Source organism: Pseudomonas sp. PA-7-1E, assembly GCF_021605325.1.
Lineage (GTDB): Bacteria > Pseudomonadota > Gammaproteobacteria > Pseudomonadales > Pseudomonadaceae > Aquipseudomonas > Aquipseudomonas fluorescens_BV.
On record NZ_WKFA01000023.1, the window covers coordinates 1 to 86621 of the forward strand.

At 58.8% G+C, this 86621-nt stretch carries 95 protein-coding genes, 4 tRNA genes and 1 rRNA gene; 78 read left to right on the forward strand and 22 right to left on the reverse strand.

What is annotated here, in order from left to right; all coding sequences use genetic code 11:
• The 50 genes from rrf to bfr all read left to right on the forward strand — a co-directional run.
• Window positions 1-110 (forward strand): 5S ribosomal RNA (gene rrf, locus GIW79_RS16225); the annotation flags it as partial.
• Window positions 111-265: 155 nt separating this feature from the next.
• A complete protein-coding gene (gene birA / locus GIW79_RS16230; RefSeq protein WP_200647585.1) occupies window positions 266-1225 on the forward strand; it encodes a bifunctional biotin--[acetyl-CoA-carboxylase] ligase/biotin operon repressor BirA in 960 nt (319 codons plus the stop codon).
• The gene (locus GIW79_RS16235; RefSeq protein ID WP_054896954.1) at window positions 1215-1964 is read left to right on the forward strand and encodes a pantothenate kinase; all 750 of its coding nucleotides are present in this window, start codon (window positions 1215-1217) and stop codon (window positions 1962-1964) included. The genes birA and GIW79_RS16235 overlap by 11 nt, the downstream gene beginning before the upstream one ends.
• A gap of 7 nt (window positions 1965-1971) precedes the next feature.
• The gene (locus GIW79_RS16240) at window positions 1972-2418 is read left to right on the forward strand and encodes a hypothetical protein (RefSeq protein WP_057975595.1); all 447 of its coding nucleotides are present in this window, start codon (window positions 1972-1974) and stop codon (window positions 2416-2418) included.
• Window positions 2419-2560: 142 nt separating this feature from the next.
• Window positions 2561-2645: transfer RNA gene (locus GIW79_RS16245), tRNA-Tyr, on the forward strand.
• A gap of 24 nt (window positions 2646-2669) precedes the next feature.
• Window positions 2670-2743: transfer RNA gene (locus GIW79_RS16250), tRNA-Gly, on the forward strand.
• A 26-nt stretch (window positions 2744-2769) separates the two neighbouring features.
• A tRNA-Thr gene (locus GIW79_RS16255) sits at window positions 2770-2845 on the forward strand.
• A 143-nt stretch (window positions 2846-2988) separates the two neighbouring features.
• Window positions 2989-3064: transfer RNA gene (locus GIW79_RS16260), tRNA-Trp, on the forward strand.
• Between the two features lie 45 nt (window positions 3065-3109).
• Window positions 3110-3478: a preprotein translocase subunit SecE gene (secE, locus tag GIW79_RS16265; protein WP_003194658.1), complete on the forward strand. Its 369-nt coding sequence runs from the start codon at window positions 3110-3112 to the stop codon at window positions 3476-3478.
• Between the two features lie 9 nt (window positions 3479-3487).
• Window positions 3488-4021, forward strand: coding sequence for a transcription termination/antitermination protein NusG (nusG, locus tag GIW79_RS16270; RefSeq protein ID WP_003176436.1), 534 nt, complete (start codon window positions 3488-3490; stop codon window positions 4019-4021).
• Window positions 4022-4137: 116 nt separating this feature from the next.
• Window positions 4138-4569, forward strand: coding sequence for a 50S ribosomal protein L11 (gene rplK, locus GIW79_RS16275; RefSeq protein WP_003176435.1), 432 nt, complete (start codon window positions 4138-4140; stop codon window positions 4567-4569).
• Window positions 4569-5264, forward strand: a complete 696-nt coding sequence (gene rplA, locus GIW79_RS16280) for a 50S ribosomal protein L1 (protein ID WP_072448200.1) — start codon at window positions 4569-4571, stop codon at window positions 5262-5264. The genes rplK and rplA overlap by 1 nt, the downstream gene beginning before the upstream one ends.
• A 199-nt stretch (window positions 5265-5463) precedes the next feature.
• Complete coding sequence (gene rplJ / locus GIW79_RS16285) at window positions 5464-5964, forward strand: 50S ribosomal protein L10 (protein WP_003232405.1); 501 nt, start codon at window positions 5464-5466, stop codon at window positions 5962-5964.
• 78 nt (window positions 5965-6042) lie between these two features.
• Entirely contained in the window at window positions 6043-6408 is a 366-nt protein-coding gene (rplL, locus tag GIW79_RS16290) for a 50S ribosomal protein L7/L12 (protein WP_020302454.1), read from the forward strand.
• Between the two features lie 219 nt (window positions 6409-6627).
• Window positions 6628-10701 carry a DNA-directed RNA polymerase subunit beta gene (gene rpoB, locus GIW79_RS16295; RefSeq protein WP_010206926.1) on the forward strand — a complete coding sequence of 1358 codons (4074 nt, stop codon included), beginning with the start codon at window positions 6628-6630 and terminating at the stop codon, window positions 10699-10701.
• A 64-nt stretch (window positions 10702-10765) separates the two neighbouring features.
• Window positions 10766-14965: a DNA-directed RNA polymerase subunit beta' gene (gene rpoC / locus GIW79_RS16300; protein WP_003194653.1), complete on the forward strand. Its 4200-nt coding sequence runs from the start codon at window positions 10766-10768 to the stop codon at window positions 14963-14965.
• A 216-nt stretch (window positions 14966-15181) separates the two neighbouring features.
• Window positions 15182-15553, forward strand: a complete 372-nt coding sequence (gene rpsL / locus GIW79_RS16305) for a 30S ribosomal protein S12 (protein ID WP_002555494.1) — start codon at window positions 15182-15184, stop codon at window positions 15551-15553.
• A gap of 118 nt (window positions 15554-15671) precedes the next feature.
• The gene (rpsG, locus tag GIW79_RS16310) at window positions 15672-16142 is read left to right on the forward strand and encodes a 30S ribosomal protein S7 (protein ID WP_002555493.1); all 471 of its coding nucleotides are present in this window, start codon (window positions 15672-15674) and stop codon (window positions 16140-16142) included.
• A gap of 30 nt (window positions 16143-16172) precedes the next feature.
• On the forward strand, window positions 16173-18278 hold the full coding sequence (gene fusA / locus GIW79_RS16315) for an elongation factor G (RefSeq protein ID WP_003194651.1): 2106 nt from the start codon (window positions 16173-16175) through the stop codon (window positions 18276-18278).
• Window positions 18279-18308: 30 nt separating this feature from the next.
• Window positions 18309-19502, forward strand: coding sequence for an elongation factor Tu (gene tuf, locus GIW79_RS16320; RefSeq protein WP_005791980.1), 1194 nt, complete (start codon window positions 18309-18311; stop codon window positions 19500-19502).
• 158 nt (window positions 19503-19660) lie between these two features.
• A complete protein-coding gene (gene rpsJ, locus GIW79_RS16325) occupies window positions 19661-19972 on the forward strand; it encodes a 30S ribosomal protein S10 (RefSeq protein WP_003186070.1) in 312 nt (103 codons plus the stop codon).
• 81 nt (window positions 19973-20053) lie between these two features.
• Entirely contained in the window at window positions 20054-20689 is a 636-nt protein-coding gene (rplC, locus tag GIW79_RS16330; protein WP_003194649.1) for a 50S ribosomal protein L3, read from the forward strand.
• 12 nt (window positions 20690-20701) lie between these two features.
• The gene (gene rplD, locus GIW79_RS16335; RefSeq protein WP_003176424.1) at window positions 20702-21304 is read left to right on the forward strand and encodes a 50S ribosomal protein L4; all 603 of its coding nucleotides are present in this window, start codon (window positions 20702-20704) and stop codon (window positions 21302-21304) included.
• Complete coding sequence (rplW, locus tag GIW79_RS16340) at window positions 21301-21600, forward strand: 50S ribosomal protein L23 (RefSeq protein WP_002555488.1); 300 nt, start codon at window positions 21301-21303, stop codon at window positions 21598-21600. The genes rplD and rplW overlap by 4 nt, the downstream gene beginning before the upstream one ends.
• Window positions 21601-21614: 14 nt before the next feature.
• Window positions 21615-22439, forward strand: coding sequence for a 50S ribosomal protein L2 (rplB, locus tag GIW79_RS16345; RefSeq protein ID WP_003186055.1), 825 nt, complete (start codon window positions 21615-21617; stop codon window positions 22437-22439).
• A gap of 16 nt (window positions 22440-22455) precedes the next feature.
• Entirely contained in the window at window positions 22456-22731 is a 276-nt protein-coding gene (gene rpsS / locus GIW79_RS16350) for a 30S ribosomal protein S19 (protein ID WP_002555486.1), read from the forward strand.
• An 11-nt stretch (window positions 22732-22742) separates the two neighbouring features.
• The gene (gene rplV / locus GIW79_RS16355) at window positions 22743-23075 is read left to right on the forward strand and encodes a 50S ribosomal protein L22 (protein WP_003103908.1); all 333 of its coding nucleotides are present in this window, start codon (window positions 22743-22745) and stop codon (window positions 23073-23075) included.
• Window positions 23076-23088: 13 nt separating this feature from the next.
• Window positions 23089-23775, forward strand: a complete 687-nt coding sequence (rpsC, locus tag GIW79_RS16360) for a 30S ribosomal protein S3 (RefSeq protein WP_003176422.1) — start codon at window positions 23089-23091, stop codon at window positions 23773-23775.
• Between the two features lie 12 nt (window positions 23776-23787).
• Window positions 23788-24201, forward strand: coding sequence for a 50S ribosomal protein L16 (gene rplP / locus GIW79_RS16365; protein ID WP_003176421.1), 414 nt, complete (start codon window positions 23788-23790; stop codon window positions 24199-24201).
• Window positions 24201-24392: a 50S ribosomal protein L29 gene (gene rpmC, locus GIW79_RS16370; protein ID WP_002555481.1), complete on the forward strand. Its 192-nt coding sequence runs from the start codon at window positions 24201-24203 to the stop codon at window positions 24390-24392. The genes rplP and rpmC overlap by 1 nt, the downstream gene beginning before the upstream one ends.
• A 2-nt stretch (window positions 24393-24394) precedes the next feature.
• Window positions 24395-24661 (forward strand): 30S ribosomal protein S17, encoded by a 267-nt coding sequence (gene rpsQ, locus GIW79_RS16375; RefSeq protein ID WP_003194644.1) that lies wholly within the window; start codon window positions 24395-24397, stop codon window positions 24659-24661.
• A 23-nt stretch (window positions 24662-24684) separates the two neighbouring features.
• Window positions 24685-25053, forward strand: coding sequence for a 50S ribosomal protein L14 (gene rplN / locus GIW79_RS16380; RefSeq protein WP_002555479.1), 369 nt, complete (start codon window positions 24685-24687; stop codon window positions 25051-25053).
• An 11-nt stretch (window positions 25054-25064) separates the two neighbouring features.
• Window positions 25065-25379: a 50S ribosomal protein L24 gene (gene rplX, locus GIW79_RS16385; protein WP_003176416.1), complete on the forward strand. Its 315-nt coding sequence runs from the start codon at window positions 25065-25067 to the stop codon at window positions 25377-25379.
• Between the two features lie 22 nt (window positions 25380-25401).
• Window positions 25402-25941, forward strand: coding sequence for a 50S ribosomal protein L5 (rplE, locus tag GIW79_RS16390; RefSeq protein ID WP_003194642.1), 540 nt, complete (start codon window positions 25402-25404; stop codon window positions 25939-25941).
• Window positions 25942-25954: 13 nt separating this feature from the next.
• Window positions 25955-26260 (forward strand): 30S ribosomal protein S14, encoded by a 306-nt coding sequence (gene rpsN, locus GIW79_RS16395; protein WP_003176414.1) that lies wholly within the window; start codon window positions 25955-25957, stop codon window positions 26258-26260.
• Between the two features lie 208 nt (window positions 26261-26468).
• Window positions 26469-26861: a 30S ribosomal protein S8 gene (gene rpsH / locus GIW79_RS16400; RefSeq protein ID WP_003176413.1), complete on the forward strand. Its 393-nt coding sequence runs from the start codon at window positions 26469-26471 to the stop codon at window positions 26859-26861.
• 12 nt (window positions 26862-26873) lie between these two features.
• Complete coding sequence (gene rplF, locus GIW79_RS16405; protein ID WP_003194640.1) at window positions 26874-27407, forward strand: 50S ribosomal protein L6; 534 nt, start codon at window positions 26874-26876, stop codon at window positions 27405-27407.
• A gap of 10 nt (window positions 27408-27417) precedes the next feature.
• Window positions 27418-27768: a 50S ribosomal protein L18 gene (gene rplR, locus GIW79_RS16410; protein ID WP_003186037.1), complete on the forward strand. Its 351-nt coding sequence runs from the start codon at window positions 27418-27420 to the stop codon at window positions 27766-27768.
• A 3-nt stretch (window positions 27769-27771) separates the two neighbouring features.
• On the forward strand, window positions 27772-28272 hold the full coding sequence (gene rpsE, locus GIW79_RS16415) for a 30S ribosomal protein S5 (protein WP_003176409.1): 501 nt from the start codon (window positions 27772-27774) through the stop codon (window positions 28270-28272).
• 2 nt (window positions 28273-28274) lie between these two features.
• A complete protein-coding gene (gene rpmD, locus GIW79_RS16420; RefSeq protein WP_003176408.1) occupies window positions 28275-28451 on the forward strand; it encodes a 50S ribosomal protein L30 in 177 nt (58 codons plus the stop codon).
• Between the two features lie 3 nt (window positions 28452-28454).
• Window positions 28455-28892 (forward strand): 50S ribosomal protein L15, encoded by a 438-nt coding sequence (gene rplO / locus GIW79_RS16425; RefSeq protein WP_003176407.1) that lies wholly within the window; start codon window positions 28455-28457, stop codon window positions 28890-28892.
• The gene (gene secY, locus GIW79_RS16430; RefSeq protein ID WP_003194637.1) at window positions 28893-30221 is read left to right on the forward strand and encodes a preprotein translocase subunit SecY; all 1329 of its coding nucleotides are present in this window, start codon (window positions 28893-28895) and stop codon (window positions 30219-30221) included.
• 28 nt (window positions 30222-30249) lie between these two features.
• A complete protein-coding gene (gene rpmJ, locus GIW79_RS16435) occupies window positions 30250-30366 on the forward strand; it encodes a 50S ribosomal protein L36 (RefSeq protein WP_002555468.1) in 117 nt (38 codons plus the stop codon).
• A gap of 129 nt (window positions 30367-30495) precedes the next feature.
• Window positions 30496-30852 carry a 30S ribosomal protein S13 gene (gene rpsM / locus GIW79_RS16440; RefSeq protein WP_003194635.1) on the forward strand — a complete coding sequence of 119 codons (357 nt, stop codon included), beginning with the start codon at window positions 30496-30498 and terminating at the stop codon, window positions 30850-30852.
• 30 nt (window positions 30853-30882) lie between these two features.
• Complete coding sequence (gene rpsK, locus GIW79_RS16445; RefSeq protein WP_002555466.1) at window positions 30883-31272, forward strand: 30S ribosomal protein S11; 390 nt, start codon at window positions 30883-30885, stop codon at window positions 31270-31272.
• Window positions 31273-31290: 18 nt separating this feature from the next.
• On the forward strand, window positions 31291-31911 hold the full coding sequence (rpsD, locus tag GIW79_RS16450) for a 30S ribosomal protein S4 (RefSeq protein ID WP_003176404.1): 621 nt from the start codon (window positions 31291-31293) through the stop codon (window positions 31909-31911).
• 22 nt (window positions 31912-31933) lie between these two features.
• A complete protein-coding gene (locus tag GIW79_RS16455) occupies window positions 31934-32935 on the forward strand; it encodes a DNA-directed RNA polymerase subunit alpha (protein WP_003176403.1) in 1002 nt (333 codons plus the stop codon).
• A gap of 41 nt (window positions 32936-32976) precedes the next feature.
• Window positions 32977-33363: a 50S ribosomal protein L17 gene (gene rplQ, locus GIW79_RS16460; protein WP_003176402.1), complete on the forward strand. Its 387-nt coding sequence runs from the start codon at window positions 32977-32979 to the stop codon at window positions 33361-33363.
• Window positions 33364-33600: 237 nt separating this feature from the next.
• Complete coding sequence (locus GIW79_RS16465) at window positions 33601-35049, forward strand: catalase (RefSeq protein WP_060764009.1); 1449 nt, start codon at window positions 33601-33603, stop codon at window positions 35047-35049.
• 155 nt (window positions 35050-35204) lie between these two features.
• Window positions 35205-35669 (forward strand): bacterioferritin, encoded by a 465-nt coding sequence (gene bfr, locus GIW79_RS16470; RefSeq protein ID WP_003176400.1) that lies wholly within the window; start codon window positions 35205-35207, stop codon window positions 35667-35669.
• A 66-nt stretch (window positions 35670-35735) separates the two neighbouring features.
• Here the strand turns inward: bfr and uvrA are convergent, their stop codons facing one another.
• Window positions 35736-38570 carry an excinuclease ABC subunit UvrA gene (gene uvrA / locus GIW79_RS16475; RefSeq protein ID WP_054918198.1) on the reverse strand — a complete coding sequence of 945 codons (2835 nt, stop codon included), beginning with the start codon at window positions 38568-38570 and terminating at the stop codon, window positions 35736-35738.
• 178 nt (window positions 38571-38748) lie between these two features.
• Here uvrA and GIW79_RS16480 point away from each other — a divergent pair, with 178 nt between their 5' ends.
• From GIW79_RS16480 to tam, 3 genes are all read left to right on the forward strand, one after another.
• Window positions 38749-40143, forward strand: a complete 1395-nt coding sequence (locus GIW79_RS16480) for an MFS transporter (protein WP_014720149.1) — start codon at window positions 38749-38751, stop codon at window positions 40141-40143.
• A 9-nt stretch (window positions 40144-40152) separates the two neighbouring features.
• Window positions 40153-40668 (forward strand): single-stranded DNA-binding protein, encoded by a 516-nt coding sequence (locus tag GIW79_RS16485; RefSeq protein ID WP_003232445.1) that lies wholly within the window; start codon window positions 40153-40155, stop codon window positions 40666-40668.
• Between the two features lie 185 nt (window positions 40669-40853).
• On the forward strand, window positions 40854-41615 hold the full coding sequence (tam, locus tag GIW79_RS16490) for a trans-aconitate 2-methyltransferase (protein WP_054896951.1): 762 nt from the start codon (window positions 40854-40856) through the stop codon (window positions 41613-41615).
• A gap of 21 nt (window positions 41616-41636) precedes the next feature.
• On the opposite strand, the gene GIW79_RS16495 is transcribed toward tam, so the two are convergent.
• Entirely contained in the window at window positions 41637-42200 is a 564-nt protein-coding gene (locus GIW79_RS16495) for a cysteine hydrolase family protein (RefSeq protein ID WP_057975594.1), read from the reverse strand.
• 96 nt (window positions 42201-42296) lie between these two features.
• Between GIW79_RS16495 and GIW79_RS16500 the strand changes: the two genes are divergently transcribed.
• The 3 genes from GIW79_RS16500 (at window position 42297) to GIW79_RS16510 (ending at window position 45292) form a co-directional block, all read left to right on the forward strand.
• Entirely contained in the window at window positions 42297-43268 is a 972-nt protein-coding gene (locus GIW79_RS16500; protein WP_054918190.1) for a GlxA family transcriptional regulator, read from the forward strand.
• Between the two features lie 169 nt (window positions 43269-43437).
• Window positions 43438-44547 (forward strand): DUF3182 family protein, encoded by a 1110-nt coding sequence (locus GIW79_RS16505; RefSeq protein ID WP_054918189.1) that lies wholly within the window; start codon window positions 43438-43440, stop codon window positions 44545-44547.
• Window positions 44537-45292 (forward strand): alpha/beta hydrolase family protein, encoded by a 756-nt coding sequence (locus GIW79_RS16510; protein ID WP_019818878.1) that lies wholly within the window; start codon window positions 44537-44539, stop codon window positions 45290-45292. Before GIW79_RS16505 ends, GIW79_RS16510 begins: the two co-directional genes overlap by 11 nt.
• A gap of 112 nt (window positions 45293-45404) precedes the next feature.
• Here GIW79_RS16510 and GIW79_RS16515 read toward each other — a convergent pair whose 3' ends face one another.
• From GIW79_RS16515 to GIW79_RS16530, 4 genes are read right to left on the reverse strand one after another with little or no spacing between them, the layout of a single operon-like run.
• Window positions 45405-46370 carry a lysylphosphatidylglycerol synthase domain-containing protein gene (locus GIW79_RS16515; protein WP_054896947.1) on the reverse strand — a complete coding sequence of 322 codons (966 nt, stop codon included), beginning with the start codon at window positions 46368-46370 and terminating at the stop codon, window positions 45405-45407.
• A complete protein-coding gene (clsB, locus tag GIW79_RS16520; protein WP_236452980.1) occupies window positions 46360-47622 on the reverse strand; it encodes a cardiolipin synthase ClsB in 1263 nt (420 codons plus the stop codon). Before clsB ends, GIW79_RS16515 begins: the two co-directional genes overlap by 11 nt.
• On the reverse strand, window positions 47619-48395 hold the full coding sequence (locus tag GIW79_RS16525) for an endonuclease/exonuclease/phosphatase family protein (RefSeq protein WP_236452990.1): 777 nt from the start codon (window positions 48393-48395) through the stop codon (window positions 47619-47621). Before GIW79_RS16525 ends, clsB begins: the two co-directional genes overlap by 4 nt.
• Window positions 48392-49318: a DUF72 domain-containing protein gene (locus GIW79_RS16530; RefSeq protein WP_236452999.1), complete on the reverse strand. Its 927-nt coding sequence runs from the start codon at window positions 49316-49318 to the stop codon at window positions 48392-48394. Before GIW79_RS16530 ends, GIW79_RS16525 begins: the two co-directional genes overlap by 4 nt.
• Window positions 49319-49506: 188 nt before the next feature.
• Between GIW79_RS16530 and GIW79_RS16535 the strand changes: the two genes are divergently transcribed.
• The gene (locus GIW79_RS16535; protein ID WP_236453001.1) at window positions 49507-51597 is read left to right on the forward strand and encodes a mechanosensitive ion channel family protein; all 2091 of its coding nucleotides are present in this window, start codon (window positions 49507-49509) and stop codon (window positions 51595-51597) included.
• 107 nt (window positions 51598-51704) lie between these two features.
• Here the strand turns inward: GIW79_RS16535 and GIW79_RS16540 are convergent, their stop codons facing one another.
• Window positions 51705-55952 (reverse strand): DEAD/DEAH box helicase, encoded by a 4248-nt coding sequence (locus GIW79_RS16540; protein ID WP_236453002.1) that lies wholly within the window; start codon window positions 55950-55952, stop codon window positions 51705-51707.
• Window positions 55953-56118: 166 nt separating this feature from the next.
• On the opposite strand from GIW79_RS16540, the gene GIW79_RS16545 reads away from it, so the two are divergent.
• Entirely contained in the window at window positions 56119-57003 is an 885-nt protein-coding gene (locus GIW79_RS16545; protein WP_054896955.1) for a sugar nucleotide-binding protein, read from the forward strand.
• Between the two features lie 166 nt (window positions 57004-57169).
• Here the strand turns inward: GIW79_RS16545 and GIW79_RS16550 are convergent, their stop codons facing one another.
• From GIW79_RS16550 to GIW79_RS16570, 5 genes are all read right to left on the reverse strand, one after another.
• A complete protein-coding gene (locus GIW79_RS16550; RefSeq protein WP_014720136.1) occupies window positions 57170-57868 on the reverse strand; it encodes an OmpW/AlkL family protein in 699 nt (232 codons plus the stop codon).
• 139 nt (window positions 57869-58007) lie between these two features.
• A complete protein-coding gene (locus GIW79_RS16555; protein WP_054896942.1) occupies window positions 58008-58529 on the reverse strand; it encodes a DUF3299 domain-containing protein in 522 nt (173 codons plus the stop codon).
• A gap of 11 nt (window positions 58530-58540) precedes the next feature.
• Window positions 58541-59806, reverse strand: a complete 1266-nt coding sequence (locus GIW79_RS16560; protein ID WP_200583389.1) for an ABC transporter permease — start codon at window positions 59804-59806, stop codon at window positions 58541-58543.
• Window position 59807: 1 nt separating this feature from the next.
• On the reverse strand, window positions 59808-60518 hold the full coding sequence (locus tag GIW79_RS16565) for an ABC transporter ATP-binding protein (protein WP_236453004.1): 711 nt from the start codon (window positions 60516-60518) through the stop codon (window positions 59808-59810).
• Window positions 60519-60666: 148 nt separating this feature from the next.
• Window positions 60667-61266 (reverse strand): DUF2796 domain-containing protein, encoded by a 600-nt coding sequence (locus GIW79_RS16570; RefSeq protein ID WP_054896939.1) that lies wholly within the window; start codon window positions 61264-61266, stop codon window positions 60667-60669.
• A 129-nt stretch (window positions 61267-61395) separates the two neighbouring features.
• Between GIW79_RS16570 and GIW79_RS16575 the strand changes: the two genes are divergently transcribed.
• On the forward strand, window positions 61396-61740 hold the full coding sequence (locus tag GIW79_RS16575) for a hypothetical protein (RefSeq protein WP_054896938.1): 345 nt from the start codon (window positions 61396-61398) through the stop codon (window positions 61738-61740).
• 103 nt (window positions 61741-61843) lie between these two features.
• On the opposite strand, the gene trxA is transcribed toward GIW79_RS16575, so the two are convergent.
• The 3 genes from trxA to GIW79_RS16590 form a co-directional block, all read right to left on the reverse strand.
• Entirely contained in the window at window positions 61844-62716 is an 873-nt protein-coding gene (gene trxA / locus GIW79_RS16580; RefSeq protein ID WP_019818859.1) for a thioredoxin, read from the reverse strand.
• A 317-nt stretch (window positions 62717-63033) separates the two neighbouring features.
• On the reverse strand, window positions 63034-63690 hold the full coding sequence (locus tag GIW79_RS16585; protein WP_057975582.1) for a class I SAM-dependent methyltransferase: 657 nt from the start codon (window positions 63688-63690) through the stop codon (window positions 63034-63036).
• A complete protein-coding gene (locus tag GIW79_RS16590) occupies window positions 63687-64142 on the reverse strand; it encodes a YbaY family lipoprotein (protein WP_034133864.1) in 456 nt (151 codons plus the stop codon). Before GIW79_RS16590 ends, GIW79_RS16585 begins: the two co-directional genes overlap by 4 nt.
• Before the next feature lie 140 nt (window positions 64143-64282).
• Here GIW79_RS16590 and nrdR point away from each other — a divergent pair, with 140 nt between their 5' ends.
• From nrdR to GIW79_RS16645, 11 genes are all read left to right on the forward strand, one after another.
• Complete coding sequence (nrdR, locus tag GIW79_RS16595) at window positions 64283-64747, forward strand: transcriptional regulator NrdR (RefSeq protein ID WP_019818855.1); 465 nt, start codon at window positions 64283-64285, stop codon at window positions 64745-64747.
• Window positions 64744-65871 (forward strand): bifunctional diaminohydroxyphosphoribosylaminopyrimidine deaminase/5-amino-6-(5-phosphoribosylamino)uracil reductase RibD, encoded by a 1128-nt coding sequence (gene ribD / locus GIW79_RS16600; protein ID WP_019818853.1) that lies wholly within the window; start codon window positions 64744-64746, stop codon window positions 65869-65871. The genes nrdR and ribD overlap by 4 nt, the downstream gene beginning before the upstream one ends.
• A 49-nt stretch (window positions 65872-65920) precedes the next feature.
• Window positions 65921-66583 carry a riboflavin synthase gene (locus GIW79_RS16605; protein ID WP_014720128.1) on the forward strand — a complete coding sequence of 221 codons (663 nt, stop codon included), beginning with the start codon at window positions 65921-65923 and terminating at the stop codon, window positions 66581-66583.
• Window positions 66584-66598: 15 nt separating this feature from the next.
• The gene (gene ribBA, locus GIW79_RS16610) at window positions 66599-67690 is read left to right on the forward strand and encodes a bifunctional 3,4-dihydroxy-2-butanone-4-phosphate synthase/GTP cyclohydrolase II (RefSeq protein ID WP_003194579.1); all 1092 of its coding nucleotides are present in this window, start codon (window positions 66599-66601) and stop codon (window positions 67688-67690) included.
• Between the two features lie 88 nt (window positions 67691-67778).
• The gene (gene ribH / locus GIW79_RS16615; RefSeq protein WP_003194576.1) at window positions 67779-68255 is read left to right on the forward strand and encodes a 6,7-dimethyl-8-ribityllumazine synthase; all 477 of its coding nucleotides are present in this window, start codon (window positions 67779-67781) and stop codon (window positions 68253-68255) included.
• Window positions 68252-68752 (forward strand): transcription antitermination factor NusB, encoded by a 501-nt coding sequence (gene nusB, locus GIW79_RS16620; protein ID WP_014720126.1) that lies wholly within the window; start codon window positions 68252-68254, stop codon window positions 68750-68752. Before ribH ends, nusB begins: the two co-directional genes overlap by 4 nt.
• A gap of 18 nt (window positions 68753-68770) precedes the next feature.
• Entirely contained in the window at window positions 68771-69736 is a 966-nt protein-coding gene (gene thiL, locus GIW79_RS16625; protein WP_236453007.1) for a thiamine-phosphate kinase, read from the forward strand.
• A gap of 54 nt (window positions 69737-69790) precedes the next feature.
• Window positions 69791-70513 (forward strand): substrate-binding periplasmic protein, encoded by a 723-nt coding sequence (locus GIW79_RS16630; protein WP_054918163.1) that lies wholly within the window; start codon window positions 69791-69793, stop codon window positions 70511-70513.
• A gap of 129 nt (window positions 70514-70642) precedes the next feature.
• Window positions 70643-71260, forward strand: coding sequence for a GTP cyclohydrolase II (ribA, locus tag GIW79_RS16635; protein WP_005791841.1), 618 nt, complete (start codon window positions 70643-70645; stop codon window positions 71258-71260).
• Window positions 71257-71676: a hypothetical protein gene (locus GIW79_RS16640; protein ID WP_044269046.1), complete on the forward strand. Its 420-nt coding sequence runs from the start codon at window positions 71257-71259 to the stop codon at window positions 71674-71676. The genes ribA and GIW79_RS16640 overlap by 4 nt, the downstream gene beginning before the upstream one ends.
• Window positions 71673-72458, forward strand: coding sequence for a cobalamin-binding protein (locus GIW79_RS16645; protein WP_236453010.1), 786 nt, complete (start codon window positions 71673-71675; stop codon window positions 72456-72458). The genes GIW79_RS16640 and GIW79_RS16645 overlap by 4 nt, the downstream gene beginning before the upstream one ends.
• 88 nt (window positions 72459-72546) lie before the next feature.
• Here the strand turns inward: GIW79_RS16645 and GIW79_RS16650 are convergent, their stop codons facing one another.
• The 6 genes from GIW79_RS16650 to GIW79_RS16675 form a co-directional block, all read right to left on the reverse strand.
• The gene (locus GIW79_RS16650) at window positions 72547-74421 is read right to left on the reverse strand and encodes a TonB-dependent receptor domain-containing protein (RefSeq protein WP_197900752.1); all 1875 of its coding nucleotides are present in this window, start codon (window positions 74419-74421) and stop codon (window positions 72547-72549) included.
• Window positions 74422-74558: 137 nt separating this feature from the next.
• Window positions 74559-76457 carry a 1-deoxy-D-xylulose-5-phosphate synthase gene (gene dxs, locus GIW79_RS16655; RefSeq protein WP_057975577.1) on the reverse strand — a complete coding sequence of 633 codons (1899 nt, stop codon included), beginning with the start codon at window positions 76455-76457 and terminating at the stop codon, window positions 74559-74561.
• A gap of 110 nt (window positions 76458-76567) precedes the next feature.
• A complete protein-coding gene (gene ispA, locus GIW79_RS16660) occupies window positions 76568-77455 on the reverse strand; it encodes a (2E,6E)-farnesyl diphosphate synthase (RefSeq protein ID WP_034126861.1) in 888 nt (295 codons plus the stop codon).
• Window positions 77452-77694 (reverse strand): exodeoxyribonuclease VII small subunit, encoded by a 243-nt coding sequence (locus GIW79_RS16665; protein ID WP_003194556.1) that lies wholly within the window; start codon window positions 77692-77694, stop codon window positions 77452-77454. The genes ispA and GIW79_RS16665 overlap by 4 nt, the downstream gene beginning before the upstream one ends.
• A 122-nt stretch (window positions 77695-77816) precedes the next feature.
• A complete protein-coding gene (locus GIW79_RS16670; protein WP_054896931.1) occupies window positions 77817-78194 on the reverse strand; it encodes a MerR family transcriptional regulator in 378 nt (125 codons plus the stop codon).
• Window positions 78133-78777 carry an NAD(P)H-dependent oxidoreductase gene (locus GIW79_RS16675; protein ID WP_236453013.1) on the reverse strand — a complete coding sequence of 215 codons (645 nt, stop codon included), beginning with the start codon at window positions 78775-78777 and terminating at the stop codon, window positions 78133-78135. The genes GIW79_RS16670 and GIW79_RS16675 overlap by 62 nt, the downstream gene beginning before the upstream one ends.
• A gap of 560 nt (window positions 78778-79337) precedes the next feature.
• Between GIW79_RS16675 and GIW79_RS16685 the strand changes: the two genes are divergently transcribed.
• From GIW79_RS16685 to GIW79_RS16720, 8 genes are all read left to right on the forward strand, one after another.
• Window positions 79338-79919 carry a YjfI family protein gene (locus GIW79_RS16685; protein WP_057975574.1) on the forward strand — a complete coding sequence of 194 codons (582 nt, stop codon included), beginning with the start codon at window positions 79338-79340 and terminating at the stop codon, window positions 79917-79919.
• A 17-nt stretch (window positions 79920-79936) separates the two neighbouring features.
• Window positions 79937-80635: a PspA/IM30 family protein gene (locus tag GIW79_RS16690; protein WP_057975573.1), complete on the forward strand. Its 699-nt coding sequence runs from the start codon at window positions 79937-79939 to the stop codon at window positions 80633-80635.
• A gap of 156 nt (window positions 80636-80791) precedes the next feature.
• Window positions 80792-81352, forward strand: a complete 561-nt coding sequence (locus GIW79_RS16695) for a rhomboid family intramembrane serine protease (RefSeq protein ID WP_054896928.1) — start codon at window positions 80792-80794, stop codon at window positions 81350-81352.
• A 72-nt stretch (window positions 81353-81424) separates the two neighbouring features.
• Window positions 81425-82459: an ion channel gene (locus GIW79_RS16700; protein ID WP_198791690.1), complete on the forward strand. Its 1035-nt coding sequence runs from the start codon at window positions 81425-81427 to the stop codon at window positions 82457-82459.
• Entirely contained in the window at window positions 82446-83120 is a 675-nt protein-coding gene (locus GIW79_RS16705; RefSeq protein ID WP_060764033.1) for a DUF2491 family protein, read from the forward strand. Before GIW79_RS16700 ends, GIW79_RS16705 begins: the two co-directional genes overlap by 14 nt.
• Window positions 83121-83136: 16 nt before the next feature.
• Complete coding sequence (locus tag GIW79_RS16710; RefSeq protein WP_003194539.1) at window positions 83137-83565, forward strand: DUF350 domain-containing protein; 429 nt, start codon at window positions 83137-83139, stop codon at window positions 83563-83565.
• An 18-nt stretch (window positions 83566-83583) separates the two neighbouring features.
• Window positions 83584-84294 carry a DUF1190 domain-containing protein gene (locus tag GIW79_RS16715; protein ID WP_181125279.1) on the forward strand — a complete coding sequence of 237 codons (711 nt, stop codon included), beginning with the start codon at window positions 83584-83586 and terminating at the stop codon, window positions 84292-84294.
• An 11-nt stretch (window positions 84295-84305) separates the two neighbouring features.
• A complete protein-coding gene (locus GIW79_RS16720; RefSeq protein ID WP_236453015.1) occupies window positions 84306-85463 on the forward strand; it encodes a glutathionylspermidine synthase family protein in 1158 nt (385 codons plus the stop codon).
• 131 nt (window positions 85464-85594) lie between these two features.
• Here the strand turns inward: GIW79_RS16720 and ycaC are convergent, their stop codons facing one another.
• Complete coding sequence (gene ycaC / locus GIW79_RS16725) at window positions 85595-86227, reverse strand: isochorismate family cysteine hydrolase YcaC (protein ID WP_014720109.1); 633 nt, start codon at window positions 86225-86227, stop codon at window positions 85595-85597.
• Window positions 86228-86621: the final 394 nt, after the last annotated feature.

An 86621-nucleotide genomic window follows, 5' to 3' on the forward strand; every position in this document is an offset into this window, starting at 1 on the left:
GACCATAGAGCATTGGAACCACCTGATCCCATCCCGAACTCAGCAGTGAAACGATGCATCGCCGATGGTAGTGTGGGGTTTCCCCATGTGAGAGTAGGTCATCGTCAAGATTAAATTCCAAAACCCCAATTGCGAAAGCAGTTGGGGTTTTGTTTTGGGCGCTCGAAAATCTGGTGGGGCGTCGATCATGACTGATATCCAGCCTTTCTATGCAATGACCCTGCGCATGGCTATCATGCGTGCCTCATTCTGAGGCGATATGTGCATGCTGACGTTGTTGAAACTTCTGAAAGATGGTCGCTTTCATTCTGGAGAAGCGCTTGGTGCCGCCCTAGGCGTCAGTCGCAGTGCCGTGTGGAAGCAGCTTCAGCATCTTGAGGCAGAATTGAATCTCCCCATTCATAAGATCCGGGGGCGCGGATATAGATTGGCTGCGCCATTGATGTTTTTGAATGCGCAGGAAATTTCTCAGAGGGCGGCTTCCTTGGCTTGGCCCGTTCACATTTTCGACTCCATTGACTCCACTAATGCTGAGGCTTTACGTCTTGTCGATGCGGGCAGTGCGGCTCCTTTTATTGTGCTAGCGGAGCAGCAGACGGCTGGTAGGGGGCGACGAGGGCGCAAATGGGTCAGTCCATTTGCGCAAAACGTTTACTACAGCCTTGTATTGCGTGTTGAGGGCGGCCTGCGGCAACTGGAAGGGCTGAGTCTGGTGGTGGGGTTGGCAGTCCTGCAGGCTCTGCGGGAGTCGGGCGTGGAGGGCGCAGCTTTGAAGTGGCCAAACGACGTCCTGGTTGGGCACAAGAAAATCTCAGGCATCTTGCTTGAGTTGGTGGGAGATCCCGCAGATATCTGTCACGTTGTGCTAGGGATAGGTATCAATGTGAATATGCAGAAGGCTGTAGAGGTTGATCAGCAGTGGACCTCGATGCAGCTCGAGACGGGCTCTTCTGTTGATCGCAATCACCTGGTGGCGCGACTGGGCTTGCAACTACAAGCCTACCTAGACCGACACAAGGCTGCGGGTTTTGCCGGGCTGCAAGCAGAATGGGAGCAGCATCACGCGTGGCAAGGGAAGTGTGTGTCGCTTATCGCGGGCGTCAATCAGATTGATGGGGTTGTGCTCGGTGTGGATTGTCAGGGCGCGTTGCGTTTGGATGTCGGTGGCGTTGAGAAAATATACAGCGGTGGTGAGCTAAGCCTGAGGTTGCGTGATGATTCTTGAGCTCGACTGTGGAAATAGCTTTATCAAGTGGCGTGTTCTTGAGTCGAGTGATGCAAGTGTCCGCGCCGAAGGCATCGCAGGTTCGGATATTGCGCTGATCGACAGTTTGGTGGCTTTGCCTGGTCTATTGCTCACGCGTTGTCGGTTGGTGAGTGTTCGCGCGCTTGAGGAGACCGATAAGTTGATAGCAGCGTTGGTAGGGGCATTTGGCGTTGCTGTTTCCTGTGCCACCTCTGCTCGAGAAATGAGCGGAGTACGCAACGGCTACGAAGACTTCCAGCGCCTAGGAATGGATCGATGGCTGGCCATGCTAGGCGCGTTCAAGTTGGCGTCAGGTGCATGTCTGGTACTCGATTTTGGTACGGCGGCGACCGCAGATTTTATCGGTCCGGACGGTGAGCACCTGGGGGGGTTTATTTGCCCGGGTATGCCGCTTATGCGTAATCAACTGCGAACCCATACTCGCAAGATACGTTATGACGACGCGGCCGCTGAGCGGGCGCTGGAGCGTCTCTCTCCAGGTCGCACGACCGTAGAGGCCGTCGAGCGTGGTTGTACGCTCATGCTTAGAGGTTTCGTGCTGACTCAGCTCGAGTTGGCGCGAGGCTATTGGGGGGAGGATTTCACGGTCTTCCTCACTGGAGGCGATGCCGACCTGGTCAGGGATGCTGCGCCTCAGGCTCGGCTGGTCCCGGACCTGGTGTTTGTTGGTTTGGCGATGGCGTGTCCTTTGTCTTGAGGTGATTATGCGCTGGCTGTTTTTACTTTTACTGGTTCTCAATGTTTTTTATTACGTCTGGCATCAGCAAGAGGCGCCATTGCGGGCCAAGGATGTCACGCCCTTGAATTTCCATCGAGGAGCGCAGCAAGATATTCGCCTCTTGAGTGAGTCGGCAGATGCGGTGGCTCGGCGTGATCGAGCGAGGTCGGCGGAGGCGCAGAATACCTGCTTGTACATCGGTGGGTTCTCCGATCGACGCCAAGCCTCCTCTCTTGAGCAGAGGCTCACGAGCCTGGATATAAAGGTCACGGTCCAGTTGCTGAATGCGCAGAGCGCCTCGGGTTATTGGTTGCGTGTGGCTCCTGAGAGCCGTCGCCTGGCTGACGATCTGCCCTTTGAAAGCCTTGCTAATGAATTCAATGAGTTAAAACATAAAATAATGCTGTGCGAAGGCATTGCAACTCTCGAATAGTTTGCATAGAATGGCGCCCGCTTCGCAGTGAAGACCTTTAAGGGCTACAGTGCAAAGCTACCGTCAATGCAGCTAACCTCATAATTTAAATGAGAAAATGCTTGACAGAAGGTCGGCGTGATGTAAAATGCCGGCTCGCTTAGGAGGGGTTCCCGAGCGGCCAAAGGGATCAGACTGTAAATCTGACGTCTACGACTTCGAAGGTTCGAATCCTTCCCCCTCCACCATTTTTAGCGTGAGCTGCAAGCTCCGCGGGTATAGTTTAGTGGTAGAACCTCAGCCTTCCAAGCTGATGATGCGGGTTCGATTCCCGCTACCCGCTCCAAGTTTGCAGGTTGTGCAAGGTGTTTCGCTCTTGTAGCTCAGTTGGTAGAGCACACCCTTGGTAAGGGTGAGGTCAGCGGTTCAAATCCGCTCAAGAGCTCCATATGACAAGGCAGATATGAAAATATCTGCCTTTGTTTTAACAGCTGCCTCGGCTTGAATGTTGTTCGATGTTTCAGGTCTTGTGGGGTTGGTTGTTGTAAAGTCTTTTTCAGGCCTGCATAATGGTCGGCCTGATTTTGTTTTAGGTCAGTAGCTCAATTGGCAGAGCGACGGTCTCCAAAACCGTAGGTTGGGGGTTCGATTCCCTCCTGACCTGCCAGATTCACGTGGTGTGTCTGGCTTTCTTTTCACAGGATCTTCATAGATGACTCCTAAGGCTGAAGCTCAAAGCTCTCGTTTCGATCTGGTAAAGTGGCTCGCTGTAGTCGCCTTGGTGGTCGTAGGCGTTGTTGGCAATCAGTACTATTCTGCTTCGCCGATCCTGTACCGTGTACTCGCTTTGCTTGCCCTCGCTGCTGTAGCTGCCTTTGTAGGCCTGCAGACTGCCAAAGGCAAGTCCTTCGCGGTACTGGTTAAGGAAGCTCGCACCGAAATCCGTAAAGTCGTTTGGCCGACTCGCCAAGAAACCACTCAGACCACATTGATTGTCGTGGCTGTTGTTCTGGTTATGGCGTTGCTGTTGTGGGGGCTTGATTCCCTGCTCGGCTGGCTTGTTTCCTTGATTGTTGGCTAAGGGTGTCCCGTGGCTAAGCGTTGGTACGTTGTGCATGCTTACTCGGGTTACGAGAAGCATGTTATGCGCTCTTTGCTGGAGCGCGTAAAGCTGGCAGGCATGGAAGATGGCTTCGGCGAAATTCTGGTTCCCACTGAAGAAGTGGTTGAAATGCGGAATGGGCAGAAGCGCAAAAGCGAACGCAAGTTCTTCCCTGGCTACGTGCTGGTACAAATGGACATGAACGAAGGTACTTGGCACTTGGTCAAGGATACCCCTCGCGTCATGGGCTTCATTGGCGGTACTGCCGACAAGCCTGCTCCGATCACCGACAAAGAGGCGGAAGCAATTCTGCGTCGTGTTGCTGACGGTAGCGACAAGCCCAAGCCGAAGACATTGTTCGAGCCGGGTGAGGTTGTTCGCGTTACAGACGGTCCGTTCGCTGATTTCAACGGTACGGTCGAAGAAGTTAACTACGAAAAGAGCCGGATCCAAGTGGCAGTGCTCATTTTCGGTCGCTCTACCCCGGTAGAGTTGGAGTTCAGCCAGGTCGAAAAGGTCTAGCTGGGCAAGCATCCCAACCCCGCAGCCTAGGCTGTGGGGTTTTGTCGTCACTGGGATAAACGCGCAAGTAACCGGGGAGCCTTTCGAGGCGTTTGAACCCGTAATTGGAGTGCCTCATGGCCAAGAAGATTACCGCTTACATCAAGCTGCAAGTGAAGGCCGCTCAGGCCAACCCTAGCCCACCCGTCGGTCCAGCTCTGGGTCAGCACGGCGTGAACATCATGGAATTCTGCAAGGCCTTCAACGCCCGTACTCAGGGTCTTGAGCCAGGTCTGCCGACTCCAGTGATCATCACTGTATACAGCGACCGTAGCTTCACCTTCGAAACCAAGTCGACCCCGGCTTCGGTTTTGCTGAAGAAAGCTGCCGGTCTGACCAGCGGTTCCGCTCGTCCTAACACCGTTAAGGTTGGCACTGTAACCCGTGCTCAGCTGGAAGAAATCGCGAAAACCAAAAACGCGGATCTGACTGCAGCTGATATGGATGCAGCCGTGCGTACCATCGCCGGTTCTGCTCGTAGCATGGGCCTTAACGTGGAGGGTGTGTAATGGCTAAGCTGACCAAGCGCCAAAAGGCTATCGCCGGCAAAATCGAAGCGGGCAAGTCCTACAACTTCGTAGACGCTGCTGCCCTGCTGACCGAGCTGTCGACTGTCAAGTTCAGCGAGTCTGTTGACGTTGCTGTGAACCTGGGCGTTGACCCACGTAAATCCGACCAGGTCGTTCGTAGCGCTACTGTGCTGCCACACGGTACTGGCAAGACTGTACGTGTTGCCGTCTTCACCCAAGGCCCAGCTGCTGAAGCTGCTCTGGCCGCTGGTGCTGATCGCGTTGGCATGGATGACCTGGCTGCCGAAATGAAAGGCGGCGACCTGAACTATGACGTCGTAATTGCTTCCCCGGATGCAATGCGCGTTGTAGGTCAGTTGGGTCAGATCCTCGGTCCACGTGGCCTGATGCCTAACCCTAAAGTCGGCACCGTAACTCCAGACGTAGCTACCGCGGTTAAAAACGCCAAGGCTGGTCAGGTTCGTTATCGCACCGACAAAAACGGCATCATTCACACCTCCATTGGCAAAGTCGGCTTCGATGCCGTCAAGCTGAAGGAAAACGTTGAAGCCCTGATCGCTGATCTGAAGCGTATCAAGCCTGCTTCTTCGAAAGGTATCTACGTCAAGCGCGTTACCCTGAGCACCACTATGGGCCCAGGCCTGGTCATCGACCAAGGCTCGCTGGACGTATAAGACATAAATTGGCGCAAGTAATTGCGCCAATTGAAAGATTGGGGTCCCTGCCTGGCGGGGGCTATCCAAGACCGTAGGCGACGCAAGTCTTAAACCAACAAGCCTACGCAGATGGTGCTCCCGGTTCCTTACCGAATCAGACACCAAAACGACATCAGGCCTAGGCCAGATGAAACGGTAACAAGCAGGAGTTAAACCCGTGGCAATTAATCTCGAAGACAAGAAGGCCATCGTCGCTGAAGTCAACGAGGCTGCCAAAGCTGCTCTGTCCGCTGTCGTGGCTGATGCCCGTGGTGTGACAGTAGGCGCTATGACCGGACTCCGTAAAGAGGCTCGTGAAGCTGGCGTATACGTACGTGTTGTACGTAACACCCTGCTCAAGCGCGCCGTTGCTGACACTGAATACAGTGTTCTCAACGACGTGTTCACCGGCCCGACTCTGATCGCGTTCTCTAAAGATCATCCAGGCGCTGCTGCCCGTTTGTTCAAAGAATTCGCCAAGAGTCAGGATAAGTTCGAGATCAAGGCAGCTGCGTTCGAGGGCAAGTTCCTCGCAGCTAACCAAATCGACGTACTGGCAACACTGCCGACCCGCGACGAAGCCATTTCGCAGCTGATGAGCGTGATTCAAGGCGCTACCAGCAAGCTGGCTCGTACTCTGGCTGCAGTTCGCGAGCAAAAAGAAGCTGCCGCAGCCTAAGGCTGAGCAACCTCTCTCGCGTATTTTTGTTTATTTCGATGGCCGCGTAGGCCGTCCCCCAATTCAGGAAATACAGCAATGTCTATCTCCCAAGACGATATCCTCAACGCCGTAGCTGAAATGTCGGTTCTGCAGGTTGTTGAGCTGATCAAAGCTTTCGAAGAAAAATTCGGCGTTTCCGCTGCCGCTGCTTCCGCCGGTCCAGCTGCTGCTGCTGCCGTTGTTGAAGAGCAAACCGAATTCAACGTCATGCTGACCGAAGCTGGCGAGAAGAAAGTAAACGTGATCAAGGCAGTACGTGAACTGACCGGTCTGGGCCTGAAAGAAGCCAAGGCTGTAGTTGACGGCGCTCCTGCCATGGTTCTGGAAGCTGTTACTAAAGACGCAGCTGACAAAGCCAAAGCTACTCTGGAAGAAGCAGGCGCTAAAGTCGAGCTGAAGTAAGCATCGACCTTGCGTCTCCAGCCCAAGCGTTAAGCTGAAGGCTGATGGCTGGTGGCTCTTGCCACCGGCCTTTTTCCGTTCTTGGCTGTCGACTCGGTCGCCGCCATTAACGCGCTGTAGCCACCCGAAGCGGTGGTGCAAACCATGGGGTTTGCAAGATTTTCTGGCTGCTCCCGTCGGAGGGGCCAAACAAGCAGGTGACCAAGCTGGGGAACGCTGATGGCTTACTCATATACTGAGAAAAAACGTATCCGCAAGGACTTTAGCAAGTTGCCGGACGTCATGGATGTCCCGTACCTTCTGGCTATCCAGCTGGATTCGTATCGTGAATTCTTGCAGGCGGGAGCGACCAAAGATCAGTTCCGCGACGTGGGCCTGCATGCGGCCTTCAAATCCGTTTTCCCGATCATCAGCTACTCCGGCAATGCTGCGCTGGAGTACGTCGGTTATCGCCTGGGCGAACCGGCATTTGATGTCAAAGAATGCGTGTTACGTGGCGTTACGTACGCCGTACCTTTGCGGGTAAAAGTCCGTTTGATCATTTTCGACAAAGAATCGTCGAACAAAGCGATCAAGGACATCAAAGAGCAAGAAGTCTACATGGGCGAAATCCCATTGATGACCGAGAACGGTACCTTCGTAATCAACGGTACCGAGCGTGTAATCGTTTCCCAGCTGCACCGTTCCCCGGGCGTGTTCTTCGACCACGACCGCGGCAAGACGCACAGCTCCGGCAAACTCCTGTACTCCGCGCGGATCATTCCGTACCGCGGTTCGTGGTTGGACTTCGAGTTCGACCCGAAAGACTGCGTGTTCGTACGTATCGACCGTCGTCGCAAGCTGCCGGCCTCGGTACTGCTGCGCGCACTCGGCTATACCACTGAGCAAGTGCTGGACGCTTTTTATACCACCAACGTATTCAGCCTGAAGGATGAAACCCTCAAGCTGGAGCTGATCGCTTCGCGTCTGCGTGGTGAAATTGCCGTCCTGGACATCCAGGATGAAAAAGGCAAGGTCATCGTTGAGGCTGGCCGTCGTATCACTGCGCGCCACATCAACCAGATCGAAAAAGCCGGTATCAAAGAGCTGGAAGTGCCTCTGGACTACGTTCTGGGTCGCACTACCGCCAAGGTCATCGTTCACCCGGCTACAGGCGAAATCCTGGCTGAGTGCAACACCGAGCTGAACACCGAGATCCTGGCCAAAATCGCCAAGGCCCAGGTTGTTCGCATCGAGACCCTGTACACCAACGATATCGACTGCGGTCCGTTCATCTCCGACACACTGAAGATCGACTCCACCAGCAACCAATTGGAAGCGCTGGTCGAAATCTATCGCATGATGCGTCCTGGTGAGCCGCCAACCAAAGACGCTGCCGAAACCCTGTTCAACAACCTGTTCTTCAGCCCTGAGCGTTATGACCTGTCTGCGGTCGGCCGGATGAAGTTCAACCGTCGTATCGGTCGTACCGAGATCGAAGGTTCGGGCGTGCTGTGCAAGGAAGACATCGTCGCGGTATTGAAGACTTTGGTCGACATCCGTAACGGCAAAGGCATCGTCGATGACATCGACCACCTGGGTAACCGTCGTGTTCGCTGCGTAGGCGAAATGGCCGAGAACCAGTTCCGCGTTGGCCTGGTGCGTGTTGAGCGTGCGGTCAAAGAGCGTCTGTCGATGGCTGAAAGCGAAGGCCTGATGCCGCAAGACCTGATCAACGCCAAGCCAGTGGCTGCGGCGGTGAAAGAGTTCTTCGGTTCCAGCCAGCTTTCGCAGTTCATGGACCAGAACAACCCGCTCTCCGAGATCACCCACAAGCGCCGTGTTTCTGCACTGGGCCCGGGCGGTCTGACCCGTGAGCGTGCTGGCTTTGAAGTCCGTGACGTACACCCGACGCATTACGGTCGTGTATGCCCGATCGAAACGCCGGAAGGTCCGAACATCGGTCTGATCAACTCCCTGGCTGCCTATGCGCGCACCAACCAGTACGGCTTCCTCGAAAGCCCATACCGTGTGGTGAAAGACGCCCTGGTCACCGACGAGATCGTATTCCTGTCCGCCATCGAAGAAGCTGATCACGTGATCGCTCAGGCTTCGGCCACGATGAACGACAAGAAAGTCCTGGTCGACGAGCTGGTAGCTGTTCGTCACTTGAACGAGTTCACCGTCAAGGCGCCGGAAGACGTCACCTTGATGGACGTTTCTCCGAAGCAGGTAGTTTCGGTTGCAGCGTCGCTGATCCCGTTCCTGGAACACGATGACGCCAACCGTGCGTTGATGGGTTCCAACATGCAGCGTCAAGCTGTACCGACCCTGCGTGCTGACAAGCCGCTGGTAGGTACCGGCATGGAGCGCAACGTAGCACGTGACTCCGGCGTTTGCGTCGTGGCTCGTCGTGGCGGCGTGATCGACTCCGTTGATGCCAGCCGTATCGTGGTTCGTGTTGCCGATGACGAAGTAGAAACTGGCGAAGCCGGTGTCGACATCTACAACCTGACCAAATACACCCGCTCGAACCAGAACACCTGCATCAACCAGCGTCCGCTGGTGAGCAAGGGTGATCGCGTTCAGCGTAGCGACATCATGGCCGACGGCCCGTCCACCGACATGGGTGAACTGGCTCTGGGTCAGAACATGCGCATCGCGTTCATGGCATGGAACGGCTTCAACTTCGAAGACTCCATCTGCCTGTCCGAGCGTGTTGTTCAAGAAGACCGCTTCACCACGATCCACATCCAGGAACTGACCTGTGTGGCGCGTGATACCAAGCTTGGGCCTGAGGAAATCACTGCAGACATCCCGAACGTGGGTGAAGCTGCACTGAACAAGCTGGACGAAGCCGGTATCGTTTATGTAGGTGCTGAAGTTGGCGCTGGCGACATCCTGGTCGGTAAGGTCACTCCGAAAGGCGAGACCCAACTGACGCCTGAAGAGAAGCTGCTGCGTGCCATCTTCGGTGAAAAAGCCAGCGACGTTAAAGACACCTCCCTGCGTGTACCTACCGGTACCAAGGGTACGGTCATCGACGTACAGGTCTTCACCCGTGACGGCGTTGAGCGTGATGCTCGTGCACTGTCCATCGAGAAGACTCAGCTCGACGAGATCCGCAAGGACCTGAACGAAGAGTTCCGTATCGTTGAAGGCGCGACCTTCGAACGTCTGCGTTCCGCTCTGGTAGGCCACAAGGCTGAAGGCGGCGCAGGCCTGAAGAAAGGTCAGGACATCACCGACGAAATCCTCGACGGTCTTGAGCACGGGCAGTGGTTCAAACTGCGCATGGCTGAAGATGCTCTGAACGAGCAGCTCGAGAAGGCCCAGGCCTATATCGTTGATCGCCGCCGTCTGCTGGACGACAAGTTCGAAGACAAGAAGCGCAAACTGCAGCAGGGCGATGACCTGGCTCCAGGCGTGCTGAAAATCGTCAAGGTTTACCTGGCAATCCGTCGCCGCATCCAACCGGGCGACAAGATGGCCGGTCGTCACGGTAACAAGGGTGTGGTCTCTGTGATCATGCCGGTTGAAGACATGCCGCACGATGCCAATGGCACCCCGGTCGACGTCGTCCTCAACCCGTTGGGCGTACCTTCGCGTATGAACGTTGGTCAGATCCTTGAAACCCACCTGGGCCTCGCGGCCAAAGGTCTGGGCGAGAAGATCAACCGCATGATCGAAGAGCAGCGCAAAGTCGCAGACCTGCGTAAGTTCCTGCACGAGATCTACAACGAGATCGGCGGTCGCAACGAAGAGCTGGACACCTTCTCCGACCAGGAAATCCTGGATCTGGCGAAGAACCTGCGCGGCGGCGTTCCAATGGCTACCCCGGTGTTCGACGGTGCCAAGGAAAGCGAAATCAAGGCCATGCTGAAACTGGCAGACCTGCCAGAAAGCGGCCAGATGCAGCTGTTCGACGGCCGTACCGGCAACAAGTTCGAGCGCCCGGTTACTGTTGGCTACATGTACATGCTGAAGCTGAACCACTTGGTAGACGACAAGATGCACGCTCGTTCTACCGGTTCGTACAGCCTGGTTACCCAGCAGCCGCTGGGTGGTAAGGCTCAGTTCGGTGGTCAGCGTTTCGGGGAGATGGAGGTCTGGGCACTGGAAGCATATGGTGCTGCATACACTCTGCAAGAAATGCTCACAGTGAAGTCGGACGATGTGAACGGTCGTACCAAGATGTACAAAAACATCGTGGACGGCGATCACCGTATGGAGCCGGGCATGCCCGAGTCCTTCAACGTGTTGATCAAAGAAATTCGTTCCCTCGGCATCGATATCGATCTGGAAACCGAATAACACGTGACGCGAATCGAGAGCGGGGCTGTTTAGCCCGCTCTCTGCTCCGCCAGGAGGAAAGGCCTTGAAAGACCTACTGAATTTGCTGAAAAACCAGGGTCAAGTCGAAGAGTTCGACGCCATCCGTATTGGATTGGCATCGCCTGAGATGATCCGTTCGTGGTCGTTCGGTGAAGTTAAAAAGCCGGAAACCATCAACTACCGTACGTTCAAACCTGAGCGTGACGGCCTGTTCTGCGCCAAGATCTTTGGCCCGGTAAAGGATTACGAGTGCCTGTGCGGTAAGTACAAGCGCTTGAAGCACCGGGGTGTGATCTGTGAGAAGTGTGGCGTTGAAGTCGCACTGGCCAAGGTTCGTCGTGAGCGCATGGCGCACATCGAACTGGCTTCGCCGGTTGCCCACATCTGGTTCCTGAAATCGCTGCCGTCCCGTATCGGCTTGCTGATGGACATGACCCTGCGTGATATCGAACGTGTTCTCTACTTCGAGAGCTATGTCGTTATCGACCCAGGCATGACCACCCTTGAAAAAGGTCAGCTGCTGAACGACGAGCAGTACTTCGAAGCGCTGGAAGAGTTCGGCGACGATTTCGATGCCCGCATGGGTGCCGAAGCTGTCCGCGAACTGCTGCACGCTATCGACCTGGAGCACGAGATTGGTCGTCTGCGCGAAGAGATTCCGCAAACCAACTCCGAAACCAAGATCAAGAAACTGTCCAAGCGTCTGAAGTTGATGGAAGCCTTCCAGGGTTCCGGCAACTTGCCAGAGTGGATGGTGCTGACCGTTCTGCCGGTTCTGCCGCCAGACCTGCGTCCGCTGGTACCGTTGGACGGTGGTCGTTTCGCGACGTCCGACCTCAACGACCTGTACCGCCGCGTGATCAACCGTAACAACCGCTTGAAGCGCCTGCTTGATCTGTCCGCTCCGGACATCATCGTGCGCAACGAAAAGCGTATGTTGCAAGAAGCGGTTGATGCCCTGCTCGACAACGGTCGTCGTGGCCGCGCTATCACCGGTTCGAACAAGCGTCCTCTGAAATCCTTGGCTGACATGATCAAGGGTAAGCAAGGCCGTTTCCGTCAGAACTTGCTCGGTAAGCGTGTTGACTACTCCGGTCGTTCGGTAATTACCGTAGGCCCGACCCTGCGTCTGCACCAGTGCGGTCTGCCTAAGAAGATGGCACTCGAGCTGTTCAAGCCGTTCATCTTCGGCAAGCTTGAAATGCGCGGTCTTGCGACCACCATCAAAGCGGCCAAGAAAATGGTCGAGCGCGAACTGCCAGAGGTTTGGGACGTTCTCGCTGAAGTGATCCGCGAACACCCGGTTCTCCTCAACCGTGCACCGACCCTTCACCGTCTGGGTATCCAGGCGTTTGAACCTGTACTGATCGAAGGTAAGGCTATCCAGCTGCACCCTCTGGTCTGTGCTGCGTACAACGCCGACTTCGACGGCGACCAAATGGCCGTGCACGTACCGCTGACACTGGAAGCCCAGTTGGAAGCGCGTGCGTTGATGATGTCGACCAACAACATCCTGTCGCCAGCCAACGGTGAGCCAATCATCGTTCCGTCGCAGGACGTTGTATTGGGTCTGTACTACATGACTCGTGAAGCGATCAACGCCAAAGGCGAAGGTCGTGTGTTCGCTGACCTGCAAGAAGTTGACCGTGTGTTCCGTGCTGGCGAAGCCGCACTGCACGCCAAGGTCAAGGTGCGGATCCACGAAACCGTCAACGACCGTGACGGCGGCAGCGTGAGCAACACCCGTATCGTCGACACTACTGTCGGCCGTGCGCTGTTGTATCAGGTTGTGCCAAAAGGCCTGTCGTACGACGTCGTCAACCTGCCGATGAAGAAAAAGGCGATCTCCAAGCTGATCAACCAGTGCTACCGCGTGGTTGGTTTGAAAGAGACCGTTATCTTCGCTGACCAGTTGATGTACACAGGTTTCGCTTACTCGACTATCTCCGGCGTTTCCATCGGCGTTAACGACTTCGTTATCCCGGATGAAAAAGCTCGCATCATCAGTGCTGCCACTGACGAAGTGAAAGAGATCGAGAGCCAGTACGCCTCCGGCCTGGTAACCCAGGGCGAGAAGTACAACAAAGTGATCGACCTTTGGTCCAAGGCCAACGACGAAGTGTCCAAGGCGATGATGGCCAACCTCTCGAAAGAGAAAGTCATCGACCGTCACGGCGACGAAGTTGACCAAGAGTCCTTCAACTCGATGTACATGATGGCCGACTCGGGCGCACGGGGTTCTGCTGCGCAGATCCGTCAGCTCGCCGGTATGCGTGGCCTGATGGCCAAGCCGGACGGTTCCATCATCGAAACGCCGATCACTGCGAACTTCCGTGAAGGTTTGAGCGTACTTCAGTACTTCATCTCCACTCACGGTGCTCGTAAGGGTCTTGCGGATACCGCGTTGAAAACCGCTAACTCCGGTTACCTGACTCGTCGTCTGGTAGACGTTGCACAAGATCTGGTTGTAACCGAGATCGATTGCGGCACCGAGCACGGCCTGCTGATGACGCCGCACATTGAAGGCGGTGACGTTGTAGAGCCGCTGGGTGAGCGCGTATTGGGTCGTGTTATTGCCCGTGACGTATTCAAGCCAGGTACCGAGGAAGTTATCGTTCCTGCCGGCACCCTGGTTGACGAGAAGTGGGTCGAGTTCATCGAACTCAACAGCATCGACGAAGTGATCGTTCGCTCGCCGATCAGTTGCGAAACCCGCTACGGCATCTGCGCCAAGTGCTATGGCCGTGACTTGGCTCGTGGTCACCAGGTGAACATCGGTGAAGCGGTCGGCGTTATCGCTGCCCAGTCCATCGGTGAGCCGGGTACCCAGCTCACCATGCGTACGTTCCACATCGGTGGTGCGGCAAGCCGGACCTCCGCAGCCGACAGCGTTCAGGTGAAGAATGGCGGTACCGTCCGCCTGCATAACCTCAAGCACGTTGAGCGAGTGGATGGTCACCTGGTTGCTGTGTCCCGTTCCGGTGAGCTGGCCATCGCTGATGACTACGGTCGTGAGCGTGAGCGTTACAAGCTGCCGTACGGTGCTGTGATTTCGGTTAAAGAAGGTGACAAGGTCGACGCTGGCGCAATCGTGGCCAAGTGGGATCCGCACACTCACCCAATCGTTACCGAAATGAAAGGTACCGTGACCTACGTGGGCATGGAAGAAGGCATCACGATCAAGCGTCAGACTGACGAATTGACCGGTATGACCAACATTGAAGTACTCGACGCCAAAGATCGTCCAGCTGCTGGTAAGGACATCCGTCCTGCCGTGAAGATGGTCGATGACAACGGCAAGGATCTGTTGCTGCCAGGCACTGACGTAATCGCTCAGTACTTCCTGCCAGCCAACGCCCTGGTCGGTGTAGCGGATGGTGCGAAGATCGCGATCGGTGATGTTATCGCGCGTATCCCGCAAGAAACTTCGAAGACCCGTGACATCACCGGTGGTCTGCCGCGTGTTGCCGACTTGTTCGAAGCTCGTCGTCCGAAAGAAGCGTCGATTCTGGCTGAAGTCAGCGGCACCATCGCGTTCGGTAAAGAAACCAAAGGCAAGCGCCGTCTGGTTATTACCCCGAACGACGGTAGCGATCCGTATGAAGAGCTGATTCCGAAGTGGCGTCACCTGAACGTGTTCGAAGGCGAACAGGTAAACCGCGGCGAAGTTATCTCCGACGGTCCGAGCGATCCACACGACATCCTGCGTCTGCTGGGTGTGAGTGCGCTGGCCAAGTACATCGTTAACGAGATCCAGGACGTTTACCGTCTGCAAGGCGTGAAGATCAACGACAAGCACATCGAGACCATCCTGCGTCAGATGCTGCGTAAAGTTGAAATCGCTGAATCCGGCGATTCCAGTTTCATCAAGGGCGACCAGATGGAACTGACTCACGTACTGGTAGAAAACGAGCGCCTGGCGAACGAAGAGAAGTTTGTCTCCAAGTTCACTCGCGTGCTGCTGGGTATCACCAAGGCGTCGTTGTCCACTGAGTCGTTCATCTCGGCGGCCTCCTTCCAAGAGACCACTCGCGTACTGACCGAAGCAGCGGTAACCGGCAAGCGCGATTACCTGCGCGGCCTGAAAGAAAACGTAGTCGTGGGTCGTCTGATCCCGGCAGGTACCGGTTTGGCTTACCACAGCGAGCGTAAGCGTCGCCGTGATGCTGACAAGCCGCTGCGCGTAAGCGCCAGTGAAGTGGAAGCTGCACTGACCGAAGCGCTGAACTCAAGCGGTAACTGAGTTCTGCGATAGATGAGTCTGGGCCCTGGCACTCCCGTTCGTCGGATCGAGGCATTTTTGCCCCGGTTCGACGCGAGGGGAGGTCGGGGCCTTGCCTTGACTGGGGACAAGATCCTCTTTAGACTCTTGTACCCCTAAATTTGGCGGGAATTCGTTCCTGCCATTTTGCTTTTCTTGCAAGACAATAGCGTCGCAAGACAACAGTGGAGCTAGTAGATGGCAACTATCAACCAGCTGGTACGTCAGCCGCGTAAGCGTATCGTCGAGAAATCCGACGTACCTGCGCTGCAGAACTGCCCGCAACGTCGTGGCGTATGCACCCGTGTGTATACCACCACGCCGAAAAAACCTAACTCGGCACTGCGTAAAGTATGCCGTGTGCGTCTGACCAACGGTTTCGAGGTTTCCTCGTACATCGGCGGTGAAGGCCACAACCTGCAAGAGCACAGCGTGGTACTGATCCGCGGCGGTCGTGTAAAAGACTTGCCAGGTGTTCGTTATCACACCGTACGCGGTTCCTTGGATACTTCCGGCGTTAAAGGTCGTAACCAGGGTCGTTCGAAGTACGGTACCAAGAAGCCTAAGTAGTAGCGGCTTTTTGTAAACCTGAATCATCTTATTTTCTGAGTCGATAAGAGTAAGGTCGGAGGCGTCCCGAAAGGGCACCGATTCCGAGCGAACCTGAAGACCGTTTGAGGGCTTATCCATGCCAAGAAGACGCGTAGCAGCCAAGCGCGAAGTGCTTGACGATCCAAAATACGGAAGCCAAATCCTGGCCAAGTTCATGAACCACGTGATGGAAAGCGGCAAGAAAGCCGTTGCCGAGCGTATCGTTTATGGCGCGCTGGAAAAGGTTAAAGAACGCAAGAACAGCGACCCCCTGGAAATCTTCGAGAAAGCTCTCGACGCCATCGCTCCGCTGGTCGAAGTGAAGTCGCGCCGTGTAGGCGGTGCTACTTACCAGGTTCCGGTTGAAGTTCGCCCGTCCCGTCGTAACGCTCTGGCAATGCGCTGGTTGGTAGACTTCGCCCGTAAGCGCGGCGAGAAGTCTATGGCTCTGCGTTTGGCCGGCGAACTGTTGGACGCTGCTGAAGGTAAAGGTGCTGCTGTTAAGAAGCGTGAAGACGTGCACCGTATGGCTGAAGCCAACAAAGCTTTCTCGCACTACCGCTTCTAATTTTAGCTTCACTAATTTTGCGAGGGCTTTATGGCTCGTACTACTCCGATTAGCCGCTACCGTAACATCGGTATCGTCGCTCACGTGGATGCTGGTAAAACCACCACCACCGAGCGCGTACTGTTTTACACCGGCAAAAGTCACAAAATGGGCGAGGTGCATGACGGCGCCGCGACCACGGACTGGATGGTTCAGGAGCAGGAGCGTGGTATTACCATTACTTCTGCTGCTATTACCGCCTTCTGGAAAGGTTCCGAGAAGCAGTACAAAGACGAGCATCGCTTCAACGTAATCGATACCCCGGGCCACGTAGACTTCACCATTGAAGTTGAACGTTCCCTGCGCGTACTCGACGGCGCTGTCGTTGTGTTCTGCGGCACCTCGGGTGTTGAGCCTCAGTCGGAAACCGTATGGCGTCAAGCCAACAAGTACGGTGTTCCACGTCTTGTTTATGTAAACAAGATGGACCGTGCTGGTGCCAACTTCCTGCGCGTGATCGGTCAGATCAAGCAGCGTCTGGGTCACACTCCGGTGCCTATCCAGTTGGCTATCGGTTCCGAAGACAACTTCCAGGGTCAGATCGATCTGATCAACATGGAAGCTGTTTACTGGAATGATTCCGACAAGGGTATGGTTCCTGTTCGTAAGCCTATCCCTGAAGAACTTCAGGAACTGGCTGACGAGTGGCGCAACAACATGGTTGAGGCTGCTGCCGAAGCCAGCGAAGAGCTGATGAACAAATACCTCGAAGGTGAAGAGCTCACCAACGTGGAAATCAAGGCCGCTCTGCGTCAGCGTACTATCGCTGGTGAGATCGTCTTGGCTGTTTGCGGTTCCTCGTTCAAGAACAAGGGTGTTCCCCTGGTTCTCGACGCCGTTATCGACTACCTGCCTGCTCCAACCGACATTCCTGCTATCAAGGGTTCCAACCCTGATAACGAGGAAGAAGAAATGGAGCGTCACGCCGATGACAACGAGCCGTTCTCGGCTCTGGCGTTCAAGATCGCTACCGACCCATTCGTGGGTACTTTGACCTTCGTTCGCGTTTACTCGGGCGTGTTGGCCTCCGGCGACGGCGTGATCAACTCGGTTAAAGGCAAGAAAGAGCGCGTGGGTCGTATGGTGCAAATGCACGCAAACGCCCGTGAAGAGATCAAGGAAGTACGCGCTGGTGACATCGCGGCCCTGATCGGCATGAAGGACGTCACCACTGGTGAGACTTTGTGCGACGCTGCCAAGCCAATCATCCTGGTTCGCATGGACTTCCCGGAGCCGGTTATTTCGGTTGCCGTAGAGCCTAAGACCAAGGATGACCAGGAAAAAATGGGTATCGCTCTGGGCAAGCTTGCTCAGGAAGATCCATCTTTCCGCGTCAAGACTGATGAAGAGACTGGTCAAACGATCATCTCCGGCATGGGCGAGCTGCACTTGGACATCCTGGTTGACCGGATGCGCCGTGAGTTCAACGTCGAAGCCAACATCGGTAAGCCTCAGGTTTCCTATCGTGAGCGCATCACGAAGAACTGTGAAATCGAAGGCAAGTTCGTTCGTCAATCCGGCGGTCGTGGTCAGTTCGGTCACTGCTGGATCCGTTTTGCTCCTGCTGACGAAGGTCAGGAAGGTCTGCAATTCGTGAACGAAGTAGTAGGTGGTGTTGTTCCTAAGGAATACATCCCTGCTATCCAGAAGGGTATCGAAGAGCAGATGAAGAACGGTGTTGTTGCCGGCTATCCGCTGATCGGCCTGAAAGCAACCGTTTTTGACGGTTCTTACCACGACGTCGACTCCAACGAGATGGCGTTTAAGGTGGCTGCTTCCATGGCAACCAAGCAACTGGCCCAGAAGGGCGGTGGTGAGTTGCTTGAGCCAATCATGGCGGTAGAAGTTGTTACACCTGAAGACTATATGGGTGATGTCATGGGCGACCTTAACCGTCGTCGCGGCATGATCTTGGGTATGGAAGACACGGTTTCCGGCAAAGTGATTCGCGCCGAGGTTCCGTTGGGTGAGATGTTCGGTTATGCGACCGACGTTCGCTCCATGTCCCAGGGTCGCGCAAGCTACTCTATGGAATTCAAAAAATACAACACAGCTCCGGCGCACATCGCTGAAACTGTATCCAAAAAACAAGGCTGATTCAGTCCTTTAGGCAAGGAGTTAATTGTCGTGGCTAAAGAAAAATTTGATCGTTCCCTACCGCACGTAAACGTTGGCACCATCGGCCACGTTGACCACGGTAAAACCACTCTGACCGCTGCTCTGACTCGCGTCTGCTCCGAAGTTTTCGGTTCGGCTCGTGTTGACTTCGACAAGATCGACAGCGCACCAGAAGAAAAAGCTCGTGGTATCACCATCAACACCGCGCACGTTGAGTACAACTCGACTATTCGTCACTACGCTCACGTTGACTGCCCAGGTCACGCTGACTACGTGAAGAACATGATCACTGGTGCTGCCCAGATGGACGGCGCTATCCTGGTTTGCTCGGCCGCTGATGGTCCGATGCCACAAACCCGTGAGCACATCCTGCTGTCCCGCCAGGTTGGCGTTCCGTACATCGTGGTTTTCCTGAACAAGGCTGACCTGGTAGACGACGCTGAGCTGCTGGAACTGGTTGAGATGGAAGTGCGCGATCTGCTGAGCACTTACGACTTCCCGGGCGACGACACTCCGATCATCATCGGTTCTGCTCGTATGGCTCTGGAAGGCAACGACGAAAACGAAATGGGCACCACTGCCGTTCGTAAACTGGTTGAAACTCTGGACAGCTACATCCCAGAACCAGTTCGTCTGACCGACAAGCCGTTCCTGATGCCAATCGAAGACGTATTCTCGATCTCCGGTCGCGGTACTGTTGTGACTGGTCGTATCGAGCGCGGTATCGTTCGCGTTCAGGATCCACTGGAAATCGTTGGTCTGCGTGACACTACTGTCACCACCTGCACCGGTGTTGAAATGTTCCGCAAACTGCTCGACGAAGGTCGTGCTGGCGAGAACTGCGGCGTTCTGCTGCGTGGTACCAAGCGTGACGACGTTGAGCGTGGCCAGGTTCTGGTTAAGCCGGGTTCGGTCAAGCCGCACACCAAGTTCACCGCAGAAGTTTACGTTCTGAGCAAAGAAGAAGGCGGCCGTCATACTCCGTTCTTCAAAGGCTACCGTCCACAGTTCTACTTCCGTACTACTGACGTGACCGGTAACTGCGAATTGCCAGAAGGCGTTGAAATGGTAATGCCAGGCGATAACATTCAAATGACTGTTACCCTGATCAAAACCATCGCAATGGAAGACGGTCTGCGCTTCGCTATCCGTGAAGGCGGCCGTACCGTTGGTGCTGGCGTTGTAGCTAAAATCATCGAGTAATCTCTCTTTTGAGTGAGCTCTGATGTTTTGAAAAGGCCCCCGCTTAGCGGGGGCCTTTTTTATTGGGTTGACACCTATCTAGGGCGTCTATAGAATTGCGCCTCCTTTTAACGGGCGTATTGCGCCCGGTGGGAATAGCAGCCGGAGTCTGAAATCCAATGCAAAATCAGCAAATCCGTATCAGGTTGAAGGCTTTTGACCATCGCCTGATCGACCAATCCACCCAGGAAATCGTGGAAACCGCGAAACGTACTGGTGCTCAAGTGCGTGGTCCAATTCCACTGCCTACCCGTAAAGAGCGGTTCACCGTTCTGGTCTCCCCGCACGTCAACAAAGACGCGCGTGACCAGTACGAGATCCGTACTCATAAGCGCGTACTGGACATCGTCCAGCCAACGGATAAAACCGTTGATGCACTTATGAAGCTCGATCTGGCGGCCGGTGTGGAAGTACAGATCAGCCTCGGCTAAGACTTGGGTCTTAGTCGTGTAACGCTCTGAAATGGGCGGCCATAGCGGGTGAAAGCCCCGTACACTCATGAGGTTTACAACATGACTATTGGTGTAGTCGGTCGTAAATGCGGTATGACCCGTATTTTCACCGAAGAAGGTGTCTCCATTCCGGTCACGGTCATTGAGATCGAACCGAATCGCGTCACCCAGTTCAAAACTGAAGAAACCGATGGCTATCGTGCAGTGCAAGTCACTGTCGGCGAGCGTCGTGCTTCGCGCGTGACTGCTGCTCAAGCAGGTCACTTCGCTAAAGCAAACGTTGCAGCTGGTCGTACTGTCATGGAGTTCCGTCTTGAAGACGGCGACTACCAGGCTGGCGATCTGATCAACGCTGAAATCTTCGCCGCTGGTCAACTGGTTGATGTAACCGGTCAGTCCAAGGGTAAAGGCTTCCAGGGTACGATCAAGCGTTGGAATTTCCGTGGTCAAGACAACACTCACGGTAACTCCGTTTCCCACCGCGTCCCGGGCTCTATTGGCCAGTGCCAGACTCCTGGTCGTGTATTCAAGGGCAAAAAAATGTCCGGTCATATGGGCGCTGAGCGCGTGACCGTGCAGTCCCTCGAAGTAGTGCGCGTCGACGCTGAACGCAATCTGTTGTTGGTCAAGGGTGCTGTTCCTGGCGCTACTGGCGGCAACCTGGTTGTACGTCCAGCGGCCAAGGCTCGCGGTTAAGGGGAAGCTGACATGCAATTAAATGTAAATGACGCTCAAGCGATCGAAGTTTCCGAACTGACATTTGGCGGCGAATTCAACGAGACGCTCGTTCACCAAGCAGTCGTGGCCTACATGGCCGGCGGCCGTCAAGGTAGCAAGCAGCAAAAGACCCGTTCCGACGTACGTGGTGGCGGTAAGCGCCCTTGGCGTCAGAAAGGCACTGGCCGTGCTCGTGCCGGTACTATCCGTAGCCCAATCTGGCGTGGCGGCGGTACCACTTTCGCAGCTCGTCCACAGGATCACTCTCAGAAGCTCAACAAGAAGATGTACCGCGCAGCACTGCGCTCCATCCTTGCTGAACTCGTGCGTACTGATCGTCTGGTCGTGGTTCAGGACTTCGCTGTTGAAAGTCCAAAAACCAAAGATCTGCTGGGCAAACTGAACAACATGAGCCTGACCGACGTTTTGATCGTGTCCGAAGCTGTTGATCAGAACCTGTACCTGGCTGCTCGCAACCTGCCACACGTTGATGTACGTGACGTGCAAGGTTCCGATCCAGTTAGTCTGATCGCATACGACAAGGTGTTGATCACCGTGTCGGCCGTGAAGAAATTCGAGGAGCTGCTGGGATGAACCAGGAACGCGTATTTAAAGTTCTGCTTGGCCCGCACGTTTCCGAAAAGGCTACGGTTCTGGCTGACAAGAAAGGCCAGTTCGTTTTCAAGGTTGCAACTGACGCAACCAAGCTGGAAATCAAGAAGGCCGTCGAAAGCCTGTTCAGCGTGAAAGTAGAGCGTGTTACTACCCTGAATGTTCTGGGTAAGAGCAAGCGCACTGCTCGCGGTCTGGGCAAGCGTAATGACTGGAAGAAGGCAGTTATCTCCCTTCAGCCAGGCCAAGATCTCGATTTCAGCAGCAGTGCTGAGTAAGGAAGGGGTGCATCATGGCAATCGTTAAATGCAAACCGACTTCCCCTGGCCGCCGTTTTGTGGTCAAGGTGGTCAACCAGGAGCTGCATAAAGGCGCTCCTCACGCACCGCTGCTCGAGAAAAAATCGAAGTCTGGTGGTCGTAACAACAATGGTCGTATTACCACTCGTCACATCGGTGGTGGCCATAAGCAGCATTATCGTCTGGTCGACTTCCGTCGCAACGACAAAGATGGCATCGCTGCCACTGTCGAGCGTATCGAATACGATCCAAACCGTACTGCTCACATCGCTCTGCTGCTGTACGCAGATGGCGAGCGTCGCTACATCATCGCCCCTAAAGGCGTGAGTGCTGGCGACCAGCTGATCGCAGGTGCTCTGGCACCGATCAAGCCGGGCAACGCTCTGCAACTGCGTAACATTCCAGTTGGTAGCACCGTACACGGCATCGAATTGAAGCCAGGTAAAGGCGCACAGATCGCTCGTTCCGCTGGTGCTTCGGCTCAGTTGATCGCTCGTGAAGGTGTCTACGTGACCCTGCGTCTGCGTTCTGGTGAGATGCGTAAAGTACTGGCTGAATGCCGTGCGACCCTGGGCGAAGTCTCGAACTCCGAGCACAGCCTGCGTTCGTTGGGTAAAGCTGGTGCCAAACGCTGGCGTGGCGTTCGCCCAACCGTTCGTGGTGTTGCCATGAACCCGGTTGACCACCCACACGGTGGTGGTGAAGGTCGTACCTCTGGTGGTCGTCATCCGGTATCGCCATGGGGCTTCCCGACTAAGGGCGCGAAGACTCGTGGTAATAAGCGTACCGACAAAATGATCGTCCGTCGTCGCAAGTAAATAGAGGGATACGACAGTGCCACGTTCTCTGAAAAAAGGTCCTTTTATTGATCTTCACCTACTGAAGAAGATCGAAGTGGCGGCGGAAAAGAACGATCGCAAACCAGTTAAGACCTGGTCGCGTCGTTCGATGATCCTGCCACAAATGGTCGGTCTGACCATCGCAGTACACAACGGTCGTCAACACGTCCCAGTTCTCGTTAACGAAGACATGGTCGGCCACAAACTGGGCGAGTTCGCCGGTACCCGCACTTATCGTGGGCACGTGGCAGACAAGAAAGCCAAGCGTTAAGGGGTTAGGAAATGGAAGTAGCCGCTAAGTTGTCGGGCGCTCGAATCTCCGCCCAGAAAGCCCGCTTGGTCGCCGACCAGATCCGCGGGAAGAAGGTGGGCGAAGCGCTCAACCTGTTGGCTTTCAGCAGTAAGAAAGCCGCCGAGATCATGAAGAAAGTGCTGGAGTCGGCCGTAGCCAACGCCGAGCATAACGAAGGCGCAGACGTTGATGACCTGAAGGTCAGCACCGTTTTCGTCAACGAAGGGCGTTCGCTGAAGCGCATCATGCCACGTGCCAAAGGCCGTGCTGATCGCATCGTCAAGCGGTCTTGCCATATCACTGTCAAGGTTGCTGACAAGTAACGGAGTCGAAGAGATGGGTCAGAAAGTACATCCCATTGGCATTCGCCTGGGAATCGTCAAGGAGCACACCTCCGTCTGGTACGCAGACGGTCGGACTTATGCGGACTACTTGTTCGCTGATCTGAAGGTGCGTGAGTATCTCCAAGACAAACTAAAAAGCGCGTCCGTAAGCCGTATCGATATCCATCGTCCGGCCCAAACTGCACGTATCACCATCCACACCGCTCGTCCAGGTATCGTTATCGGGAAGAAAGGTGAAGATGTTGAGAAACTGCGTCAGGACCTGACCAAGCAAATGGGTGTGCCTGTGCACATCAATATCGAAGAGATCCGCAAGCCGGAGCTCGACGGTATGCTGGTTGCGCAGAGCGTAGCTCAGCAGCTGGAGCGTCGCGTAATGTTCCGTCGCGCTATGAAGCGCGCCGTACAGAACGCCATGCGCATTGGTGCCAAAGGCATCAAAATCCAAGTGAGCGGTCGTCTCGGCGGTGCTGAAATCGCACGTACTGAATGGTATCGCGAAGGTCGTGTGCCACTGCACACCCTGCGTGCCGACATCGACTATGCCAACTACGAAGCTCACACCACTTACGGTGTGATCGGTGTAAAGGTTTGGATCTTCAAAGGCGAAGTAATTGGTGGTCGCCAAGAAGAACTGAAACCACAAGCACCAGCGCCTCGTAAAAAAGCTGCTAAGTAAGGGGTACGCCAAATGTTGCAACCTAAGCGTACGAAGTTCCGCAAGCAGATGACAGGCCACAACCGTGGTCTGGCTCAGCGCGGTAGCAAAGTCAGCTTCGGCGAGTTCGCGCTGAAGTCTGTAGCTCGTGGTCGTCTCACCGCTCGTCAGATCGAGTCAGCGCGTCGTGCTCTGACCCGTCACGTAAAACGTGGCGGCAAGATCTGGATCCGTGTATTCCCGGACAAGCCGATCTCCAAAAAACCTCTCGAGGTTCGGATGGGTAAAGGTAAGGGTAACGTGGAATACTGGGTAGCCCAGATTCAGCCAGGCAAAGTCCTGTATGAAATCGAGGGTGTTTCTGAAGAGCTGGCGCGTGAGGCTTTCGCCCTGGCTGCTGCAAAGCTGCCGCTCGCCACCTCCTTTGTTAAACGGACGGTGATGTGATGAAAGCGAATGAACTTCGTGAAAAATCCGCACAGCAGCTGAACGAGCAACTGCTCGGCCTGCTGCGCGACCAGTTCAATCTGCGTATGCAGAAAGCAACTGGCCAGTTGGGGCAGTCTCATCTGCTCTCGCAAGTTAAGCGTGACATCGCTCGCGTGAAGACTGTGCTCAACCAGCAGGCAGGTAAGTGATCATGGCTGAAGCCGAAAAGACTGTCCGTACGCTGACTGGCCGTGTTGTCAGCGACAAGATGGACAAAACCATCACCGTTTTGATCGAGCGTCGCGTTAAGCACCCGATCTACGGTAAATATGTTAAGCGTTCGACTAAGCTGCACGCGCACGACGAAACCAATCAGTGCCACATCGGCGACAAAGTCACTATTCGTGAAACTCGTCCGATGGCCAAGACCAAGTCTTGGGCACTGGTTGATGTTCTCGAACGCGCTGTGGAAGTCTAAGGACTAGGGGTCGGAGAAATTATATGATTCAGACTCAATCCATGCTCGATGTGGCCGATAACAGCGGCGCTCGCCGTGTTATGTGCATCAAGGTGCTGGGTGGCTCCCATCGTCGTTACGCTGGTATCGGTGACATCATCAAAGTTACCGTGAAGGAAGCAATTCCTCGCGGTAAGGTGAAAAAAGGCCAAGTGATGACTGCTGTTGTAGTCCGCACTCGTCACGGCGTACGTCGTGCTGATGGCTCCATTATCCGCTTTGATGGCAACGCTGCTGTTCTTCTGAACAACAAGCAAGAGCCGATCGGCACCCGTATCTTTGGGCCAGTGACCCGTGAACTTCGTACTGAGAAGTTCATGAAGATCGTCTCGCTCGCCCCAGAAGTGCTGTAAGGAGATCCGACATGCAAAAGATTCGTCGTGACGACGAGATCATCGTGATCGCCGGCAAAGACAAAGGTAAGCGCGGTAAGGTGCTTAAGGTTCTCGCTAATAACCGTCTGGTTATCGGTGGTCTGAACCTGGTCAAGCGTCATACCAAGCCTAACCCGATGTCGGGCGTGCAGGGCGGTATCGTCGAGAAAGAAGCTCCGCTGGATGCTTCTAACGTCGCCATCTTCAACGGCGAAACCAACAAGGCTGACCGCGTTGGTTTCAAAGTAGAAGACGGTAAGAAAATTCGTGTCTTCAAGTCGACCCAAAAAGCGGTTGATGCTTGAACACTGCTAGGTAGATTAGACCATGGCACGACTACAAGAGATTTACCGGAAGGAAATCGCCCCTAAGCTTAAGGAAGAACTTAAGCTCGGGAACGTGATGGAAGTTCCGCGCGTCACCAAAATCACCCTGAACATGGGTCTGGGCGAAGCGATCGGCGACAAAAAAGTCATCGAGCACGCTGTTGCTGACCTGGAAAAGATCACCGGTCAAAAAGTCGTTGTGACTTACGCTCGGAAATCCATCGCTGGCTTTAAAGTCCGTGAAGGTTGGCCGATCGGCGTCAAAGTGACTCTGCGCCGTGAGCGTATGTACGAATTCCTGGATCGTCTGCTGTCGATCTCCCTGCCTCGGGTCCGCGACTTCCGCGGCCTGAATGCCAAGTCCTTCGATGGTCGTGGTAACTACAGCATGGGCGTGAAAGAGCAGATCATCTTCCCGGAAATCGACTACGACAAGATCGATGCTCTCCGCGGTCTGGACATCACCCTGACCACCACTGCCAAGAACGATGATGAAGGCCGCGCTCTGCTGCGTGCGTTCAAATTCCCGTTCCGCAACTGATTGGAGTAGGACCATGGCCAAGATGAGCATGAAAAACCGCGAGCTGAAGCGTCAGCTCACGGTTGCCAAGTACGCCAAGAAGCGTGCAGCACTGAAAGCAATCATCGTTGATCTGAACGCAAGTCCAGAAGCGCGTTGGGAAGCTACAGTTGCTCTGCAGAAGCAGCCACGTGACGCAAGCGCTTCGCGCATGCGTAACCGCTGCCGCCTGACCGGTCGTCCACACGGCGTTTACCGCAAGTTCGGCCTCGGCCGTAACAAACTGCGTGAAGCGGCAATGCGTGGTGACGTACCAGGTCTGGTTAAAGCCAGCTGGTAAGTACTTTCAACGTCCAGGTGGTCGGAATCGCAAGATACTGACCGCCGGTGACCTTGAATCTGGATCAAGCCCCTTTTGGGGCTTGTTTCATTTCTGGAGTATGTCTAAAATACGCGGCTCGCCTGAGCCCGTGTTTTTTGTGCTCGGAGATTCTCGGCGACATATGTAGCCGCAAGGCTAATTTTTTTGTATTAGGAGCGTCTAGCCCATGAGTATGCAGGACCCGTTAGCGGACATGCTAACTCGTATCCGTAATGCCCAGATGGCTGAAAAGTCCGTCGTAAGCATGCCATCTTCCAAGTTGAAGGTAGCTGTTGCCAAAGTCCTGAAAGACGAAGGCTACATTGCGGGTTATCAGATCAGCAGCGAAATCAAACCACTGCTGTCCATCGAGCTGAAGTACTTCGAAGGCCGTTCGGTCATCGAGGAAGTGAAGCGCGTTAGCCGTCCAGGCCTGCGTCAGTACAAGTCCGCTGAAGATCTGCCGAAAGTTCGTGGCGGTCTGGGCGTGTCTATCGTCTCCACCAACAAAGGTGTGATGACGGATCGTGCTGCGCGCGCTGCCGGTGTCGGCGGCGAAGTTCTTTGCACTGTGTTCTAAGGGGGGATAAGCATGTCTCGCGTCGCTAAGAACCCCGTTAAGCTGCCAGCCGGTGTCGAAGTCAAATTCGCAGGCCAACAGCTTTCGGTGAAGGGTGCCAAGGGTACTCTTGAACTGAACATCCATTCGTCCGTTGAGATCGTTGAAGAAGCTGGTGAGCTGCGTTTCGCTGCTCGCAATGGCGATCAACAAACTCGCGCAATGGCCGGTACCACGCGTGCGTTGGTAAACAACATGGTCCAAGGCGTAAGCCAAGGCTTCGAGCGTAAGCTCCAGCTGGTCGGTGTTGGTTACAAAGCGCAAGCAAAAGGCACGGTTTTGAACCTTGCCCTTGGCTTCTCGCACCCAGTGGATTACGAACTGCCAGCGGGCATCACTGCTGAGACTCCTAGCCAGACCGATATCCTGATCAAGGGCATCGACAAGCAGCTGGTAGGTCAAGTGGCCGCTGAGATCCGCGACTTCCGTCCACCAGAGCCGTACAAAGGCAAAGGTGTGCGCTACGCGGACGAAGTCGTCCGTCGTAAAGAAGCCAAGAAGAAGTAGGGCATAGCAAATGACCGACAAAAAAGTTACTCGACTGCGTCGCGCTCGCAAAGCACGCCTGAAAATGCACGAGCTCGAAGTCGTGCGTCTCTGCGTGTTCCGCTCGTCGCAGCACATCTACGCCCAGGTCATCTCGGCCGACGGCAACAAAGTCCTGGCAAGCGCCTCGACTTTGGATAAAGAACTGCGTGATGGTGCCACTGGCAACATCGACGCGGCCACAAAGGTTGGCCAGCTGGTCGCTACGCGTGCTAAGGCCGCTGGCGTCTCGCAAGTGGCTTTCGACCGCTCTGGCTTCAAGTACCATGGCCGCGTGAAAGCGCTGGCTGATGCTGCTCGTGAAGCTGGGCTGGAGTTCTAAGTTATGTCAAATAACGACCAAAAGCGCGACGAAGGCTACATTGAGAAGCTGGTTCAAGTTAACCGCGTAGCCAAAACCGTTAAAGGCGGCCGTATCTTCACTTTCACCGCGTTGACCGTGGTGGGTGATGGTAAAGGGCGTGTTGGCTTCGGCCGTGGCAAGTCACGTGAAGTGCCTGCTGCGATCCAGAAGGCAATGGAAGCTGCTCGTCGCAACATGATCCAAGTTGATCTGAACGGCACCACTCTGCAGTACGCAATGAAGTCCGCTCACGGCGCTTCGAAGGTGTACATGCAGCCTGCTTCTGAAGGTACCGGTATCATCGCTGGCGGCGCTATGCGTGCTGTCCTCGAAGTTGCTGGCGTTCAGAACGTTCTGGCCAAGTGCTACGGCTCGACTAACCCGGTAAACGTGGTTCACGCCACTTTCAAGGGTCTGAAGGCTATGCAATCTCCTGAGTCCATCGCTGCCAAGCGTGGCCTGACTGTCAAGGAGATCTTCTGATCATGGCTACCGTTAAAGTAACGCTGATCAAAAGCATGACCGGCCGCATCCCTAACCACAAATTGTGCGTTAAAGGTTTGGGTCTGCGTCGCATCGGTCACACTGTAGAAGTCCAGGATACTCCCGAGAATCGCGGGATGATCAACAAGGCTTACTACATGCTGCGTGTAGAGGGTTAATCGATGAAACTCAATGATCTGAGTCCAGCGCCGGGTTCCCGTCGCGAAAAGCATCGTCCGGGCCGTGGTATCGGTAGTGGTTTGGGTAAGACCGGTGGCCGTGGCCACAAGGGTCAAACCTCCCGCTCCGGTGGCACCATTGCTCCAGGCTTTGAAGGCGGTCAACAGCCGCTGCATCGTCGCCTGCCTAAGTTCGGTTTCGTGTCCCTGAAAGCTATGGATCGCGCAGAAGTGCGTCTGTCCGAGCTGGCTAAAGTGGAAGGCGACATCGTTACTGTGCAGACCCTGAAAGATGCCAACGTGATCAACGTCAACGTACAGCGTGTGAAAATCATGCTGTCCGGTGAAGTGACTCGCGCTGTCACTATCGGCAAGGGAATCGGCGCCACCAAAGGTGCGCGTTCGGCTATCGAAGCAGCTGGCGGCAAGTTCGAGGAATAAATGGCTAAGCAAGGTGCTCTCTCAGCGCTCGGCAAAGGCGGTATGTCTGAACTTTGGGCTCGTCTGCGTTTTCTGTTCCTGGCGATTATCGTCTACCGAATAGGCGCACACATCCCGGTTCCAGGTATCAACCCGGACCGACTCGCAGACCTGTTTCGACAGAATGAGGGGACCATTCTTAGCTTGTTCAACATGTTTTCCGGCGGCGCGCTGGAGCGGATGAGCATCTTTGCACTGGGGATCATGCCGTATATCTCGGCATCGATCATCATGCAGCTGATGACAGCCGTCAGCCCGCAGCTGGAGCAGTTGAAGAAGGAAGGTGAAGCTGGCCGTCGCAAGATTAGCCAGTACACCCGCTACGGCACTGTCGTCCTCGCCCTGGTTCAAGCTATCGGCATGTCCGTTGGCCTGGCAGGGCAGGGCGTTGCGTTCACTGGTGACTTTGGCTTCCATTTCGTCGCGGTATCCACGTTTGTGGCTGGTGCGATGTTCATGATGTGGCTGGGTGAGCAGATTACTGAGCGTGGTGTTGGCAACGGTATCTCGATGTTGATTTTCGCAGGTATCGTCGCCGGTCTTCCGAGAGCAATCGGGCAGTCTTTCGAGTCTGCGCGTCAGGGTGATATCAATATCTTCGCCTTGGTTGCCATCGGTTTGCTGGCAGTAGCGATTATCGGTTTTGTGGTGTTCATTGAGCGTGGCCAGCGTCGTATTGCTGTTCACTACGCCAAGCGTCAGCAGGGCCGTAAGGTCTTTGCTGCGCAGACCAGCCACTTGCCGCTGAAAGTGAATATGGCCGGTGTTATTCCGGCAATTTTCGCGAGCAGCATCTTGCTGTTTCCGGCTTCGTTGGGTACCTGGTTTGGTCAGTCTGAAAATATGGGCTGGCTGCAGGACCTCTCTCAGTCGATCGCTCCTGGTCAGCCGTTGAATATTCTGCTGTTTAGTGCAGGGATTATTTTCTTCTGCTTCTTCTATACGGCGTTGATGTTCAATCCGAAAGACGTAGCGGAAAACCTGAAGAAGTCCGGTGCCTTTATTCCGGGTATCCGTCCAGGTGAGCAGTCGGCACGCTACATTGATGGCGTTCTGACCCGTTTGACCCTGTTCGGTGCTCTATATATGACGGCCGTGTGCTTGTTGCCCCAGTTCCTGGTGGTTGCAGCAAACGTTCCGTTCTACCTTGGCGGGACCTCGTTGCTGATCGTGGTCGTGGTTGTGATGGACTTCATGTCCCAAGTACAATCGCACCTCGTTTCGCACCAGTACGAATCCCTGATGAAGAAAGCCAACCTGAAGGGCTACGGCAGCGGCATGTTGCGCTGAGTACCCCATAAGGTTCGAGGAGTTGGTGATGAAAGTTCGTGCATCGGTGAAAAAGCTGTGCCGTAACTGCAAGATTATTCGCCGCGAAGGTGTTGTTCGAGTAATTTGCAGCGCGGAACCGCGTCACAAACAGCGCCAAGGCTGAGTGTGATCCGCTTGAAGCCCGGCAGCTAGTGCGCTGCCGGGTTGATTATTTGTTATTACAGCGATATTATCTCGCGCCCTATTTCTTGGCTTCCGGGGCGTAGGTAGCTGTCAATTGGAGTCCCACTGAATGGCCCGTATTGCAGGCGTTAACATTCCAGATAACAAGCACACTGTTATCTCGCTGACCTACATCTATGGTGTTGGTCGCACTACTGCGCAGAAAATTTGCGCAGTTGCTGGGGTAAACCCAGCCGCTAAGATCAAGGATCTGAGCGACGAGCAGATTGAACAGCTGCGTGGCGAAGTGGCGAAGTTCACCACTGAAGGTGACCTGCGTCGCGAAATCAACATGAAAATCAAGCGTTTGATGGACCTCGGTTGCTATCGCGGTCTGCGTCATCGTCGTGGTCTTCCAGTACGCGGTCAGCGTACCAAGACTAACGCGCGTACCCGTAAAGGTCCGCGTAAGCCGATCCGCAAGTAATCGCCCCAGCGAATCGACAGGAAAATTATCATGGCAAAACCTGCTGCTCGTCCTCGTAAAAAAGTTAAAAAGACAGTGGTTGATGGCATCGCCCACATCCATGCATCTTTTAACAACACCATCGTGACCATCACCGACCGTCAAGGTAACGCGCTTTCTTGGGCTACCTCCGGTGGTTCGGGTTTCCGCGGTTCCCGCAAGTCCACCCCGTTTGCTGCTCAAGTAGCTGCTGAACGTGCTGGTCAAGCTGCGCTGGAATATGGCCTGAAAAACCTCGACGTTAACGTCAAAGGTCCAGGTCCAGGTCGTGAGTCTGCTGTCCGTGCTTTGAACGGCTGTGGCTATAAGATCGCCAGCATCACCGACGTGACGCCAATCCCGCACAACGGGTGCCGTCCGCCGAAGAAGCGCCGCGTGTAATCCAGGAGATTGTAAAGAATGGCTCGTTACATTGGTCCAAAATGCAAACTCGCTCGTCGCGAAGGCACCGATCTCTTCCTGAAGAGCGGCGTGCGCGCGATCGAATCGAAGTGCAACATTGAAGCAGCACCTGGTATCCACGGCCAACGCCGCGGTCGCCAGTCCGACTACGGCACCCAACTGCGTGAAAAGCAGAAGGTCCGTCGTATCTACGGCGTTCTCGAGCGTCAGTTCAGCGGCTACTACAAAGAAGCTGCTGGTAAGAAAGGTGCAACCGGTGAAAACCTGCTGCAACTGCTCGAATGCCGTTTGGACAACGTTGTATACCGTATGGGCTTTGGTTCGACTCGTGCCGAATCCCGTCAGCTGGTATCGCACAAGTCGATCAGCGTTAACGGTCAGACCGTAAACGTTCCGTCCTACCAGGTTCGTGCTGGTGACGTGGTCGCAGTTCGCGAGAAAGCAAAAAACCAACTTCGCATTGTCCAAGCTCTCGATCTGTGTGCCCAACGTGGCCGCGTAGAATGGGTAGAAGTAGACACTGAGAAGAAGTCGGGCGTTTTCAAGAACGTTCCTGCTCGCAGTGATCTGTCCGCCGACATCAACGAAAGCCTGATTGTCGAGCTCTACTCCAAGTAAGGGCTAGAAAATAGGTGCATCCATGCAGATTTCGGTAAATGAGTTCCTGACACCCCGCCACATTGATGTGCAGGTTGTCAGTCCAACCCGCGCCAAAATTACTCTCGAGCCTCTCGAGCGTGGTTTTGGCCACACCCTGGGCAACGCGCTGCGCCGCATCCTGTTGTCCTCAATGCCCGGCTGTGCAGTAGTCGAGGCCGAGATTGACGGTGTGCTCCACGAGTACAGCGCCATCGAAGGTGTACAGGAAGACGTAATTGAAATCCTGTTGAACCTTAAAGGTCTGGCTATCAAGCTGCACGGCCGTGACGAAGTTACGCTGACCTTGTCGAAGAAGGGTTCGGGGGTGGTTACCGCTGCCGATATTCAGCTGGATCATGATGTCGAGATCGTTAACCCCGATCACGTAATCGCTAACCTGGCGTCTAACGGCGCCCTGAACATGAAGCTCACTGTAGCTCGTGGTCGTGGTTATGAACCGGCCGACTCGCGTCAGAGCGATGAAGACGAAAGCCGCAGCATTGGTCGCTTGCAGCTTGACTCTTCGTTCAGCCCGGTTCGCCGTATCGCATACGTGGTGGAAAACGCCCGTGTCGAGCAGCGTACTAACCTGGACAAGCTGGTTATTGATCTGGAAACCAACGGTACCCTGGATCCTGAAGAGGCTATCCGCCGCGCTGCAACCATTCTGCAACAGCAGTTGGCTGCGTTCGTCGACCTCAAAGGTGACAGCGAACCAGTGGTAATCGAGCAGGAAGACGAGATCGATCCGATCCTGCTTCGCCCGGTTGACGATCTGGAACTGACTGTACGTTCGGCTAACTGCCTTAAGGCGGAAAACATTTACTACATCGGTGACCTGATCCAGCGCACCGAAGTAGAACTGTTGAAGACTCCGAACCTGGGCAAGAAATCCTTGACTGAAATCAAGGACGTTCTGGCCTCCCGCGGTCTGTCCCTCGGCATGCGCCTCGACAACTGGCCGCCTGCAAGTCTTAAGAAGGACGACAAGGCGACTGCCTGATCGTCGTAATCACCGAACGTGAGTTTGGTAAGGAATGAACCATGCGTCATCGTAAAAGTGGTCGTCACCTGAGCCGTACCAGCTCGCACCGCAAGGCCATGTTCCAAAACATGGCGGTGTCGCTGTTCGAGCACGAGCTGATCAAAACTACACTGCCGAAAGCTAAAGAACTGCGTCGCGTTGCTGAGCCGCTGATCACTTTGGCCAAGACAGACAGCCTGGCTAACCGCCGTCTGGCTTTCGACCGTACTCGTTCGAAAGCTATCGTTGGTAAGCTCTTCAACGACCTGGGCAAGCGTTACGCTACCCGTGAGGGCGGCTACCTGCGCATCCTCAAGTGCGGTTTCCGCGCTGGCGACAACGCGCCTATGGCGTACGTCGAGTTGGTTGATCGTGCTACTGCTGGCGAAGCTGTAAGCGCCGAGTAATACGACAAGCTGCAACGAAGAACCGGGCCTAGTGCCCGGTTTTTTGTGCGCGTAACAAAAGCGCGTTGCGTACAAGAATCTTCAGGCGACACGCTTCACTATGAGCGTCGGGCATGTTGGTAGTTATTTTCTATTGAAGCCTACAATTTAATGAATTTGTAGGTGTCATGTGGATGGTCAATACTCCCTCCAAGCCGATTAGCCGGCAGTTTCAAGCCCGACCTGAGGAAGATGCGCATGAGCCAGAATAAAGTCCTTACCACCGCCAGCGGCGCGCCCGTTGCGGACAATCAGAACTCACGTTCCGCCGGCCCTCGTGGCCCCTTGCTGCTCGACGATTTTCACCTGATCGAGAAGCTCGCTCACTTCAACCGTGAAAATATCCCTGAGCGTCGCGTGCACGCCAAAGGTTCGGGTGCCTTCGGGACCTTCACGGTGACAAAAGACATTACCCAATACACCAGCGCCAAATTGTTCGAGTCCGTTGGCAAGCAGACCCCTACGTTCCTGCGTTTCTCCACGGTAGGTGGAGAGCGCGGTTCGGCCGACACAGAGCGCGATCCACGTGGCTTCGCCTTGAAGTTCTACACCGAGGAAGGCAACTGGGACATCGTCGGTAACAACACCCCTGTGTTCTTTATCCGTGATCCGCTGAAGTTCCCGGACTTTATCCACACCCAGAAACGCCTGCCGCAGAGCAACCTGAAAAGCGCGCAGATGATGTGGGACTTCTGGTCGCACTCACCAGAGGCGCTGCATCAGGTCACCATTCTGTTTTCGGACCGTGGCATCCCGGACGGCTATCGCCACATGCATGGTTTCGGCAGCCACACTTACAGTCTGATCAATGCCCAGGGCGAGCGTCATTGGGTGAAGTGGCACTACAAGACCAAGCAAGGCATCAAGAACCTGGCGCCGGCCGAGGCTGCCCGCTTGGCGGGTACCGATCCTGACTACGCCCAGCGCGATCTGTTTGGTGCAATCGAGCGCGGTGACTTCCCCAAATGGCGCGTGTGCATCCAGATCATGACCGAGGCACAGGCGAATGCCCATTACGAGAACCCGTTTGATGTGACCAAGACCTGGTCGCAAAAAGAGTTCCCGTTGATTGAAGTGGGTGAGCTGGAGCTCAACCGTAATCCGCAGAACTACTTCGCAGAAGTTGAGCAGGCTGCATTTGGCCCAAGCAACATGGTCCCAGGCGTTGGCCTGTCGCCAGACCGTATGCTCCAAGGTCGGGTGTTCGCCTACGCCGATGCTCACCGCTACCGTGTGGGTACCAACCACCAGCAACTGCCGGTGAACGCGCCACGTAGCCCGGTTAACAGCTACCAGCGTGACGGTTCCATGGCTTTTGGCAGCAATGGTGGGGCGGGTCCGAACTACGAGCCAAACAGCTATGCCGACGCACCAAAACAAGCCCCGCAATATGCAGAGCCAGCACTGGCCCTGAGCGGCGCCGCCGATCGTTACGATCACCGCGAAGATACGGACTACTACAGCCACGCCGGTGCGCTGTTCCGTCTGATGAATGATGAGCAAAAAGCGTTGCTCACCAATAACATCGCGGGCGCAATGGCTGGGGTTTCCAGCGATGTGGTCCAGCGTCAACTGCAGCACTTCTATAAGGCCGACCCGGCTTATGGAGAAGCAATTGCAAAGGCATTGGGTGTATCGCTTAACTGACTCTAAACGATAAGCAGAACCGCCCTCATTTGGGCGGTTTTTGCGTTATTTAAGCTACTTTTCTCCGGAAATCTTCACTTTTCTGCCGTTTGTCCCGTGACCTTCAAGTCAGCATGGTTCAAACTACAGTCTTTCAAGCAGGGAGATGTAGGGCGATGCAAGGTCACCCCGACGTAATCGATTACCTCAACACGTTGCTGACGGGCGAACTGGCAGCTCGTGACCAATATTTCATCCATTCGCGTATGTACGAAGACTGGGGCTTTACCGAGCTCTATGAGCGTATCAACCACGAAATGGAAGAAGAGGCACAGCACGCTGACGCCCTGATGCGCCGCATTCTGATGCTCGAAGGCACGCCGCGTATGCGTCCTGATGATCTGGACGTGGGTACCACAGTGCCAGACATGCTCGCTGCCGATCTTCGCCTTGAGTACAAGGTACGTGCCGCACTCTGCAAGGGCATCGAGCTTTGCGAACAGCACAACGACTATGTCACCCGCGAAATATTGCGGGTGCAGTTGAATGACACCGAAGAAGATCACACCTACTGGCTGGAAAAGCAGTTGGGCCTGATCAAGTTGATCGGCCTGGAGAATTACCTGCAATCGCAGTTCTGATTCCCGGTTACAAAAAGCCCCTGTCACCGCAAAGTGGCAGGGGCTTTTTATTGGGCGATGAAAAAATCAGGCCCTGTCGCGTTCCAGCAACGGTTTCAAGTAGTAACCGGTGTGCGATTGAGGCATTTCGGAAACCTGCTCCGGAGTGCCCACTGCGATGATCTGGCCACCCTTAGAACCACCTTCTGGCCCCAGGTCTACCAGCCAGTCGGCAGTCTTGATCACATCAAGGTTGTGCTCGATCACCACCACGGTATTGCCGTGGTCCCGCAAGCGGTGCAGTACGTCCAGCAACTGCTGGATATCCGCGAAGTGCAGGCCAGTGGTCGGCTCATCGAGGATATACAAGGTTTTGCCGGTATCACGCTTGGACAGCTCGCGAGACAGCTTGACCCGCTGCGCCTCGCCACCCGACAGCGTGGTCGCTGACTGCCCCAGCTTGATGTACGACAGGCCCACATCCATCAGCGTCTGCAGCTTGCGCGCCAGCGCCGGCACTGCGTCGAAGAACTCGCGAGCTTCCTCGATCGTCATTTCCAAGGTCTCGTGGATGCTCTTGCCCTTGTACTTGATCTCCAGGGTCTCGCGGTTGTAGCGCTTGCTCTTGCACACATCGCACGGCACGTAGATGTCCGGCAGGAAGTGCATTTCCACCTTGATCAGGCCATCGCCCTGGCACGCTTCACAGCGGCCGCCCTTGACGTTGAACGAGAAGCGGCCCGGCCCATAACCCCGTGAGCGCGACTCTGGCACGCCAGCGAACAACTCACGGATAGGGGTAAACAGCCCGGTGTAGGTGGCTGGGTTGGAGCGAGGCGTACGCCCAATCGGGCTCTGGTCGATGTCGACCACCTTGTCCAGATGTTCCAGGCCCTTGATGCTGTCGTGAGCCGCCGCTTCCAGGGTGGTCGCGCCATTCAGGGCGGTGGCACTCAGTGGGAACAGGGTGTTGTTGATCAGCGTCGACTTGCCCGAACCGGAAACACCGGTCACGCAGGTCAGCAGGCCCAGCGGAATCTCCAGGTCGACATTGCGCAGGTTGTTCCCGCGCGCGCCCTTGAGATGCAGCGCCATCTTCTTGTTACGCGGCGTTCGCTTGGCGGGTACTTCAATCTTCACACGCCCCGACAAGTATTTGCCGGTCAGTGAATCAGGATGTGCCATCACCTCGGCAGGCGTGCCTTCAGCAACGATATGGCCACCATGCACGCCCGCGCCGGGGCCGATATCGACCACGTAGTCCGCCAGGCGGATAGCGTCTTCATCATGCTCCACCACGATCACGGTATTGCCGATATCGCGCAGGTGTTTCAGCGTGCCCAGCAGGCGGTCGTTATCTCGTTGGTGCAAGCCAATCGACGGCTCGTCGAGGATATACAGCACGCCCACAAGGCCCGCGCCGATCTGGCTGGCCAGGCGAATGCGCTGTGCCTCACCGCCAGACAGGGTATCGGCACTGCGGTCCAGCGACAGATAGTCCAGGCCCACGTTGACCAGGAACTGCAACCGCTCGCGAATCTCCTTGAGGATCTTGTCGGCAATTTCGCCACGACGACCGGTCAGCTTCAGCACGCCAAAGTATTCACAGGCATCGCCGATCGGCAGGTTGGTTACTGCAGGCAAGGTCTTCTCGCCCACCCATACATGCCGGGCTTCACGGCGCAGGCGCGTGCCACGGCAATCCGGGCATGGCTGTGTGCTGAGGAACTTCGCCAGCTCCTCGCGCACGCTCGCCGATTCGGTTTCGCGGTAACGGCGTTCCAGGTTCGGCACGATGCCTTCGAACGGGTGCGAGCGCTTGACGATATCACCGCGATCGTTCAGGTATTTGAAGTCGACATTCTGCGAACCGCTGCCATTTAGAATGACCTTCTGCTGGTCTGCCGGGAGTTGGTTGAACGGTACTTCCAGGCTGAACTTGTAGTGGGAGGCCAACGACCCAAGCATCTGGAAGTAGTAGACGTTACGTCTGTCCCATCCGCGTATCGCCCCCTCGGCCAGGGTCAGGTCACCATTGACCAGGCGCTTGATATCGAAAAACTGCTTCACACCCAGGCCGTCGCAAGTCGGGCAGGCGCCGGCCGGGTTGTTGAAGGAAAACAGCTTGGGTTCCAGCTCACTGATGGCATGGCCACAGATCGGGCACGCAAAGCGCGCGGAGAAGATGATCTCTTCGCCCGGCTCGTCATCCATCGGCGCTACCAGGGCAATGCCATCGGCCAGCTTCAGCGCGGTTTCGAACGATTCCGCCAAACGCTGCTGCAAGTCGGCACGCACCTTGAATCGGTCGACCACCACATCAATGGAGTGCTTTTTCTGCTTGTCCAGCTTCGGCGCTTCGTCCAGCTCATAGAGCTTGCCGTTGATGCGCGCACGTACAAAGCCCTGGGCACGCAGCTCTTCGAAGACCGACAGGTGTTCGCCCTTGCGCTCGCGAATGACAGGCGCCAGCAGCATCAGCTTGGCGCCTTCGGGCTGGGCCAGCACCAGGTCGACCATCTGGCTGACGGTCTGAGCTTCCAGGGGGATATCGTGGTCCGGGCAGCGGGGGATACCCACGCGTGCGTAGAGCAGGCGCAGGTAGTCGTAGATCTCGGTAATGGTACCCACGGTGGAGCGCGGGTTGTGGGACGTGGATTTCTGCTCGATGGAAATAGCCGGCGACAGGCCTTCAATGGTGTCGACATCGGGCTTTTCCATCATCGACAGGAACTGCCGGGCGTAGGCCGACAGGGATTCCACATAGCGGCGCTGACCTTCGGCATACAGCGTGTCGAACGCCAGGGACGATTTGCCGGAGCCGGACAAGCCGGTGATGACGATCAGTTTGTCCCGGGGCAGGGTCAGGTCGATGTTCTTCAGGTTGTGGGTTCTAGCCCCACGAATCAGGATCTTGTCCAAGATGGCCTCGCACGGCGGGCGTAAATGATGCCGGAGTATACGGCTAAAGACTGGATGAATATACACTGTCAAAACGCCGCCTGCAGCCTTACATGAAAGCTGCGCGGCAAAGCGCCGCATATACCCTCTCAATCGATGGGACTGGTAGAATCGCCGCCGGTTCACACGAGGTTTTTCCATGCACGATCCCCACAGCGAACGCATGAGTAGCGGCGAGACCCGAGCGGCAAGCGGGCTGGCCCTGGTGTTCGCCTTCCGTATGCTGGGCATGTTTATGGTGTTGCCAGTGCTGGCCACCTATGGGATGGATCTCGCAGGTGCGACCCCCGCCTTGATCGGCCTGGCGATTGGTGCCTATGGCCTGACCCAGGCGATTTTCCAGATCCCGTTCGGGATTATTTCCGACCGCATTGGCCGTCGCCCGGTGATCTATCTCGGGCTGATCGTATTCGCCCTTGGCAGTGTGCTAGCGGCCCAATCCGATTCGATCTGGGGCGTGATCGCCGGCCGCATCCTGCAGGGCGCCGGTGCGATTTCCGCCGCCGTGATGGCGCTGCTGTCGGACCTGACCCGCGAACAACACCGCACCAAGGCCATGGCGATGATCGGCATGACCATCGGCCTGTCGTTTGCCGTGGCCATGGTGGTCGGGCCCTTGCTCACGCGCGCGTTCGGCTTGCATGGGCTGTTCCTGGCCACGGGCGGCATGGCGTTGTTTGGCATCCTGATCGTTGCCTTTATGGTGCCGCGCTCCACCGGTACCCTGCAGCATCGTGAATCGGGCGTCGCACGCAAGGCGTTGCTTCCCACGCTCAAGCACCCGGACTTGCTGCGCCTGGATTTAGGTATCTTCGTATTACACGCCATGCTGATGTGCAGCTTCGTCGCCTTGCCCCTGGCCCTGGTGGAAAAAGCCGGCCTGCCCAAGGAACAGCACTGGTGGGTCTACCTCACTGCGCTGTTGATTTCGTTCTTCGCCATGATCCCGTTCATCATCTATGGCGAGAAGAAACGCAAAATGAAACGAGTTTTACTCGGCGCCGTCGCGACATTGATGCTCACTGAACTATTCTTCTGGCAGTTCGGCGACAGCCTGCGAGCATTGGTGATCGGTACGGTGGTGTTTTTCACCGCCTTCAACCTGCTCGAAGCGTCGTTGCCGTCATTGATCAGTAAAGTTTCACCGGCAGGCGGCAAGGGCACGGCCATGGGGGTGTATTCCACCAGCCAGTTCCTGGGTTCCGCGTTGGGCGGCATCATGGGCGGCTGGATGTTCCAGCATGGCGGTTTGTCGGTTGTGTTCCTCGGATGCGCCGGGCTGGCTGCACTTTGGCTGGTCTTTGCTGTTACCATGCGCGAACCTCCCTACGTCACCAGTCTGCGTTTGCCGCTATCGCCCGAGGCGATCCGCGAAGCCGGCCTGGTAGAGCGCCTGAAGGCTGTCGTAGGGGTAACGGATGCAGTCGTGGTCGCTGAAGAGGCGGCCATTTACATCAAATTGGACACCGAATTATTGGATCGCGCGACGCTCGAGCAACTGGTCAACCCAGTGCCGACAGCGCGCCCAGCCTAGGAGAACGTTATGGCCCGTGGGGTTAACAAAGTCATATTGGTCGGTACTTGCGGCCAGGATCCCGAAGTTCGCTACTTGCCTAACGGTAACGCCGTGACCAACCTGAGCCTGGCGACCAGCGAACAGTGGACCGACAAGCAGACCGGCCAGAAGGTCGAGAAGACCGAATGGCACCGCGTGTCGATGTTCGGCAAGGTTGCGGAGATCGCCGGTGAATACCTGCGCAAAGGTTCGCAGGTGTACATCGAAGGCAAACTGCAAACCCGCGAGTGGGAAAAAGACGGCATCAAGCGTTACACCACCGAAATCGTGGTCGACATGCAAGGCACCATGCAACTGCTGGGCGGCCGTCCACAGGGCGACCAACAGGGCCAGGGCGGCATGTCCAACTCGGCACCGCGCCCACAGCAGTCGCGTCCGCAGCCAAGCCAGCAGCCACAGCGTGAGTCGCGCCCAGCACCACAACAGGCTGCTCCGCAACCGGCTCCGGATTTCGACAGCTTTGATGACGATATCCCGTTCTAAGGTCCAAGACCGACCCTGAACAAACAAAACCCCCGATAGCGAAAGCATCGGGGGTTTTTTATGGTCGACGTGCAGGCGTCGCGCGCGGGGTGCCTTTGTACAGGCAGCACACCAACCCCAGCATTTGTTCTCATGGCTCACAAGATTTAGGCTGGCGCCACCTCTAACAAAGAAGGAAGGCTGTGATGACCTGGTCCGCCAAGCAGTACACGATGTTCGAACAGCAGCGCACTCGCCCCGTCCGTGACCTGGTTGCGGCAATTCCCAACACCGACGTGGGCACCGCAGTCGACCTGGGGTGCGGGCCGGGAAACTCCACTGAAGTGCTGGCCGAGCGTTTCCCCCAAGCGCACGTCACTGGCATGGACAGCTCCGATGACATGTTGGCAGACGCCCGCAAGCGCCTGCCCAGGTTGAACTTCGAGCTGGCGGACATCGGCGCCTGGCATCCTGCGCAACGCTTGGATGTGATTCTGGCCAATGCCTCGCTGCAATGGCTGCCCGACCACGCCACGCTCTACCCGCATTTGGTCCACCAACTGAACCCAGGCGGTACGCTGGCGGTGCAAACCCCGGACAACCTTGACGAGCCCGCTCATCGCCTGGCCCGAGAAGTCGCGGCCGATGGCCCATGGTCGGCAAAGATAGGGGCGGTCAAACACAATGAACGGCACACCGCCAGTTACTACTACGAACTGCTGAGCAAGCATTGCAGTACCGTGGACGTGTGGCGCACCACCTATCAACACCCCTTGGCGGACCACGCGGCGGTGGTGGAGTGGTTCAAGGCTTCGGCATTGCGGCCTTTTCTTGCGCCGTTGACGGACGATGAAAAAGCCGCCTTCCTGCAGCAATACCAGGCGCGAATTACCCAGGCTTATCCAGCCCTGGCCGATGGCACGGTGTTGTTGCCCTTTCCGCGGCTGTTCATCATTGCCACACGCTAAAGCGATCAGCCCAGGTGGCGGTCACGCAGCCGCTGCTTGGGCTTTCAGATATTCCTCTGCCGACACTACACCCGCATAGCCAAATGCCAGGGAGGCCATGTACGCCCCGTGCACCTGTGCCGCCGGAATCACCTGGCCGTTGAATTCCTGGTCGCGGGTCGCGCAGGCGTCATGGATCACCGTAACCTTGTAGCCCAGGTCCGCTGCCGCCCGCACCACGGCGTCAACGCACATATGGCTCATGCTACCCACCACCACCACCTCGGTGATGCTGCGCTGTTCCAGCAGTTCGCGCAGGTTGGTTTGGCGAAACGCATTCACGAAGTGTTTGAGCACCACCGGTTCATCGCCCTCGTTGAGCACCTTGGCATGCAAATGCGCGCCTTCGGAGCCCGGTGTGAAGAACGGTGCGTCGTCGCCAGCGAACTCATGCCGTACATGAATCACCGCATCGCCTGCCTGCCGAAACGCCTGGAGCACCTGCGCCGCCTTATCCGCTGCGGCTTCCACGCCGTCGAGCGGCCACTTGCCCTGGGGGAAGTAGTCGTTCTGGATATCGATTAGGATGAGCGCCTGCTTGGCCATGTGTGTTGCCTCGTGATGGGTTGATGGGCCTAGTATCTTAGCTGGCGATCACACCGAGAATTGGCTGCACCGACAATAACAGGGGGAAAACTGACAATGGCCGCGCAACGCAGCACTGTCGAGCTGGGTGTGTTGATCTACCAGGGCGCGCAACTCGCCGCAGTCCACGGGCTGACCGACCTGTTCGGGGTCGCTAACCGCATCGCCGCCGAGCATGAATCTGCGCAGTTACCGCTGCTGCGGGTCAGCCACTGGCAGGTAGATGCCCACGGCACGCCCGCGCGCACGTTCGACAGCCACCCAGGCCCCGAGCAACCGATGATGGCCGTGTTGGTGCCGCCCTCAATTGCAGAGTTCACCGAAGACCAGGCGCCGCCTGCGCTGCTGGAATGGCTGCGCCTGCAACATGCGGGCGGCACCGTGCTGGGCGGCGTGTGCATCGGCTCGATCATGCTGGCGCGCAGCGGCCTGTTGGATGGCCGCAGTGCCACCACCCACTGGTCCTCCGCGAAGTCTTTTGCGGCCTGTTACCCGGCGGTGCGACTGGAAGCGGATAAACCTATTGTCGATGACGGCGACCTGATCACCTCCGCTGGGCTGATGGCCTGGTCGGAGCTGGGCCTGCGCCTGGTCGATCGGCTTATGGGGCCGAGCATTGCAGCTGACACTGCGCGCTTTCTGGTGATCGAGCACAGCGCCAGTGCCAGCCAGTGCGGTAGCAACTTTGCGCCGATTCTCAGGCATGGTGATGGTGCGGTCCTCAAGGTCCAGCATTGGCTGCAGGCCAGTGGCGCGGTGGATGTGTCCGTGGCGGCGATGGCGCAGGAGGCGAACCTGGAGGAGCGCACGTTCTTGCGCCGCTTTCGCAACGCCACCGGGCTGAAACCCACCGAGTACTGTCAGCATCTGCGAGTCGGCAAGGCGCGGCAGATGCTGGAGTTCACCAACGGCACGATCGATCACATTGCCTGGACCGTGGGCTATCAGGACCCCAGCGCCTTTCGCGCCATCTTCAAGAAAATCACCGGCCTGTCCCCCAGCGATTACCGCAACCGCTTCGGGGTTTGAATCGTGCAGAACGCCGCAGGCTTCTCCCCGGGTCGTGCAGAATAAAACAGGCTAACGGCCATCACTTTTTGCGCAACTGATTGATTTAACAGCTCTTCCCTCAATCCCAGCGTTGGCCTGATCCATGCAACCTCACTGCTACACAAAGGTTGATAGAAAAGGGGACCGCATGACCCCCATAAGTCGCAAGAAGTTGGTGGTCGCCCACTCCATGCGAGAGGGTGCGCCCCTGCATGAAATTGAGACCAACCGCGCCCTCGCACGCTGGCTCGCGCAGATCCTGGGGCTCAAGTTCGGTGGCAGTTACGACCCGGCCCTGCATGCGGGTCGGGAATTGTATCTGCTGCCCACGCAAACCCTGGTCGGGCCAGCCCAAGCGCACCAGCTCAATATCAAGGGGCCACAAGATCTGTGGGGCGGCTATGTCGATCACGCGTTCATCTGCACCAAAGCCATCAGTCACGGGCTGCTGAGTCCCGAGGCCAAGGCGCCCGAAGGCTGGTCGCCGTCATTCTGCGAGCGTGTGCGTGACGTGGTGTTGGACGGTGTGAGTGTGTTCGCCCTTGAGGATGCACGGCCTGCCGCGACCCGCTTGCTCTACAGCGGCCCGATTCGTCTGAAACCCGTAAATGCCTGTGCAGGGCGGGGGCAGGAAGTTATCCACAGCCTGGATGAGTTCGACGCGATAGTGGCGCGCCCGGAAGCGGCCCGAATGTTCAATGAAGGTGTGGTGCTGGAACAAGACCTGCACGCGGTGGTCACCCACAGTGTGGGCCAGAGCTTTATCGGCGCTCACCTCTTCAGCTACTGCGGCGAGCAGCACCTGACGCAAGACGGGCAGGGGGAAGAGGTCTACGGCGGTTCCGATCTGCTGGTCGTCCCCGGTGATTACGCTGCCCTGCTCAAACTGGATCTGCCTGAAGACGTGCGTGAGGCCATCGAACAGGCGCTGGTTTTCGACCGTGCTGCGAATGAGGCCTACCCAGGCTTCTTCGCCTCGCGCCGCAACTACGACATCGCCCAAGGCCTGGACAGCACAGGCCAGCGCCGCAGTGGTGTGCTCGAACAATCCTGGCGCATGGGCGGGGCCAGCAGCGCGGAAGTCGCGGCGTTGCAGAGTTTTATCAACCATCCGGGCCTTAAAGCCATCCGTGTGTCCTCGGTAGAAACCTATGTAGACCAGGCGCTGCCGGCGGATGCCATCGAGGTATACCGAGGCCCGGCCGAAAACAGCGACTTTCTACTCAAGTATGTGACGGTCAAGACTTATGACGGCTAGAAGCGAGAGCATCACCATCGATATAGACGACGAACAGATGAGCGGGACATTCCTCAGTCCCAAGTCCAAAGTGCCCGGCGTATTGTTCGTGCACGGCTGGGGCGGCAGCCAGGAGCGCGACCTGGAGCGGGCCAAAGGCATCGCAGGCCTTGGATGTGTATGCCTGACCTTCGACCTGCGTGGCCATGCTGGCACCGGCATCCCCTTGTCCCGCGTCACCCGCGAAGACAACCTGCGCGACCTGTTGGCCGCTTACGATCGCCTGCTGTCCCACCCGGCTATCGACACCTCGGCGGTGGCAGTGGTGGGCACCAGTTATGGCGGGTACCTCGCGGCGATCCTCACCTCATTGCGCCCGGTACGTTGGCTGGCGCTGCGAGTGCCGGCGCTGTACCGCGACCAGGAATGGCTCAAGCCCAAGCGCGACTTGGATAAAGCCGACCTGATGGATTACCGCGGCACCCTCGTGCACGCCGAAACCAACCGCGCCCTGCATGCCTGCGCGCAATTTACCGGCGATGTGCTGATTGTCGAATCGGAAACCGACGACCATGTGCCCCACGCCACCATCATGAGTTACCGCGCAGCGTGCCAGCAGACCCATTCGCTGACCCACCGCATCATCGACGGCGCCGACCATTCCCTGAGCGACCCGGTGTCGCAGCAGGCGTACACCTCGATCCTGGTGGACTGGATTACCGAGATGGTGGTGGGGGAGCGGTTGAGCATCATTCAGGCCCGATAGTCGTTGCCCTTGTGATCGCTATCGCGGGCAAGCCTGGCACCACCTTGGAATGCATTCCCCTGTGGGAGCCGGGCTTGCCCGCGATAGCGATTCAACAGTCACCACCGCCTCATCAGGCTGTCTTCTTCACTCGCAACGCCTTGGCCTTGGCCTCCACCCCCAAATACATCACCAGTGCAATCAACAACGGGCAGATAAAATAAATCGCCCTGTACGCGATCAGCCCGGCCAGCAAACTCCCCCGCGACGCCTCATGCTGCAACAGCGCAATGAACACCGCCTCCAACACCCCCAACCCGGCGGGGATATGGGTGACCACCCCGGCAATCGCACTGATCAACAGCACGCCCAGCACCAGTGGGTAATCCAGTTTGGCCGGCAGCAAGGTAAAGATCACCGCGGCCATCAATGACCAGTTCAACGCACCCAGGGCCAACTGCAAACAGGCCATGCGCAACGACGGCAAGTTGATCTCGATACCGCGAATCGACCACGCACGCTTTTTCGAAAACCGGCACGCCGCCAGGTAGCCCAGGCTCGCGATCACCAATAACACCCCGACGCCTTGCAAGGCGCCGCTGCTGAGCTTCCAGCCTGGCGGCAGGGTCACCAACCCGCTGCTGAATACCACCCCGGCCAACGCCATATAGCCGAACCAATTGGTGGCCAGGCTCAGGCCGAGGATCTTGGCGATATTGCTGGTGCTCACGCCCAGGCGTGAATACAGCCGATACCGCATGGCGATGCCGCCGACCCAGGCGCTGAGGTTGAGGTTGAACGCGTAGCTGATGATGCCCACCGGCAATATCTGCTTCCAACGCAATGGCTGGCGAATGTAGGTGCGGCCGATCAAATCGAAGCAGGCATAGACGATAAAACTGCACAGCGTCAGCGCGCCGGCGATGAACAATGTGCGTAGCTTGAACTCGCTCAGGGTCTGGAACACTTCGCTCCAGTCGATGCGCCGGGCGAGCAGGGTAAACAACACGATCAGCAGCACGAAGAACGCAATCGTCAGCGGTTTCTTCCAGCGCTTGAACCCAGAGGCTTGCGTTTGGGGGCGGGCTTCAGACGTCATGGGGCGTGGCCTCAAAAGGTTTCAAGCGCGGTTTGTGGGCCGGCAACCAACTGGCCAGTACCGGGAAATGGCGCATCACATGAAACACCAGGAAACCCACGGTCAAGCGCCAGAGCCACAGGCGTGGCTTGCGCTTTTCCGGCATGGTCTGGCAATGATTGTGGGCGAGGGCTTCCAGGCGTTCGTAGAGCTGCTGATTGAAAGCCCGGTCGCGAATCAGCACATTGGCCTCCAGGTTTAATGCCAGGCTGAGTGGGTCCAGGTTGCTCGAACCGACGGTGCTCCATTCGTCATCCACCAGCGCCACCTTGCCGTGCAGTGGGCGTTGGCAGTATTCGTGAATCACCACGCCATCCTTGAGCAGATAGTCATAGAGCATGCGCGCGGCCAGTTTTGCCAACAGCACGTCGGGCTGGCCCTGCATGATCAATTGCACCTGCACGCCACGGCGCGCCGCGTTACGGATCTCGCGAAGCAGGCGATAGCCGGGGAAGAAGTACGCGTTGGCGATCACCACCCGCTGCCGGGCCTGGCTCAACGCATGGATATACGCGTCTTCGATGTCGTCACGATGCTGGATATTGTCGCGGTAGATCAGGCGTACCAGGCCGTCGCCTGGCTCGTTCGTCCAGGGTGAAGGCCGCTGCTGGCGCCGCCGCCAACCGCGACGGCTGCGCACCTGGCGGCCACTTTGGGCAAGGGCGAAATGGTGCAGGTCGGCCACGGCCGGGCCGATCACCTGCACGGCGTAATCCTGCTTGGCTTCGGGGCCGAAATCCGCCAAATGGTCAGCAGAAAAATTGATCCCGCCGATAAACGCCACGCGGGCATCCACCACCACAATCTTGCGGTGCAGGCGGCGAAACCAGTTAGTGCGTATGCCGAAGGTCTTGGGCGCCGGGTCGAACATTTGCACCATCACCCCGGCTTCGGCCAACTCCCGCAGGAAGCCCGGGCTCAGCTCGCCGCAACCAAAACCGTCGAGGCTGACCACCACCTTTACCCCACGCTTGGCCGCCTCGATGAGGATGCTGTGCAGCTCAAAGCCGACCTTGTCTTCAAAAAGGATGAAGGTCTCCAGCAGGATCTCGCGCTCGGCGCTGCGCAATGCCTCGAACACGGCAGGAAAGTACGCCTCGCCGTTCTCCAGCAACGCCACCTGGTTGCCGCTCTGCCAGCCGTAATCCAGATCTCGCGCCTTGCTGTCATCTGGCGGTTGGTCTGTGGCGATATGGTCTACCGCAACGTTCATAGCTCAACCTCCACCGACAGCGGCACATGGTCTGATAAATGGGACCAGGGGCGAGTGGTGAGCACGCGAGGGTTGTGCACCGTCAGGTTGCGCACATAAATGCGGTCCAGCGGCAGCAACGGCAGGCGTGCCGGGAAGGTGCGCGCCGGTTTGCCAAGGGTGTGCATGAACACTTCCTGCAAACCGCTTTGGCTCAGGTCGGCTTTTTGCCGCCAGTCGTTGAAATCGCCAGCGACCACCAACGGCGCATCGGCGGGAATCTCGCTGATACGTTGTTCCAGCAAGCGCAATTGTTGTTGGCGATGCACCTCGCGCAAGCCCAGGTGGATGCAGATCGCGTGCACCTGCTGACCGCTGCCCGGCAGGCGCAGCACGCAATGCAGTAGGCCACGGTTTTCATGGCCGCTTTGTGAAATGTCGAGGTTGTCGTAGCGGATGATCTGGAATTTCGACAGCAGTGCATTGCCATGGTCGCCATGGGGGTACACCGCATTGCGCCCATAGGCAAATTGCGGCCAGATGCTGTCGGCCAGGAATTCATACTGCGGCATTTTTGGCCAGTCGCTGTAGCGCTGGGGATGACGTTCGTGGGTGCCATGGATCTCCTGCAAGAACACCATGTCTGCGCCCACGCTGCGCACCGCTTCACGCAGCTCGGGCAAGATGAAGCGGCGATTCAGTGCGGTGAAACCCTTGTGGATATTAACCGTCAGCACCGTGAAACGGGTGATGGCGGTGGTCCGCGGGGTGGGGATCAGCTCTGGATGCGTCATGGCAATACTCCTGGTTCCGGCAGCCGGCCAGGTTCGGTGAGCAGGTGTTGGTCCAGCCCGAAACGTTGCAGCAATTGGCGTGCATCGAAGGGGGCGCGAACTTTGATGTCGTTGTCGAAAAAGCAGAACACATCGCGCTGTTTACGTCTGCGGGGTGTGTGGTGCGGGTCGACGAGGTGTGCATCGGCTGGCTGCTTGCCATGGGCCCAGCGCTCGATACGGTCACCCCAGCGCTGGAGCGCTTCGGCGCTATAACCGCTGGCGTATAACTGCTTGTCGCCGTGCAAGCGCAGGTACATGAAGTTAGCGGTCACGTCTTCCATGTACGGCCACTTGCCGGCAGTGTCCGCGACCACCAGCGCCACACCGTGCTTATCCAGCAATTGGATGAACTCCGGCACGGCAAAACTCTTGTTGCGAATCTCCACGGCATGGCGCAAAGGCTTCTTGGCATAGGCCTTCATGCTCGCCTTGCCGTTCAGGCGTGGCTCATGCTGGCGGGCGAGGGCGGCTGCCTGCTGGGTATCGGTAGGTAATTCAGCCAAAAAGGTTTCGAACAGCGTGGCGTCGAATTTGAAGCTGGGCGGAAACTGCCAGAGGATGGGGCCGAGTTTTTCTTTGAGTTCCAGCACGCCGGAAGCGAAGAAATTCGCCATCGGCTTGTGCACGTCCCGCAGGCGCAGGATATGCGTGATGAAACGGGGCGCCTTGACACTGAACAGGAAACCTTCGGGCGTATCGGCATACCACTCGGCGTAGCGCTTGGGGGTTTGCAGCGCGTAGAACGAGCCGTTGATTTCGATGCTGTTGACGGCGCGTGACGCAAACTGCAACTCGCGTTTCTGGGTCAGCCCTTCGGGGTAAAAGTCCCCGCGCCAGGGCGTGTAGCGCCAGCCGGAAATGCCGATGTGAATCGCCGCCATGTTTACTCCCGTGGATGGTGGGTGAGGTGACCTCCGTTATGGGATGACTGCGCTATTTGGCTGAAAGTTTCCACATTCCTACAGGCGGTAATAGGGGTGAAATGCGGGAGGGGCATTGCAAATGCAGGGAACGATAAAGGCCCCAGCTCGTCAGTTCCTTACAGACCCTGCTGAAGGAGCTTGCTGTTTTGCTGAATTTAAAGACTGCATTACTGCTCGGCGCGCTGCTGCTCTGCGGCAATGGCGCATTGCAGGCCGCGGCCTCTGCGCCTGCTGCCGACACACCGGCCAAGCCGGAGCTGCTGGTGGAGGGCGGGTTGCTCGGGGCCATCAGCTCCAGCATCGACGACGTGCAGAACAAGCTCGACCTCGACCAGAACCTCATCGACGCCTGGCGCCTGCGTGCTGATCGCGCCGCAGACGAAGTCGGACGCCTGGTAGACCAGACAGCCGCACGCTCGCCCTGGAGCGTGGCCGGCGATTTCCTGCTGTTGTCCGGCGTGTGGGCCGGTGCCTTTACCCTGTTGACGATGCTTGGGCGTCTGGTTGTGCAACGCACGAGCCGCCGCCCGTTCCTTGCGCGGCGTCAACGGCTGCAAGGCTTGCTGGGCTATGTGGTGCCCTACACGATTCCAGCGCTGATCTGCCTGCCGCTGACCCTTTATGTCAGTCACTTTTTACCTGCGTCTGTCGGCCGAGCCCTGGCACTGTGTTTTGCCTACGCCACCAGCAGTGGCATCTTTTCCACCTCGCTGTTGCTGTGCGTCATTGTCATGTTCAACGTCGGGCACAAGCGGTCTGCCGTGCAGATCATTCGTGACTATTGCCCCAAGCCGCTGTTCCTGATCGGCTTTCTCGCGGCCCTCAGCGATGCGCTGACCAGCCCGCAAATCGCTCGTCAGTTGGGCGGCAATATCACCAGCAGCATCGCCGTGTTTACCGGCCTGTTTGCCGCAGTCATCTTTGGCGTGCTGGTGGTACGCCTGCGGCGGCCGGTGGCCCATTTGATCCGCAATCGGCCGTTGGCCCAGCGTCTCAAACATCCAGCATTGCAACAGTCGCTGCGGGTGTTTTCCGGGCTCTGGTACTGGCCGATTCTGTTGATGGTGCTGGTGTCGGTGGTCAACCTGATCGGTGCCGGTGACGACAACCAAGAGGCCCTGCGCTGCGCGTTGCTCACCACCTTGTTACTGATCGGCACGGTGTTTCTCAGCACCGTGCTGCAACACCTGTTCAAGTCCCGCAGCCAGGTATCGATCCAACGCAGCAGTGCCTACAAGGAACGCTTCCTGAGTTTGCTGCACGCAATTTTGCGTATCGTCATGGCCATCGCGTTTATCGAGATACTCGGGCGTATCTGGGGCGTTTCGCTGTTCGAATTCGCCCAGCGCAACTCGGTGGGCCGGGCCATCAGTGATTCCCTCAGCAGCATCGGCCTGATCCTGTTGGTGACCTGGCTGTTCTGGGTGGTGCTCGACACCGCGATCCAGGAAGCCCTCAAACCACCGGTGAATAAGCGCTCCAGTCGTCAGCCCAGTACCCGGGTCAAAACCATCCTGCCGCTGCTGCGCAATGCAGTGAAGATCATCCTGGTGGTGATCTGCGCGATCACCACCATGGCCAATCTGGGCATCAATGTCGCGCCGTTGCTGGCGGGCGCCGGGGTGGTGGGACTGGCGATCGGTTTCGGTTCCCAGCAACTGGTGCAGGACGTGATTACTGGCCTGTTCATCATTATCGAAGACACCCTGTCCATCGGCGATTGGGTGGTGCTCGACTCTGGTCACGCCGGCACCGTGGAGGGCCTGACCATCCGCACCCTGCGCCTGCGTGACGGCAAGGGGTTTGTGCATTCGGTGCCGTTCGGGCAGATCAAGGCGGTCACCAACCAGTCCCGTCAATTTGCCTATGCCTTCTTCTCGGTGCAGTTCACCTACGACACTGACGTGGACAGGGCCGTGGAGCTAATCCGCGAGGCCGGCCAGTCGATTCGCGACGATGTGTTCCTCAAGTACAACCTGCAAGGGCCGTTGGAAGTGTTCGGGGTGGACAAGATGGACCTCAATGGCGTGGTGCTCACGGCGCAGTTCCGCACGGTTTCGGGTGGCCAATACGCAGTCAGCCGTGCGTTTAATCAGCGTTTGAAAAAGCTTGTGGATAACTGTGATGAGGTGCATTTTGCGCAAACTTATCCACAGCAGGTGTTGTTGCCTAAGCGTGTGGCACAGGAGCATGAGCAGGATGCGGTGGTGTTGACGGAGCAGCCCAGGTCTCAATGATGAAGGTGGCTGTTCTGGCCCCATCGGGAGCAAGCCCCTCCCACATTGAGATTTGTGAACACGTTTCAAGTGTGGGAGGGGGCTTGCTCCCGATGAGGCCCTCAAGGTCAGCGCCTGATCAACTTCTCCTGCACCGCTTGCTGATCCATCTCCAACAAAACCTGCTGCTTGCCCCCTACCATCACCGCCGCCGGCACCCCATCACGGTACACAACCCGATTACCGCTTACCGCTGGCACCTTGGCTCCCGGTAACAGCGTGCCGACAAGATTCAACGGATCCGCCCCACACACCGCAATTAAACTCCCATCATGGGGCCGCCGCCGCACCTCGCGCAGCAACGGTATCGCCTCCGGCAATGCAAACTGCTCTCCCGCCAACCCACTGACAAACCGCCCGCCACGGATCTCGCCTCGCGCCTCCAACCGATGGAAGGTGCGCAGCAACTCGCGCCAACTCGGTAACCAATCCGCCTCGCGCTCCAGCAGCCGCCAGAACACCACGCCATAGCGGCGCAGCAGGGTCATCGCCACATGCTCCAGGGTCTCGGCCGTATGCGCGCCGGCGGCGGTCGCCGAGCGGCGAACCAAGGCCCAACGCCCGGCGTCGTCCATACCGCCGACAAACGCCCCGCGCCCACGTCGACTGCTGCGCGCCTGGCGTTTGCTCGCGGGGGTGGTCAAGGCGCGCAGGCCGGCGAAGCTGTCAGCATTCACCAAGCCGGCGCCTACCAATTCCTGCAAGGCTGTCTCCAACTCGCTGGGCAGCAAATGGGCCTCGTGTACCAGTTCATCGAAAAACAGCGCGCCATGCTCGCGCAGGGCCAGGTGGACCTTCTGCGTCTTGGGCGACAACGTGGTGCTGTCGGTAGGCTCGGTCAGCCCGCTCCACAACGCTACCTGGCTACGGGGGAGCAAAACCACCGGGGTGCTGCGCAATGCCATGGCGCCGGCCTTGTTGCTCAGGCGCGTCCAGACCAGCTTGCCGCTGCGGCACAGGTCATCGAGCCAGGTCGATGAGTAATCCTTGATGCGGGCGCTGAGCAGGTCTGTGTCCCAGGCTGACGTGGCAGCGGCATAGCCTTCGAACTGGCCGACGATTTGCGGCAACACGGCGCTGCCCTGGCCGCGGGTGCTGTGGGACAGGTGTTGCCAATCGAACAGAAAGCGCATGAAATCCTGCAATGCCACCGGCTCGATTTCCCGGCGCAGGCGCTTGACCGTGTAGCGATGAATGCGCGCCAGCAAATGACGTTCGCACCATTGTTCTTCACCCACGCCGGGGCTGAAGTGACCGCGCAGCACGTAGCCTTCTTGTTCCAGGCGTGCCAGGGCCTGGGTAAGCGCCACCACCGGTAATGCCAGGGGCGCTGCGATCTCGACCAGGGTCAGTGGGCCAAAACCACTGAGGCGCGCACGTAGCACTTCCACCAGCGCTTCATCAAAGGACCAGGGCTCATCGAACCCCGGCAGCAACGGCAGATCGTTGGGATACAGCGCCTGCAAACAATTCAAGCGCTCTACGGCGCCCCACATTCCATTGGGCAACTGATAGGCCCGCCCGGCCTTGCGCAAGGCCTGCAACCATTGGGCCCATTGCGGCGTAACTTCGCCCGCTGCGATGCACGCCAGGCTCATCAACGCTTCATGCATTTCATCCAGGCCATTGGGCGCCGGCCAGGCTTCTTCGCGTACACCGGCGATGGCGTCGGCATCCAGGGCGCCCAAGTCGTCGGTGCTCTGCGGGTCGCTCCAGCGTCGGTTGAGCACGGCCTGGGTGCGGCGCTCTTCCAGGGGGGCGTCGTCGAGGAAGGTATAGGGTTTAGCGCTGAGGATTTCTGCGGCCATGGGCGAGGGCGCGGGCAGGTCGCGGCTGATCAACCGCACGTCGCCGCGTTCCATGCGCCGCAGCAGCGCCAGCCAGGCGTCGCTGTCCATAGCCTCGTGCAGGCAGTCGTCGAGGGTTTGCTCCACCAGCGGGTGGTTGGGGATTTCGCGTTCGCCGGAGAGGTTTTCCAGGCAGGCGATCTGGTCGGGAAATACGCTGGCGATCAGGTCTTCGCTCTTCATGCGCTGGATCTGCGGCGCCACCTTGCGCCCGCCGGTATAACGCGGCAGCGCCAGGGCCACGCCGGCATTCCAGCGCCAGCGCACACCGAACAGTGGCGCATCCAGCACGGCCTGGATCAGGATGTGCTCGGCACTGTTGCTGTTGAGGTAACGCCACACCTCATCCAGCGCGAAGCTGTGACTGGTGGACAACGACAGCACGATGGCATTTTCACTGGCCGCCGCTTGCAACTCGAAATTGAAGGTACGGCAAAAGCGCTTGCGCAAGGCCAGGCCCCAGGCGCGGTTGATGCGGCTGCCAAACGGCGTGTGGATGATCAGTTGGGTGCCGCCGGACGCATCGAAAAACCGTTCCATGATCAATGTGTCCTGGGACGGCAAGGCGCTCAGGGCCTGGCGCGACCGGGCGAGGTAATCCAACAGTTGGTCGGCGCTGGCGACATTGAGACCCAGGGTGCCGGTAAGCCGGTCGAGGGCCGGTTGCAGGTCGCCGGGCGTGGCGCCGAGCAAGCTGTCCAATTGCCCTTGCAAGCGGGCCACGGCCACCGATAACTCGTTGCTGCGCCCGGGCGCTTCACCCAACCAGAACGGAATGGTCGGGGGGCGGCCCTGGGCGTCTTCGACCCGCACCTTGCCGGCTTCGACACGCAGGATGCGATAGGAGGTATTGCCGAGCTGGAAGATATCCCCGGCGATGCTTTCCACCGCAAAGTCTTCGTTGACGCTGCCGATATTCAGGCTTTGCGGCTCCAGCAACACGCTGTAGTCGGCGTTGTCGGGGATCGTGCCGCCGCTGGTTACCGCCGTGAGCCTGGCGCCACGGCGGCCGCGCAGGGTGTGGGCCACGGCGTCGCGGTGCAGGTAGGCGCTGCGCATGCCCTGGCGGCCGTTGTAGCCCTCGCTGAGCATCTGCAAAAGGGCCTGGTAGTGGCGTTCATCCAGTTCGGCGTAAGGCGCGGCGCGGTGGATAAGCGCCAGCAGCGCCTGTTCCGGCCATTCCTGGGCGCTGACCTCGGCGATGATCTGCTGGGCCAGTACATCGAGCGGTGCCACCGGAATATGCAAGGTATCCAGCTCTCCACGGCGCACGCAGTCGAGCAGCGCGGCGCACTCGATCAGGTCGTCGCGGGTGGTGGCAAACAGGCGCCCCTTGGGCGTGCCGCCGACCTGGTGCCCGGAACGGCCGACCCGTTGCAGGAAGCCGTTGATGGAACCGGGTGAGCCGATCTGGCACACCAGGTCCACTTCGCCGATATCAATCCCCAGCTCCAGGGACGCCGTGGCGATCAACACTTGCAGTTCGCCGGCCTTGAGGCGCTGTTCGGCATCCAGGCGCATCTCCTTGGCCAGACTGCCGTGGTGAGCGGCCACGGCGGTCTTGCCCAGGCGCTCGCTCAAGTGCCGGGCCAGGCGTTCGGCCAGGCGTCGGGTATTGACGAATACCAGGGTGGTGCGGTGTTCACGGGCCAATTGCGCGAGGCGATCGTAGACCAACTCCCACACGTCGTTGGCCATCACCGCCGAGAGCGGCACCGGCGGCACTTCGATCGCCAGGTCACGGGGGCGGGCGTGGCCGATATCCACAATGGCGCAATCACGTTCGGTGCCAACTAAAAAGCGTGCGACGGCTTCGATGGGTTTTTGCGTGGCCGACAAGCCGATACGGGTCAATGGCTCGGCACACAGCCCTTGCAGGCGCTCCAGGCTCAAGGCCAAGTGGCTGCCGCGCTTGCCAGCGGCGATGGCGTGGATCTCATCGACGATCACCGTACGTGTGCTGGCGAGCATGTGCCGGCCGGAATCCGAGCCAAGCAGCACGTAGAGCGATTCAGGAGTGGTTACCAGGATATGCGGTGCGCGTTTGCGCATCTGGGCGCGGTCTTTTTGCGGGGTGTCGCCGGTGCGCACAGCGGTGCGGATTACCAGCGGCGGCAGCCCCCGTTTCTCTAGATGTTCGGTAATGCCGGCCAGCGGGTTTTGCAGGTTGATCTGGATATCGTTGGATAGCGCCTTGAGCGGCGACACATACACCACCAGGGTTTGGTCCGGCAGTTCGCCGCCGTTGGCCAGGCCTTGGTGCACCAGGTCGTCCAGCACCGCCAGGAAGGCCGTCAGCGTCTTGCCGGAGCCGGTGGGCGCGGCGATCAGCGTCGAGCGGCGCTGGCGGATCAACGGCCACGCCTGGGCCTGGGCGTTGGTCACCGAAGGAAAGGTACTACGGAACCAAGTGCTGACGGCGGGGTGAAAGCCGTGCAAACCCTTGTCCGTTGATTCGGGAAGGTTCATTCACCCTATATGCAACCGGCGGGGCCAAGTTGCAACCCCGCACTTTATCCGTGACGGTTGCGCTACAAACCCGCAAAATGCAACGATTCTGGCAACTACCTACGGCAAGGCGCACATGCCTGTCGATAATAACCATCGTTCCAAACAGACCGGGCCTGCTCAATCTATGCGAATGCGCCTTATGTTACTGGGCGGCGGGAATGCCCTCGGGCAGGCGCTGATTCGCCTCGGTGCGGAGGAAGACATCGGTTTCCTCGCCCCCAAACCGCCCCAAGACGGCTGGGATGCCGCAAGCCTCACCCAATTGCTCGACGACACCCGTCCCGATGCCTTGATCAACCTCGCCTACTATTTCGACTGGTTCCAGGCCGAAGCCGTGAGCGAAACCCGCTTGGCCGCCCAGGAGTTCGCCATCGAACGCCTGGCCGAGCTGTGCCAGCATCACAGCATCACCCTGCTGCAACCGTCCAGCTACCGCGTATTCGATGGCTCCCGCGCCACGGCCTACAGCGAGAAAGACGAGCCGGTGCCCCTGGGCCTGCGCGGCCAGGCGTTGTGGCGTATCGAACAAAGCGTGCGCGCTACGTGCCCGCAGCATGTGCTGCTGCGGTTTGGCTGGTTGCTCGATGACAGCGTCGACGGCACGCTCGGGCGCTTTCTGGCCCGGGCCGAGAACGCCGACGAGCTACTGATGGCCGACGACCGCCGGGGCAACCCGACGCCGGTGGACGATGCGGCGCGGGTGATCATCTCGGTGCTCAAGCAACTCGATTGCGCTGCGCCGCTGTGGGGCACCTACCACTACGCCGGCCACGAGGCGACTACCCCGTTGGCGCTGGGGCAGGCGATTCTGACTGAAGCGCGCAACTTCCATCCGCTGGCCATCGAGTCCCCCACCGCCCAGGCTCACGCAGCGCGGCCGGATGCGGCGGATGAACCGCAGCATGCGGTGTTGGCCTGCAAGAAAATCCTCCACACCTTCGGCATCAAGCCCAGGGCATGGCGGGCAGGCTTGCCGGCGCTTCTGGATCGCTTCTACCGCCATAGCTGACACCCTCAAAACCAAAATGTGGGAGGGGACTTATGTGGGAGCTGGCTTGCCTGCGATAGCATCACCTGGGTATCACTGATACACCGTGGTGTCTGCATCGCGGGCAAGCCCGGCTCCCACATAAGCCCCCTCCCACATGGGTTATGCGGTGTGGCTTAAACCGAACTCAGAACTTGTAGCCGATACCCACCATGTAAACCATCGGGTCTACATCCACATTGACCTTGGCCCGAGTGCCCTGGCCCAGCGCGTTGTTATCCACAGTCGCCTTGGTGCTGATGTCGATATAGCGCGCCTGGGCGTTGATCATCCACTTGTCGTTGATCATGTAGTCGGCGCCGATCTGTGCAGCCCAGCCCCAGGAGTTCTCGGCCTTGAAGTTGCTGAAACCAGCCTGTTCGGCGCGGCTGCCCACGTGCTCGTCGTAGATCCAGGTGTAGTTGATACCGGCGCCCACATACGGTTGGAACGCGGATTTGTGGTCCAGCGGGTAGTACACGACGCTCAAGGTCGGCGGCAGGTGCTTCAGCGTGCCGAGCTTGCCATTGGCGGCGCCCAGGGCGGTGTTCTTGATCTTCACGTCATGCTCGAACGGTGTGGCCGCGAGCAATTCGATGCCGACGTGGTCGGTGATCATGTAGGCGAAGTTCAAGCCCAGTTGGGTGTCGCTGCTCATGGTCGCCTTGCCGCCCAGATTGGTGCCGGCCAATGGGCCCTGGTCAACCTTGACGCTGCTGCTGTCGGCCTTCGGGTTCACGGTGATTGCACCGGCGCGAACCAGAATATCGCCCGCCTGGTGAGCGTGGGCGACGGGGGCGACGAGGGCGAGCGCGAAGAGGGACGCGCCGAGCAGAGACTTGTTCATGGGAGCTCCAAAGGACGTTTAAAAGTTGTACGTCCAATGGTAAAGATCGTTCCGTACGGTCTTTTGACTCAGCTCAATGAAAGGGTGATCAGTCACTTGCGCCACTGATCTAAACCTGTGGGAGCTTCGGTGTGTGGAGTTATTCCTCAAGCTCGTACATGTAAATCTTCTGGGCATCCATCTGGTAACCGGCATCGGCCAATTCGCTGGACGATGGCTTGACCTGCATCGCGCCTTCGATCCAGTACGGCTGATACAGCTCATCGAGCTTCACCCCCACCTCGCTTTTCACATGCACGATCTGGTTCGACGGCGGTGGCGGCACATGGATACAGGCGCCGAAATACGGCACCAGCAGAAACTCCGTGGTGCGGCCTTCTTCGCTGACTTCCAGGGGCACGATATACCCCGGCAGGCGAATGTGCTGGCCGTCCAGGCTCTGTACCACTGGCGCGTTAGGCATGTCCTGCTTGGCCGCCGGCGCGGCTTCGACGGACAAGGCATCGGCCATGTTCGACAGGTCGTGCAGCGGCTTCATATTGGGCACTTCAGGTGGCGCATCCGGCGGGATCATCTCCTGCCAGGACAGATCCTTGGGCTGTTCCTGCGCCCAGGCAGGCACGGCTATCAACAACAACAGGGCAAACAGGGCACGACGCATCGAAGCCTTCCTCATACACGGATGGACAGGCCATCGGCCAAAGATTGGCGGTAGGCGCGCCACGCGGGCACGCTGCCCATCAACAGGGCGGCTGCCAGGATACCGGCGAGCAACGTCCATTCATATTCGCTCGGCCACGACATCGGCAGGTCCAGACCGTAGTTGGCCTGCAAATAACCCCGTGATGCGGCTATGCACAGGTACAGCAACCCCAGGCCCGCCAACACGCCAGACAAGGCCAGGGCAAAGGCTTCGAAGATCAGCAGCGTTGCGATGTGCCAAGGCCGCGCACCCACCGACCGCAGGATCGCCATCTCGCGGCGACGCTCGTTAAGGCTAGTGAGGATCGCGGTGAGCATGCCGATCAAACCGGTCAGTACTACGAACAGCGAGATCACAAACAAGGCTTTTTCGGCAGTGCCCATCATGCTCCAGAGTTCTTGCAGCGCGACACCGGGCAGGATCGCCAGCATTGGCTCGCCACGGAATTCATTGATCTCCCGTTGCAAGGCAAAGGTGGAAATCTTGTTGTTCAGGCCGAGCATGAACGCGGTAATGGCCTGCGGCGTCAGGTCCATATTGCGCGCCTGGTCGGCACTGATGCGGCCTTTGCCCTGGGCCGGCACACCGTTGTGCCAGTCGATATGGATCGCTTCCATGCCGCCGAGGCTGATATGCAGCGTGCGGTCCACCGGCGTGCCGGTGCGCTTGAGAATGCCGACCACCGTGAACGGCTTGTCGTCATGCTTGACCAGGCTGACCACCGCCACGCCGTGGGCCAGCACCAGCTTGTCGCCGAGTTTGTAATGCAGCGCGTCGGCCACTTCGGCGCCGAGCACCACCTCGAACGGGTCGGTGGCGAAGGCGCGGCCGCTGGCCAGCTCGAGGTTTTGCTTGCGCCCGTACTGGTAGTGCTCGAAGTAGGATTCGTTGGTGCCCATCACCCGGTAGCCGCGATGGGAGTCGCCGAGGGAGATCGGGATCGCCCATTTCACTTGAGGGTTGGCGGCGAAGTGCTCGTAGCTGTCCCAACGGATGTTGTTGGTGGCGTTGCCAATGCGGAACACCGAATACAGCAGCAGGTTGACCGAGCCGGAACGAGCGCCGACGATCAGGTCGGTGCCGCTGATGGTGCTGGCGAAACTGTTGCGCGCCTCGACGCGCACACGCTCCACCGCGAGCAGCAAGCAGACGGAAAGCGCGATGGCAAACGCGGTGAGGATCGCGGTAAAGCGGCGGTTAGCCAGGCTGGCCATGGCTAGACGGAACAGATACATCTCAAACCTCTGCGGGCATGGCGGCGCGATTGAGTTCGGCCAGCGACAGGTTGCGGTCGAACAGCGACGCCAGGCTCTGGTCATGGCTGACAAACAACAGGCTGGCGCCCGCTTCGCGGCATTCTGCGAACAGCAACTGCAGGAAGGCTTCGCGGGCGTCGTAGTCCAGGGCCGAGGTGGGTTCGTCGGCAATCACCAGTTCCGGTTGTCCGATCAGCGCTCGGGCAGCGGCCACCCGTTGTTGCTGGCCGATGGACAGCGAATCGGCACGGCGTTCCAGCAGGCTCTGGTCCTTCAAACCCAAATGTGCGAGCAAGGTCGCCGCGGCCTGGTCGACACTGCCGTGGCGCTGTTTGGCCCGTTGCGCGCGCAGCTTGGAAAAGTGGCAAGGCAGCTCGACGTTCTCGCGCACCGACAGAAACGGCAGCAGGTTGAACTGCTGGAAGATATAGCCTGTGTGGTCCACACGGAAACGGTCACGAGCACCGGCCGAGAGTTCGGTCAACTCCTGGCCGAGCAGGCGGATGCTGCCCTGGCTGGATTTCTGCACGCCTCCCAACAGCCCGAGCAGAGTGGTCTTGCCACTGCCGCTCGGGCCCTTGAGGAACAGGGTTTCCCCGGGTTCCAGGCGGAACGCGGGAATGTCCAGCAACTGCGGATGACCGGGCCAGTTGAAGCCCAGGTCGGACAGTTCGATTAACGCTTGAGTCATGGGAAGTCAGTGTCGCCTGGTAGTCGAAAATGGCGCCGATCCACTGTGGGAGCTGGCTTGCCCGCGATGGCATCGCTACGGTGTGCCTGCTGCACCGCATCGCCTGTATCGCAGGCAAGCCAGCTCCCACAGGGACTGTGCTTTCAAGTCAGAACTTCAGGGTGGCGGCGGTGGCCGTCGCTTCAACACCTTGCTGACCGCTAGGGCCGATCAGTTGTACCTGAATTTTCTGCGTGGCGGGGAAGGTCTTGAACACTTGGCTCAAGTCCAGGTTGCCCAGGGCCGCCGGCGTGGCGCAGGTGAACTGGTAATGGGCGTGGATTTCACTGTGGTCGTGATCATGCTTGTGGGCGGCTGCGCCCTTGCCATCGGTGGCGTGGTCATCGTCGTCATGCTCGGCTTCTGGTTTGTCACCGAACAACGGGCTGTTGAGTTCCTGGCTGCTGACCACGCAACCTGCGGCCTTGGGCAGGTTGAACAGTGCCGATGGATTTTCCAGCTGCTTGCGTACGGCGGCGACCTTGGCTTTGTCGGCGGCGCTGGTGGCGGCATGTTCGAAACCCACCAGGTTCATGGCCGGGCTGTCCAGTTCCAGCTCCAGGGCCTGGCCGTCCAGTACGGCATTCAGGCGCCCGACGCCATGTTCATGGGCGCCGAGGCTGCCGTGCTCGTGGTCGTGGTCTTCGTGAGCATGAGCGACAGCCAGTGGCAGCAGGGCAAACGGCAAAGCAAGCAGCAAACGGCGCATGAGAGGGCTCCAGGATGAAAGTTTTGTTATGTGATCTTATAACAATTGATCCGAGAGTTTGACCGCCCGCTTGGTGTTGCGCAAGCTGCATGGGAGCATGCCCGTCAGAAAAATGCAGGAGTAAGGACGATGTTGCGAATTCGTGGAACCATCGGTGAGTTGCCGGTGGACTTGACCCTGGAGCTGGACGACGGCGATTGGGCGCGATTAGGCGCTCAACTGCAGGCCGCTCCAACGCCCAGCGCACCGGCTGCGGCGCCGGTCAAACAGAACGAAGACCTGTGGCAGAACGCCCAGGATTTGCTACGCAAGGCCGGGCAACTCAATGGCCTGGAATTGCTCGACCAACTCGAAGGCTTGGCTGGCGATGCCGGGGCGGGCAAGCGCCTGTTGGTGCGTCTGCGCCACAGCGCGAACGTGAAGGTGGCCAGCGGCGGCGACACACCGCTCTACACATGGATTGGCCCTTTGTAGGAGCGAGCTCGCTCGCGAAAAAACCTCAGGCTCCGCGTTCATTCAGGATGCCCGCGTTATCGTTGTCGTTTTTCGCGAGCAAGCTCGCTCCTACAAGGTTGGGTTAATACAACGCGGCAAACAACTTGCGGCGGTACACCGTGACCAGCGGGTGATCATTGCCCAGCAATTCGAACACCTGCAGCAAGGTCTTGTGGGGCAGGCCTTCGCTGTAGCTGCGGTTGCGGATAAACAACTTGAGCAAACCTTCCAGTGCCGCGTCGTATTGCTGGCGCGCCAGTTGCTGGATCGCCAACTGATAGGCCGCTTCGTCATCCTGCGGGTTTTGCGCCAGGCGGCTTTTCAGCTCGGCAGCGTCCGGCAAATCCGCAGCCTGGCGAAGGAAGGTGATTTGCGCCTTGGCCCCGGCCAGGGCGGCCTTGTGGTCGTCGCTCTTGACCGCGTCGAGCACGGCCTGGGCTTCACCCAACTCACCGCGCTCAGCCAGGCAGCGTGCATACAGGATCAGAGCGGCGGCGTTGGTATTGTCCTCGCCCAACAATTGCACCAGCAACGCTTCGGCCTCGCTGATACGCCCTTCGCTGAACAGCGCCTGAGCCTGCTCCAACGGATCCGCCGCAGCCGGCGGTGGCATTTGCACATGGGGCTCCAGCATCGCCCGCACTGCCGACTCCGGCTGTGCACCGGCAAAACCGTCCACCGGTTGGCCATCCTTGAACAGCACCACCGTCGGCAGGCTTTGAATGCCAAAACGCGCCACGATGTCCTGTTCGGCTTCGCAGTCGATCTTGGCCAGCAGCAACTCACCCTGATAACTCTCGGCAATCTTCGCCAGCATTGGCATCAGTGCTTTGCAGGGGGCGCACCACTCGGCCCAGAAATCGACCAATACGGGCTTTTCAAAGGAGTTCTGGATAACGGCCTGGTCGAAGTTGGCGGTGGTGACGTCGAAGATGTACGGCGTGGGCTCACTCATGGGGCGTCTCGAATAAAGCGGGAATGGGGGCAACTATAAGGGCTGGCGAGGTTGGCTGAAAGCATCCTGGATTCAAGACCGCTATCGCAGGCAAACCAGCTCTCACCTTGAAATGCATTCCCCTGTGGGAGCGGGCTTGCCCCATCGCAGTCAGTTAAGCGGCCATCGCCTACTGTAGGAGCGAGCTTGCTCGCGAAAATCGTCAACGATAACGCGTGCTTGCTGAATGAACGCGGCGCCTGTGAGTTTTTCGCGAGCAAGCTCGCTCCTACAAAAAAACCTTAACTGACTGGCATTGGGGCTTGCCCGCGAGGGCCTCAAGCGCGCCGCGAATGGTACAGGCTCACCTTGCGAAACTCCCAAGGCTCGGCCAGGTCCGGCAGGGTCAAAGCCTCGAGGATCTCCAACCGCTGATAATTCGGATGCTGGAAGTCCCGTACCCGTGAATCCGCTACCAGCGCTTCGCGGCCGCGGGTGAGGAACTGATCCAGCAACGGCAGGTTGGCGCGGTCGTAGAGTACGTCGGCCACCAGGATCAGGTCGAAGCGGTCGGCTTCGGCAAAAAAGTCTGCCGAATAACTCAATGACACCTGGTTGAGCTCGGCATTCGCACGGCAAGCGGCCAAGGCCAGTGGGTCCAGGTCGCAGGCCACCACCTCCAGGGCCCCAGCCTTGACGGCGGCGATCCCGGCTACTCCCGAACCTGCGCCGAAATCCAGCACGCGTTTGCCGGCGACCCACTCGGGATGCGCCACCAGGTAGCGGGCCAACGCCAGGCCGCTGGCCCAGCAAAAGCTCCAGTAGGGAGGCTCATGCAGGATGCGCCGGGTTTCTTCCTGGCTGAAGGCGCGGTCCATGTTGTCGGCGTCGAGCAGCCACAGCGACAATTCGGTGCCCGGCAGTGGGCAGGGCACTAATTGCGCGTCGCCGATCAGTTCGCTCAAGGCACGCTGCAGGTGCAGCGGTGGTGTCATGGTGCCTTGACGAGTTGCAAGGGGCCGGTGCTCTGGGTGATCGCCTGGGTGACGCGCACGGCAGGTAGATGCAGGATCAACTGGCCGGACTGGCTGGCGCGACCGCGCAATTCCACGCGGGCACCGGCCGGGAAGGCTTCAGGGTTGAAGCGCAGGCGGAAGGCCAAAGGCTTGCCGTTGCCGCTCAGTACGCTGCTGGCGAGCAGTTGCTGCGGGCGCGAACGCTCGTCGATCACCAAGAGCGCCATCTCGACTTCGGCACCGGCGGGCACGTTGGTCAGGCTGCCGCTGATTTCGCGCTGATAGGCGGGCAGGGGGCCGAGGTCTTCAATGCCCGGGACTTTCTTCTCTTGCGCGGGTGTCGGTTGAGGCGCGGCCGGCTTGGGGGCTTCGCTGCTGCAGGCGACCAGAAAACTGAACAGGCTGAGTAGAACGAGTGGTCGTAACTGCATGTACGGCTCCAGAAAGGACAAAATCCGTGGCTTAAAAAATATCAAACATATAAGCCTGCCTATATACCGTAAAGGCTATGGCTTGTCTTGCCACAGGGATGCGCTACCATGGCCCTCCCATTTTTTGTTGCCTGCCAACCATGCACTGTCCCTTCTGCGGTGCCAACGACACCAAGGTCATCGACTCGCGTCTGGTCGCCGAGGGCGACCAAGTGCGTCGCCGGCGCGAATGCCTGGCCTGTGGTGAACGTTTCACCACCTTCGAAACCGCCGAACTGGTGTTGCCGCGTCTGATCAAGTCCGACGGCAGCCGCCAGCCTTTCGACGAAGAAAAACTGCGCGCCGGTATGCAGCGCGCCCTGGAAAAACGCCCGGTGAGTGTCGAGCGCCTGGAAGCGGCGCTGGTGCATATCAAGCACAAGCTGCGGGCGACCGGCGAGCGCGAGGTCAAGAGCCTGGTGGTCGGCGAGTTGGTGATGGGCGAGCTGCAAAAGCTCGACGAAGTCGCCTATATCCGTTTTGCCTCGGTGTATCGACGCTTCCAGGACCTCAATGAGTTCCGCGAAGAGATCGACCGCCTGGCCCGTGAGCCCTCCAAACAATGACATCTGAACAGGCTGTGCTCGACGCCCACTACATGGCCCGCGCCCTCGAATTGGCGCGCAAGGGCCTGTACACCACCCACCCCAACCCGCGGGTCGGCTGCGTGATAGTGCGTGACGGGCAGATTGTCGGCGAAGGCTGGCATGAGCGCACCGGCGAGCCCCATGCCGAGCCCAATGCCCTGCGCGCCGCTGGCGACAAGGCCCGTGGCGCGACAGTGTACGTGACCCTTGAACCGTGCAGTCATCATGGCCGTACGCCGCCCTGTGCCGATGCGCTGGTGACCGCCGGCGTCGCGCGGGTGGTGGCCGGCATGCAGGACCCGAACCCCGAAGTGGCTGGCCGAGGCATGCAACGCCTGGCCCAGGCGGGTATCGAGGTGCGCAGCGGTGTGCTGGAAACCGAAGCGCGGGCGCTTAACCCCGGCTTCCTCAAGCGCATGGAGCACGGTCTGCCGTTTGTGCGGGTCAAGCTGGCGATGAGCCTGGACGGCCGCACGGCGATGGCCAGCGGCGAAAGCCAATGGATCACCGGCCCCGCCGCCCGTGCTGCGGTGCAACGCTTGCGTGCCGAGGCCAGCGTGGTGCTGACCGGTGCCGACACGGTACTGGCCGACGGTGCCCGCTTGACCGTACGCGCTGCCGAACTGGGCCTGGACGACGCAACCACCGCCCTGGCCATGTCGCGCCCGCCGTTGCGCGTGCTGATCGATGGCCGCCTGCGGGTGCCGCTCAACGCACCGTTCTTCAAGGCCGGCCCGGCATTGGTCATCACCTGCGTGACTCCGGAGAACCAGTTCCCCCGCGGGCCTGAGTGCCTTGTGGTTCCAGGTGTGGAGGGCCAGGTTGACCTGCGCTCGGCATTGGTCGCCCTGGCCGCCCGTGGCGTCAACGATGTGTTGGTGGAAGCCGGCCCAAGCCTGGCCGGCGCGTTTGCCCAACAAGGCCTGGTGGATGAATACGTGATATTCATCGCCGGCAAGTTCCTCGGCTCCGCTGCCCGCCCGTTGCTGGACTGGCCGCTTGATAAGTTGGCCGATGCTCCCCAACTCAAGATCACCGAAATGCGCGCTGTGGGCGACGACTGGCGAGTCACTGCCATCCCCGTCCCAGCAGTGAGCGTATAATTCCCGGCCTGCGCTTGAGCGTCAGCCCCCTCGTTTTCAGGAGAACGAAATGTTCACCGGCATTATCGAATCCATCGGCAGCATCCGTGCAATGACCCCCAAAGGCGGGGATGTCCGCCTGCTGGTTGAAACCGGCAAGCTGGACCTCGGCGACGTCAAGCTGGGCGACAGCATCGCCGTCAGCGGCGTGTGCCTGACCGTCATCGAACTGCCGGGCAACGGCTTTGCTGCCGATGTCAGCCGGGAAACCCTGGACTGCACCGCGATGAACGATCTTGCGGCCGGCAGCCCGGTCAACCTGGAAAAAGCCCTGACGCCCACCACCCGCCTGGGCGGTCACCTGGTCAGCGGCCACGTCGACGGTGTCGGCGAAGTGGTGGCCCGCAGCGAAAACGCTCGCGCCGTGGAATTTCGTATCCGCGCGCCAAAAGAGCTGGCCAAGTACATCGCCCACAAAGGCTCGATCACCGTCGATGGCACCAGCCTGACCGTGAACGCCGTGAATGGCGCTGAATTTGAACTGACCATCATTCCCCACACCCTCAGCGAAACCATCATGGCCTCGTACCAGCCGGGTCGCCGGGTGAACCTGGAAGTGGACTTGCTTGCCCGTTACCTGGAGCGCCTGTTGCTGGGCGAAAAGGCCGCAGAGCCTGCATCAGGCAACATCACCGAAAGTTTTCTGGCCGCTAACGGCTACCTGAAATCCTGACCAAGGGGGTGCCGCGTGGCGCTCAATAGCATCGAAGAACTGGTTGAAGACATCCGCCAAGGCAAGATGGTCATCCTCATGGATGACGAAGATCGCGAGAACGAAGGCGATATCATCATGGCTGCCGAAGCGTGCAAGCCCGAGCACATCAACTTCATGGCCAAGCACGCCCGTGGGCTGATCTGCATGCCCATGAGCCGCGAACGCTGCGAATTGCTCAAGCTGCCCTTGATGGCGCCGCGCAATGGCTCGGGTTTCGGCACCAAGTTCACCGTATCGATTGAAGCCACCACGGGCGTCACAACTGGCATTTCCGCCGCTGACCGCGCCCGCACCGTGCAAGCTGCGGCGGCGAAAGACGCCAAGGCTGAAGACATCGTCAGCCCCGGCCACATCTTCCCGCTGATGGCCCAACCGGGCGGTACCCTGGCCCGCGCTGGTCACACCGAAGCCGCGTGCGACCTGGCGCGCATGGCCGGTTTCGAGCCAAGCGGGGTGATCTGCGAAGTGATGAACGACGATGGCACCATGGCCCGTCGTACTGAGCTCGAAGCCTTTGCCGCAGAGCACAACCTCAAGATCGGCACCATCGCCGACCTGATTCACTACCGGATGATCCACGAACGTACCGTTCAGCGGATTGCCGAGCAGCCACTGGACAGCGAACTGGGCCAATTCAATTTGGTGACCTACCGTGATTCAGTGGAAGGCGACGTGCACATGGCCCTGACCCTGGGCAACATTTGCGCCGAAGAACCGACCCTGGTACGCGTGCACAACATGGACCCACTGCGTGACCTGTTGATGGTCAAGCAGCCGGGCCGCTGGAGCCTGCGCGCCGCCATGGCTGCGGTTTCCGAGGCCGGCAGCGGTGTGGTGCTGTTGCTCGGTCACCCGCTCGATGGTGACGTGTTGCTGGCGCACATCCGCGAAACCGCCGACGCCGTGCCGGTGAAAAAACCGACCACCTACAGCATCGTCGGTGCCGGTTCGCAGATCCTGCGCGACCTGGGCGTGCGCAAAATGCGCCTGATGAGCGCACCGATGAAATTTAATGCGATATCCGGATTCGACCTGGAAGTTGTAGAATACGTGCCCTCCGAATAAAGGCCGGCGATTTTTGCCCCTTGTTCGCGGTTAAATCATCACTGAGGGACGCACTTTTCGCGTCCCGGCTCTTTAAGAGATTTGTCGAATGACCCTGAAGACCATCGAAGGTACCTTCATCGCCCCCAAAGGCCGCTATGCCCTGGTGGTTGGCCGCTTCAACAGCTTCGTGGTTGAAAGCCTGGTAAGCGGTGCGGTTGACGCCCTGGTTCGCCACGGTGTGAGCGAGAGCGATATCACCCTTATCCGTGCCCCTGGCGCCTTCGAAATTCCACTGGTTGCGCAAAAAGTTGCTCAGCAGGGTGAATACGCGGCGATCATCGCCCTGGGCGCGGTCATTCGTGGCGGCACCCCGCACTTCGAATACGTAGCCGGCGAATGCACCAAGGGCCTGGCCCAGGTGTCCATGGAGTTCGGCGTGCCAGTCGCTTTCGGCGTACTGACCGTGGATTCCATCGAGCAAGCCATCGAGCGTTCCGGCACCAAGGCCGGTAACAAAGGCGCTGAAGCTGCCTTGTCCGCCCTGGAAATGGTCAGCCTGCTGTCGCAGTTGGAGGCCAAGTGATTTCCGACGAAAGCGATCAGTTCAACCCTCAGGACCCGCGTCCTGCCGATGCCGGCAAACCGTCCAAGAGCGAGAAGCGCCGCAAGGCGCGTCAACTCGCGACCCAGGCGCTGTACCAGCGTCACCTGGCGGGCGCTTCGCTGAACGAAATCGAGGCACAGTTTCGCGTCGATAACGATTTCACCTTCGCCGACCAGAGCTACTTCCACGACATCCTGCACGGCGTGCATGCCAACCTGACCGAGATCGACACAGCCCTGGCGCCATGCCTGGACCTGACCATCGAAGAACTCGACCCGGTTGAGCTGTGCGTGATGCGCCTGTCCACCTGGGAGCTGCTCAAGCGCGTCGACGTGCCGTACCGCGTCGTGATCAACGAAGGCATCGAACTGGCGAAAGTCTACGGTTCGACCGACGGCCACAAGTTCGTCAACGGCGTGCTCGACAAGCTGGCCCCACGCCTGCGTGAAGCCGAAGTGAAGGAACACAAGCGCTAATCTGCGCTTGATTCCTCAATGGGTGAGTTTGAGCTGATCCGCACATACTTCGCCGCCGCGCCTTGTGCGCAAGGCGGCGAAGGCATTGCCCTGGGGATCGGCGACGACTGCGCCTTGCTGGCGCTTCCCGCCGGGGAGCAACTGGCAGTCTCCACCGATACGCTGGTGGCTGGCGTGCATTTTGCCGACCCCTGTGACCCGTTCCTGCTCGGCCAGCGCTCGCTGGCCGTGGCGGTGAGCGACCTGGCCGCCATGGGCGCCCACCCCCTCGCCTTTACCCTTGCCCTGACCACGCCGAGCGTCGAAGCCGATTGGCTGCAACGCTATGCCCAAGGCTTGAACGCCATGGCGCAAAGCTGCGGCGTAGGCTTGGTGGGCGGCGATACCACCCGTGGGCCGCTGAGCCTGACCCTGACCGTGTTCGGCCGTGTGCCGGCTGGCCAGGCCTTGACGCGCAACGGTGCACAGCCGGGCGATTTGCTGTGTGTGGGCGGCGAGTTAGGCAATGCCGCTGGTGCCTTGCCGCTGGTATTGGGGCAACGCACGGCTGACGCAGCAATCGCCGAGCCGCTGTTGGCGCATTACTGGTCGCCGCAACCGCAGCTGGCCTTGGGGCTGGCGCTGCGGGGCAAGGCGACAGCGGCGATGGATATCTCCGATGGGCTGTTGGCTGACTGTGGGCATATCGCCAAGGCGTCAGCGGTGCGCCTGGTGGTTGAGCGCCAGCGGTTGCCGTTGTCCGAGGCCTTGCTGGCGTTTGTCGGTGAAGACCAGGCTCAAGTAGCGGCGTTGAGCGGGGGCGACGACTATGTGTTGGCGTTCACTTTGCCACCGTCCGAGTTGGCGCCGTTGCAGGCGGATGGCTGGCCGGTGCATGTGGTCGGTCGGGTCGAAACGGGGCACGGCGTGACGCTGCTCGACGGCGACGGCCAGGACATCACCCCGGCTGTGCGCGGCTACCAGCATTTTCGCCAGACGCCCTGAGCCGGCGGTCTGCGCTACCCTTTAGACGATTATCCCGAGTAAGAGGCCGTGACTATGGCTGCATGCCGCTGGCTGCTGATCGTGCTGTGTTCCTTCGTTTCCCTGGCCCAGGCGGACACTCCCGTGCCCGGTAAAATCGTGCTGGCCAGTGAGGAGTGGAACGACTACACCAACAGAGATGGTAGCGGCCTGGCCTGGGACCTGCTGCGCCGCGTCTTCGAGCCAGCAGGCATTACCCTGGAAACTCGCAGCGTGCCCTATACCCGATCGGTCGGCCTGGCCCAGCGTGGTGAGGCGGATGGTTGTGTCGGCACCTACCGCGATGAGGTCAGCGCAGTGCTGTACCCGCGCTGGAACTTCGACGCCGATCATGTCTACGCTCTCGGGCTGGCAACTTCACCCACGCCGACGTTGGCGACCCTGGGCAACTACCGCCTGGCCTGGGTGCGCGGCTATAAATACGAGGAATACCTGCCCACCGTGCGCCGCTTCAACCAGATCGAGCGGCGCAGCGGCATTCTGCCAATGCTGCAACACGGCCGTGCCGATTTTTATATCGACGCCCTCACCGAAGCCAAATACGTGCTCAGCCAGGCGCAAGACCCGGCGCTGTTCAAACTCACCCATATTGCTGAATTACCGCTCTACGTAGGCTTTGCCGACACCGAGCGCGGCAGGGCATTGATGGCCGTGTATGACCAGCGTTTGGGTATCCTGGTCCAGACCGGTGAGTTGAAAGCGATATTCGAACGCTGGAAACAGCCGTATCCGTTCTGACGCCCATAGAACTGACTCAAAGGCCAATCGAACCTATTGATCTTTATCAGCGATAATTCAGCTTAAGCGTCTGTAGGAACGTGCTGTTACAATGCCCGCCTCTGTGAAATCTGAAATCAGGAGCACACGGTGCCCGTCGTTTTCGTCGCCGCTTCCAAGCTGCCTACCCCTTTTGCCACGTTCACCATGAACGGCTTTCTTGAAGAAGCCACCGGGCGCGAGCACGTTGTGCTCAGCCTCGGCGACATCACCGATGGCGCGCCGGTGCTGGGGCGTGTGCATTCCGAGTGCCTGACCGGCGATGCGCTGTTCAGCCAGCGCTGTGACTGCGGCTCGCAACTGGAGGCCGCACTGCAGGCCATCGCCCGTGAAGGGCGTGGCGTGCTGCTGTACTTGCGCCAGGAAGGCCGGGGCATTGGCCTGTTGAACAAGATCCGCGCCTACGAACTGCAAGATGGCGGCGCCGACACCGTGGAGGCCAACGAGCGCCTGGGCTTTGCTGCCGACCAGCGCGACTACGCCATCTGCCTGCCGATGCTCGAGCACCTGGGGGTCAAATCCCTGCGCCTGATGACCAACAACCCCCGAAAGGTCAAAGCCTTGACCGAGATGGGCATCACCGTGGCCGAGCGCGTACCACTGCACACCGGGCATAACCCGCACAACAAACTCTACCTGGCCACCAAAGCCAGCAAGCTCGATCACATGATGGGCAACGAGCACCAGGGCGAGGTCGACCGCGCGTGACCCGTGGCCAGGTGAAACGGCGACTGTCCTTCAACTGGTGGCAGTACCTGGCCCTGGCGTTGCTGCCCTTGTTCGTGATCAACCTGCTGTTTGGCCGTGCTGAATCCTTGTTGCCCGTATTGGCCATGCCGTTCTTCATCGCCGGCGTGGCCTCGATGTTTCTCAGCCTGCGTTATTTTCACGCCTACAAACACGCGCTGATCGCCACCTCCAAAGCCCTTGATACTGCTGAAGAGCCCGCAGCCTGGATCACCCTGGCGGCGCGTCGGCGCACGGCGTTGCTGGTTGCAGCGTTACCGGCCTGGATCGGTGCGCTGGCGGTGTTCGTCGGCCTGGAGGCGGTGCCGCTGTTTCTGTTGGCGCTGTCGACGCTGGTGCTGTTCTACCTCTATCGCATACCGCGTCAGTTGGGATGAAGCGCTATTGGCTGGCGCTGCTGCTGGTAGTCAGTGCCCAGGCGTTGGCGGTCGAGCGGGTTGTCAGCCTGGCGCCGTCACTGTCCGAAATCGTGCTTGAGCTGGGTGCCGAGGACTTGCTGGTCGGCGTGCTTGACGGTGGTGACCGCCCGGCGGCGTTGGCGAAGGTGCCCTCGGTCGGGCACTACGGCCAGTTGGACATGGAGCGCCTGCTCAGCCTCAAGCCCGACTTGATCCTGCTGTGGCCTGGCAGCGTCGGCCCGGCCCAGCGCGAGCAGCTCCAGCGGTTGAATATCCCGGTGTACGTCGCCGAACCCCACAGCCTTGAACAACTGACAGCCCAGGTGCAGGCCATTGCCGAGCAATTGGGCCGCGCTGAGGCAGGGCACCCGCTCGCGGCACAACTGCGTCAGCGCTTGGCCGAGTTGCGCCAGCGCTACCAGCGGGTCGAGCCGCTGCGAGTGTTCTACCAAGTGTGGAACCAGCCGCTGTACACCGTGGGCGGTGGGCAGATCATCAGCGATGCCCTCAGCGTGTGCGGGGCGCGCAATGTGTTTGATGACCTGAAGTTGCCGGCGCCGCAGGTGAATATCGAATCGGTGCTGGCGCGAGACCCCGAGGTGATCCTGGTGGGGGATCAGGCTCAGAAGGAGGCCTGGAAGGCATGGCCAGCGATGGCGGCTCGGGTACGGTTAGTGCCGGACAAGGGCCTGGAACGGCCCAGCGGGCAGATGCTGGAGGCGGTAGGGCGGTTGTGCCAGGTGATTGCGCCGAACCTGTGACAACGCTATCGCAGGCAAGCCAGCCCACAATTGAAATGCATTCTCCTGTGGGAGCTGGCTTGCCTGCGATGACGCCGGATCAGGCTACTTAGATCTCAGGGGTCCACGTCACCCCAACCATCCACACCCGACCTTCTTCACGATAATTCTGGCTTTCCCCGAGGTAGCTGTACTTCGCCCGTGCGTAAGACTTGTCCAGCACGTTATCCACCTTCAACGACAACGACACCTCCCGGTTCAACGCCCAACTACTGCGCAGCCCCAACAAGGCATAACCGCCCAGACGGTTGCGGTTGGCTTCATCGTCGTAGCTGCTGCTGATCGCTTGCCAGCTGGCGCCGAGACCGAGTTGATCAAATTGCCGGTCCAGATCCAGGTTCACCGTTCGCCGGGCGCGACGTGCCAGGGTGTGGCCGTTGTCACGGTCACGCGGGTCGATAAGCGACAGGCCCAGGTTGCCCTGCCAGCCAAACAGTTCCTGCTTGAGCGCCGCTTCAAAGCCGTTGATCCGCGCCGACGCCACGTTTTGCGGCTTGCCAGCGTCAAGGATAATCGCGTCGCTCAGGTCGGTGCGATACAGCGAGGCTTCCAGGCGCGTGCTGTCGCTCAGTTGGCTGCGCCATTGCAGCTCGTAGCTCTTTGATGTCTCGGGCTGCAGGTTGGGGTTGCTGTACTGGGTGTCGGGGTAATAGAGGTCGTTGAAGGTCGGCGCGCGAAAGCCTTCGCTGTAGCTCAAGAGCAGGTCATTGTCAGGGTTGACCGGCAAGGTCAGGGTGCCGCTCCAACTGTTCTGGCCGCCGAACTGCTGGTTCTGGTCGCGGCGCAGGCCCAGCTCGGTGGAAAACCACTGGCTATGGAAGCGATGCTGCACGAAAGCTGCCCGGTTCCAGCGGCTGTTCTCGGTAAAGGTGGTAGAACCTTGGAAACGGTCTTCGTACCAGTCGCCGCCGACGATCAGGCTGTTTTGCTCATCCAGGGTCAGGTCGTTCTGCCAATTGACCGAGTCGCGGTAGGTGTTGAATGCACTGTAATCATCGCTGAGGGTATCGCGCTTGGTGTCGCGGTTTTCACTGTGGCCCAGCTCCAGGCGCGACTGCCAGTTGTCATTGAGCTTGGCATCGAGATAGCCGCTGGCGCTGCTCACGGTGTAGTCGGTGTAGGGTTTCTGGCCCAGGCTCTGCCCGGTGGCGCCGTCGTAGCGGCCATAACTGTTGTCGTACTCCGACTTGCCACGGTTATCCAACAGGTTGAAGCCCGCCTCCAGCTCATCGCTGAACGAATGGCTGAGGTTCAGGCTGATGGACTGGTTGCGGTAGGCATCATGGTCGCCGTCACTGGGAAACGACGCGTGGCTCGCGTTGATACCGGTGGTTTCATCCAGGCTCGCGCCCAGGTTGAAACGCGTGTGTTCATCGCCGCCCGACAGGCCCAGGCTGCGCTCCCAGGTCTGGTTGCTGCCAAAGCCAAGTTTCAAGCGCGGCTGCAAGCCTTGCTCGGCATTGCGCCGGGTGAACACCTGAATCACCCCGCCAATCGCATCGCTGCCGTAAATCACCGAACGTGAACCGCGCAGCACTTCCACCCGTTCAATCTGATCGACGTTGAGGTATTGCAAGCCGCTGTCGCCGGAGGTGGTGTTGGCGATGCGTTGGCCGTCCACCAGCACCAGGCTCTGCGCCGACTTGGTGCCGCGAATGAAAATCCCCGGCAAACTGCCACGCCCACCGGTTGGCGCAACTTGCACGCCCGGCACGCGGCTGAGCAGGTCGGTGACACTGGTGGGCTGAAGGCGGTCGATGTCGGCGCGGGTGAATACGGTGTTGGCGGCGCTGCTGTCATTACGCGCCTGGACTTGGCGGTTGGCGCTGATGACCACGTCGGAGAGCTTCAGGGCCTGGTCGCGGGTGTCGGCGAGCAGGTCAGCGCAGGGTAGCAGCAGCAGGGCAAGGCACAGGCGTTTCATGGGCTGTCCATAGCATTCGAAGGTCATGCAAAACCACTGTGGGAGCTGGCTTGCCTGCGATAGCGGTGTATCTGACACATTGTTAGCGAATGTGCCGCCGTCATCGCAGGCAAGCCAGCTCCCACATTTGGGGCAGATTACAGATTCAGTAGCGCCAGGCGCTCGCGAACGGACGCCTCGATACCCGCCTCATCCAACCCGCATTCAGCCAGCATCTGCGCCGGCTTGGCGTGCTCAACGTATACATCCGGCAAGCCCAGGTGCAGCACCGACTTGAGGATATTCTCCCGCGCCAGGAACTCGCTGACCGCCGCACCGGCGCCGCCCATGATGGCGTTCTCTTCGACGGTCACCAGCAGCTCATGGCCAGCGGCGATCTCGCGCACCAACGCGTCATCCAGTGGCTTGACGAACCGCATGTCGACCACGGTAGCGTCGATCTTCTCAGCGACTTTCAAGGCTTCGGCCAGTTGTACGCCAAACACCAGGAACGCGGTTTTGCTGCCTTGGCGACGTACGATGCCTTTACCGATTTCAATCGGCTCCAGATCTTTTTCGATCACGGCGTTCGGGCCGGTGCCGCGCGGGTACCGCACAGCGGCCGGGCCGTTGTACAGGTGGCCGGTGCTGAGCATCTTGCGCAGTTCGTTCTCGTCGCTCGGAGTCATCACCAGCATGCCGGGGATGCAGCGCAGGTACGAGAGGTCGAAACTGCCGGCATGGGTCGGGCCGTCTTCGCCTACCAGGCCGGCGCGATCGATGGCGAACAGCACATCGAGGTTCTGCACCGCCACATCGTGAACCAGCTGGTCATAACCGCGTTGCAGGAAGGTGGAGTAGATCGCCACTACTGGCTTGGCGCCTTCGCAGGCCATGCCGGCCGCGAAGGTAACGGCGTGTTGCTCGGCAATCGCCACGTCGAAGTAACGCAGCGGGAAACGCTCGCTGAACGCCACCAGATCGGAGCCTTCCTTCATCGCCGGGGTAACCCCTACCAGACGCGGGTCGGCGGCGGCCATGTCGCACAGCCATTCGCCAAACACCCCGGAATACTTCGGCCCGCTGGCTTTTTTCGGCGCGGCGGCGGGGGCATCGAGGGGTTCGAGCTTGGTGATCGCGTGGTAACCAATCGGGTCGACTTCCGCCGGAGCGAAACCTTTGCCTTTTTTGGTGACGATATGCAGGAATTGCGGGCCCTTGAGGTCGCGCATGTTGCGCAACGTGGCGATCAGGGTGGGCAGGTCGTGGCCGTCGATAGGGCCGATGTAGTTCCAGCCCAGCTCTTCGAACAGGGTGCCGGGTACCAGCATGCCCTTGGCGTATTCTTCGGTGCGACGCGCGATTTCCCACGCGCCAGGCAGGCGCGACAGCACTTTCTTGCTGCCTTCGCGCATGCTGGCGTAGGTACGGCTGGAGAGGATCTTCGCCAGGTAATTGGACAGGCCACCCACGTTGCGCGAAATCGACATGTCGTTGTCGTTGAGGATCACCAACATGTTGGCGTCCACTTCCGGCGCATGGTTCAGCGCTTCGAAGGCCATGCCTGCGGTCAGCGCGCCATCACCAATCACCGCAATCGCCTTGCGCTCACTGCCTTGCAGGCGGGCGGCAATCGCCATGCCCAGCGCTGCACTGATGGACGTGCTGGAGTGGCCGACGCCAAAGGTGTCGTACTCGCTCTCGGAACGGCGCGGGAAGGCGGCCAGGCCGTCCTTCTGGCGCAGGCTGGCCATGCGCTCGCGACGGCCGGTGAGGATTTTATGCGGATACGCCTGGTGGCCCACGTCCCACACCAGCCGGTCGTCCGGGGTGTCGAACACGTAATGCAAGGCGATGGTCAGCTCGATCACGCCCAGCCCGGCGCCAAAATGCCCACCGGTCTGGCCGACCGTGTAGAGCAATTCCAGGCGCAGCTCATCGGCCAGGGTTTCCAGCTCGGCTTCACCCAGTCGACGCAGGCCGTCCGGCGTGGCAGCACGGTCGAGCAGGGGCGTAGACGGGCGTTTGCGGGGAATCTCTTGAAACGTCGTGGGCATCAGGCGAATCGTTATAGGTATAGAAGAGGCGGCAGTTTACCTCAAGCCGTGCAAACTGCCCACGCAGAGGGCCTAACTTGGCCGATATGCGGCGCAAATGGCCGCGGCTGTCAGTGGCGACGTTCGACGATATACCGCGCCAGGTCACGCAGTGGCTCGGCCGCCGCGTCGAAAGGTCGCAGGGCATCCAGGGCCTGGTCGCGCAGCTCGACGGCATACGCCTTGGCGGCTTGCAGCCCCAGCAATGCAGGATAAGTCGGCTTGTCCCGTGCGATATCGGCGCCTTGGCGTTTGCCGAGGGTGGCGGTATCACTTTCCACGTCGAGAATATCGTCCTGCACCTGGAAGGCCAGGCCGATAGCGCGGGAGTAGGTCTGCAGGGCCGCCAATTGCTCGGCGCCGGCGCGGCCACTGGCCAGGGCGCCCAACTGCACGGCCGCCTCAATCAGCGCGCCGGTCTTGTGGCGATGCATGTGTTCCAAGGCTTTTTGATCCAGCTTGAGGCTGACCGAGCCCATGTCGATGGCTTGCCCGCCGACCATGCCAGCCGGGCCTGCGGCGTGGGCCAAGGCGGTGACCATGCGCAGGCGGATCTCGGCGTTGACGCTGCTCAAGCGCGGGTCCAGCAATGCGCTGAACGCCAGGCTCTGCAAGCCATCTCCGGCCAGAATTGCGTAGGCCTCATCGAAGGCTTTGTGGGTGGTGGGCTGGCCGCGACGCAAATCATCGTCGTCCATTGCCGGTAAGTCGTCGTGCACCAGGGAATAGGCGTGGATCAACTCGACCGCACAGGCCGCACCATTCGCCTCGGCTGCCGGCGCCCCGAGAGCTTCGCAGGCGGCATAGGCCAGCAACGGGCGCACACGCTTGCCGCCATTCATCACGCTGTAGCGCATGGCCTCATAGAGGCGCGTCATTTCCGGGCTTGGCGCAACAAACAGGGGCTCCAGCGCGGCATTCACCCGGGCTTGGCTACTGGCCTGGTATGCGCTGATCATTCCGGCTGTTCCGCATCGAAAGGCTCTTCGGCCAACTCCCCGTCACGCTCCAGCAACACCTGGACCTTCTGCTCCGCCTGCGCCAACGCGCTCTGACAGTCGCGGGTCAGGCCGATGCCTTGCTCAAACGCTGTCAACGAGTCTTCCAGCGACAACTCGCCGTTCTCCAGACGCTCGACCAGGGCTTGCAGGTCGGCGAGGGATTGTTCGAAATCGAGTGCAACTTTTTTGCGGGCCATGGCGGCAATTCCGGTAGACGGTAAACCGGCGCGACACTAGCAGACATGGGGGATTGGGGCAAATGAGTGGCGCACACACGGTGGTGTAAGCCGATTGATGAGTTTATTCGGCTCACCGAGTCTCAGCTTGCCTTCGTGGCGACCGAGCACTCCCCCTGCGCCGCTTTCAATTGGGCCTCGAAGACCAATAAACCCCGATGCATATTCTGCAATGCCACAATTTGCATGGCTAACGCTTGCTTCTTATTGGCGATGGCTTGATCAGCCTTGTCCCAAGGAAGCGCGTCACCCTCGTACCCCTGCAAAATCTCCTGTAATTCCTTGAGCTTGAACCCCAGCTGTTGCGCGCACTTTATAAACATCAGCCGCTCGACACTCTGCGCGGTATAAACGCGATAACCGCCCTCACGCGCAGGTGCTGGCATCAGCCCGATCGCCTCATAGTGACGAATCGCCTTGATGGTCGTGCCGGACAACTGCGCGGCTTTGCCGATGTACATGAAAACTCCCTTTTTCAAATAGTGCGCCGGCCTGTTTCAGCCACTTGGCCCGCTGCGTCAGCGAAGAGCCCAGCACCGGCCCCAACAGCAGCGTCTTGCTCGTCGCGATGCCGCACAGCGCCAGCGTGGTGCGCCGCATTTGGTGGATGGCCGGCATGCGATAAACCCAGCGGTAATACCACGACGGCGTGTCCAGGGTCACTAACAAGTGCGCGGTTCTGCCCTTTAATAACTTGTCTGGGAATGCCTTGCCTGCGCGGTATTTGAAGGCAAAGCCGGGTAGGAAAACGCGGTCGATAAAGCCCTTCATCAGTGCCGGGACACCGCCCCACCAGACAGGGAACACCCACGCCAGGTGCTCGGCCCAAAGGATGTCGGACTGGGCGCTGAGCAAGTCGGGCTCCAGCGTCTGTGCCTGGGTATAGCCATGATTAAGGATGGGGTCGAACCTGAGATCACCCAGGCGCAGGACGCGGACTTCGTGGCCGGCCGTTTTCGCAGCGTGGATATAGGTGCGCGCGAGGGCGGAACAAAAGCTATCGGAGGACGGGTGGCCGAGAATGACCAGAATGCGCTGACTCATGGTGATAAGTTCTGAGAAAAGGGCATTCAGGGTAGGGGGTGCCGTATAGGGGAGAGTCAAGTGCCAGCAGGACCTTTATGTGAGGTACGCGGGACCCTTCCTGAACTGTTCTCGAATGCTTGTGACGGTACTGTGGGCTGGCTAGCCTGCCTTCCCTGACATCAGGGTTCTTCGCCGCGCGATTTCAAGTACAGGCGTGCTTTTGCTAAGGCGTGGTCGGATTCGGAAAATTGTGCAACAGGCTGCTGCACAATTGTCTTGGTGCCATCAAGTCGCGCTTTTGGACAAACTTCCCGGCAGACGAGCAAATCGAGCGAGAGTTGGCGGGGTAGCCAGGGGCTTTTCGGTGGTTGAAAAATGTAAGGAAAAATCTCACGCGTGAGCTATTGAGTACCTTGCGGATTGCCTGTAGATTTTCTCACGCGTGAGTTTTTCACAGCGAGGTCAGTACCATGAACAGCAGCTCTCCATCGAGCCCATCAACTGGGCCCGATACCGATTCAACAAGCCTCAAGGGAGAGCGCTTGAAGCCGTCCGCAAAAAAGCCGTCGAGCTTTTACATGAAGCAGATGCGTGCGGGGCTGGCGGCGGCCGGTTATGTGAAACACGAGACTTGGGTGCTTCCCGAAAACCGAAGCCTGCTCAAGCAAATGGAGAAACAGCTACGCCAACCGATCCTGGCTGGCTCATTCATGTCGGAGAATTTCATGAGCGCAGGTACCAACTGGAATATCGATCGCCTCTTCAGTGCTCTTCAGGCGCTGGATGACGTGACGTCCAATGACATTACGCTTTCTCTCGTCCAAGGCTCCGAGTCCAGCATCAAGATGGAGATGAACGACTTTGGTGGCTTGCCGATTTACATCGCGGTGGTGGGCGAGCAAATCATCGTGGATACCGTCCTGGTCGACGCCGAGTCCATCAACGATGTCGCGAAATTCAACGACGCCGTGCTGCGCAGCCGGGAGATGTTCCCGTTGTCGTCCATCGGTATCGAGTCCATGCCGAACGGGCAGGTGGTTTACAACATGTTCGGTGCGCTCAGCTCCGACTCCAGCCTGACCAACATCGTGACCGAGGTGAAAACCCTGGTTGATAACGTGCAGCGCGCCAGCGAAGCCTTCGAACGTTTCTTCATTTAATTATTCGGGAAAATCCAATGACTCAGTCCATCTGGAGCAAATTGTTCACCGCGTTGCGTGGCGGTGCCAGCGAAGTCGGCGAATCGATCGTCGACCAACAGGCCCTGCGCATCCTCGACCAGGAAATTCGCGATGCCGACAGCGCCTTGGCCAACGCCAAGCGTGAATTGGTAAGCATCATGGCCAAGCACAAACTGGCGGCTGATCGCGTTGGCGAGTACGACGCCAAGATCAAAGACCTGGAATCCAAGGCGATGGCCGCTATCCAGGCCAACCGTGAAGACCTCGCCCTGGAAGTGGCCGAAGCCATTTCGACCCTGACCAACGAGCGGGACGTGGAGCAAAAGCAGACCACCGAGTTCGGTGGGTACGCTGAAAGCATGCGCAAAGACATCACCAAGGCCGAGAGCCGCATCAAAAGCCTGCGCCAGCAAGTGGACATGGCCAAGGCTCGCGACAGCGTGCAAAAGGCCCAGGTCAGTGCCTCCATTGCCAGCGGTGGTGCCAACGGCAAGCTGGAAACCGCCGTCGGTACGCTCAACCGCTTGCAGGCCAAGCAGCAGCAACGTGCCGCTGAGCTGCAAGCTCAGGATGAGCTGGCTGATGCGTCAACGGGCACGGACCTGGAGCGCAAACTGCGCGATGCCGGCATCACGCCGAACGAAGGCAGTGCCAATGCGATTCTGGAGCGTCTGAAGCAAAAGTCGGCTGAGTAATCAACGCAGGTCAGTTAAGCCTGCAACTCTGTGGGGAGGGAGCTTGCTCCCGCTGGGCTGCGCAGCAGTCCTGTTTTTGGGGCCGCTTTGCGCCCCAGCGGGAGCAAGCTCCCTCGCCACAGTCGCAGTGCCTTTCTTTTGTATGTTGAGGTCAGGATGAACGCCTTGAAGGGTTTCAAGACAATCGCAGGCCTGGCCCTCTTCATGGTCGCGCTGCAACTGCTCAATGTGGCGACCGGTTACAGCCTCATGGCATTCGGGCTAATCCCGAGAACGGTGCAGGGTCTGTTCGGCATCCTCTCCTCGCCGTTTTTGCACGCCTCCTTCGCCCACCTGAGCGCCAACCTGATTGCCTTTGTGATCCTGGGTTCTCTGGTCATCATCGAAGGGGTCAACCGGTTCATCGCCGTCAGCGCCATCATCATTCTGCTGGGCGGCTTGTTGGTCTGGCTGTTTGGTTTTTCGGGCGTACACGTCGGCGCCAGCGGTTGGGTGTTCGGGCTATGGGCCTATCTGCTGTCTCGCGCCTGGTTTCACAGAAGCTGGGGCAATTTGCTAACAGCCGCTGTCGTGGCTTTGCTGTATGGCGGACTGGTCGTGGGCTTCCTTCCGCGGCAGGGCGTTTCCTTCGAAGGGCATCTGTTTGGTGCGCTCGCCGGATTTATTGCAGCCAAGGTACTTCTATCCACGCCGCGCAGCGGGTTTAATGCCGGGTGAACGCACTTGAGCATCCAGACGCCGAGGCGATGCTGTCGTCAGGATTCAAGCACCCAGGGAGCCAGGGGCCAAATGTCGATTTTCCTACTGTTACGCATGTACGCCTCGTCCCTCTTTCACCGCTTCGGTTGGGCAGGGCTGATCGTTGCCTTGGGTGTCCACCTGAGCACGGCTTACCTGGGCCTGGTGTTGCTGGGCGAACAACACCTCACCGCTCCCGCCACGTTTATCTACTTCTACCTCACCACCACACTCACCGTCGGCTATGGCGACCTCGCGCCGCAGACCTCGGCGGGACGAATTTTCGTGGCGACCTGGGTCATGCTCGGGGGCATTGCGCTGCTCACGGCCGCCATCGGCAAAACCACCAGCAGTGTTATCGATGCATGGAGAAAAGGCATGAAGGGCAAAGGTGATTTCACCGGCAAGGTCGGCCATACCGTGCTGATCGGCTGGGAGGGCGCGTCCAGCGAGCGGGTGATTGAATTGTTGCTGCAAGACGAAACCTCGAACGACAACCTGATCGTGATCTGCGATTGCAGCCTTGAAGAAAATCCGATGCCGGGCAAAGCAGCGTTCATCCGCGGCGAAAGCCTGTCTTCCACCGCACTGTTGCTGCGTGCCGGTGTGCCCGGTGCCGAGCGTGTGCTGGTGCGAACCCCGTCTGATGACCTGACGCTGGCCACCGTGCTGGCGGTGAATCAACTGAGCCCCGTCGGGCATGTGGTCGCCCACTTCAACGAAAGTGAAATCGCTGCACTGGCCAGCTCCTACGCCCCGCGCCTGGAATGCACGTCCAGCATGGCTATCGAAATGCTGGTGCGCGCCTCTCAGGATCCGGGCTCGTCGGTGGTCATCAATGAGTTGCTGTGCGTGGGGCAGGGCGCCACCCAGTACCTGATGAAATTACCCGACGCCTTTGAGGCAACGTTCGGCGAGCTGTACACGCAGATGAAGGAGCGCCACAACGCCACCCTCATTGGCTATCGCGCCAAAGGTGTTCAGCAGCCGTCGATCAACCCGCCCAGTGCCACAGAGGTCAAAGGCGGCGAACTCTTCTACATCGCTTCCACTCGCCTTAAGGAAATCTCCCATGGGATGGCTTAAACAGTTGATGGGGCTTGAGGCCCCAAAAGCCACTACCGACTCGAGCCGAACCGCCAGCCCAAGCCTGCCTGCTACCGGTCCTTTGGGCCTGGCGCCGGGCAAGGGCGTGATGTTTGACACGACCCTGAAATTGCTGCTCGATGAAAAAACCAACGTGGTGATCCCCGGCTCCCAGGAAATCTGGAGCAATGGCACCATCGATCTTGGCCAGTCCACCTGGCTGTCGCGCTATTACATGAACGACGAAGATTATTGGTTGCAGGTGCACACCACCGGCCAGATAGCGGGCCAGGTCGAGTCAGTGATTCTGTTCAACTACCTCAGCTACGTCACCATCAGCAGTGAAGCGGAACTGCGCAGGCTGGCGGGCCCACAGAGCCTGATCGGGCTGCCGACCTACATCCACGACGGCGTCGAGTACTTCCGGGAGTGGGGCAGCGAGGACGGCCAGACCGAATTGGTGGCGATGAGCGAACAGGTCACCAGCCCAGAAGCCACCTACAGCGTCGAGCACCGTTCGATGCTATACGCCCGCGACACCGGCCTGACCGACCGTCGAGAGTTCCTGCTGTTCTCCGTCGAAGAAGATGCCGAAGGCACCATCAGCCTGAGCACATCCCTGGGCATTTCGCTGTACACCACCGACCTGACTACGCTCTAAAAAAAGGAAGCCGTCCATGCTAGAAGCACTCTCCATCTCCCTCAACAAAGCTGCGGTGCTCGGCTTTGTCCTCTACATCCTGGGGGCTGCGGTACTGTTCGCGCTGTTCCAGTTCATCTACACCCGCATCACCCCGCACAAGGAGTTCGAACTGATCCGTGCGGGCAACACCTCCGCAGCGGTCGCCCTGGGCGGTGCCATCGTCGGTTTCGCCATTCCGGCCAGCAATGTGATTGCCTACTCGATCAACGTTCTCGACTTCATCGTCTGGGCCGTGATCGCCGCCGTCGTCCAACTGCTGGCGTTCCTGCTGACCAGCCTGGTGCTCAAAGGCACGTCCGAGCGCATCAAGAAGGGCGAACTGGCGGCCGGTATCTACGTGGCCGCGGTGGCCATCAGCGTCGGCATGCTGAATGCCGCGTGCATGACGCCCACCTCGAACTGATTGCCCACGGAGCTCCCGATGAAACGAAGCAAGTACGTCCAGCTGTCGCTGGCAGCGTCGGTCGCCATGGCGATATCCGGCTGTGGCCCAACGGAAAAAACCTACGACCTGCAAAAGAAGTACAACTTCCAATCGGTACAGCAATGCGCCGATGAAAAACTTCCGGTAGACGTCTGCTCGGACGCCTACATGACGGCCATGGCCGAGCATCGCCGCATTGCGCCGGTGTATGACAGCCAGGCCGATTGCGACGCCGACTTTGTCGCTGATTGGTGCCAGCAAGACTCCACCGGCAAATTCATCCCGCGCTTGGGCGGTTTCGAACTGACCGCCGAAGGCCAGGTGACCCAATCCCAGGTCGACGCTGCCAATGCGCAAGCGGCCAATGCTCAGGCCAGCAGCGGCGGCTCAGGCTTCTCCACCAGCAGCCTGCTGACCGGCTTGCTGATCGGCAACATGCTGAGCAACAACCGCAACAGCTACCGTTCGGAACCGGTGTACCGCTATCGCGATGATCGCGGCAACTACGGTAATTCGACGCTCAACCAGCGCGTGTCCAATGGCGCGACCTTTGGCCGTTCCAATCAGGCCCGGTACGGCAGCAGCAATTACACCAACACGCTGCGCTCTTCACCTAAGTCGAGCTCGGTTTCATCGGCCACCTCCCGCGGCGGCTTCGGCAGCAAAGCCAGCGCACGCAGCGGCTGGGGCGGCGGGTCGAGCAGCTAAGGAAACCGGCCATGAAGAAGATCCAATGCGCAGAGCGTCATGACTGGAAACACACAGCCGAGAGTCTTGGCTTCCTGTTCCATACCATCGACGACGAACCTTACTGGGACGAAAGCGCGTACTACCAGTTCACGCTCAAACAAATCGAGCGCGACCTCGAAGACCCGACCACCGAGCTCCATGACATGTGCATGGACCTCGTCGCCCGCGTGGTCCACAGCGAAGAACTGCTTGAACGCCTGAGCATCCCCGCGCCGTTCTACGACATGATCCGAACCTCATGGCTCGAAGGCCACCCGCACCTGTACGGGCGCATGGACTTCTCCTACAACGGCAGCGGGCCCGCCAAGTTGCTGGAGCTCAACTACGACACCCCCACCAGCCTCTACGAAGCAGCTGCGTTTCAGTGGGGCTGGCTGGAACAATGCATCGAACGCGGCCTGCTGCCCAAGCACGCCGACCAGTTCAATAGCATCGACACCAAACTGCACCAGGCCTTCGCCCAACTGCAGGTCAACCAGCCGTTCTACTTCGCCTCGATGAAAGACTCCATCGAAGACAAAGGCACCACCGACTACCTGCGCCTGGTCGCCGAAAAGGTCGGCATCGAATCGCGCCACATCGACATCGAAGACATCGGCCTGACCAGCGAGGGCCGCTTCGTCGACCTTGAAGATCGCTGGATCCCCCACCTGTTCAAACTGCACGCCTGGGAGTTCATCTTCCACGAGCCCTTTGGTGCCGCGATTGCCAAGAGCGACACGCAGTTCTTCGAACCCGCGTGGAAATCCGTCCTCTCCAACAAAGGCATCCTGCCGCTGCTGTGGGAATTCAACCAAGGCCACCCCAACCTGCTCGCGTCCCACCTGGACACCGACCCAGGCAAGGCCGTGCCAAAAGGCTGGGTGCGCAAGCCGTTCTTCTCCCGGGAAGGCGCCAACATCGAACTACAAACCGCCGACGGCCTGATCGTAAAAGAAGACGGCCCCTACACGGATGCGCCATTCATCCTTCAGGAGTTCGCACCGCTGCCAAAATTTGGGGACAGCTACACGCTGATCGGCTCTTGGGTAATTGGCGACCAGGCCGCTGGCATAGGTGTGCGAGAGGACAATAGCTTGATCACCAAGGACTCAAGCCGGTTTCTGCCGCACTTGATCCTGGATTAAGGAAGTTGATCGTTCCCATGCTCCGCGTGGTAATGCATCCAGTGACGCTCCGCGTCACCCACACGCATCTCAATCTACGCCCATAAAAAAGCCTGCCTTTTCAGGCAGGCTCAATACGGAGCATGGCAGTCTTAGCTCTGGCGAGCAGACAGGGCCGAGTAGCTGTTCATCAAATTGCGATAGTTAGGAATCCGCTGGGACAACAAATTCCCCAGCCCTTCGATATCGTTGCGCCAGTCGCGGTGCAACTCACACGCCACCGAGAACCAGTTCATCAACTGTGCACCGGCCTGTGTCATCCGGCTCCACGCCGCCTGCTGCACCGTGGTGTTGAACGTGCCCGACGCATCCGTCACCACAAACACCTCAAACCCTTCCGCCAGCGCCGACAACGTCGGGAACGCCACACACACATCCGTCACCACACCGGCAATGATGATTTGCTTACGCCCCGTGGCCTTGATCGCCTTGACGAAATCCTCGTTGTCCCAGGCATTGATCTGACCAGGGCGAGCGATATACGGCGCGTCCGGGAACATCTCCTTCAACTCCGGCACCAGCGGGCCGTTAGGGCCTTGCTCGAAACTGGTGGTGAGGATGGTCGGCAAGTTGAAGAACTTGGCCAGGTCAGCCAGAGCCAGCACGTTGTTCTTGAACTCGTTGGGGGAGAAGTCCTGCACCAGGGAGATCAGGCCGGTCTGGTGATCGACCAGCAGAACAATGGCGTCGTCTTTGTTCAAGCGGTTGTAGGTTGCAGTGCTCATGGTTGAATCCTTTTTTGTTTAGGTTGGTTGGGCGTTGCGTTCAACATGGGCACAGATTAATGGGTGGGTGACGAGGGATAAATCGGGTGGAAGGAGTCTTACTGTCAACTTAAAAGAGACAGTTGTTGGCGCATAATGTTTGCATCGGATTGCTGCGCAAAGGATCCCCATCGCCTGCATCTTATGGTAGCTGTGCGCAGCACACCCTCGTGTGCGCCGGGTTCCAAGCGACCGGTGGACTAACTGCTTACGGCTGCCACCGTTTGTTTAGGGAAACTCTGAAGAAGACTTCCAGATTTTGGCAAAATACCCGGATTCCACCCGCTGAGTTTCCCCATGAAGCAGATGACCTTCGCTGACGCCGAGTACGCCGGTAAGCGCAAACAAACCCGCA

Coding starts and splice junctions, on each gene's coding strand:
- GIW79_RS16515 (WP_054896947.1), bottom strand. CDS start 46,370: ATGACGTCTGAAGCCCGCCCCCAAACGCAAGCCTCTGGGTTCAAGCGC.
- GIW79_RS16510 (WP_019818878.1), top strand. CDS start 44,537: ATGACGGCTAGAAGCGAGAGCATCACCATCGATATAGACGACGAACAG.
- fusA (WP_003194651.1), top strand. CDS start 16,173: ATGGCTCGTACTACTCCGATTAGCCGCTACCGTAACATCGGTATCGTC.
- rplC (WP_003194649.1), top strand. CDS start 20,054: ATGACTATTGGTGTAGTCGGTCGTAAATGCGGTATGACCCGTATTTTC.
- GIW79_RS16715 (WP_181125279.1), top strand. CDS start 83,584: ATGAAACGAAGCAAGTACGTCCAGCTGTCGCTGGCAGCGTCGGTCGCC.
- trxA (WP_019818859.1), bottom strand. CDS start 62,716: ATGAGTGAGCCCACGCCGTACATCTTCGACGTCACCACCGCCAACTTC.
- rpmJ (WP_002555468.1), top strand. CDS start 30,250: ATGAAAGTTCGTGCATCGGTGAAAAAGCTGTGCCGTAACTGCAAGATT.
- rpsE (WP_003176409.1), top strand. CDS start 27,772: ATGTCAAATAACGACCAAAAGCGCGACGAAGGCTACATTGAGAAGCTG.
- GIW79_RS16455 (WP_003176403.1), top strand. CDS start 31,934: ATGCAGATTTCGGTAAATGAGTTCCTGACACCCCGCCACATTGATGTG.
- rpsG (WP_002555493.1), top strand. CDS start 15,672: ATGCCAAGAAGACGCGTAGCAGCCAAGCGCGAAGTGCTTGACGATCCA.
- GIW79_RS16650 (WP_197900752.1), bottom strand. CDS start 74,421: ATGAAACGCCTGTGCCTTGCCCTGCTGCTGCTACCCTGCGCTGACCTG.
- ribD (WP_019818853.1), top strand. CDS start 64,744: ATGACATCTGAACAGGCTGTGCTCGACGCCCACTACATGGCCCGCGCC.
- secE (WP_003194658.1), top strand. CDS start 3,110: ATGACTCCTAAGGCTGAAGCTCAAAGCTCTCGTTTCGATCTGGTAAAG.
- rpsQ (WP_003194644.1), top strand. CDS start 24,395: ATGGCTGAAGCCGAAAAGACTGTCCGTACGCTGACTGGCCGTGTTGTC.
- rpmC (WP_002555481.1), top strand. CDS start 24,201: ATGAAAGCGAATGAACTTCGTGAAAAATCCGCACAGCAGCTGAACGAG.
- GIW79_RS16675 (WP_236453013.1), bottom strand. CDS start 78,777: ATGAGTCAGCGCATTCTGGTCATTCTCGGCCACCCGTCCTCCGATAGC.
- GIW79_RS16720 (WP_236453015.1), top strand. CDS start 84,306: ATGAAGAAGATCCAATGCGCAGAGCGTCATGACTGGAAACACACAGCC.
- rplV (WP_003103908.1), top strand. CDS start 22,743: ATGGAAGTAGCCGCTAAGTTGTCGGGCGCTCGAATCTCCGCCCAGAAA.
- GIW79_RS16630 (WP_054918163.1), top strand. CDS start 69,791: ATGGCTGCATGCCGCTGGCTGCTGATCGTGCTGTGTTCCTTCGTTTCC.
- GIW79_RS16570 (WP_054896939.1), bottom strand. CDS start 61,266: ATGCGCCGTTTGCTGCTTGCTTTGCCGTTTGCCCTGCTGCCACTGGCT.
- GIW79_RS16690 (WP_057975573.1), top strand. CDS start 79,937: ATGACTCAGTCCATCTGGAGCAAATTGTTCACCGCGTTGCGTGGCGGT.
- GIW79_RS16710 (WP_003194539.1), top strand. CDS start 83,137: ATGCTAGAAGCACTCTCCATCTCCCTCAACAAAGCTGCGGTGCTCGGC.
- rpsN (WP_003176414.1), top strand. CDS start 25,955: ATGGCCAAGATGAGCATGAAAAACCGCGAGCTGAAGCGTCAGCTCACG.
- GIW79_RS16575 (WP_054896938.1), top strand. CDS start 61,396: ATGTTGCGAATTCGTGGAACCATCGGTGAGTTGCCGGTGGACTTGACC.
- rpsM (WP_003194635.1), top strand. CDS start 30,496: ATGGCCCGTATTGCAGGCGTTAACATTCCAGATAACAAGCACACTGTT.
- secY (WP_003194637.1), top strand. CDS start 28,893: ATGGCTAAGCAAGGTGCTCTCTCAGCGCTCGGCAAAGGCGGTATGTCT.
- rplP (WP_003176421.1), top strand. CDS start 23,788: ATGTTGCAACCTAAGCGTACGAAGTTCCGCAAGCAGATGACAGGCCAC.
- GIW79_RS16500 (WP_054918190.1), top strand. CDS start 42,297: ATGGCCGCGCAACGCAGCACTGTCGAGCTGGGTGTGTTGATCTACCAG.
- rpmD (WP_003176408.1), top strand. CDS start 28,275: ATGGCTACCGTTAAAGTAACGCTGATCAAAAGCATGACCGGCCGCATC.
- rplN (WP_002555479.1), top strand. CDS start 24,685: ATGATTCAGACTCAATCCATGCTCGATGTGGCCGATAACAGCGGCGCT.
- GIW79_RS16555 (WP_054896942.1), bottom strand. CDS start 58,529: ATGCGTCGTGCCCTGTTTGCCCTGTTGTTGTTGATAGCCGTGCCTGCC.
- nrdR (WP_019818855.1), top strand. CDS start 64,283: ATGCACTGTCCCTTCTGCGGTGCCAACGACACCAAGGTCATCGACTCG.
- GIW79_RS16645 (WP_236453010.1), top strand. CDS start 71,673: ATGAAGCGCTATTGGCTGGCGCTGCTGCTGGTAGTCAGTGCCCAGGCG.
- birA (WP_200647585.1), top strand. CDS start 266: ATGCTGACGTTGTTGAAACTTCTGAAAGATGGTCGCTTTCATTCTGGA.
- rplF (WP_003194640.1), top strand. CDS start 26,874: ATGTCTCGCGTCGCTAAGAACCCCGTTAAGCTGCCAGCCGGTGTCGAA.
- GIW79_RS16565 (WP_236453004.1), bottom strand. CDS start 60,518: ATGACTCAAGCGTTAATCGAACTGTCCGACCTGGGCTTCAACTGGCCC.
- GIW79_RS16560 (WP_200583389.1), bottom strand. CDS start 59,806: ATGTATCTGTTCCGTCTAGCCATGGCCAGCCTGGCTAACCGCCGCTTT.
- rpsL (WP_002555494.1), top strand. CDS start 15,182: ATGGCAACTATCAACCAGCTGGTACGTCAGCCGCGTAAGCGTATCGTC.
- GIW79_RS16545 (WP_054896955.1), top strand. CDS start 56,119: ATGCGAATGCGCCTTATGTTACTGGGCGGCGGGAATGCCCTCGGGCAG.
- GIW79_RS16585 (WP_057975582.1), bottom strand. CDS start 63,690: ATGACACCACCGCTGCACCTGCAGCGTGCCTTGAGCGAACTGATCGGC.
- rpsK (WP_002555466.1), top strand. CDS start 30,883: ATGGCAAAACCTGCTGCTCGTCCTCGTAAAAAAGTTAAAAAGACAGTG.
- rplQ (WP_003176402.1), top strand. CDS start 32,977: ATGCGTCATCGTAAAAGTGGTCGTCACCTGAGCCGTACCAGCTCGCAC.
- dxs (WP_057975577.1), bottom strand. CDS start 76,457: ATGCCCACGACGTTTCAAGAGATTCCCCGCAAACGCCCGTCTACGCCC.
- rpsC (WP_003176422.1), top strand. CDS start 23,089: ATGGGTCAGAAAGTACATCCCATTGGCATTCGCCTGGGAATCGTCAAG.
- rplL (WP_020302454.1), top strand. CDS start 6,043: ATGTCTATCTCCCAAGACGATATCCTCAACGCCGTAGCTGAAATGTCG.
- rplW (WP_002555488.1), top strand. CDS start 21,301: ATGAACCAGGAACGCGTATTTAAAGTTCTGCTTGGCCCGCACGTTTCC.
- GIW79_RS16670 (WP_054896931.1), bottom strand. CDS start 78,194: ATGTACATCGGCAAAGCCGCGCAGTTGTCCGGCACGACCATCAAGGCG.
- rplE (WP_003194642.1), top strand. CDS start 25,402: ATGGCACGACTACAAGAGATTTACCGGAAGGAAATCGCCCCTAAGCTT.
- GIW79_RS16530 (WP_236452999.1), bottom strand. CDS start 49,318: ATGGCGGCGATTCACATCGGCATTTCCGGCTGGCGCTACACGCCCTGG.
- GIW79_RS16505 (WP_054918189.1), top strand. CDS start 43,438: ATGACCCCCATAAGTCGCAAGAAGTTGGTGGTCGCCCACTCCATGCGA.
- rplA (WP_072448200.1), top strand. CDS start 4,569: ATGGCTAAGCTGACCAAGCGCCAAAAGGCTATCGCCGGCAAAATCGAA.
- GIW79_RS16480 (WP_014720149.1), top strand. CDS start 38,749: ATGCACGATCCCCACAGCGAACGCATGAGTAGCGGCGAGACCCGAGCG.
- rplB (WP_003186055.1), top strand. CDS start 21,615: ATGGCAATCGTTAAATGCAAACCGACTTCCCCTGGCCGCCGTTTTGTG.
- GIW79_RS16485 (WP_003232445.1), top strand. CDS start 40,153: ATGGCCCGTGGGGTTAACAAAGTCATATTGGTCGGTACTTGCGGCCAG.
- GIW79_RS16590 (WP_034133864.1), bottom strand. CDS start 64,142: ATGCAGTTACGACCACTCGTTCTACTCAGCCTGTTCAGTTTTCTGGTC.
- GIW79_RS16665 (WP_003194556.1), bottom strand. CDS start 77,694: ATGGCCCGCAAAAAAGTTGCACTCGATTTCGAACAATCCCTCGCCGAC.
- ribH (WP_003194576.1), top strand. CDS start 67,779: ATGACCCTGAAGACCATCGAAGGTACCTTCATCGCCCCCAAAGGCCGC.
- GIW79_RS16495 (WP_057975594.1), bottom strand. CDS start 42,200: ATGGCCAAGCAGGCGCTCATCCTAATCGATATCCAGAACGACTACTTC.
- GIW79_RS16550 (WP_014720136.1), bottom strand. CDS start 57,868: ATGAACAAGTCTCTGCTCGGCGCGTCCCTCTTCGCGCTCGCCCTCGTC.
- rplD (WP_003176424.1), top strand. CDS start 20,702: ATGCAATTAAATGTAAATGACGCTCAAGCGATCGAAGTTTCCGAACTG.
- thiL (WP_236453007.1), top strand. CDS start 68,771: ATGGGTGAGTTTGAGCTGATCCGCACATACTTCGCCGCCGCGCCTTGT.
- rplX (WP_003176416.1), top strand. CDS start 25,065: ATGCAAAAGATTCGTCGTGACGACGAGATCATCGTGATCGCCGGCAAA.
- tam (WP_054896951.1), top strand. CDS start 40,854: ATGACCTGGTCCGCCAAGCAGTACACGATGTTCGAACAGCAGCGCACT.
- ispA (WP_034126861.1), bottom strand. CDS start 77,455: ATGATCAGCGCATACCAGGCCAGTAGCCAAGCCCGGGTGAATGCCGCG.
- GIW79_RS16695 (WP_054896928.1), top strand. CDS start 80,792: ATGAACGCCTTGAAGGGTTTCAAGACAATCGCAGGCCTGGCCCTCTTC.
- GIW79_RS16540 (WP_236453002.1), bottom strand. CDS start 55,952: ATGAACCTTCCCGAATCAACGGACAAGGGTTTGCACGGCTTTCACCCC.
- GIW79_RS16605 (WP_014720128.1), top strand. CDS start 65,921: ATGTTCACCGGCATTATCGAATCCATCGGCAGCATCCGTGCAATGACC.
- rplO (WP_003176407.1), top strand. CDS start 28,455: ATGAAACTCAATGATCTGAGTCCAGCGCCGGGTTCCCGTCGCGAAAAG.
- rpsD (WP_003176404.1), top strand. CDS start 31,291: ATGGCTCGTTACATTGGTCCAAAATGCAAACTCGCTCGTCGCGAAGGC.
- rplK (WP_003176435.1), top strand. CDS start 4,138: ATGGCCAAGAAGATTACCGCTTACATCAAGCTGCAAGTGAAGGCCGCT.
- rpsJ (WP_003186070.1), top strand. CDS start 19,661: ATGCAAAATCAGCAAATCCGTATCAGGTTGAAGGCTTTTGACCATCGC.
- rplR (WP_003186037.1), top strand. CDS start 27,418: ATGACCGACAAAAAAGTTACTCGACTGCGTCGCGCTCGCAAAGCACGC.
- GIW79_RS16525 (WP_236452990.1), bottom strand. CDS start 48,395: ATGACGCATCCAGAGCTGATCCCCACCCCGCGGACCACCGCCATCACC.
- GIW79_RS16700 (WP_198791690.1), top strand. CDS start 81,425: ATGTCGATTTTCCTACTGTTACGCATGTACGCCTCGTCCCTCTTTCAC.
- GIW79_RS16240 (WP_057975595.1), top strand. CDS start 1,972: ATGCGCTGGCTGTTTTTACTTTTACTGGTTCTCAATGTTTTTTATTAC.
- clsB (WP_236452980.1), bottom strand. CDS start 47,622: ATGAACGTTGCGGTAGACCATATCGCCACAGACCAACCGCCAGATGAC.
- GIW79_RS16465 (WP_060764009.1), top strand. CDS start 33,601: ATGAGCCAGAATAAAGTCCTTACCACCGCCAGCGGCGCGCCCGTTGCG.
- GIW79_RS16705 (WP_060764033.1), top strand. CDS start 82,446: ATGGGATGGCTTAAACAGTTGATGGGGCTTGAGGCCCCAAAAGCCACT.
- ycaC (WP_014720109.1), bottom strand. CDS start 86,227: ATGAGCACTGCAACCTACAACCGCTTGAACAAAGACGACGCCATTGTT.
- GIW79_RS16235 (WP_054896954.1), top strand. CDS start 1,215: ATGATTCTTGAGCTCGACTGTGGAAATAGCTTTATCAAGTGGCGTGTT.
- GIW79_RS16685 (WP_057975574.1), top strand. CDS start 79,338: ATGAAGCAGATGCGTGCGGGGCTGGCGGCGGCCGGTTATGTGAAACAC.
- rpoB (WP_010206926.1), top strand. CDS start 6,628: ATGGCTTACTCATATACTGAGAAAAAACGTATCCGCAAGGACTTTAGC.
- rpsH (WP_003176413.1), top strand. CDS start 26,469: ATGAGTATGCAGGACCCGTTAGCGGACATGCTAACTCGTATCCGTAAT.
- bfr (WP_003176400.1), top strand. CDS start 35,205: ATGCAAGGTCACCCCGACGTAATCGATTACCTCAACACGTTGCTGACG.